This window comes from Leptospira kobayashii, from assembly GCF_003114835.2.
Classification (GTDB): Bacteria; Spirochaetota; Leptospiria; order Leptospirales; family Leptospiraceae; genus Leptospira_A; species Leptospira_A kobayashii.
The window spans coordinates 1-115,343 of the sequence record NZ_AP025028.1 but is presented as its reverse complement, the minus strand read 5'-3'; the positions used below and the strand labels follow the sequence as shown (position 1 = coordinate 115,343).

Annotated in this window: 114 protein-coding genes and 1 other RNA gene; 59 read left to right on the top strand and 56 right to left on the bottom strand. The window is 39.8% G+C overall.

Going from position 1 to position 115,343, the window contains the following annotated elements; all coding sequences use genetic code 11:
* Positions 1-49: 49 nt before the first annotated feature.
* Complete coding sequence (locus tag DI077_RS00575) at positions 50-787, bottom strand: SDR family oxidoreductase (RefSeq protein ID WP_109021795.1); 738 nt, start codon at positions 785-787, stop codon at positions 50-52.
* 118 nt (positions 788-905) lie between these two features.
* On the opposite strand from DI077_RS00575, the gene DI077_RS00570 reads away from it, so the two are divergent.
* The 5 genes from DI077_RS00570 (at position 906) to DI077_RS00550 (ending at position 3,857) form a co-directional block, all read left to right on the top strand.
* Complete coding sequence (locus DI077_RS00570; protein ID WP_109021794.1) at positions 906-1,448, top strand: TetR/AcrR family transcriptional regulator; 543 nt, start codon at positions 906-908, stop codon at positions 1,446-1,448.
* Positions 1,449-1,568: 120 nt separating this feature from the next.
* Positions 1,569-2,408 (top strand): MotA/TolQ/ExbB proton channel family protein, encoded by an 840-nt coding sequence (locus DI077_RS00565; RefSeq protein ID WP_109021793.1) that lies wholly within the window; start codon positions 1,569-1,571, stop codon positions 2,406-2,408.
* Positions 2,409-2,420: 12 nt separating this feature from the next.
* Complete coding sequence (locus DI077_RS00560; RefSeq protein ID WP_109021792.1) at positions 2,421-2,840, top strand: ExbD/TolR family protein; 420 nt, start codon at positions 2,421-2,423, stop codon at positions 2,838-2,840.
* A complete protein-coding gene (locus DI077_RS00555) occupies positions 2,837-3,262 on the top strand; it encodes an ExbD/TolR family protein (protein ID WP_109021791.1) in 426 nt (141 codons plus the stop codon). The genes DI077_RS00560 and DI077_RS00555 overlap by 4 nt, the downstream gene beginning before the upstream one ends.
* Before the next feature lies 1 nt (position 3,263).
* Complete coding sequence (locus DI077_RS00550; protein WP_109021790.1) at positions 3,264-3,857, top strand: energy transducer TonB; 594 nt, start codon at positions 3,264-3,266, stop codon at positions 3,855-3,857.
* A gap of 11 nt (positions 3,858-3,868) precedes the next feature.
* Here DI077_RS00550 and DI077_RS00545 read toward each other — a convergent pair whose 3' ends face one another.
* The 3 genes from DI077_RS00545 to DI077_RS00535 all read right to left on the bottom strand — a co-directional run bounded on the left by DI077_RS00545 (position 3,869) and on the right by DI077_RS00535 (position 6,583).
* Positions 3,869-4,702 carry an LBF_0142 family lipoprotein gene (locus DI077_RS00545; RefSeq protein WP_109021789.1) on the bottom strand — a complete coding sequence of 278 codons (834 nt, stop codon included), beginning with the start codon at positions 4,700-4,702 and terminating at the stop codon, positions 3,869-3,871.
* A 99-nt stretch (positions 4,703-4,801) separates the two neighbouring features.
* Positions 4,802-5,179 carry a phasin-related domain-containing protein gene (locus tag DI077_RS00540; RefSeq protein ID WP_109021788.1) on the bottom strand — a complete coding sequence of 126 codons (378 nt, stop codon included), beginning with the start codon at positions 5,177-5,179 and terminating at the stop codon, positions 4,802-4,804.
* Between the two features lie 111 nt (positions 5,180-5,290).
* A complete protein-coding gene (locus DI077_RS00535; RefSeq protein WP_109022186.1) occupies positions 5,291-6,583 on the bottom strand; it encodes a malic enzyme-like NAD(P)-binding protein in 1,293 nt (430 codons plus the stop codon).
* A 141-nt stretch (positions 6,584-6,724) separates the two neighbouring features.
* Between DI077_RS00535 and DI077_RS00530 the strand changes: the two genes are divergently transcribed.
* The 6 genes from DI077_RS00530 to DI077_RS00505 all read left to right on the top strand — a co-directional run bounded on the left by DI077_RS00530 (position 6,725) and on the right by DI077_RS00505 (position 11,072).
* Positions 6,725-7,441, top strand: a complete 717-nt coding sequence (locus tag DI077_RS00530; RefSeq protein ID WP_109021787.1) for an MIP/aquaporin family protein — start codon at positions 6,725-6,727, stop codon at positions 7,439-7,441.
* Positions 7,442-7,456: 15 nt separating this feature from the next.
* Positions 7,457-8,125 carry a hypothetical protein gene (locus DI077_RS00525; RefSeq protein WP_109021786.1) on the top strand — a complete coding sequence of 223 codons (669 nt, stop codon included), beginning with the start codon at positions 7,457-7,459 and terminating at the stop codon, positions 8,123-8,125.
* A 65-nt stretch (positions 8,126-8,190) separates the two neighbouring features.
* Complete coding sequence (locus DI077_RS00520) at positions 8,191-9,039, top strand: methylated-DNA--[protein]-cysteine S-methyltransferase (protein WP_109021785.1); 849 nt, start codon at positions 8,191-8,193, stop codon at positions 9,037-9,039.
* 8 nt (positions 9,040-9,047) lie between these two features.
* A complete protein-coding gene (locus tag DI077_RS00515; RefSeq protein ID WP_109021784.1) occupies positions 9,048-9,761 on the top strand; it encodes a 2OG-Fe(II) oxygenase in 714 nt (237 codons plus the stop codon).
* Positions 9,762-9,810: 49 nt separating this feature from the next.
* Positions 9,811-10,449: a M949_RS01915 family surface polysaccharide biosynthesis protein gene (locus DI077_RS00510; protein ID WP_109021783.1), complete on the top strand. Its 639-nt coding sequence runs from the start codon at positions 9,811-9,813 to the stop codon at positions 10,447-10,449.
* Positions 10,450-10,466: 17 nt separating this feature from the next.
* On the top strand, positions 10,467-11,072 hold the full coding sequence (locus tag DI077_RS00505; protein ID WP_109021782.1) for an alpha-ketoglutarate-dependent dioxygenase AlkB family protein: 606 nt from the start codon (positions 10,467-10,469) through the stop codon (positions 11,070-11,072).
* A 12-nt stretch (positions 11,073-11,084) separates the two neighbouring features.
* Here the strand turns inward: DI077_RS00505 and DI077_RS00500 are convergent, their stop codons facing one another.
* From DI077_RS00500 to DI077_RS00480, 5 genes are read right to left on the bottom strand one after another with little or no spacing between them, the layout of a single operon-like run.
* Positions 11,085-12,074 carry a M14 family zinc carboxypeptidase gene (locus DI077_RS00500; RefSeq protein ID WP_109021781.1) on the bottom strand — a complete coding sequence of 330 codons (990 nt, stop codon included), beginning with the start codon at positions 12,072-12,074 and terminating at the stop codon, positions 11,085-11,087.
* 5 nt (positions 12,075-12,079) lie between these two features.
* On the bottom strand, positions 12,080-12,502 hold the full coding sequence (locus tag DI077_RS00495; protein ID WP_242935294.1) for an LA_2478/LA_2722/LA_4182 family protein: 423 nt from the start codon (positions 12,500-12,502) through the stop codon (positions 12,080-12,082).
* Positions 12,499-13,233, bottom strand: coding sequence for an OmpA/MotB family protein (locus DI077_RS00490; protein WP_109021780.1), 735 nt, complete (start codon positions 13,231-13,233; stop codon positions 12,499-12,501). The genes DI077_RS00495 and DI077_RS00490 overlap by 4 nt, the downstream gene beginning before the upstream one ends.
* The gene (locus DI077_RS00485; protein WP_109021779.1) at positions 13,234-13,881 is read right to left on the bottom strand and encodes an FFLEELY motif protein; all 648 of its coding nucleotides are present in this window, start codon (positions 13,879-13,881) and stop codon (positions 13,234-13,236) included.
* Positions 13,878-15,011 (bottom strand): LIC13341 family surface-exposed protein, encoded by a 1,134-nt coding sequence (locus DI077_RS00480; RefSeq protein ID WP_109021778.1) that lies wholly within the window; start codon positions 15,009-15,011, stop codon positions 13,878-13,880. The genes DI077_RS00485 and DI077_RS00480 overlap by 4 nt, the downstream gene beginning before the upstream one ends.
* Positions 15,012-15,105: 94 nt before the next feature.
* Here DI077_RS00480 and ssrA point away from each other — a divergent pair.
* Positions 15,106-15,455, top strand: a transfer-messenger RNA (tmRNA) gene (gene ssrA / locus DI077_RS00475).
* Positions 15,456-15,744: 289 nt separating this feature from the next.
* On the opposite strand, the gene DI077_RS00470 is transcribed toward ssrA, so the two are convergent.
* Positions 15,745-16,326 (bottom strand): TetR/AcrR family transcriptional regulator, encoded by a 582-nt coding sequence (locus tag DI077_RS00470; protein WP_109021777.1) that lies wholly within the window; start codon positions 16,324-16,326, stop codon positions 15,745-15,747.
* A gap of 102 nt (positions 16,327-16,428) precedes the next feature.
* Between DI077_RS00470 and DI077_RS00465 the strand changes: the two genes are divergently transcribed.
* From DI077_RS00465 to DI077_RS00445, 5 genes are all read left to right on the top strand, one after another.
* Positions 16,429-17,442 carry an alpha/beta fold hydrolase gene (locus DI077_RS00465; protein ID WP_217351570.1) on the top strand — a complete coding sequence of 338 codons (1,014 nt, stop codon included), beginning with the start codon at positions 16,429-16,431 and terminating at the stop codon, positions 17,440-17,442.
* 701 nt (positions 17,443-18,143) lie between these two features.
* Positions 18,144-19,583: a peptidoglycan DD-metalloendopeptidase family protein gene (locus tag DI077_RS00460; protein WP_109021774.1), complete on the top strand. Its 1,440-nt coding sequence runs from the start codon at positions 18,144-18,146 to the stop codon at positions 19,581-19,583.
* A gap of 138 nt (positions 19,584-19,721) precedes the next feature.
* Positions 19,722-21,563, top strand: coding sequence for a carbamoyltransferase family protein (locus tag DI077_RS00455; protein ID WP_109021773.1), 1,842 nt, complete (start codon positions 19,722-19,724; stop codon positions 21,561-21,563).
* A gap of 6 nt (positions 21,564-21,569) precedes the next feature.
* Positions 21,570-21,977: an SxtJ family membrane protein gene (locus DI077_RS00450; RefSeq protein ID WP_109021772.1), complete on the top strand. Its 408-nt coding sequence runs from the start codon at positions 21,570-21,572 to the stop codon at positions 21,975-21,977.
* A gap of 10 nt (positions 21,978-21,987) precedes the next feature.
* Entirely contained in the window at positions 21,988-22,140 is a 153-nt protein-coding gene (locus DI077_RS00445; RefSeq protein WP_167837208.1) for a DUF5989 family protein, read from the top strand.
* Here the strand turns inward: DI077_RS00445 and DI077_RS00440 are convergent.
* The 3 genes from DI077_RS00440 to DI077_RS00430 all read right to left on the bottom strand — a co-directional run bounded on the left by DI077_RS00440 (position 22,137) and on the right by DI077_RS00430 (position 25,927).
* The gene (locus DI077_RS00440) at positions 22,137-23,306 is read right to left on the bottom strand and encodes an SGNH/GDSL hydrolase family protein (RefSeq protein WP_109021771.1); all 1,170 of its coding nucleotides are present in this window, start codon (positions 23,304-23,306) and stop codon (positions 22,137-22,139) included. The genes DI077_RS00445 and DI077_RS00440 overlap by 4 nt on opposite strands.
* An 81-nt stretch (positions 23,307-23,387) precedes the next feature.
* On the bottom strand, positions 23,388-24,320 hold the full coding sequence (locus DI077_RS00435) for a response regulator (RefSeq protein WP_242935293.1): 933 nt from the start codon (positions 24,318-24,320) through the stop codon (positions 23,388-23,390).
* On the bottom strand, positions 24,317-25,927 hold the full coding sequence (locus DI077_RS00430; protein ID WP_109022183.1) for a sensor histidine kinase: 1,611 nt from the start codon (positions 25,925-25,927) through the stop codon (positions 24,317-24,319). The genes DI077_RS00435 and DI077_RS00430 overlap by 4 nt, the downstream gene beginning before the upstream one ends.
* Before the next feature lie 104 nt (positions 25,928-26,031).
* On the opposite strand from DI077_RS00430, the gene DI077_RS00425 reads away from it, so the two are divergent.
* From DI077_RS00425 to DI077_RS00410, 4 genes are all read left to right on the top strand, one after another.
* Positions 26,032-27,108: a quinone-dependent dihydroorotate dehydrogenase gene (locus tag DI077_RS00425; RefSeq protein ID WP_109021769.1), complete on the top strand. Its 1,077-nt coding sequence runs from the start codon at positions 26,032-26,034 to the stop codon at positions 27,106-27,108.
* A complete protein-coding gene (gene rlmD, locus DI077_RS00420) occupies positions 27,108-28,283 on the top strand; it encodes a 23S rRNA (uracil(1939)-C(5))-methyltransferase RlmD (RefSeq protein WP_242935292.1) in 1,176 nt (391 codons plus the stop codon). Before DI077_RS00425 ends, rlmD begins: the two co-directional genes overlap by 1 nt.
* Before the next feature lie 166 nt (positions 28,284-28,449).
* The gene (locus tag DI077_RS00415; protein ID WP_109021767.1) at positions 28,450-29,268 is read left to right on the top strand and encodes a hypothetical protein; all 819 of its coding nucleotides are present in this window, start codon (positions 28,450-28,452) and stop codon (positions 29,266-29,268) included.
* Complete coding sequence (locus DI077_RS00410) at positions 29,265-29,885, top strand: hypothetical protein (protein ID WP_109021766.1); 621 nt, start codon at positions 29,265-29,267, stop codon at positions 29,883-29,885. The genes DI077_RS00415 and DI077_RS00410 overlap by 4 nt, the downstream gene beginning before the upstream one ends.
* A gap of 14 nt (positions 29,886-29,899) precedes the next feature.
* Here the strand turns inward: DI077_RS00410 and DI077_RS00405 are convergent, their stop codons facing one another.
* From DI077_RS00405 to DI077_RS00395, 3 genes are read right to left on the bottom strand one after another with little or no spacing between them, the layout of a single operon-like run.
* The gene (locus tag DI077_RS00405) at positions 29,900-31,456 is read right to left on the bottom strand and encodes an FAD-dependent oxidoreductase (RefSeq protein WP_109021765.1); all 1,557 of its coding nucleotides are present in this window, start codon (positions 31,454-31,456) and stop codon (positions 29,900-29,902) included.
* On the bottom strand, positions 31,457-32,011 hold the full coding sequence (locus DI077_RS00400) for a hypothetical protein (protein WP_242935291.1): 555 nt from the start codon (positions 32,009-32,011) through the stop codon (positions 31,457-31,459).
* A complete protein-coding gene (locus DI077_RS00395) occupies positions 31,995-33,131 on the bottom strand; it encodes a carbon-nitrogen hydrolase family protein (RefSeq protein WP_242935290.1) in 1,137 nt (378 codons plus the stop codon). Before DI077_RS00395 ends, DI077_RS00400 begins: the two co-directional genes overlap by 17 nt.
* An 80-nt stretch (positions 33,132-33,211) precedes the next feature.
* On the opposite strand from DI077_RS00395, the gene DI077_RS00390 reads away from it, so the two are divergent.
* From DI077_RS00390 to DI077_RS00365, 6 genes are read left to right on the top strand one after another with little or no spacing between them, the layout of a single operon-like run.
* The gene (locus DI077_RS00390; protein WP_109021764.1) at positions 33,212-34,423 is read left to right on the top strand and encodes an argininosuccinate synthase; all 1,212 of its coding nucleotides are present in this window, start codon (positions 33,212-33,214) and stop codon (positions 34,421-34,423) included.
* Positions 34,423-34,905 carry a pantetheine-phosphate adenylyltransferase gene (coaD, locus tag DI077_RS00385; protein WP_109021763.1) on the top strand — a complete coding sequence of 161 codons (483 nt, stop codon included), beginning with the start codon at positions 34,423-34,425 and terminating at the stop codon, positions 34,903-34,905. The genes DI077_RS00390 and coaD overlap by 1 nt, the downstream gene beginning before the upstream one ends.
* Positions 34,906-34,930: 25 nt before the next feature.
* On the top strand, positions 34,931-37,039 hold the full coding sequence (locus tag DI077_RS00380; RefSeq protein WP_109021762.1) for a cation:proton antiporter domain-containing protein: 2,109 nt from the start codon (positions 34,931-34,933) through the stop codon (positions 37,037-37,039).
* A 42-nt stretch (positions 37,040-37,081) separates the two neighbouring features.
* On the top strand, positions 37,082-37,495 hold the full coding sequence (locus DI077_RS00375; protein WP_109021761.1) for a nucleoside-diphosphate kinase: 414 nt from the start codon (positions 37,082-37,084) through the stop codon (positions 37,493-37,495).
* 46 nt (positions 37,496-37,541) lie between these two features.
* Positions 37,542-38,489, top strand: a complete 948-nt coding sequence (locus DI077_RS00370) for a polyprenyl synthetase family protein (protein WP_109021760.1) — start codon at positions 37,542-37,544, stop codon at positions 38,487-38,489.
* A complete protein-coding gene (locus tag DI077_RS00365) occupies positions 38,470-39,249 on the top strand; it encodes a TlyA family RNA methyltransferase (protein WP_109021759.1) in 780 nt (259 codons plus the stop codon). The genes DI077_RS00370 and DI077_RS00365 overlap by 20 nt, the downstream gene beginning before the upstream one ends.
* Here the strand turns inward: DI077_RS00365 and DI077_RS00360 are convergent.
* Complete coding sequence (locus DI077_RS00360) at positions 39,242-39,604, bottom strand: response regulator (protein WP_109021758.1); 363 nt, start codon at positions 39,602-39,604, stop codon at positions 39,242-39,244. The two genes, DI077_RS00365 and DI077_RS00360, sit on opposite strands and share 8 nt — an antisense overlap.
* A gap of 46 nt (positions 39,605-39,650) precedes the next feature.
* Positions 39,651-40,520, bottom strand: a complete 870-nt coding sequence (locus DI077_RS00355; RefSeq protein WP_242935289.1) for an alpha/beta fold hydrolase — start codon at positions 40,518-40,520, stop codon at positions 39,651-39,653.
* 23 nt (positions 40,521-40,543) lie between these two features.
* On the opposite strand from DI077_RS00355, the gene DI077_RS00350 reads away from it, so the two are divergent.
* From DI077_RS00350 to DI077_RS00335, 4 genes are read left to right on the top strand one after another with little or no spacing between them, the layout of a single operon-like run.
* Positions 40,544-42,910 (top strand): ATP-binding protein, encoded by a 2,367-nt coding sequence (locus DI077_RS00350; RefSeq protein WP_109021757.1) that lies wholly within the window; start codon positions 40,544-40,546, stop codon positions 42,908-42,910.
* Positions 42,903-44,399 (top strand): hybrid sensor histidine kinase/response regulator, encoded by a 1,497-nt coding sequence (locus tag DI077_RS00345; RefSeq protein ID WP_109021756.1) that lies wholly within the window; start codon positions 42,903-42,905, stop codon positions 44,397-44,399. The genes DI077_RS00350 and DI077_RS00345 overlap by 8 nt, the downstream gene beginning before the upstream one ends.
* A 23-nt stretch (positions 44,400-44,422) precedes the next feature.
* Positions 44,423-45,415 carry an aminoglycoside phosphotransferase family protein gene (locus DI077_RS00340; protein ID WP_109021755.1) on the top strand — a complete coding sequence of 331 codons (993 nt, stop codon included), beginning with the start codon at positions 44,423-44,425 and terminating at the stop codon, positions 45,413-45,415.
* The gene (locus DI077_RS00335) at positions 45,412-46,134 is read left to right on the top strand and encodes an NTP transferase domain-containing protein (RefSeq protein ID WP_109021754.1); all 723 of its coding nucleotides are present in this window, start codon (positions 45,412-45,414) and stop codon (positions 46,132-46,134) included. The genes DI077_RS00340 and DI077_RS00335 overlap by 4 nt, the downstream gene beginning before the upstream one ends.
* Before the next feature lie 22 nt (positions 46,135-46,156).
* Here the strand turns inward: DI077_RS00335 and DI077_RS00330 are convergent, their stop codons facing one another.
* Positions 46,157-47,506: a glucose-6-phosphate isomerase gene (locus DI077_RS00330; protein ID WP_109021753.1), complete on the bottom strand. Its 1,350-nt coding sequence runs from the start codon at positions 47,504-47,506 to the stop codon at positions 46,157-46,159.
* Between the two features lie 85 nt (positions 47,507-47,591).
* Between DI077_RS00330 and galK the strand changes: the two genes are divergently transcribed.
* Both galK and DI077_RS00320 read left to right on the top strand, forming a co-directional pair.
* Entirely contained in the window at positions 47,592-48,758 is a 1,167-nt protein-coding gene (gene galK, locus DI077_RS00325) for a galactokinase (protein ID WP_109021752.1), read from the top strand.
* Complete coding sequence (locus DI077_RS00320) at positions 48,755-49,147, top strand: STAS domain-containing protein (RefSeq protein ID WP_109021751.1); 393 nt, start codon at positions 48,755-48,757, stop codon at positions 49,145-49,147. The genes galK and DI077_RS00320 overlap by 4 nt, the downstream gene beginning before the upstream one ends.
* Here the strand turns inward: DI077_RS00320 and mtnP are convergent, their stop codons facing one another.
* Positions 49,148-50,011: an S-methyl-5'-thioadenosine phosphorylase gene (mtnP, locus tag DI077_RS00315; RefSeq protein WP_109022179.1), complete on the bottom strand. Its 864-nt coding sequence runs from the start codon at positions 50,009-50,011 to the stop codon at positions 49,148-49,150.
* A 93-nt stretch (positions 50,012-50,104) separates the two neighbouring features.
* Here mtnP and DI077_RS00310 point away from each other — a divergent pair, with 93 nt between their 5' ends.
* From DI077_RS00310 to DI077_RS00300, 3 genes are read left to right on the top strand one after another with little or no spacing between them, the layout of a single operon-like run.
* Positions 50,105-51,544, top strand: a complete 1,440-nt coding sequence (locus DI077_RS00310; protein ID WP_109021750.1) for a DUF4139 domain-containing protein — start codon at positions 50,105-50,107, stop codon at positions 51,542-51,544.
* Positions 51,545-51,604: 60 nt separating this feature from the next.
* The gene (locus DI077_RS00305; RefSeq protein WP_109021749.1) at positions 51,605-52,063 is read left to right on the top strand and encodes a MarR family winged helix-turn-helix transcriptional regulator; all 459 of its coding nucleotides are present in this window, start codon (positions 51,605-51,607) and stop codon (positions 52,061-52,063) included.
* Positions 52,056-52,448 (top strand): hypothetical protein, encoded by a 393-nt coding sequence (locus DI077_RS00300; protein WP_109021748.1) that lies wholly within the window; start codon positions 52,056-52,058, stop codon positions 52,446-52,448. Before DI077_RS00305 ends, DI077_RS00300 begins: the two co-directional genes overlap by 8 nt.
* Here DI077_RS00300 and DI077_RS00295 read toward each other — a convergent pair whose 3' ends face one another.
* The gene (locus tag DI077_RS00295) at positions 52,449-53,723 is read right to left on the bottom strand and encodes a formylglycine-generating enzyme family protein (RefSeq protein ID WP_109021747.1); all 1,275 of its coding nucleotides are present in this window, start codon (positions 53,721-53,723) and stop codon (positions 52,449-52,451) included. It lies immediately after the preceding gene.
* 95 nt (positions 53,724-53,818) lie between these two features.
* Here DI077_RS00295 and DI077_RS00290 point away from each other — a divergent pair, with 95 nt between their 5' ends.
* The gene (locus DI077_RS00290) at positions 53,819-54,430 is read left to right on the top strand and encodes a hypothetical protein (protein ID WP_109021746.1); all 612 of its coding nucleotides are present in this window, start codon (positions 53,819-53,821) and stop codon (positions 54,428-54,430) included.
* Here DI077_RS00290 and DI077_RS00285 read toward each other — a convergent pair.
* The gene (locus tag DI077_RS00285; protein WP_109021745.1) at positions 54,427-55,095 is read right to left on the bottom strand and encodes an Lcl C-terminal domain-containing protein; all 669 of its coding nucleotides are present in this window, start codon (positions 55,093-55,095) and stop codon (positions 54,427-54,429) included. The two genes, DI077_RS00290 and DI077_RS00285, sit on opposite strands and share 4 nt — an antisense overlap.
* 145 nt (positions 55,096-55,240) lie before the next feature.
* On the opposite strand from DI077_RS00285, the gene DI077_RS00280 reads away from it, so the two are divergent.
* Both DI077_RS00280 and DI077_RS00275 read left to right on the top strand, forming a co-directional pair.
* Positions 55,241-56,524: a homoserine dehydrogenase gene (locus DI077_RS00280; protein ID WP_109021744.1), complete on the top strand. Its 1,284-nt coding sequence runs from the start codon at positions 55,241-55,243 to the stop codon at positions 56,522-56,524.
* Between the two features lie 19 nt (positions 56,525-56,543).
* Positions 56,544-56,918: an STAS domain-containing protein gene (locus DI077_RS00275; protein ID WP_109021743.1), complete on the top strand. Its 375-nt coding sequence runs from the start codon at positions 56,544-56,546 to the stop codon at positions 56,916-56,918.
* Here the strand turns inward: DI077_RS00275 and hflX are convergent.
* Positions 56,915-58,570: a GTPase HflX gene (gene hflX, locus DI077_RS00270; RefSeq protein WP_217351572.1), complete on the bottom strand. Its 1,656-nt coding sequence runs from the start codon at positions 58,568-58,570 to the stop codon at positions 56,915-56,917. The genes DI077_RS00275 and hflX overlap by 4 nt on opposite strands.
* 44 nt (positions 58,571-58,614) lie before the next feature.
* Between hflX and DI077_RS00265 the strand changes: the two genes are divergently transcribed.
* Positions 58,615-60,507 carry a HEAT repeat domain-containing protein gene (locus DI077_RS00265; RefSeq protein ID WP_109021741.1) on the top strand — a complete coding sequence of 631 codons (1,893 nt, stop codon included), beginning with the start codon at positions 58,615-58,617 and terminating at the stop codon, positions 60,505-60,507.
* A 2-nt stretch (positions 60,508-60,509) separates the two neighbouring features.
* Here DI077_RS00265 and DI077_RS00260 read toward each other — a convergent pair whose 3' ends face one another.
* From DI077_RS00260 to DI077_RS00245, 4 genes are all read right to left on the bottom strand, one after another.
* On the bottom strand, positions 60,510-60,911 hold the full coding sequence (locus tag DI077_RS00260) for a response regulator (RefSeq protein WP_109021740.1): 402 nt from the start codon (positions 60,909-60,911) through the stop codon (positions 60,510-60,512).
* Positions 60,908-62,803, bottom strand: a complete 1,896-nt coding sequence (locus DI077_RS00255; RefSeq protein WP_109021739.1) for an ABC transporter ATP-binding protein — start codon at positions 62,801-62,803, stop codon at positions 60,908-60,910. Before DI077_RS00255 ends, DI077_RS00260 begins: the two co-directional genes overlap by 4 nt.
* Positions 62,800-63,372: an anthranilate synthase component II gene (locus tag DI077_RS00250; protein ID WP_109021738.1), complete on the bottom strand. Its 573-nt coding sequence runs from the start codon at positions 63,370-63,372 to the stop codon at positions 62,800-62,802. The genes DI077_RS00255 and DI077_RS00250 overlap by 4 nt, the downstream gene beginning before the upstream one ends.
* A gap of 101 nt (positions 63,373-63,473) precedes the next feature.
* A complete protein-coding gene (locus tag DI077_RS00245; protein WP_109022178.1) occupies positions 63,474-64,640 on the bottom strand; it encodes an acyl-CoA dehydrogenase family protein in 1,167 nt (388 codons plus the stop codon).
* 127 nt (positions 64,641-64,767) lie between these two features.
* Between DI077_RS00245 and DI077_RS00240 the strand changes: the two genes are divergently transcribed.
* Positions 64,768-65,511: a YebC/PmpR family DNA-binding transcriptional regulator gene (locus DI077_RS00240; protein ID WP_109021737.1), complete on the top strand. Its 744-nt coding sequence runs from the start codon at positions 64,768-64,770 to the stop codon at positions 65,509-65,511.
* Between the two features lie 54 nt (positions 65,512-65,565).
* Here the strand turns inward: DI077_RS00240 and DI077_RS00235 are convergent, their stop codons facing one another.
* Complete coding sequence (locus tag DI077_RS00235) at positions 65,566-65,811, bottom strand: GlsB/YeaQ/YmgE family stress response membrane protein (protein ID WP_109021736.1); 246 nt, start codon at positions 65,809-65,811, stop codon at positions 65,566-65,568.
* A 130-nt stretch (positions 65,812-65,941) separates the two neighbouring features.
* Between DI077_RS00235 and DI077_RS00230 the strand changes: the two genes are divergently transcribed.
* The 4 genes from DI077_RS00230 (at position 65,942) to DI077_RS00215 (ending at position 71,068) form a co-directional block, all read left to right on the top strand.
* Positions 65,942-67,252: an EAL domain-containing protein gene (locus tag DI077_RS00230; RefSeq protein WP_174705666.1), complete on the top strand. Its 1,311-nt coding sequence runs from the start codon at positions 65,942-65,944 to the stop codon at positions 67,250-67,252.
* Positions 67,253-67,279: 27 nt separating this feature from the next.
* A complete protein-coding gene (locus tag DI077_RS00225) occupies positions 67,280-68,149 on the top strand; it encodes a response regulator (protein ID WP_109021734.1) in 870 nt (289 codons plus the stop codon).
* Positions 68,150-68,167: 18 nt separating this feature from the next.
* Positions 68,168-68,950, top strand: coding sequence for an enoyl-CoA hydratase/isomerase family protein (locus tag DI077_RS00220; protein WP_109021733.1), 783 nt, complete (start codon positions 68,168-68,170; stop codon positions 68,948-68,950).
* A gap of 177 nt (positions 68,951-69,127) precedes the next feature.
* Positions 69,128-71,068, top strand: a complete 1,941-nt coding sequence (locus DI077_RS00215; protein WP_109021732.1) for a M23 family metallopeptidase — start codon at positions 69,128-69,130, stop codon at positions 71,066-71,068.
* On the opposite strand, the gene DI077_RS00210 is transcribed toward DI077_RS00215, so the two are convergent.
* Positions 71,055-71,822, bottom strand: a complete 768-nt coding sequence (locus DI077_RS00210; RefSeq protein ID WP_109021731.1) for a glucose 1-dehydrogenase — start codon at positions 71,820-71,822, stop codon at positions 71,055-71,057. The genes DI077_RS00215 and DI077_RS00210 overlap by 14 nt on opposite strands.
* Before the next feature lie 110 nt (positions 71,823-71,932).
* On the opposite strand from DI077_RS00210, the gene purB reads away from it, so the two are divergent.
* Entirely contained in the window at positions 71,933-73,234 is a 1,302-nt protein-coding gene (gene purB / locus DI077_RS00205) for an adenylosuccinate lyase (RefSeq protein WP_109021730.1), read from the top strand.
* 211 nt (positions 73,235-73,445) lie between these two features.
* Here the strand turns inward: purB and DI077_RS00200 are convergent, their stop codons facing one another.
* Entirely contained in the window at positions 73,446-73,757 is a 312-nt protein-coding gene (locus tag DI077_RS00200) for a hypothetical protein (protein ID WP_135354925.1), read from the bottom strand.
* A gap of 76 nt (positions 73,758-73,833) precedes the next feature.
* Positions 73,834-75,189, bottom strand: a complete 1,356-nt coding sequence (gene add, locus DI077_RS00195) for an adenosine deaminase (protein ID WP_109021728.1) — start codon at positions 75,187-75,189, stop codon at positions 73,834-73,836.
* A gap of 154 nt (positions 75,190-75,343) precedes the next feature.
* Between add and DI077_RS00190 the strand changes: the two genes are divergently transcribed.
* A complete protein-coding gene (locus DI077_RS00190; protein ID WP_109022177.1) occupies positions 75,344-76,537 on the top strand; it encodes a DegT/DnrJ/EryC1/StrS family aminotransferase in 1,194 nt (397 codons plus the stop codon).
* Here the strand turns inward: DI077_RS00190 and DI077_RS00185 are convergent.
* From DI077_RS00185 to DI077_RS00175, 3 genes are read right to left on the bottom strand one after another with little or no spacing between them, the layout of a single operon-like run.
* Positions 76,526-77,398 carry a hypothetical protein gene (locus DI077_RS00185; protein ID WP_242935288.1) on the bottom strand — a complete coding sequence of 291 codons (873 nt, stop codon included), beginning with the start codon at positions 77,396-77,398 and terminating at the stop codon, positions 76,526-76,528. The genes DI077_RS00190 and DI077_RS00185 overlap by 12 nt on opposite strands.
* On the bottom strand, positions 77,343-78,719 hold the full coding sequence (locus tag DI077_RS00180) for an NHL repeat-containing protein (protein WP_242935287.1): 1,377 nt from the start codon (positions 78,717-78,719) through the stop codon (positions 77,343-77,345). Before DI077_RS00180 ends, DI077_RS00185 begins: the two co-directional genes overlap by 56 nt.
* A gap of 37 nt (positions 78,720-78,756) precedes the next feature.
* A complete protein-coding gene (locus DI077_RS00175; RefSeq protein WP_174705657.1) occupies positions 78,757-79,683 on the bottom strand; it encodes a site-2 protease family protein in 927 nt (308 codons plus the stop codon).
* 90 nt (positions 79,684-79,773) lie between these two features.
* On the opposite strand from DI077_RS00175, the gene DI077_RS00170 reads away from it, so the two are divergent.
* Complete coding sequence (locus DI077_RS00170) at positions 79,774-81,546, top strand: methyl-accepting chemotaxis protein (protein ID WP_109021727.1); 1,773 nt, start codon at positions 79,774-79,776, stop codon at positions 81,544-81,546.
* Between the two features lie 5 nt (positions 81,547-81,551).
* Positions 81,552-82,277, top strand: coding sequence for a serine O-acetyltransferase (cysE, locus tag DI077_RS00165; protein ID WP_109021726.1), 726 nt, complete (start codon positions 81,552-81,554; stop codon positions 82,275-82,277).
* Here cysE and DI077_RS00160 read toward each other — a convergent pair.
* Complete coding sequence (locus DI077_RS00160) at positions 82,274-83,113, bottom strand: SHOCT domain-containing protein (RefSeq protein WP_109021725.1); 840 nt, start codon at positions 83,111-83,113, stop codon at positions 82,274-82,276. The two genes, cysE and DI077_RS00160, sit on opposite strands and share 4 nt — an antisense overlap.
* A gap of 17 nt (positions 83,114-83,130) precedes the next feature.
* Between DI077_RS00160 and DI077_RS00155 the strand changes: the two genes are divergently transcribed.
* Positions 83,131-83,637, top strand: coding sequence for a TlpA family protein disulfide reductase (locus tag DI077_RS00155; protein ID WP_242935286.1), 507 nt, complete (start codon positions 83,131-83,133; stop codon positions 83,635-83,637).
* On the top strand, positions 83,612-84,844 hold the full coding sequence (locus tag DI077_RS00150; RefSeq protein WP_109021724.1) for an LIC10025 family lipoprotein: 1,233 nt from the start codon (positions 83,612-83,614) through the stop codon (positions 84,842-84,844). The genes DI077_RS00155 and DI077_RS00150 overlap by 26 nt, the downstream gene beginning before the upstream one ends.
* Here the strand turns inward: DI077_RS00150 and DI077_RS00145 are convergent.
* From DI077_RS00145 to DI077_RS00120, 6 genes are all read right to left on the bottom strand, one after another.
* On the bottom strand, positions 84,821-85,438 hold the full coding sequence (locus tag DI077_RS00145) for an anthranilate synthase component II (protein ID WP_109021723.1): 618 nt from the start codon (positions 85,436-85,438) through the stop codon (positions 84,821-84,823). The genes DI077_RS00150 and DI077_RS00145 overlap by 24 nt on opposite strands.
* The gene (locus DI077_RS00140; protein WP_109021722.1) at positions 85,439-86,824 is read right to left on the bottom strand and encodes an anthranilate synthase component I family protein; all 1,386 of its coding nucleotides are present in this window, start codon (positions 86,822-86,824) and stop codon (positions 85,439-85,441) included.
* Positions 86,825-86,940: 116 nt separating this feature from the next.
* Entirely contained in the window at positions 86,941-87,516 is a 576-nt protein-coding gene (locus DI077_RS00135; protein WP_109021721.1) for a superoxide dismutase, read from the bottom strand.
* A gap of 91 nt (positions 87,517-87,607) precedes the next feature.
* Positions 87,608-88,453 (bottom strand): inositol monophosphatase family protein, encoded by an 846-nt coding sequence (locus DI077_RS00130; protein ID WP_109021720.1) that lies wholly within the window; start codon positions 88,451-88,453, stop codon positions 87,608-87,610.
* A gap of 8 nt (positions 88,454-88,461) precedes the next feature.
* Complete coding sequence (locus DI077_RS00125; protein WP_109021719.1) at positions 88,462-89,361, bottom strand: LIC_10030 family protein; 900 nt, start codon at positions 89,359-89,361, stop codon at positions 88,462-88,464.
* Positions 89,362-91,353, bottom strand: coding sequence for a beta-galactosidase (locus tag DI077_RS00120; protein WP_109021718.1), 1,992 nt, complete (start codon positions 91,351-91,353; stop codon positions 89,362-89,364). It lies immediately after the preceding gene.
* A gap of 76 nt (positions 91,354-91,429) precedes the next feature.
* On the opposite strand from DI077_RS00120, the gene hslO reads away from it, so the two are divergent.
* The 4 genes from hslO to DI077_RS00100 are packed head-to-tail and all read left to right on the top strand — an operon-like array spanning position 91,430 to position 95,569.
* On the top strand, positions 91,430-92,284 hold the full coding sequence (hslO, locus tag DI077_RS00115) for an Hsp33 family molecular chaperone HslO (RefSeq protein WP_109021717.1): 855 nt from the start codon (positions 91,430-91,432) through the stop codon (positions 92,282-92,284).
* A complete protein-coding gene (gene tsaE / locus DI077_RS00110; RefSeq protein WP_109021716.1) occupies positions 92,281-92,727 on the top strand; it encodes a tRNA (adenosine(37)-N6)-threonylcarbamoyltransferase complex ATPase subunit type 1 TsaE in 447 nt (148 codons plus the stop codon). Before hslO ends, tsaE begins: the two co-directional genes overlap by 4 nt.
* Positions 92,724-93,398, top strand: coding sequence for a tRNA (adenosine(37)-N6)-threonylcarbamoyltransferase complex dimerization subunit type 1 TsaB (gene tsaB / locus DI077_RS00105; RefSeq protein WP_109021715.1), 675 nt, complete (start codon positions 92,724-92,726; stop codon positions 93,396-93,398). The genes tsaE and tsaB overlap by 4 nt, the downstream gene beginning before the upstream one ends.
* Entirely contained in the window at positions 93,398-95,569 is a 2,172-nt protein-coding gene (locus DI077_RS00100) for a ribonuclease R family protein (protein ID WP_109021714.1), read from the top strand. Before tsaB ends, DI077_RS00100 begins: the two co-directional genes overlap by 1 nt.
* A 3-nt stretch (positions 95,570-95,572) precedes the next feature.
* Here the strand turns inward: DI077_RS00100 and DI077_RS00095 are convergent, their stop codons facing one another.
* Positions 95,573-97,246 carry an alkaline phosphatase family protein gene (locus DI077_RS00095; RefSeq protein ID WP_109021713.1) on the bottom strand — a complete coding sequence of 558 codons (1,674 nt, stop codon included), beginning with the start codon at positions 97,244-97,246 and terminating at the stop codon, positions 95,573-95,575.
* On the opposite strand from DI077_RS00095, the gene DI077_RS00090 reads away from it, so the two are divergent.
* On the top strand, positions 97,203-98,303 hold the full coding sequence (locus DI077_RS00090; protein WP_109021712.1) for a CapA family protein: 1,101 nt from the start codon (positions 97,203-97,205) through the stop codon (positions 98,301-98,303). The two genes, DI077_RS00095 and DI077_RS00090, sit on opposite strands and share 44 nt — an antisense overlap.
* Before the next feature lie 20 nt (positions 98,304-98,323).
* Here DI077_RS00090 and DI077_RS00085 read toward each other — a convergent pair whose 3' ends face one another.
* Genes DI077_RS00085 through DI077_RS00075 form a run of 3 tightly spaced genes read right to left on the bottom strand, consistent with a single transcriptional unit; the run spans position 98,324 to position 99,904 of the window.
* On the bottom strand, positions 98,324-98,950 hold the full coding sequence (locus tag DI077_RS00085) for an L-threonylcarbamoyladenylate synthase (protein ID WP_109021711.1): 627 nt from the start codon (positions 98,948-98,950) through the stop codon (positions 98,324-98,326).
* A gap of 7 nt (positions 98,951-98,957) precedes the next feature.
* Positions 98,958-99,695, bottom strand: coding sequence for an SDR family NAD(P)-dependent oxidoreductase (locus DI077_RS00080; RefSeq protein ID WP_109021710.1), 738 nt, complete (start codon positions 99,693-99,695; stop codon positions 98,958-98,960).
* Positions 99,692-99,904, bottom strand: a complete 213-nt coding sequence (locus DI077_RS00075) for a hypothetical protein (protein ID WP_109022172.1) — start codon at positions 99,902-99,904, stop codon at positions 99,692-99,694. Before DI077_RS00075 ends, DI077_RS00080 begins: the two co-directional genes overlap by 4 nt.
* Before the next feature lie 69 nt (positions 99,905-99,973).
* Between DI077_RS00075 and DI077_RS00070 the strand changes: the two genes are divergently transcribed.
* Entirely contained in the window at positions 99,974-100,549 is a 576-nt protein-coding gene (locus DI077_RS00070) for a Maf family protein (protein WP_109021709.1), read from the top strand.
* A gap of 10 nt (positions 100,550-100,559) precedes the next feature.
* Here the strand turns inward: DI077_RS00070 and DI077_RS00065 are convergent, their stop codons facing one another.
* Positions 100,560-100,790 (bottom strand): hypothetical protein, encoded by a 231-nt coding sequence (locus tag DI077_RS00065; RefSeq protein WP_109021708.1) that lies wholly within the window; start codon positions 100,788-100,790, stop codon positions 100,560-100,562.
* A gap of 51 nt (positions 100,791-100,841) precedes the next feature.
* Here DI077_RS00065 and holA point away from each other — a divergent pair, with 51 nt between their 5' ends.
* Positions 100,842-101,948 (top strand): DNA polymerase III subunit delta, encoded by a 1,107-nt coding sequence (holA, locus tag DI077_RS00060; protein WP_109021707.1) that lies wholly within the window; start codon positions 100,842-100,844, stop codon positions 101,946-101,948.
* On the opposite strand, the gene DI077_RS00055 is transcribed toward holA, so the two are convergent.
* On the bottom strand, positions 101,927-102,808 hold the full coding sequence (locus tag DI077_RS00055; protein WP_109021706.1) for a helix-turn-helix domain-containing protein: 882 nt from the start codon (positions 102,806-102,808) through the stop codon (positions 101,927-101,929). The genes holA and DI077_RS00055 overlap by 22 nt on opposite strands.
* Positions 102,789-104,354, bottom strand: coding sequence for an LIC10012 family protein (locus DI077_RS00050; RefSeq protein WP_109022171.1), 1,566 nt, complete (start codon positions 104,352-104,354; stop codon positions 102,789-102,791). The genes DI077_RS00055 and DI077_RS00050 overlap by 20 nt, the downstream gene beginning before the upstream one ends.
* 151 nt (positions 104,355-104,505) lie before the next feature.
* Here DI077_RS00050 and DI077_RS00045 point away from each other — a divergent pair, with 151 nt between their 5' ends.
* Complete coding sequence (locus DI077_RS00045) at positions 104,506-105,084, top strand: lipoprotein LipL21 (protein ID WP_109021705.1); 579 nt, start codon at positions 104,506-104,508, stop codon at positions 105,082-105,084.
* A 90-nt stretch (positions 105,085-105,174) separates the two neighbouring features.
* On the opposite strand, the gene DI077_RS00040 is transcribed toward DI077_RS00045, so the two are convergent.
* From DI077_RS00040 to dnaA, 8 genes are all read right to left on the bottom strand, one after another.
* Positions 105,175-105,558 (bottom strand): PilZ domain-containing protein, encoded by a 384-nt coding sequence (locus DI077_RS00040; RefSeq protein ID WP_109021704.1) that lies wholly within the window; start codon positions 105,556-105,558, stop codon positions 105,175-105,177.
* Positions 105,559-105,573: 15 nt separating this feature from the next.
* Positions 105,574-106,590, bottom strand: coding sequence for a tRNA dihydrouridine synthase (locus DI077_RS00035; protein ID WP_109021703.1), 1,017 nt, complete (start codon positions 106,588-106,590; stop codon positions 105,574-105,576).
* Between the two features lie 2 nt (positions 106,591-106,592).
* Positions 106,593-109,115 carry a DNA gyrase subunit A gene (gene gyrA, locus DI077_RS00030; RefSeq protein ID WP_109021702.1) on the bottom strand — a complete coding sequence of 841 codons (2,523 nt, stop codon included), beginning with the start codon at positions 109,113-109,115 and terminating at the stop codon, positions 106,593-106,595.
* Between the two features lie 19 nt (positions 109,116-109,134).
* Positions 109,135-111,054, bottom strand: a complete 1,920-nt coding sequence (gyrB, locus tag DI077_RS00025; protein ID WP_109021701.1) for a DNA topoisomerase (ATP-hydrolyzing) subunit B — start codon at positions 111,052-111,054, stop codon at positions 109,135-109,137.
* A gap of 71 nt (positions 111,055-111,125) precedes the next feature.
* The gene (locus tag DI077_RS00020; RefSeq protein ID WP_109021700.1) at positions 111,126-111,455 is read right to left on the bottom strand and encodes a DciA family protein; all 330 of its coding nucleotides are present in this window, start codon (positions 111,453-111,455) and stop codon (positions 111,126-111,128) included.
* Positions 111,452-112,555 carry a DNA replication/repair protein RecF gene (gene recF, locus DI077_RS00015; protein ID WP_109021699.1) on the bottom strand — a complete coding sequence of 368 codons (1,104 nt, stop codon included), beginning with the start codon at positions 112,553-112,555 and terminating at the stop codon, positions 111,452-111,454. Before recF ends, DI077_RS00020 begins: the two co-directional genes overlap by 4 nt.
* Positions 112,555-113,673 carry a DNA polymerase III subunit beta gene (gene dnaN, locus DI077_RS00010; protein ID WP_109021698.1) on the bottom strand — a complete coding sequence of 373 codons (1,119 nt, stop codon included), beginning with the start codon at positions 113,671-113,673 and terminating at the stop codon, positions 112,555-112,557. Before dnaN ends, recF begins: the two co-directional genes overlap by 1 nt.
* A gap of 244 nt (positions 113,674-113,917) precedes the next feature.
* Positions 113,918-115,243, bottom strand: coding sequence for a chromosomal replication initiator protein DnaA (gene dnaA / locus DI077_RS00005; protein ID WP_109021697.1), 1,326 nt, complete (start codon positions 115,241-115,243; stop codon positions 113,918-113,920).
* Between the last annotated feature and the right edge of the window lie 100 nt (positions 115,244-115,343).

Below are 115,343 nucleotides of genomic sequence, written 5' to 3'. Positions count from 1 at the left end.
CAGTCTCATTAGGGCGGGGAGGGTATACCTTTCGATTGGTCCTTTTATTTTACACTTGTCCCATTCCACCGTCTGCAAAAATTTCCGCCCCGACAATATAGCTGGAATCATCGCTTGCGAGAAATAGTGCTATCTTCGCCATCTCTTCTGAAGTCCCGAAACGTTTGATCGGTATACCCGCTGCCATACCTTGCACTTGTTCGCCGGAAAGACCGAGTTTATCATAAATAGGAGTTTCTATCGGACCGGGAGAAAGAACATTAAATCTCACCGCATCCACAGGAATTTCCGCCGTCCAGGAACGTGCAAAACTTCTTACAGCTGCCTTTGTTGAGGAATAAACCGAACTTCCGGCAAATCCTTTTTGGCTCAACACGGAAGCATTCAGGATCACCGAACTTCCCTTAGCAAGAAGTGGCAATGCTTTAGAAATAGTAAAATACAACCCACGTACATTCGTATTGTAATGAGAATCGAAGAACTCAGGAGTTGCATCACTTGTCGCCTGAAATTGTGCAATCCCTGCATTAGCAAAAAGCAAATCCAGTTTTCCGTATTTGTTTTTGATATGAGAGTACAATCGATCTAGGTCTTCCAATTTACTTACATCGGTTTGAATCACATCAAACTGCGTTCCGTATTCTTTTTCCGCTTTTTCAAAGGTTTCTTTTGAACGGGCGGTGATGATCACCTTGGCACCTTCCTGATGAAAGAGTTTCGCAGTCGCAAGGCCAATCCCTGAATTTCCGCCAGTCACAAGACTCACTTTATTTGCTAATTTTGCCATTTTGTATTCCTTTGTTGATTCAAATGATTTCTGAACCGATCGGTTCAGAAATCAACCAAGCCCTTCCCGTTGCAAGAAAAATATTGCACCGATCGGTTTTTTATGATATTTTGGTCGTATGGGAAGAGTGAAATGTTTCGAACGAACGGATATTCTGGATAAGGCGATTCAGCTTTTCTGGAGAAAAGGTTACGCAGATACAAGTCTCTCCGACCTGGAAAAAGCGACAGGTGTAAATAAATCCGGGCTCTATTCGGAATTTAAAGATAAGGACGATTTCTTTTGTGAAACACTCAAACGCTTCAGTCAGTCCAATTGTTATTTGGAAAATCTGAGCCGAGAACCTCTAGGTTGGAAAAATATCGAATTTTTCCTCAAATCCAAACTGACCAACAAAGGACAGAAAGGCTGTTATTTTTCCAATACCATACGGGAATATTCCATCATCCCCGAAGAAGCAAAACGTTTTATGGAACAAACCCAGCTGGGTGTTCGAAACGCCATGATCGAAAACATCCAAGCAACAGGGACTGAAAAAAATCCGGAAGTTCTGACCGACATGATTCTCACCTTCCATATGGGGGTGAATTTAAAACTGAATGCAGTCGAACCCGCTCTTTTGGAAGGAGAAATTGATACCTTCCTTGCAATCATCAAATAATATGCCGAGGAAAAGTCAGGCATAGCATTCTATAAATGAATTCTTTGTAACTCTCCTGTCATTTATTTGTAACAAAATCCATTTAGGATTGAAACATATCAATCTGATATGGAGACATTCATGAACTTTCCATTCAAAAAGACTGTAGCGAAAGGCTCAGTATCTTTTGCCATTGCGATGATCGCAATTTTTTCCCTAGTAGAAAACATCCAAGCACAAGCGAATCCAACACCTAATGCGGAAACTACGAATCCTACAACAACCGAAACTGCACCTGCTGCACCGGTAGTTGAAAAACCGGCAGCCGAAGCTCCTAAAGCCGAGTCTGAAATCGGGCTTATCTCTTTATTTGTAACCGGTGGATGGTCCATGTGGCCTCTGTTACTCTCTTCCATCGTTGGATTCGGAGTAATTTTCGAAAGATTGTATTTTTTCTTCACTTCCAAGTTGGTTCGCAAAGGATTCAACCAAGACTTACAAGATGCGATCGACGCTTCCGGTTTGAAAGGTGCTCAAGATTTCCTGGAACAAAACAAAGGACAAAAGATTACGGACGTACTTGCAAACGGTATGGAAGTATCTCAGGAAGATCCTGAAATTTTCGCATCCGGTGTGGAAAGAGAAGCGAGTGAAGTCATTACCTTACTCGAAAAAGGATTAACCGTTTTATCCGCAGTATCTACAATTGCTCCTCTCGTAGGATTCCTAGGAACCGTATCCGGTATGATCAACGCATTCGATGCGATTGCAAACGCGGATCAAGTCAATGCGAAAGTGGTTGCCGGTGGTATCAAGGAAGCACTTATCACTACTGCGGCCGGTTTGATTGTTGCGATTCCTGCAATGACGTTCTACCAATACTTGCAAGGTAAAGTTGGATTTTTTACTTCCGAAGTAGAAGAAGCTGCAAACAAAATCTATAAAGAATACCTTAAACTCAAAGCCGGAAAAAAAGCATAATAGGCTCACACCATGATTAAGCTTAAGAAGAAACAAGAGTTAGAAGAAATCTCTGCGGCATCCATGTCGGATATCGCATTTTTGCTCTTGGTATTTTTTATGGTGACTGCGGTATTTTTTGTAAAGGAAGGATTGAATATCAGCCTTCCCCGCAAACAATCAGAAGCACAACCTTTCCTCCGAAAGAATGTGTATGAAATTTTAGTCACACAAGATCGTTTTAAAATGAGAAATCCTTCTTTCGGAACCAAAGAATATACGGATCTGAAAGAATTCCGTGATGATCTCAACAAAATGGAAATCCCCGATCTTCCCAATAAACTAGCGTTAATTGTTACTACGGGAGATACAAAGTATGCCAAAATGTTGGATGCTTTGTCAGCAGTGCAATTGCGCGGATTTGAAAAAATCTCAGTGAGAAAAAAACAATAATGTTACGCAAGAAAAAAGTACCTCCTTCCGTACCAGTGAGTTCGATGGCCGATATCGCATTTCTATTGCTCGTATTTTTTATGGTGACATCCGTGCTCGACTCCGATCCGGATCTCCCTATCAGCCTTCCAGATGTACCCGGCGGAGAACAATTAAACAAAAAGATTGCAAACCTCTATCTAAGTGCGGATGCAAAAAGAACGGTATATTTCAATTCAGTAGAACGCCCATTAAACGAAGCTCTCAGTGAAATCAGAGCCAAACTTATGGTGACCCCTGATATGAAAGTCCTTATCCATGCGGATGAAAATCTTACTTATGCGGAAATTGATTCCGTATTCGAATCTTTGAAAGAAATCGGTGCTTTGAAAATCTCTCTTGTAACCAAGACCACTCAAGGTGGCGGTCTCAAAGGTAAATAACGTGAATACAGTAACCTTACCAAAAAGATCAAAAAGACAGCTCATTCACAGATATATAGATCGTTATCGGATCGAAACAGGGATTGGCCTATCTGCGCTTTTGCAATTGCTCATTCTACTATTTTGGTTCACTCCGAAATTCGAAGGGGATAGTCTGGATAGTCTGATCGAAGAAGTTGCATTTATCGACAATGTGCAAATCCAGGAACCTGTTTCCGAATCCAAACCGACTGACGGGGATTTTGATCTAACGGACAAAGAAAAACTCGAAAAGAAAGAAGACCCTCGCATCGCGGGTGCCTCCGATCCAATCGTATCGGGAGCAACTTCTCCCGTGGATTTAACACCGAATACACGACCGGAATATACTACGGAAGCAAAATCCGCTGGTGTAACCGGAACTCTCACTTTGGAAGTAGTGATTTCGGATACGGGGGAAGTGCTTCGGGTTCGTTCCGTGGGAAAAACCTTAGGATCAGGCTTGGAACAAGCTGCGATCGCAACTTACAGAAGCAAAAGATTTTCTCCTTCCCGACTGGAAGGAAAAGCAATCACAGTAAAAGTATTAGTTCCTATTCGGTTTACTTTAAACTAGAGATAGACAGATCAATTCTGTTCTTGGATGATCTGTTCCTCTGTTAAAGGTTTTTTGGGAAGTTCGATTCTTTCAATCCGAATCTCATGAACAAAATCCACATCAGTGAACTTATCCAAGATGGTGATCCTTCTTGGATAAAGTTTACCGTTCCAATCTTCATAATACCCGAATTTAATAACGCCTTTGTACCAACTGAATAATTCCCGATAGGTAAATTCCACCCATTCTATAGCGCCGGTTTCACGCTCGTAATACGCCAAGTATTGATCGGTATCTGGAGTGGCTTCCGCTTGAACGGTTGTGGCATAAACGGTTTCATAATTTCTTCCCAGTCTTTCCATTTCACCGGAATAAAGAAGAATCTCATAATCCCGAATTTTCCAAGCAAGCAAAAGATACAATCGCAAAGATTCCAAATAGATACGAACTTCATCTTCTCCCGTAAATACTTTTCCGGTATCGGGCGCGATTTGATATACGTCTTTTTTTACCAATCCGTAAACGATCCCTTTGTTTTGACCATTTAACATTTCTACTTCGATCGTATCTTTTTCAAAATCGATATGGGCTTTCATCCTCTGTTCGTTTTCTTTGATCGGTGTGAAAAACTTTACGAGTCTGGAATGCCAGACATCTTTCAAAGTAAATTGAATTTGTTTGTACTTTGTCCAATCTTCCGGTACTAATTTCGTATCAGAAGGGTTATTGATAAGTAAGAGAGCTTTTTTTTGGAGATCCGGATTTTTACCGGAGTTAGAAATGATAACAGGACGAAGATCAGCTAACTTGCATGAGAAAGCAAATGCGATGATAGATAGAAAAAAAATCGGATTTTTTTGCATCGACTCCAGTTTCTTTGTATTTTGGAAACTGTCAATGTGTATAAAAAAGAAAAGGCTGGGGAAACCAGCCTTAAGTTGACTTGGAGTTGTATATGAAACTTAAGCTTTCGCTGAAGTTGCTCCCGCTTTTTTAATTGATTCAGCAACTTCGTTGATTTTTGCTTTTACTGATTCAATTTTACCTTCTGGCATTCTTGATTTGATCTCGTCGGAAATTTTGTTGTAGTTTTCAACGATTTTCACTCGAGTCTCTTCGTAGTTTTTTCCAGCAACGCTAGAAAATTCTTTAATGTCTGTTAGGATTTTGTCAACGGACTGACGAATTTTTACAGAACCTTCGGTATTATCCAAAGCGCCTTTCGAAACAAGTTCGTTATAAGATGCTTCTAGTTGAGTTTTAGCTTTGTCTAAACCTTCTTTTCCAGACTGAAAAAGTCCGATTCCTGCGTTCAAAATGTCTGTTATTTGTTTTTCCATTGTTTAGCTCCTGGTTTTCACCTGTTGTGCAGTGCACAACCTAATCTTGTGCGTCGCACAATTTATGTAAACACTTTTTTTCGTCTAATTACTGATTTTTTGAAAAAAAATCTAAATGGTCAGGCCGACTAATTTTTCTCTTTGGTGAGCCATGATGTTCGCAAGGAAGGCTTTGTACTCTTCCCTGCCCGGATAAGCGATTTGAGCTACTCCGGTTTTCACCGCTGCTTCCGCAACCGCAGGTGCAACGCTGTAAAGAACGCGTGCATCCAATGGTTTTGGAATGATATAATCATGATTAAATTCAATATGATCCAGTCCGTATGCTTCCGCTACTTCTTTGGGAACCGGTTCTTTGGTTAGTTCAGCTAACGCGTATGCTGCGGCAAGCTTCATTTCCATATTCACTACTTTGGAACGAACATCCATCGCACCTCGGAAAATAAATGGAAATCCGAGTACATTATTTACCTGATTGGGATAGTCGCTTCTGCCTGTTGCCATAATCAAATCATTGCGTGCAGCTTTGGCATCGGGATAAGAAATTTCAGGATCCGGATTGGCAAGGGCATAAACCATAGGGTTGTTTGCCATGGACTTTATCATTGCCTGAGTTACAACATTCGCTACGGAAACACCGACAAACAAATCCGTTCCCGGAAAAATATCTTCCAGAGTATTTGCGGAAGTTTTACGAATAAAAGGAAGTTTGGAAGAATGTAAACCGGTTCGTCTGTCATTGATGACTCCGCGCGAATCCACCATGAAAATATTTTCATGTTCGACACCGATCTTAGTCAACATCTCTGCAATCGAGATCGCAGCGGCACCGGCACCATTGATCACTACTTTTAAATTTTGTGCTTTTTTGTTTGTAAGTTCAAGTGAATTGATCAGTGCAGCAGTACATATAATAGCTGTTCCGTGTTGGTCGTCATGAAAAACAGGGATCGACATCTGTGCATCCAAAGTTCTTTCGATTTCAAAACATTCCGGGGCACGGATGTCTTCCAAATTGATCCCGCCGAATGTAGGTTCCAATGACTTTACGATGGTGATGAACTTTTCAGGATCGGTTTCGTTGATTTCGATATCGAATACGTCGATTCCTGCAAATTTCTTAAAAAGAACCGCCTTCCCTTCCATCACCGGCTTCCCGGCAGAGGCACCTATATTTCCCAGTCCTAAGACTGCTGTGCCGTTCGTAATGATTCCGACTAAATTTCCCCGGTTCGTGTATTCATAAACGAGTTCGGGAGATTTTTCAATTTCAAGGCAGGGGTAGGCAACACCCGGGGAATAGGCTAAAGATAGATCATAACTGGTTTCTGTCGGTTTTGTAGGTACGACTTTCGTTTTTCCTTTGGGAAATCGCGAGTGGTACTCGAGTGCCTTATTTTTCATGGTCGATTTTCCCAAAATTTCTGATTCGCGGTAAAATCCTAGAATAAAATCATACAAACTAGAGCTTAAATATGATTGCTATTATGTTCCAACATTCAAAGGTTTCTTACTTTATTAAGAAACCTTCTATAGGGAGAAAGAATGAGCGAATTGATCGGTGAATTTTTAGGTACGTTCGTTTTGATACTATTGGGAAACGGAGTGGTCGCAGGAGCTCTTCTGGAACATTCCAAAGCAAAAAACGGCGGTTGGATTGTGATCACCGCAGGTTGGGCTTTTGCAGTTGTTTTCGGGATTTTTGTGGCAAAAGCTTTCGGAAGCCCCGGAGCGCACTTAAATCCGGCAGTGACTTTATCCGTTGCCATCCAATCCGGAAATTTTGAAAATCTAATTCCCTTTTCGGCTGCGCAGATATCGGGAGCCTTTCTCGGTTCGGTATTTGTATACTTGCATTATCTACCTCATTGGAAAAAAACCGCAGACAAGTCTGCGATCCTTGCGATCTTTTCTACGGAACCCGCCATTTCACATTCTCTTTCCAATTTTATCAGTGAAGCTTTGGGAACGGCTGTACTTATTTTAGGAATTCATTCCATCTTTTCGGAAACTAATACCGGTTTAACGCCTGCCTTTGGCGCTTTTTTGGTAGGGATTCTGGTTTGGGCGATCGGTCTTTCTATGGGAGGTACCACAGGTTATGCGATCAATCCTGCAAGAGATTTAGGACCTAGGCTTGCCCATTGGATTTTACCGATTCCCAATAAAGGAAAATCAGGTTGGAAGTATGCCTGGATTCCAATCATAGCACCTTTCACAGGTGCAGCGGTAGCGGCATTGTTTTTAAAGTTGTTCGGATAAAAAGAGTTAGGCGTTATGGTAAAGAGGGCGATTGAATTGAGAACACTTCCTTTCTATTTGGTGATTGCATTTATTTTTACATTTCTATCCTGTAGTCTGCAATATTACAATGTGAAAGACGAAGATGGAAGTCGCGAAACTAAAATTAACGGAAATCGGGAACGAATCAGGGCAAACCTGATTCGCAAATTCGAAACTACCAGAAAGACTGCTTATAATTCGCAGCAGATTGAATTTGAGTTCGCAGGTTCGAAAATTTTCGACAATAAGGAAAATTCCGCATTAACGATCACTTATTCAACCATATCGCAATACAACGGACCTGCGGTCACAGGTATATTATGGCTTTTGTCTTTAGGAATTCTTCCGGCAATCGGCGACTCCGCATCAATCGCTTCCTTTGAAATCAGTGATATTAAAACGGGAAAAATCATACGCGATTATAAATATAGAACCGACGGCTGGTTTATCAATTCCTGGGCAGCCATCCCGTTTGCTTTTACGATTCCATTGATTAAAAAAAGTTTTACTCAAGAATACGGAATCAATTTTTCAGAATACCCACAGGCTCTAGTGATGGAAAGATTTCAAAATGATATCTTGAAAGACTTTGAAAAAAATCCGGAATTTTATAATGAACTTCTCCGCACGAGTCAGCAACCGATGGAAGAAGTGAATAAGTAACCGGTTCGTGAACATTTCGCAAGATTCGGGTTTTTGATTTTTTTTCTCACCGTATAATGAGATCTATGAAAGAGAAAGAAAACATCCACTTCCATCAGATCAAAAAAGCAATTGCCTATATCAAAGATCATTTCAAAGAACAGCCGAGCTTGGAAAAAGTAGCGGAACAAATCCATATCAGCCCTTTTCATTTTCAGAAATTATTTACTGATTGGGCCGGAGTCAGTCCGAAAAAATTCCTTCAATACATCACCCTGGAACATGCAAAAAAGATGTTAAAGGAAAACCAGGCATCTTTGTTCGATACGGCCTTCGAATCGGGACTTTCGGGAACAAGCAGGCTTCATGATTTATTTGTAAGCATAGAAGGTATGACACCCGGAGAATACAAAAACGGCGGAGAAAATTTAACGATCAATTATAGTTTTGCGGAAAGTCCCTTCGGAAGTCTTTTGGTCGCTTCCACTGCGAAAGGAATTTGTTATATAGCCTTTGCCGATGACGAAAAACAAGCGTTATCTGAATTGAAGCTTATTTTCCCCAATGCAGTTTACAAACAAATGGTGGACTTGATCCAACAAAACGCACTGTCTATATTTTCACAAGATTGGAAAAAAATAGAACAAATCAAACTCCATCTCAAAGGAACCGAATTCCAATTGAAAGTGTGGGAAACCTTATTGAAAATTCCCATGGGGGAGCTTGCCACCTATGGAAAAATCGCAAGCGCCATCGAACGCCCTACAGCTTCCAGAGCAGTCGGAACAGCGATCGGTGACAATCCGGTAGCATTTCTAATTCCCTGTCATCGGGTTATCCAATCTACGGGAATGATAGGGCAATACCATTGGGGAAGTGCCCGCAAAACCGCAATGATAGGATGGGAAGCCGCCAGAACAGACATCCAAGAATAGATTTTAGAATGAAAGATATAAACGAAAAAATCGATCTATTGGATTGGAAACAAATCCGTTCGGACATGAATGATAAAGGTTATGCATCTGTGAATGGATTTGTTTCTCCGGAAATTTGCAAAGAATTGATAGATCTCTACCGTGAAGAAAATTTATTTCGCAAAACAGTGATTATGGAAAGATACAGATTCGGTTTAGGAGAATATAAATACTTTCATTATCCTCTCCCACCCTACATTCAAACCATAAGAGAAACCATCTACCCTCATTTGGCAGAAATTGCAAATGAATGGATGAATCTACTCGGTATCGATACTCAATTTCCAAATCACTGGAAAGAACTTCAAATCATCTGTGGAAAAAACCTACAGACAAAACCTACTGTTTTGATTTTAAAATACGGACAAGGCGGATTCAATACATTGCATCAAGATTTGTACGGAGACATTTTTTTTCCGTTGCAGTTGGTATTGTTTTTGAACAAACCGGAAATCGATTATACAGGTGGTGAATTTGTATTGACCCAAAGTATTCCGAGAGCACAATCAAAGGCGATCGTTTTAAAACCGAACCAAGGTGATATGTTGATCTTTACTACCAATTTCAAACCGCAAAAAGGCCTCAAAGGACACTACAGAGTGCAAATGAAACATGGCGTCAGCGAATTACGAGCCGGAGAAAGACATACTCTGGGAATTATTTTTCACGATGCAGTCACTTAACTTGTATTAAATATTCAAAATTTATTTTTCAGAACAAAGGATTTTATTTATGAAAAAAAGGCAGATATTCTTTTTACTAACGATTTTGATTTTAGGATTTTCCATCCGTTCCGAAGGAATTTTATTAACAACTAAAGTTTCCTCAAACCAACTACCAAAGAACATCACTTATTCCGGCAAACTGATCGAAGCCAGAAAATGGAAAGATTCCCAAGGAGAACATCTGCTTCTATTAACGGAAACAGGTGCAATTCCTTCACCCAAAGGAACGGATGAATCCGCAAGAGACGCGGAACTTTTTGCATTCCATTACCTCGGAACAAAGGGATCATTTCAACAAACCTGGAAAGTGTATGATTTTATAAAAGACTGTCCTTTGGATTTGGAAGCTAACTTCTTAAAAGATGAATTCGTTGTAACGGATCTCAACAAAGATCAAATCAGTGAAATTTGGCTTACCTATGTAACTTCCTGTCGCGGGGATGTAAGCCCGTCTACGATGAAGGTAATTATGTACGAATCGGGTAAAAAACACGCTATGCGAGGTCGAACACGAGTTAAAGTTTCCGAAACGGATTGGGACGGAGGAGATTTTATTTTTGACAAAGCCTTCGGAGACGGACCTGCAAGCTTTCGCAATTTCGGTGCCGATCTATGGCATAAATTAACAAGCGAATCTTCCCAATAGTATCCTCGGAAAATATCATGAATCTTTTTCCTTCGGAAACCTTAACGAATTTATTACCTTATGAAGGTATCGTCCATTATTACGGAAAGGTTTTGGATACGGATCAGGCAAATCGATATTTTGATACATTATTCAAAACCATAGAATGGAAAAACGATGAAGCGATTATTTTCGGAAAACACATTATTACGAAAAGAAAAGCGGCATGGTATGGAGACAATGAATATCAATATACGTACTCCGGAACCACCAAACAAGCGCTCCTTTGGACGAAAGAACTTTTGGAACTCAGAAGGATAGTAGAAGATATTTCCGAAACAAAATTCAATTCCTGTTTGTTGAATTTATACCATGACGGAGAGGAAAGTATGTCTTGGCATAGCGATGATGAAAAATCGTTAGGTCTCAATACTGTGATTGCTTCGCTCAGTTTGGGTGCGGAACGGAAATTTTCATTCAAACATAAGAATACAAAGCAATCCTTTTCCATCTATCTTGAAAACGGGAGTTTGCTTGTGATGAAAGGAAGCACACAAACCAATTGGAATCATTCCTTGCCGAAATCGAAAAAGATCATCCAACCCAGAATCAACCTAACATTCAGAACGATTATTGATTTTTAGATAGAGAATCGCCTAAGTCCAATCTTTCAAATTCGATTGTCCGAGTAATACGAAGTCTCTTAAAAAATCCCTATAAGTCGTAATCGTTTCGAATTTATTCTCTTTGGCGGGATTAAAGATTCCCCGTTTCCTAAATAACTTGGACGGGTTGTCTTTGATATCGGACCAAGTTCCCACTTCTAAAGTAAGTGGCAGAAAACGGGAATTGGATTTGGGATTAGCCGGTAAAACTTTCTCAATATAATGGTCGTAGAACAAATCCCAAAGATCCCCATGCGTCGTATAAGTCTCGCTTTGCGGTCCAAATTTGAAACGGGTGTGTTTTTTCCCTTTCGCTAAAAACTCCGCCATCCTTTCATAAATAGGAGTATCGACGCAGGGAGTTTTCGTGCCGGCATACGGCCACCAAACATGATCAATCGTACCGAATCCCGAATGCAAATCCATTACTGGCATGATCGCATTTTTTGTAGGGTAAAAGTATTGATGAATGAAACGATACAGTGCTCTTGATTCCGGCTCGAGAGAATTCCCGCGAAAGTAAGGAAGTTTAGGAGTCCATTTCTGTCCACCAAACAACAAAGGTGCGGACTCGGCTTCCACTCCCGAGTTCCGCATCAAATCCACGCCGGCAGGATTGGATCTGAATTTTTTAGCAACCCCGCCCGGATTGACAATGGGTATGACTACGAGTCCGACTTTTCCTTTCGCCAACTCTTCCATATAGCCGTCACTTTTTTTGTGCAAAATGTACTCTAAAAAATCGAGTAGAATGCGAATTCCTACCGTCTCTAATCCATGCACTCCGGCTACGATTCCAACCGGTCTTTGTCTGACGGCTTTTTCCGTCCCAATCTCCAAAGCATGAATGGGAAATCGAAATCCTTCTTCCGATTTTCTGGAAAATCCGAACTGTTGCAAACGGACCAGTTTGCCACCGATCTTAACAATATCTAAGATTCGTTTTTCATATCGGTTTAATCTGCGAAGTCCTCGAAGCATATTTGTTAGTCGCCAGATTGAATTTTTTTGAAATTTTCACATTCGGGTAAAGAATCCACCTTACCCTGTTTCAATTCTTCACAGGATGCGGAAAGAATCTTTTTAGAACATTCTCGATACAACAGTTTTATGTTTTCCGGATTTTCACCGATCAATTTATAAGCATTACTATCACGAAATGTTTTTTGACAATTCGTTTCATCCAATCTCGATTTTGTAAAATCTTTGAGTTTATCAGGAACGGATTTCCAATCGGGATCGGAACATTTTCTATATTTGTCACAAAGGGAAGCGGTGATTTTTAAAGACTCTTCCTTCCATTCGTTCGAGTCGATTCCTTTGTTTTTTTTACAGGCACCAAACAAAAAACTAAAACTTATAATCAAAACATATACGGGTAAGTATGTAAAAAACTTTGAGATCTTCATGGAGACTGTTCCTTTTTTCTGATAATCACTTCGATTCTTTCTTCTTTCGCTTTTTTTTCGGGGGTATCGCTATCAACTGATTTTTGAAATGTCGCATAACCTTGTACAGATACTTGTTCTTTCGGAATTCCGTAATCAGTTACTAATTTTTCGGCAATAATGGAAGCTCTGTGAGAATGATAATCCCAGGAATTTTGAAATTTTGATTTATCAATGGTTGCTTCATACGGTATCTGCACCCGAACAACTACGTCTATGTCCATTCCTTTCGAAAGTTCCGCCAATTGTTTGAATGCGAACTCCAACTCAGGATCTTCTTCCAGTATGACACCCGAAGAAAGATTCGATGTCAAAAAAGTTAATTTCAACTCTTCCGTTTCAGCAAGTCCCAATTTCAATTTGGCTTTTTCCTTTAAGGAACGCAAAGCGAATCCGACCTTTTCCCAAAGTCGATACACTTGTGACTTCGGCTCCATCAGATCTTCCTGCAAAATTCCCGAACCACCTTCGACAATCAAACCCATGGCGGAAGCATTCAATCCGAAACCTCTTTTGATATCCGTTGCCACTTCGGATAATTTTTTCGAGTCTACCTTACTGATCGCATAGAGTATGATAAAAAGTCCGAGTAGCAAAGTGATCATATCCGCATAAGTCAAGAGCCATCTCTCCTGGTTATGCGATGTTTCCTCTTCCTCTGCGCTCGACTTTCTGAACCTGGATCGTCTCATTTATTTTTTAAGCTCCGGAAATGCCTGGAACAAAAACTCCCATTCTCTTTTTTCCACCTCATCGAAAAACGAATTAAAAATTTCCGGAGAGACCGGGAGGGTGGCATAATATCCTTGTTCTACCTTTTTGAATAAAGGATAAACACCTAACATGCGTGCCATGACTGCCGCAGGTTTCATAATATAGGAATTGATAGGTCTGTGAGCAAGATCGTAAAATTTTCTTAGATTGAATAGAACCACTTCCAATTGTTTTTTACGGCTTTGAGATTCTCCCAATTCCCGAAACCTTTCGAAATATTCTTCTTCCGAGATTTTTGTTCCGGGCTTCCAACCGTGTTCTAAAAGCAATTTGCCGAGTTTTATATCCAGTTCATCGGTGATCGTATTGAGTTCGATAAGTCGTTCCACACTTTCCCGGGTGCCTTCTTTCATCATATGTTTTACTTTTGCATACGTATTGAAAGCCAGGGTTTCCCATTCTTCCTTCCCTTCCAAATTATATACAGTTTCGAAGAAAAACTTTGCCATCGCAATGGTTTCCTTTCGATTGAAATAGGAAGAATAAAAATTCTGAAATCTCTCGACCTGTGCCCTGACGACTTCTTCCCGAGCAGCTCTCAATTCAGGGGATATGTTTTCTTTCATTTAACATCCATTAACATTGGATAAGTGGGAAATCCTTGTTGATCGATTTCAGTTTTATTGACGGAGAACCGATTCGGTATGGAAACGATTTCCTTATAAAATTTGAAAGAGGAACGAAATAAAAATTTTTGATTTTCTTTTGTCATAGGAGTATAATAAAAACTGATTCCGTACTTATAATTGGAACCCCAACCTTCTTTGGTAGCTTCCAATAACAATTGCGTGGATGAAATCTGTTTGTTCTGAACTATATTATAAACAGTGGCACCCTTGTTATAAAAACGAAGTCCTTTCGCATTTTCATCCAAACGAATTTTGGCTTCTCCCGGAAAAGAAAGGGAGAGATAAGTTACGGTCGTATAATTTCCGCGGTTTTTCAATTGCAAAGTAACTTTCGACTCCTTACCTATTTCCAGTTTCGGTTCCACTTCAAGCGATACAAAGGAAGGAACCGGTCGCATAGGCAGATTGGGAATCATCTCCCAACCGTTGAATATAAATTCCTGCGAATAATTCGGATTAGTTGGAAAAATACGAACGGATTTTTCTTTGGGAGAGTATTCGAACTCAAGTCGTTTGGTACGAACCAATTCCTCATGTTCTTTCAATTGCAAGCCGTCCAGGATTTTAACCCCCTTTCTGTATCCGAAAGGAATCGAAAAAAGCCCCATCGGTGGTTCTTCCGATAGTACTTCCACAAAAACAGAGTTAAACGAATCTCCCGCAAGTTCCGCCAATACAACCCTACGAATACAATCCCCTTCCAGGATTTTTTTCTCTTTGCCGGGAATCGTCCCCGACTCCCAGGAAAGTTTTTTCAGATCGTAATGAAAACTACCAAGTGTTAGCTGATTAAATTCCTGTTTCCAAAGAAATTTCCAAGTTCTTCCTTCCTTCTTATAAGCGGAAATCGCTTCGGTTTGCCCGGATTGCGAGAGGACAATTGCTTCCAAATCGGGATTTTCATCCAAATTGATGACCTTGGAACCGATCACACGGACAACTTGCTCCGTGTTTTCTCCATAAAGAGAACGAGTTACCAAATCATCGCTCGGAACCTCGGAACCTTGGCAATGTAAGAACAAAAAACAGAATAAAAGGAGTAAAATACCACGAAGATAATGAGACATAATTACCTAATTCATTGGAGATTGAAATCTTTTCGGATTCAATTCTTTTTTTCATTGAACCTTTCCAGCTTATACCGTCTATTAAATATAGAACGGGGACGACATTGGTTTCGACTGTTGTTGGCTTGGGTTCAGTGGCACGTAGAGGTGAGGGTCCTGCTTAATAACCTTCAAAACAATAACTGCAAATAACGAATTTGCTCTAGCAGCTTAATTTAAGCTCTACGGTTTCATTGGCTGTTTCTTCTGGTGGCCAAGAAATCGACACCTCTCAGAAGACTATCGCAAGTCGTTTCCGGCTTCGACCGCGGTAGAACTTTAAGTTGGATAGGAAGGATTCCCCCGATTGCAGGGCAAGGCCGTCCGAATTTTATATGCAATCTAAACGTGTAGAAGCTGCATTTGAGGGCGATAGGACCCGGGTTCGACTCCCGGCGTCTCCAAAGTTCCGATGTGCATTGCTCGCGCTCTGTTGACCATCCATGGTCAAACATCGCGCCCGCGTCCTTCCGTGGACGCTTTTCGCAATATACATCTCCACCCTAGAAGAGTTCTTATATCAACATATTACATTTGTTAAATTATATTTCTTACCGGGGAGTCAAACGACCGCGAGAAACATCTCCCTTGCGAGGGCAGCCCGAACTTCTCTTCCTTAGAAGCGCTCAACTCACTGGTTTTAATTTTCAAATAGAAAATTAGATTTATGACCTTCGCTAACACTAATCCTGGATCACCCTTTTGGAATAGCCCACCCCTGGACACTAACATCCGCAAGGGCCTCAAATATCGCCGGCGTGCGTTCCAAGCGGGCGATCGTTCGGGCTCCCTCGACGGCGGCTACCAACGCCGCTGCAGCAGAAGATGCGCGTGCGGAAGTAAAACCGCACCCTCTAAAATGTTCCGCAACAATCTCTTCCGAATCAACAAATCCACGCGCTATCCGTTTGGTCAGCTCAGGGTCGAGCGCGGGCAGCTCATTCGCCAGATTCTGCATTAAACATCCATACTGGAAATCAGAGGCGGCCATTTCGGCCGCGAAAGCTTCGAAAATCTGATGAACAAATTTCAGAGCATCACCCACTGTATTGGCCGAGATATTCCGTAAGAGAGCAATTCGAGTGGCAAGGTATCGATCAATCGCTTCTTCTGCGAGTTGAGCCTTGCCACGTGGAAAGTGAAAATAGAACGATCCTTTAGGCGAGCCACTTTCTTCAATGATCTGTTTCAATCCAGTCGCAGTGTAACCTTGGATGCGAAACAGTCTCTCGGCGGTGGCAATGGCCCAGTCACGGGCGTCAGTTTTACGAGGCATACTTTGAGTATATCACACCTGACTTGACAATTCTATGGCGATTGCTATATTATGGCAATCGCCATAGAAAAATGAGCGCTGTAATGCCGAAGGAGAACTGAAATGAGTTCAAAAACCTGCTCGATGATGCTTTTGGGAGCCGCCCTGTTCACACCTCCTGCGTCCGGGGAAACCCCTGCCATTTGGCACAACAAAATCCCGTCTGTAATGAGCGAGCCTGCAGTCGATATCGACAAGGATCCAAAGCTCTTGCACAGGTATGCGGACAATGCGGGAACGAAAATCCACTATGTCACCATCGGATCGGACAAACAGCCGCTTATTGTGTTTGTGCATGGATTTCCAGACTTCTGGTATTCTTGGCGAAATCAGATCCAAGCATTCTCAAAAGATTATCAAGTGGTCGCGCTTGATCTGCGCGGGTACGATTTAAGCGACCGACCAGAAGGGATCGAGAACTACAAAACTCCGGTTCTTCTGGGTGACATCCATGCCGTGATCGACGCAGAGAGCCAAGGACGCAAGGTCATCTTGGTTGGTCATGACTGGGGTGCCGCCTTATCATGGTTATTCACGGGGCAAAATCCTGATCTGGTCCAAAGACTTGTGATTCTCAGCGTTCCTCATCCAGGCGCCATTACCAAGGAATTGCTCCCATGGAACCATCAGATTGCGCAGGCCGGAGCGAGCGCTTACGCCACGCGGTTCTTTGCTAAAGGCAAAGGTGATCATCTGACGGCGGAAGATTTGGCATACTGGATTGTAAATCCACAAATTAAAAGCCGTTACATCGAGGCATTCAATAGATCGTCCATCCCGTCTATGATGAGTTATTACAAAGCTAACTATACATTCTCTCAGTTTGCGCTCAACCTTTTTGATCCGACCATGAGGAAAATCTATGACGCTGCGATCAAATGCCCGGTCTTACATGTGCATGGAATCGAAGAGACCCATGCTTTGCTGAGCACTCTTGATCTGGAAAAGTCATGGATGGAAAATCCCGACCATCTCACGATCAAAATCGTTCCTGGAGTCGGCCACTTCATTCAAGCCGAAGTGCCCGACTATCTTAACCGAACGATTTCCTCCTGGTTAAAAGATTCAGGAAACTAAGCCCAGCCGCTGTTCTGATCTGTCATCTGGGCTTTCGAAGATTTTATTAAGCGATCCCTGGAAGTTGAGTTCACATGAACACAGAATTGAGAGATGTTATCTCTTTTGTAGTTGCCATTGGGATCTAAATGAGGATTAAAGAGCCATCTTGATTGACACAGATTCGGGTTCCGACAATCGAAACTTCGTCTCCAAGAAATAATTGTCCATACAACAAGACAGGATTCGCAGCAAAGTAGATTCCCAACGGGGGAGTCAAACGACCGCAAATGTAAAATGCAGTAGCAAGCCCCAACAACGGCTGTTTTAGCGGAATACTCAACTAATAGTTTGGCGCCTTTTCCGGCTCTTCCTCGACGAGGGCGCTCGGTCGATCCGGGGCGGGGATTCGTTCCAGTTTAAAAATCGATACGAGTAACCAACAAGTCCATTGAGGAAAAAATACGAATCCATCCGGGCAAAAAGACGAACTTATTTTAAAAATATTTTCCGAATGAGGAATTATGTTTTTCAAAAATGGATCGCCGTGGTAAAGGAAGCCATTGGGTGGCGGGTGGTTAACCCCACCCAGTCTCATTAGGGCGGGGATGGTATATCTTTCGATTACCACCTAACAAAATCACTTCGTTTTCTGAGAAATTTATTTCTTTCCCGACAAAATAAGAGTTCTTTAATTCGATTCATTCCTATACAAAAGGTCTATGCTATTTAGATCGTTGTTTTTTTTCTTTCTAATCACAAGCAATGGTTATGCAGAAAGTATTTCCGAACATTGGTCAAAAATTGAGAAAAAAACCAAAGCGGAAGATTGGGAAGGTGCGAAAACACCGGTTGCTGACGCGATTTCGGAATACCCGACTGAACGTGATTTTCGCATAACAGAGGCTTGGGTATGGAGAAACTCCGGCAATCCCGAAGAAAGTTCGAAAAGAATCAGAAAAGCACTTGTCCAATGGCCTGCCGATGCATCCCTGAAAGAACAATTGGCTTATTCTTATTTGGAACCTGCAGATGAGGAATTAAAAAAAGAAAATCCTAAACAAGCGATCGAACTTGCAAACAAGGCGGTTCTTTTACTGCCTGATAACGAATGGGCAAATTTGATTCTTGCTTACTCCTGGCAAAAATTAAATCCCGAAAAAGCGATTCCTTATTTTGAAAAAGCCGCAAAGCTCAATCCGTCAAACGAATATACGATTCCCAATTTGGGATACAGCTATCAACTATTAGTTGAATCATGGATCAAAAACAAGGAGGATGGAAAGATCTCGAAAATTTTTCCTACAATCAAAAATTATTCCGAGCTTCCCGCAAAACAAGGAGTCGGTTTTTTAAAAACCTGGAATTCGATTGTGGACACAACGGAAGATTTCGGTCCCTTAATTGATTTTTTAAAAAACAAAATCGTAAAATACCCCGATGATATTGAACTGAAAATTCTTTGCGGTTCCGTTTTAAACAAACTCAATATGAAACAAAGAAGATCCGATCCTACTCTCGCCGATTCCACTCAAAAAGAAAGCAATCTGTTTCTAAGAGAAGGAATGGAATTATTTGAAAAACAAAATCCAAACCGACCTAGTTTCATAGGCGCAAAACTACCATTAAATGGAAAAATCATTGTGGCCGCCGCATTCGACGGAGGAGGAACTCATAGTGGATTTGAAAAATACAGCTACGACTTTCTTCACGTAGATGAAAACCATTCCACCCTCAGACCGAATACCCAAGGCAGTAAAAATTCGGACTATTACACTTTTGGAGAATCCATTTATGCAGTGGACGAAGGAGTGATTTTAGCTACAAAGAACGGATTTCCGGACAATCCGGTTCCCGGAAAAATTTCTTTCGCTCCGGGAAATGACCTTCAAATCCTTCATGATAACGGACTTATCTCCCATTATGCCCATATTAAAAACGGAAGCATCAAAGTAAAAAAAGGTCAACGTGTGAAACGAGGAGAGAAAATTGCCGAGGTGGGAAATTCAGGAATGTCCTACGGCCCCCATTTGCATTTCACAATTGTTACCAAAGACTGGACATCTGTTTATTATGAGTGGGAGCCTTTGAAAATCAAAACTCCCGATCAAATTATATTCGGTTCCCAACCATTGGAAAAAAATTGGGTGATAGAAAAATAGAGAAAAAGTTTTTCATAATTCCCAACAGAATTTCAGAAATTTATTTATAAATTCAATCTCAAACTTTTAGAAAACTAAATAACCGAAGGCATAAGATAATTGACAAAGACCTTTGCCCAACCAACCCTTCAAAGAATCATGTCAGACGAGTACATTCTTGGAATTTCCGCTTACTATCACGATAGTGCGGCGTGCTTATTAAAAAACGGAGAGATCCTTGCCGCAGCCCAGGAGGAACGATTCACAAGAAAAAAACACGATTCCAATTTCCCTAAAAATGCAATTCAATATTGTTTGGAAGAAGCCGGGATCAATGTGGATCAACTTGCAAACGTAGTTTTCTACGACAAACCTCTTGTAAAATTCGAACGGTTACTGGAAACCTATTTAGCCTATGCTCCCCGCGGTTTGATTTCTTTCTTTTCTGCAATGCCCGTTTGGTTAAAAGAAAAGTTGTTTTTAAAAAGCACTCTCAAAAAAGAATTTGCAAACCTTTCCCCGACAAAGTCTTCCCCAAAACTTTTGTTTACCGAACATCACCAGGCGCACGCAGCCTCCACTTTTTTTGTCAGTCCTTTCGAAAAATCAATCGTACTTTGTTTGGATGGAGTCGGCGAATGGGCGACTACTTCCGCATGGATCGGAGATGGAAACACTCTCAAACCGTTATGGGAAATTGATTTTCCCCACTCGATCGGACTATTGTATTCCGCTTTTACATATTACACCGGTTTTAAGGTAAATTCGGGAGAATACAAAGTCATGGGACTTGCTCCTTACGGAGAACCAAAGTATACCGATCTCATTTACAAGTACCTAATCGATTTAAAAGAAGACGGAACTTTCCGTTTGAATATGGATTATTTCAATTATGCCGCCGGTCTTACCATGACAAATGGTAAATTTCACGAACTCTTCGGTGGCCCTCCTCGTAAAAGCGAATCCACTCTAACACAAAAAGAAATGGATCTTGCACGTTCCGTTCAAGAAGTCACGGAAGAAGTGATGTTACGATTGGCCCGTTCCGCAAGAAAAGAAACAGGCATTACCAACTTATGCTTATCAGGTGGGGTTGCACTCAACTGTGTCGCCAACGGCAAAATTTTAAAAGCAGGAATTTTCGATGAAGTATTCGTGCAACCGGCTTCGGGAGATGCCGGTGGGGCCTTAGGCGCGGCGTTATCAGCTCATTATGAATACAAGGGTCATCCTAGAAAAGTAATGCCTCTCGATTCGATGAAGGGATCTTATCTTGGTCCGAAATATTCCAATGAAACCGTCAAGACCACCTTAGATAAATTAGGTGCAAAATACACCCAATTGGACGATGGGAAAATCGAAGAAAGACTCGCGAAGATTCTGGAAGAAGGAAATGTAATCGGTTACTTCCAAGGAAGAATGGAATTCGGGCCACGCGCCTTGGGGGGAAGGTCCATCATCGGAGACCCTCGCAATCAAAAAATGCAATCCGTGATGAACTTAAAAATCAAATACAGGGAAAGCTTCAGACCGTTTGCTCCTGCGGTGCTTGCCGAAAAAGTATCCGAGTATTTTGATATCAAAAGCAAAAGCCCTTATATGTTGATCGTTGCCGACGTTCTGGAAAAACATCGTATCAAAATGACTCCCGATCAGGAAAAATTATTCGGAATCGAAAAATTAAATGTACCTAGATCTTCATTGCCGGCGATCACTCATGTCGATTACTCTGCACGAATTCAAACAGTTCATCCCGAAACCAATCAAAAGTTTTACAAACTCCTGAAAGAATTTGATAAACTCACCGGCTGTCCGGTATTAGTAAATACTTCCTTCAATGTGCGCGGAGAACCGATCGTTTCCACACCGGAAGACGCATATCGCTGCTTTATGCGAACAGAGATGGACTATCTTGTTGTGGAAAACTTTGTTCTGGATAAAAAAGACCAACCTATTATCGAAAAAGACGATTCTTGGAAACAAGAGTTTGAATTGGATTAAATAAATATGTCCTCAAAAAAAATTGAACCTACATCTTCCGACTTACGAAAGTTTGCTTATATAGTCGGAGGAGTCTTAGCATTGGTATTCGGTCTTGCCATCCCTTATTTGAATCGCGGGTCTTGGAACCAGTATTTGGTGGGAATAGGCTTAGTACTTATTTTTCTCGGCACAGTTCTTCCCAAAATTCTATACTGGCCTTACCGTCTCTGGATGTTGATCGGAGAAGTTTTAGGTTGGATCAATACTCGCATCATATTGTCGGTTATCTTTTTCTTACTATTCACTCCGATCGGTCTCATAAAAAGGCTATTCGGTACTGATGCGTTAAAAAGAAAATTAGATGCTGATGCAACCAGTTATCGGATCATTCCTCCGGAAAGAACGACCGATCATATGGAAAGACCATTTTAAAGGATAATAAATGTTAGAATTATTAAAAGACCTCTGGGATTTTCTAAGGATTAGAAAAAAATTTTGGTTAGCACCCATAATCATTATTTTATTATTACTGGGTGCTTTGTTAGTATTAACGCAAGGATCTGCGATCGCTCCTTTTATCTATACCTTGTTTTAGATAGATTTTGGTTTGCCGGCGGATTTTTGGATTTCTTCTCCGAGAATCTGCCCAAACCATCTATGTCCTTCCGCATTCCAATGAGCATCAAATGGGAAATACAAGGACTCAGGATTTTTATCCCAAAACAATTCGGTAGTATATAAACATTTCAATTGATTCTTTTCACAAAAACCTTTCAGCAGATTGAAATGAGGATTTTGCAATTCATATTGTTTTAGATTTCTGTTATTTATATTCCCGAGAATTCCCTTTTCCGCAAAAAATTCCTTAGCAGGAATGTAAATCAAATTGAGTTTAATATGATTTGTCTTCAAATATTCGTTAATATTTGCTAGGTGTTCTTTCTGTTTCTCCAATCTTTTCTGCCAAATCGGATCATTCGCACGTTTGTAAAAGGAAAATTGACCGTTATATTTTGATTCAATTTCATCTCCGATCGGTTTTAATCTTCCGAATTTTTCCAATGATTCGGCATGACCCAGAATTTTACGATCCGGTTCCCTTCCCGGTTTATAATATAACAAAGGTTCCACTTGTCCGCGACCAGTTTTCCATAACCTTTTCAATAAACGAAACAAGGAAGATTCTTTTACGAAGTTGTAAACCGGAGTGGATAGAAACTTTGCAGCCAAAGGTTTTTTAGCTTTCCATATACCGTTGGTTTCTTCCATGAAAACTTCCAACTTTTCATTATCATCCAAGTCATTGTCAAAAATTTGGATCCAAACTTCCCTTGGTTGAAATTTAGGAACATAGCTCCTCAAATGAATTTCAAATAAGGCGGGACAGGAGCCGTGAACTCCTAGATTTCTAATTTTATTTTCCTTGGACAAAACCTGGTTCGCTACTTCGGAAAAAACTTCTTCTTGTTTTACTCCCCAGCCTTCTGCAAAAGAATCTCCCAATAATAAAGTGGAGTATTTATTTTCCGGAGATAAGATCTGCCTACCTCCATTTTCATTCGTCGCTACTTCTACGTTGTATTCTTCCGAAACAACTCTACCCGTTTTACCGGGATAAAGGGAAAACAGAAGGGAATCATCGAAACTTTTTACAAAAACCGCTTCAGGATCGAATAAGCTTAAGACCCCTTCGATCAAACCCAAATAAATAAATGGTAAGATAATATAGATGAATAATCGCCGAAAGATGCGTTTTCTCATAGGAAAAGAAAAATTTGAACGTAAATTTTGGAAAGCAAATTTGTTTACCTAACATTTCATCCGTTAGATGAAATCATTATCTTATTCTTGAAAATCAGTCAGTAATTTACTGGAATTTTGATTGAGTAGTATGGTAATTTGAGCCTTTGAACCGCCGTCAAAGTAAGTCAAATCATCGAACGAAAGCCTTTTGGCCATAAAAATTCCACGCCCGTGGGTTTTGAAGGCATTTCTAGTCATTGCCTGCAAAGAAAGATACCTCTGCCAATCAAATCCCTTTCCCTGATCCTTTATGATTATAATGATTTTGTCTTCCAACTTTTGGAAATAAATTTCAACATATTTGTCCTTATATTCCGGTGCTTCCAGACGGCGAAGGATTTCTTCCATAAGCTTATCGTTGTTATGTAAATCCGTTTTTTCCTGGTATGTAATCCCAAGATTACCGTGTTCGATCGCATTATTGAGAATCTCCATAATTCCGGTAAGTACTCTTTCCGGATCAGGGCATGCATTTGCCAGGATTGGTGCAAGCTCATGCGATTCTTTGATTGTGCGGATTCTAAATTCTCCGTTCACAAGATGGCGTAAGGCACCCATTCCTTTGTGCAAATCTTCCTTTGCACGCAATAGTTTTACATAATGTTCCACCGCAGTATGAACGATGGTAACGAGTACAGCTCTGGAATACGGCTTTGTCAGATAATAAAATGCACCTGAATCCAAACCTTCCGTCATATCTGAAATTCCGCTCATCGCAGTTTGAAATATAACAGGTATATCTCTCCACTTTTCGGATCGTTTGATTTTTTTTAGAAGTTCGATCCCATCCATATTGGGCATCAATCGATCCAAGATGATGGCAAAAAAGGAATATTCATCCGAATTTAAAATTGCTAATGCTTCCTCTCCGTCTTTCGCCTTTACAATCATAAATCCTTTTTCAGAAAGAGATTCTTCGATGATCATCAAATTGATCGATTCATCATCAACTGCGAGCAATGTCATCGTCATTTCAAATCCCTCCTGTTTTGCGGTAATAGCAGACTGAACACGGCACCACCTTCCGAATGGTTTTCAGCATAAAGCAAACCGTCGTGATCATTCAAAATCTCTCTTGAAATCGAAAGCCCGAGACCCGTACCCTTTGTACCTGCCTTGACCTGTTTAGACTGAATGAACTTCTCAAAAATCTTATCTAAATCTTCCGGAGGTATTCCCGGGCCATAGTCCCTTATTTGTAAACCGATACCTCGAACATAATTCTTAGTCATTTTAGGAATAAATTCCCTTTCTATCTTGGTTATCTCGATATTTGTCTTATCTGGTATGAATTTTAACGCATTTGCAAAGATATTTCGCAATACTTGCTGAATTCTTTCATAATCAAACTCAGCCTCCCATCTTTCACCGGATTGATCAAAGATAATTTGGATGGATCGTTTCTCCAAAATTGCCTTCATTTCACTGATCACGTGTTTGATGGTATCTTTTAAAGAATGTCTCTCAAAAATATACCTCATTTTTCCCGCTTCCAGTTTGGCAATATCCAAAAGATTTTCAAGCAAACCAAGCAGCCTTTTTCCGGAAGAATCAATGATCTGAAAATACTCTTTCAGTTTTTCAGGACTGGACAATCCGCTTTTTTCTTCACCTAATTCAGCGTAGCTCAAAATAGCGTGAATCGGTGTTTTCAATTCATGGGAAATATTCGCCAAAAAAAGAGATTTGGCATAAGACGCTTCTTCGGCCACTTCCTTCGCAATTTTCAATGCCATGGTTTGTTCTTCTACAAGATCTTCCAAGTGATTGCGATATTGGTACAATTCGGCTTCCTGCATTTTGCGATGACTGATATCTCTGATGATGCCAGTAAACATATGACCGTGTTTGGTTTTGAATTCGCCGATGGAAAGTTCACAAGGAAATTTTTCGCCTGACTTTCGAACTGCGACCAGCTCACTTCCGATTCCTATCGAAGAACTCGGACTTCGTTCCATGTAATTGTACAAACTATCTTTTCCTTCCGAACCGGAAGGTATGATGATTTCAATATTTTTCCCCAATACTTCTTCTTGGGTATATCCGAAAATCCGCTCTGCGGCTTGGTTGAAAAATTGGATCAAACCTTCGGAGCTGATGATCAAAATGGAATCCGCCGCATTCTGCACCATAGATAAAAAGCGGGACTCACTTTCTAAAAATGCAGCTTCCAATCGTTTTCTTTCCGTTATATCACGATGAGTTGACATGATATGTCCGTCATAGAGCACAACAAATCTGACTTCCGCATAACGAATATCACCATCAATGGTATATTCATATTCTTTCCAAAAAACCTGGTTTCTCCTTTCGCTTAAATATTCAATCGCCTCAGTTGCAATTGCGATAAGATACCCCGGCAAGCCGTCTGACAGATATTTACCGAGAAAATCCTTCGGATCTTTACTGATCGACAAATATCGGGAAGGTTTGTAATCGACGATCCTTCCGTCGACAGTGAATTTAAGCCAAAAATCCGGATTGGAACGAAGTAAATTTTCCAATTCCCTGAGAACTTCGCCTGAGGGAAAAGAGCCGGGATTTTGCCAAATTCTATCTGTAGGTTTAAATGGATTCATTCTTTGGAAAAGGATTCTATTTAGGACGCTACATTCTGTTGCTATTTTAGGAAAGAAATTGTAAGAAATAACAAAGAAAAAAGGCTGAACGAAAGGATCTTCCATTGCTCTATCAGAACCTACTCAAACCTATTTTATTCCAGTTTGACCCGGAATCCGCACATCATTTGGCTTCTTCTTTTTTCCATTTGTCCCAAAAAGTACCTTTCTTAAACCAAACATTATCTTCTGTTTTTAATTACAATTCACCTCGACTTTCCCAGGAAGTGGCAGGGATTCAGTTTCCAAATCCTGTGGGACTCGCTGCAGGTTTTGATAAAACCGCGGAATTATTTCCTACTCTGATTCACATGGGTTTCGGGTCCGTAGAGGTAGGAACCGTCACCGCGAAAGAACAACCGGGAAATGAAAAACCCAGACTTTTCCGTTATGGAAAAGAAAAAGCACTGATCAACCGAATGGGTTTCAATAATCCGGGAGCGGATCGGGTTGCAGAACTTTTGAAACTTCAAAAAAAATCAGGCGTTCGAGGCATCAATGCAGGAAAATCCAAAATCACCCCTTTGGAAGAATCCGTATCCGATTATGTTTACAGTTTTCAAAAATTAGTCCCTTTTGCTGATTACGCGGTTGTCAATGTAAGTTCGCCTAACACACCAGGACTTCGTTCTCTCCAATCCAAGGAAGCGCTGACGGAACTCATCACCGGAATCAAAAAAGGCTTTGATGGAAATTTCCCCATTCCACTTTTTTTGAAATTCGCACCTGATCTCTCCTTACAGGAGTTAAATGAAAATCTGGAACTTTGTCTGAGCTTGAAAACAAGCGGAGTAATTCTCACAAATACTACTTTGGACAAAAAATCTCTCGGCGGAGGCCCTCATCCGGAAGGCGGCTTATCGGGAAATCCTCTCTTTGAAAAATCTTTGGATTTCGTTTCTAAGGCATATCAAATATTGAAAGGGAGAATTCCCATCATCGGAGTCGGTGGAATCGATTCCGGAGCCAAAGCCTTGCAGATGTTCGAGGCAGGCGCCAATCTCATTCAGATTTATACCGGCTATATCTATGAAGGTCCTTTTTTACCTAAAACGATCAACGCCTATCTCGATCGTTATCTGCTAAAAAACAATATTAAAAACATAGCGGAAATTGTCGGAAACAATAGTAGAGTAAAATAGTGAAATCTTCCTGCGGTCATTTCGGTATTTGCGGCGGTTGTACGAATCTTTCCATGGATTATGGAAAGGAACTGAGTAAAAAGGAACAGTTTCTGAAAGAGACATTTTCCGCTTTCCGCCATGTGGAAATAAGACCGATTCTTGCAAGTCCGTCCGCCGAACTCTACCGTCATAAATTACAATTGCCTTTTGGTCGCAGAGTGATCGGCAAAAAAGTAATCACAACTTTGGGTCTATTCAATAGGGAATCCACTTTTATCGTAGATCAAAACGAATGTTTAATCCAAGAACAGGCGTTAACCGAAATTACCCAGGCAGTCAAACTCTGGGCCCGCAAAGAAGGCCTCCCTCCTTATAATGAAAAATCCAAACGAGGAATTTTAAAATACCTCGTTGCCAGAAAATCATTCACAACAAAAGAAATTTTAGTGGGAATTGTAACTGCTCAAGAACATATCCCTCATCCAAAAGATTTATCCAAAAGATTGCACAATCACATAACAGACCGTATTGGTAAATCGGGCAAATACGGAAAATTGGTAGGCATCATTCAAAATATCAATTTGCGTCATACTTCGATGGCACTCGGTAGAGAAGAAAATCTTCTCTGGGGAAGACCTTACATCAATGAATCCATCGGAAAATACCGCTTTCGAGTCGGACTTTCCACATTTCTACAAGTCAATCCTTCCCAAACTCCCAGCTTGTACAATTTGATCCTGGATGAAATAGAAAAAGGGAGTCGGGTGATCGATGCCTATTCCGGAATCGGAACGATCTCACTTTGGTTGTCCGGTGTGGCAAAAGAAGTGATCGGTCTGGAAGAAAATCCGAATTCCCACAAAACAGCGATCGAAGCGTTGAAAAATAATCATATTTCCAATGTAAAATTCAGAAAAGGAAGAGTTTCCGAAACCTTACCAATGTTACTTGCACAAGATTATTCCACGGTTGTCCTCGATCCCCCTAGATCGGGATTAGGCGAAGAAGTAGCCTTGGAATTGGCAAATTCAAGAATACAAAAAATCATTTATGTATCTTGCGACCCGATCAGCCTCAGAGATGATGTCAGGATTTTAAGTAAAAATTATTATCTAAGTTCCTTACAACCTGTGGATATGTTTCCCAAAACGGATCATTTGGAAACGGTCGCCGTTTTGAATCGGAAAGCTTAATAATAACGCCAAAAAACCCAAGAATCTTAAAATAAAATACTTTTATTCGCATAACTAATTTATCCACCTGACGTAACGCAGGTAATTTGGTTATCGGGAATTATGCGTTTTCGCTAAAATAAGATTTGACAGGTATTAGACGGCTTCAAAGTATTGATTTCAAAATATGAAAATTTGCTTAAAGTATTGCTATTCTATAATTTTATTATTTACTTTCTTAAATTGTAAATCGAAAGATCTACGACTATACGATCCAGCTAATAATAACGAGCAGAAACGACATTCAATATTTGCCTTCGGACAATATAGATTTTATAATAAATTTTTATTTGGCTCAACGGCAGATCTATATGGTAACTTTGAAATTGTCGAAGTGATATCTGTTGATCACGAAGGGAAAAAATTAATTACTAGCCCTGTTATTCCGGAAGAGCCATTTGAAGTAAAAAATGGTGAAGATTCCGTTTTTCTTTCAAATTTCATTGAGTTCGATGGCTATCAGACTTACTTATTTATTAATCCTGAGAAAAAATACGCATTAAAAAATATAACTTACTCTATGCCTTGTGGTAGTGACTGTACTCGCAACATACAGATGAAGTTTAATCTATATGATAGTTTTAAAGTTTTTCCTATCACCGCAAAACCCGGAAATTTTAACTTTGCGGGAGTTTTCAAAATTACAATTGAAGAAACGACTTCGGATGATCCTGATGGAACAATTATATTAAGCCCTGATCCATTGTATAATGCAATGATGGAAAGTTTAGGTAAATTTAAAAAACAAAAAGCAATAATAATACCTGAGGACGGAACATTAAAAAAAGAAAATCTTAAGAATGCAATTAGTGCCTTATACTCAAATCCGGAATCGATCACATTAAAATCAGCTGAAGAGAAATTTTATACTGAATTCATAAAAAAACAAAAGGCTGGTTACTGGAAAGAAAAAGCCCAAGCATTAATTGGAACGAACAAAAAATGATAAAGATTGCTAGATTTATATTTATCACTTTAATTTTATCTAATTGTATAAGTGTATATGAAAATCCCAAGTTTACAAATAACATTAAATTCAATTTACCAAGATTGGAACCGGTTCTTTTTCGTTTAAAAACCAATTTTTTCGATTTATACGGTAACAAAAAAGAGTTAAACGAAAATGCAGTAAATTATTATAAAATGGAATTAATCAAAGAAATTAATAATTGTCGATGCTTAACAAGTTTTATTGTTATTTCTGATTTAGAAAAAATTGAAGATTTTAGTGAAAAATATAACTATATAGTAGAGCTTGAACAAGATATTTTCATTGAGCATAATATCATTGCGCTCAATGAAATATTAACATTCTACACACTTGGAATAATTCCTACATGGAATAATATAAAATACAAACTGAATTATAAACTTTTAAAAAAAGATAATACTAAACTTTTATCAAATACTTATGAAAATAAGGTAAAATTATACCGGCATTTCATATTATTAGCACGTATGCCGTTCGACAAGACTTCTTATGTTTTTGATAAAGCGGATATCGTAAAAAAAATCATATATGATGATATTTATTGCAGCAATCTAATACCACTTGCCAACTAATTCGAAACGCAGTATCATACAATCTCACCAATCACCTGTTTTGCGGCAATTTTACTGAATGCCATAATGGTAAAACTGGGATCCACACTTACACCCGTAGGAAATACCGAAGAATCGGAAACGAATAGATTTTTGAATCCGTGCACTCTGTGAGTGGAATCGACAACCGAATTATGAACATTAGTTCCCATACGGCATCCTCCTGCAGGATGAGGCGCCGCCATAGGGAATTCTCCCGCCCTCCATTCTAAAGATCGAATCTCTTCCCATTTCGGGAGTTTGGAAAATCGATGGGTTTTGAAACCGGGAAGGAATACTTCCTTCGCTCCCGCCTCAAAATTCAAAATCATTTGTTTGTATGTAAGATCGTTAAAGATCTGTTTTGTGATCTTGCCGAAAGGATAATGAATTTTTCTTTTTCCGGATCGATCCACTTCAATGCGCCCAAGCTCCGTTTCGACATCATCAATCCAACCGATGGTTCCTCCCAATCTCGGCATCTGCTCCATAAATTCGGAATGTTCTTTTCCGAATCCCGGAATGAGTGCCGCAAGAGTTGCCGGTTGCAATTGGTTCGGCATAAGCATATATCCGCCTTGTCTATAGTCCCCGTTTCTATATTCGGCTAACCGAAATGCTTCGACCCCGTAAGCCGCAGGGATATTTCTCCATTGAATGATCGGTTCCTCGAACAAAGCATGAACCATAGGGGATGGATTAATGGCAAGATGTTCCCCCAGCATAGGCAACCTATCCTTAAATCCGTTGCGAAGTAAGAATGTGGAACTTCCGAATCCACCTGCGGCAACACAAACCGCTTTCGCTTTGAATATGATTTTTTTGGATTCAGGGCGAAGTGTTCCTCTGTCAATGGAAATGGTTTCCAATCCTACGACCTTTTGTCCTTGAATCAGCAATTTTTCAGCGCGAAGATCCGTATACACATCGGTTCCCAAAGCGACCGCCCTTGGGATATGAGTGACCAACTGTGACTGTTTGGCGCCAAACATGCAACCTTGCATACAATGCCCTGACTTCTGACAATTTTTTCGAGCTTGGGGGACTGCATGTCCTTCCCAACCTAACTTCTGCGCAGAGCCGCGAAAGAGTTGGTTCATTCGATTGAAGTAGGGTTCAGCAGCCGGATTTACGTTTAAGTTTTCTTCCAGCTCATTCCAATAGGGAGACAGATCTTCAGAAAGATGTCCCAGAACCCCGTATTTGCGATTCCAAAGTTTCAATCTGTCATCCGGTGTTCGGTAACTGTCCGCCCAATAATGTACTGAGGCGCCGCCTAAATTATTTCCATACACCAGAGAAACACTCCCGTCGGAAGTAGTATGAAAATTTCTTTCGGCGGAAATTTTCCCCGCCATATTCAATTCGTTATTGTCGAAAGTCCCGGTATGATAATTGCCTCCTTGTTCGATCAAGGCAACATTCACTCCCTTTTTGGCAAGTTCATAGGCAAGAGTCGCTCCACCGCACCCAGATCCGATCACGACCACATCCGTATGAATTTCTTCTCCGTGAGAATACGATTTCCAGTTTCTGTAATTTCCTACTTTCATTTAACTAACGTTTACCGATTTTTTATAATGAATTCTGGACTCGCTCCACTTTTCGGGAGGATTGCCGAAAGGGCCGTCGTATCCGATTTGTTTCCAAGTGCTTTCGTGGCAGTAATAGGCGAGAAAGGTAACTAATTTCAAATTTCCGATAATGGCTCTTATGGCATCCGAATCCGTATCTTTTGTTTTTTCCAAAAAGGAAATCCTATCTTCCTTAGAAAGTTTATGGAACCGGGAAAAGTGGCCGTAGAAAAAAGGCAGATAATCCAAACCGATGATGGCCATATGGAATTCTTCCTGAATCTCTTCGGATACGAAATAAAACTCCTCGTCCAAACGACGCATTACTTCCGCTTGGCGAAAATCCGACACATTCTTTTCACCGGGAAGTACAGAGATGGCCCACGCCTCCAGGATTTTCAATTCATAATCGGAAAAGAAAAGATATTTTTCCTTTTTTTCATCCGCGCAAGCCCAACTAACAAATAATAAGCCGGCAAAACTCACACGATTCAAAAAACCTTTTCTTGAAAATTTTTCAGATTCCCAATGCATAAACTCTTCCTAAATTTTTAAGATTTTTCCGTTTTACCGCAACAGGCTTTCCGTTTTGCAAAAGAAATGCATCCCCTGTTGCTATGATATCCCATATTTGTCCTCGAAAAAATACATTCATACCATTCTTAATCTGATGTACTTCCGCCCTTCCCAAGAGAGAATACTTTTTCCACGCCTGCCATTCCGTGATTTGATTTATATCTTTCGTGTTTACATCTTTCGGCGTTTTTCCACCGTTATACCCATTCCATTTTTTATCCCATGCATCTGCAGGAGCAAGCAAAGAAGGGATCGCGAGTAAAGTTGCCGATTGATTCGAAGCATTTTGGTACGCCTCAGGATACCAGGAATCCGCACAAACTAAAGTGGAAAGAGTTCCCAAGGGAGTGAGGATGGATGGATTGGACCCGGGATTGGATCCGGAAATAAAACTTTTTTCGTCTTCGATAGGAAATGATTTTCGGGTAATGCGCTCATCCACCTCACCGTCAGAGCGAAAATAAAAACTTACATTTTGCAAAGGTCCGTCCGTAACGGTGATCTTTCCTTCAACAACTTTCGGCTCCGGCAAAATAATGGAACCGGCAACGATCGCAACTCTGTATTCTTTCGCCAAACGGGAGAAAACGGTTTGATAGGAATGAGCCATTTGCCATGCCTTCATCCGGAACAAAGTTTCTTTCAAACTATCCGTTGAAGAATTATTTCCGAATAAATAAAACCAAACAAATCTACCCAGATTTTTGAGAACAACGGTTTCCATTGCATCACCGACTGTAGGTTTCTCAAAAAGAGATCTGTCTTCACCGCTTGCCACAAGCCAGGTTCCGATATACTCCGGCAAAACAACAACCGTTCTTTCCACAGGCAGAACTTCTTCCCTTTTCGCATAATCAAAGTAAACTTTTAAACTCTGATAGAATGCTTCGTCCGTTGAATAGGAAGATTGAATCAAATAAGGCTCGATTCCAACCAAATACCCTTTTTGCGGTTTGCCTTCAACTTGAATCTCCATTTCCGGCTTAGGTTGTTTTGCCAAAGCGGTCTGCAGATCCAGTTCGGTTTTGGAACAGTTTGTAAGTAGAATGACTAAGAAGGAAAAACAAATCCAACGCATTCGTATATTTTACACTGAATCCAAACTAGAACAATATTTTATTGTCTTCCTCCATTTTTCTCATAGAGTGACCCTAATCTATGAAAGAGAAAGTTTCTCCAAAAAAAATCGTACTCGCATACTCCGGCGGTTTAGACACCTCCGTGATTTTGGCATGGCTGAAAGATACCTATGGTTGCGAAGTCATCGCATTTTGTGCCGATGTGGGCCAAAAAGAAGAGCTTACGGGCCTGGAAGAAAAAGGCAAAAGCACGGGTGCATCCAAAGTTTATATCCAAGACCTAAGATTGGAATTTGCCCGCGATTTTATTTACCCTGCCATTCGCGGATCCGCTATTTATGAAATGCGTTATCTTTTAGGAACTTCTCTTGCACGTCCTTTGATTGCCAAAGCAATGGCGGAAGTTGCAGAGAAAGAAGGTGCGGACGCGTTTGCTCACGGCGCCACGGGAAAAGGGAACGATCAGGTCCGTTTCGAACTTACTTTCAAAGCACTTTCCCCCAACTTACAAATCATAGCTCCTTGGAGGACATGGGAATTCGGAGGAAGAGCGGATCTCATCGAATATGCAAAAAAGAAAGGAATCCCTGTTCCCGTAACAGCTGCTAAACCATACTCGATGGATAGAAATCTAATGCATATTTCCTTCGAAGGTGGAATTTTAGAAGATCCTTATAATGAACCGAAGGAAGATATGTTTGTTCTTTCCGTTTCTCCGGAAAAGGCTCCGGACAAACCTACTTACCTTGAACTCGGTTTTGAAAAAGGGGACTGTGTTTCCATCGATGGCAAAAAACTAAATCCTTTGGAAGTCCTGGAAACACTCAACGACTTGGGCGGAAAAAACGGAATCGGAAGAGTCGATATCGTTGAAAACAGGTTAGTCGGTATCAAATCAAGAGGAGTGTATGAAACTCCGGGCGGAACGATTCTTCATATTGCCCACCGTGATTTGGAATCCATTACTTTGGATCGGGATACCCAACACAAAAAAGACGAACTTTCTCAAGAGTTTGCCCGCTATATTTATAACGGTCAATGGTATTCCAATCAGATGAATGCTCTTCGGGCCTATATAGACTATACCCAGCAGTTTGTTGCAGGTACGGTAAGAGTGAAACTCTATAAAGGCAATTGTACAGTTGTTGGGCGAAAGTCGGACAAATCGCTTTACAATGCTGGTCTTTCTACTTTTGAGAAGGAAGAATTGTACAATCAATATGATGCGGAAGGGTTTATCAATCTTTACGGGCTTCCTATGAAAGAATGGGCAAGAGTTAGAAAATCATAATGAGAGCGGTTGCAGTTTATCCCGGTTCCTTCGATCCATTTACAAATGGCCATCTTGATATCATTCGACGAGCTCATCCGTTGTTCGATAAGATCATCGTTGGAATTGCAAACAATTCAAACAAATCGTCTCTTTTCTCAGCAGAGGAAAGAGTCGAGTTGATAGAAAAAGTTCTTCATGGCTGGGAAAATATCGAGATCGATACGTTCCAAGGATTGACTGTAGACTATTGTCGAAAAAAAAACTCAAGAGTCATTTTAAGAGGATTGCGTGCCGTTACCGATTTCGATTATGAATATGCAATTTCCTTAATGAACAAAAAATTAGCTCCTGAGATCGAAACTTTTTTTCTGATGGCGGATAACGAGTATTCTTTTGTATCATCTACCATCGTCAAAGAAGTAGCACGGCACGGTAGAGCTGTTTCCAATCAGGTTCCCGATGTAGTGAATGAAGCTCTCTTGAAAAAGTTTCACGGATAAAGATTTAGATCCTAAGAATACCAATATGGCAAAAACCAAATCTACCTTATTTTACGCATTAACCCTAATAGGGTTTGGCTTGTTTGCTTACTACCTGATTCAATTAGGTACGGACTTGGAAACTCATGCGATCATCGTAAAGAAGGATGATCCTGAAACTTTGATACAAGGAATTCTTGGCCAAATCAAACACCCTCTTGCTCTTTTGTTCTTACAAATCATAATCGTAGCATCTTTTGCCCGATTTGTAGGATATATATTCTCCAGAAAATTAAACCAACCCAGTGTAATCGGAGAAATCGTCGCAGGTATTTTGCTCGGACCTTCCTTGCTCGGATTTTTCTTTCCGGAGACGATGGGATTTCTTTTTCCCAAATCAAGCTTACCTACTTTGGGAACATTCAGCCAGATCGGTTTGGTTCTATTTATGTTCATCATCGGTATGGAGCTGGATGTAAAAGTTTTAAAAAACAAAGCTCACACCGCAGTTATCATCAGTCATGCGAGTATCATTTTTCCTTTTTTTCTAGGAATGATTTTAGCGTATTATTTATACCAGGATTACGCTCCCGACAATATCTCCTTCGTTTCTTTTTCCTTGTTTCTAGGAATTGCAATGAGCATCACCGCCTTTCCCGTACTTGCTCGCATCCTGCAAGAGAGAAACCTCACGCGAACTCCGTTAGGCGCTCTGGTATTGACCTGCGCTGCTGCAGATGATATCACTGCTTGGATTTTACTCGCCATCATCGTAACTATTTCCAAAGCAGGCAGCCTAAATACCGCACTATTTACAATCGGGCTTTCCTTTGCCTATCTGCTAACAATGTTATTTCTAGTGGCACCTTTTCTCAAAAGATTAGGATCCATCTATATCTCCAGAGAAAACCTCACAAAAACCGCGGTATCGATTATTTTATTGATACTATTCATTTCCTCCTTCTCCACGGAGGTGATCGGAATTCACGCATTATTCGGTGCTTTCCTCGCGGGAGTGATCATGCCTTCCGAAGGAAATTTAAAAAAGCTGATCGCTGAGAAGATAGAAGATCTTTCCGTAGTTTTATTTCTTCCTATTTTCTTCGCAGTCACAGGACTAAGAACGCAGATTGCACTTTTGAATGATCCGAAACTTTGGATGGTACTCGGACTTGTCATTCTGATTGCAGTCATCGGAAAATTCGTAGGGAGTGCAATTGCTGCTCGCATAGCAGGATCTACCTGGGAAGATTCCTTATCCGTAGGGGCCTTGATGAATACACGAGGGCTTATGGAACTCGTAGTTTTGAATATAGGTTACGATTTGGGAATTTTAAGCCCGGAAATTTTTGCAGTATTTGTTCTGATGGCTTTGGTTACAACGGCGTCCACCGGACCTGCGTTAGATGGGATTCAAAAATGGTTTTCCGCAAATCAAAGACCGAGCGAAATTAAAAAACCGGAAGAAAACAAACTCCATGTGGTAGTCGCTTTTGCTCAGGAAAAAATGGGAAAAAGTCTGGTACGATTAGCGTATGCACTTTCCGGCAATCAGAAGAAAAACCTGGATATCACCGCTTTGCATATTTCTCCGAACGATTCTCTGACCAATGAACAATTGACAAATTACAGAGAAGCCAGTTTTGAATCCATTCGCAATACCGGGGTTGAACTCGGGATGGAAGTGAGAACGGAATATAGAACAACTGATAATATCACTTACGAAATCGTAAATTTTGCCAAACAAAAACATTCCAATCTGCTTTTGATCGGTGCTGCAAAATCTCTTTTTTCCCGAAGTTATACCGGAGGAAAAATCAAAGGAATTTTAAATTACACTCCTGCGACCGTAGGAGTACTCATAGACAACGGTTTGGAATCTTACGACAAAGTGGGAATCATTTATCATTCTCCTGACGACCCGATTCTCAAATTTGCCGAAAAATTACTCACCCTCAAAGGCATGAAATCCACCAAACTCAAGCTAGAGGAAATACTCCAACCGGAAACAGACATCAATCCTTACCCTATTTCGGTTTCAAAATTATCCTCTTTTTCGGTGGTGATCATTGACTTGGACACTTGGGATGAAGTTGGTTTCGAAAAAATCGAAGAGTTGCCTACTTCTTTTCTTTTGGTGCGTTTTCACTCCTAAAGATTCGGTTGCTTTTTTAGGTTTTTATGAGGTTCTGGACTTATGGAAAGAACTTTCATCATGCTCAAGCCGGATGCTGTTAAAAACAAGCATATCGGCGATATCCTTCAAAGAATCGAAAAAGAAGGATTTAAAATCCTAGGACTTAAGTCCTTAAAACTCAGCCTCGAAGACGCAAAACAGTTTTACAAAGTGCACTCCGCTCGCCCATTCTACAATGACCTTTGCAGTTATATGGCATCAGGTCCGATCGTGGCAGCTGCACTGGAAAGAGAAAATGCTGTATTGCATTGGAGAGATGTAATCGGTGCTACAGACCCAAAAGAAGCGGCACCGGGAACAATTCGCGCACTATTTGCAGAAAGTAAAGAAGCAAATGCAGTGCATGGTTCCGACTCCGTTGAAAACGCTCTCCAAGAGATCGCTTTTTTCTTCAAAGGTTACGAACTCAATTAACCCCCATTAGCCGACTTGTAAAAACCAAGTCGGCATTTGTTAACAAGTGAGTTCTTTTTCATATCATTTAGAATCCGCAAAATCGTTATTCGATCCTTTCTTTATTCCTACAATCCAAACTATTTTAAAAGGTTTTTCCCCTTCTCGGGTCAGCGAGGCTGCTCTTTACAGCTTACAAGCCGGTGGAAAAAGAATCCGCCCCGCAATAGCAATTAATAGCTATTATGCGAATCAGAATATTCCGAAACCCAATACGGAAGATATAAATTTAAATAACCTGCTTTATCTTTCTTCCGCAATAGAAAGCATACATACTTATTCTTTGATCCATGACGATCTTCCTTCCATGGACGACGACGACATGCGAAGGGGAATGCCTACTTGTCACAAAAAATTCGACGTGCCCACTGCTATCCTTGCAGGAGATGCATTGAATTCTCTGGGATTCTATTTGGTACGTTTTATCAATTCAAACGATGCCAACCTACTAAAAGACTGTTTGGATTATTTGCATGAAGGTGCCGGCATCCCCGGAATGATCACAGGCCAAATGGAAGATCTGGAAGAAGAAGGAAAATCCGGAACCTCCGAATATAGAAAGAGTTTGTCTCGGAAAGAAAGGCTTCTTTCCATTCATGAGAAAAAAACAGGAGCACTTATCATCGCAAGTTTTCTTTTAGGAAATCGTCTTCGCTCCGATTTTAAAGAAAGAGAAGCGAAGATCAAAGAGTATTCCAAAGAAATCGGGATCCTATTTCAAATTACCGATGATATTTTAGATGTGGAAGGAAGTGCGGAATCTCTGGGCAAAACCCCCGGCAAAGATGCAAACTCGGGAAAACTAACTTATCCCTCTCTTTATGGAATGGGAACGGCAAAAAAAATGCGTGATGATTCCAGAGACAAAGCTTACTCTTATGCAATCGAACTGGAATCGGAAACCAACCAATTCTTCAAAGGATTGCCAAACTACATTGCAGAAAGAAAAAATTAGACTGGATGACAGATTAGTTTCACTCGGCCTATGCAAAGATAAAAAAGAAGCCCTTTCTTATATCTTATCCGGCTCGGTGCTTGTAAATGACGAACCGATTACCAAAATCGGATTCAATGTTCGCATAACAGATAGTATTCGAATTCGGGAAATCATCAAACAGTATGTTTCCCGTGGTGCCAAAAAACTACTGGGTGCTTTGGAAGCTTTTCCGAAAGCAAATCCAAAGAATAAAATCTGTTGGGATTGGGGTGCTTCCACAGGCGGTTTTACACAAATCCTCCTCGAGAAAGAAGCAAAACATGTTTATTCCGTTGATGTAGGCTATGGCCAATTGGCGCAGAAGCTGGCCAATCACAAATCTGTGACGGTCTTGGATAGAACCCATATCAAAGAATTGAATTGGGAATTATTGGGTGGTAAATCCGATTCAATCTTTATCACGATGGATCTCAGTTTTATATCCCTATTGTCCGTATTTCCAACAATCACTCGTTTAGCGAATGAATCTCCCGGTACAAACTGGGAAGGAATTAGCCTACTCAAACCTCAGTTTGAAGCAAAGGAAAAAGATCTTACGGAAGGAATTGTCACGGATCCTTTGGTGATCGGTAGGATCATTCGGCAAGTTTGGAGAGAGATCAGAAAACAGGATCATTCTATAAAAATCTTAGGAATTGTAGAATCCCCTATCAAAGGAACGGAAGGAAATAGAGAGTTTTTATTTTGGTGGAGAAAGGAAGGAAAAAATCTTAAGTGAAAACGGAGACTGCTTCTCGCAATTGATCGGTAGTAAAAGGCTTCATCAAATATCCGTAAGAAGGGTCTTTGGAGATTTTTCTTTTATGATCATCATCTAAAAATCCGGTTAAAAACAAAATCGGAACGGAGAATTGATTTTTTAAAGATTCTGCAGTTTCCATTCCGCTGAGAGAACCTTCAAGATTGATATCCATAAGAATCAAGTCAGGAACTTTTTCAGAAACAATTTGAAATGCTTCATCCCCGGAAGGAACTACTGCAATCACATTGAATCCGAAAGACTCGATTTTCTGTTTGATATTGAGCCCTAGGAACGGTTCATCCTCAACGACAAGGATGTTCTTTTTCATCATATATGCACGATTTTCAACAAGGCTCTCTCTTAAAAGTAAAAATAGATCAGTGTTTATTAAATACTTTAATTTCCTTGGCTATGTCACTTGACCTTTCCAAATGAATCGCATGTTTTGCACCTTTCAACAAAACCAACTTACTCCCTGTTATGTAGGACTTCATTTTTTTCATCATCGCAACAGGCGTGATCTCATCCTCTTCACCTGCAATGATAAGAGTCGGAATTTTTATTCCGCGAATCTTATCACCGTGAAAAATTCGGTGTTCTTTTTTGAGAGTGTTCTCTTGTAAAAATTGGTTTTCCCAACCGTTCCAAACTGTAACTAAAGTTTTTCGTAAAAGGAAGTTCGGTTCGGGACTATCCGACCCGTACAAATGAGTGAGAAGCTCTACTACTTGTTTTTCCGTTTTAGGGAATAATAGCTTTTGCATTCTTTCTCTTTCCGGATGAGGAATCCCTCCTGGTGACAGCAAAATTAATTTTTTAATCCGCTTGGACTGATCACCCAGAACCATATGCTGTGCAATCAAACCACCCATGGAATGGCCGACCAAAGTCACATTTTGAAGACCCAGTTTTTCCAAAGCTTCCAAAAGAAGTTCTGCCCAGACATCAATCTGAAATAGATATTTGATCTTCGGAAGTTTGCTATTTCCATAGCCGGGGTGGTCAAAAGAAATGATCCTTTTTTTATCACCTAACAAATCTTTAATGATTCTTCTGAAACCGAAACTATGATCCAAAAGTCCGTGTAAAAAAATAATACAGTCTTTCCTGTTGGTTTGGAAATCCCAAAAAAACAAGGAATGGCCTCCGAGGTCTACGTACTTGGGAATGCCTCCCATATTTTTCATTGATTTGTTTCGTTGAAATTGATAATTTCGGTAGATGGTTCTATAGATAAAAGAAAACATACTTTTTAAGAGATCAGACCGTCATGATTGAACAAACGAACTCATTGCTTCCGCTGATCCAAAGTCTTTTCTTACCATCCTACGAAGGCTTTCTACTAGTCGATTCGAAAAGTTATCGGATTTTAATCGCAAATCCGAGCATTGAAAAACTTTTGGGATTTTCTCCCGGTGAATTGCCCGGACTCAAATTGGAAAGCATCCTTCCTCAAAACGGATTGTTTGTTCGAATGATCAATGTTTTAAACGAACATGAGATTAACAAGAAAGCTCTTTGGCAATTGAGGAAAAAAAACGGTGAATTGATTCATATTGAATTTATGTTGCAACGGCAAACTTTACCAGATGATTTTTTGGAATGCATTGCCATCTATGTAGAAGACAAATCCGCCATCAAAGATCTGGAAATTCAGATCAATTTCACTCAGAATTTATTTCAAGCTATTCGTGAAGTCAAACAAACCATTCAGGAAGACAAAGAGCCTAACATAATCCTTCAGACCGCATGCCATTTTTTACAAAAAGCAAAACAATATGATTTTGTTTGGGGAGTTCTGGCAAACGAATTTGAAAATCATATCGAATTTTCCGAAAAACAATCGTTTGGTTTAATTCACAGATCGGTTACGGATTTTTTTAATAAAACCGAAACCTCAATGCCTATGAAAACTCTTCTGGAAAAGGCCGATGGTAATCCGTTTTCTTATTCAAACAAAGAAGACAAATACAAAGACTGGTATGAAGAATTAAAACATTCCGGTGTCGTATATGGATTTTGTTTTCCGATTTCTTGGAACAATTTAACTTATGGCGGTTTGGAAATTATTTCCTTTCAGGAAAATCCGTTCACCCCGGATGAAATTAGTATTATCAACGAAATTGCTGTAGATATCGGATTTGCAATCTTTTCCAAAATCAATGAAGAAGAAAGATACAAAGTACTAAAAAAAACCAGATATCAAGGGAAATTATTAGACACCATTGAAATTCCTATTTTTACCCTAGACCAATATCTTCGATTGGAATATGCGAATGATACAGCTATAAAAACTCTGGGAATCTCATTCCAGGAATTAAAAACAAAAGATCTGTTAGGTTTATTTCATTTGGAAGATGAGATTGCTTCTTCGATGCTTTTGGAATCGGTTAATAAACAAATCATAGTTAAAAACAACAATAATGAAGAAATTTCGATGATGTTCCAATCCTCTATTATCAGAGACGATAATGATGATTTTCAAGGGCTTATGGTTATTTTATTCAATCTTTCCGAATTGGCACATGCGGAAGAAGCGCTTAGAAATTCCGAAGAAAGATTAAGAACTATTTTTGCGACGATGAACAACGGTATTGTGGTAGTCAACGATGAAGGAATTATCCTTGATATTGCACCGATTTTTAAATTTTTGCTCTTTCAAGTCGTTCCCATGGAAGCTGGAGATTTTGTATTTTCCTTTCTGGATAAAGTACATCAGGATTTATTCAGAAGCACGATTCAGGAAGCACAACGAAGTTTAAGCATTCAAACCAGAGATTTTTTCTATACGATTTTAAATGAAGAGTATTCCTTTCAGGTGAGATTCATACCGATCAAACGTTTTTCCAATCTGGAAAAAGTTGTCATGTTGGTTTTTACCGACACGACAGAGGCAAAGAGACTGGACCGCCAATTGATCGAATCCATGAAATTTGTAAGTATTGGAGAGATTGCGGCGGGACTTGCCCATGAAATCAATAATCCTTTACAAAGCGCCTTACTCTACTTAGATGATTTAATTGTTGTCGAAGAAGAAGATCCTGCCGAAAGAAAACTGATCTTAAAAAAAATCGAATCCGCAAATTTGAGAATCCGAGATCTAGTACGTGCCCTTCTTGACTTAGGTCGAGTAGAAAGTCCTAATCGGGATTTGGTTTCACCATATTATATTTTAGTAAGGGCAAGTGAACTAGTCGAAGTAAGCTGCAAAAAAAAAGGAATCGAATTCACCCGACACGCAGGTCCGAATTTACCTGGAATCTTTGTTCGCTGGCAGGAAATAGAGCAAGTATTAATCAATTGCGTCGTAAACTCAATCAATGCTATCTCCGAAATGGAAAATCCGGTTCCAAATCCGAAAATAGAAATTGGAATTGATCTTGTAAGGATTAGTAAAAAAGATTGGGTAGTGTTTTCTATCGAAGATAATGGTCCTGGAATGAGTGAAAATATAATCGAGCGTGCCTTTCTACCCTTATTCACAACGAGAAGGGAAAAACAAGGTACCGGGCTCGGACTTTCCATTTCAAAAAAAATTATCAATGACCACGAAGGGGATATTACCATTAAATCAAAATTAGGAGAAGGAACTAAGATCGAGATATTACTTCCTGCACATGTAGAAATCAATGAGTAAAATTCTAGTCATCGACGATGAAGAAGAAATACGTATTGCCTTAAAGAGAGTATTAACTCGCGAAGGGTATGAAGTCGTATTATCCGCGTCTGTTATTGATGCAATAGAAAAGGTAAATTCGGATAAGGATTTTAGTTTGGTGATTTCTGACATTATGATGAAAGGAAAGAATGGAATCGATTTCATTCAGTATGTCTCGGAGTCGAATAAAAACCTTCCTGTTATCTTAATTACTGGAAATCCGAATCTCGCTACCGCGGAATCCGCGGTAAGATTTAAAGCATTCGAATACATCTCAAAACCGGTGGATCGATTTCAAATTCTTTCCGTTGTAAAACGAGCGATCGAATCCAAAACAAAAATCGATGTAGACGCGGAAAAACTACACCAGTCCGAGATCATGGAAAAAGTGTTACGGTCGCAGTATCTCGACCTTAACAGACAAAATGCGGCCATTCTGAACGCCACTTCCGATGCCGTGATTACAATCGATTTTAATAAAACAATCGTATCCGCAAACTCCGCAACTTTTGAAATGTTTCGTTATCCTTCCCCGGCAGACCTGATCGGCCAGACGATTCAGGTATTATTCACCGAAAACAAGATGGATAAATACATTGATCGAATCCAAGAAGTAATGAGTAAAAACCAAATAAAACAAGCATATCAACAAACAGATGTTACCCTGAAAAGATCCGATGATAGTACGTTTGTTGCCGATGTGGCGATTTGCACTTATATCCTGGACGGAGAGTCTTATTTCACCGGTGTTGTTCGGGATGTTACTCAGAAAAAAATGATGGTAGAACAGCTAATTGACTCGGAAAGAAGAGCTTTTCTCTCTACCGTAGCCGCAAGTATAGGTCACGAAATCAATAATTCCTTAACCGCCATACAAGGATTTGTTGAAATGGCCATGAAAGAAGCTGCGGAAGCAAGTTTGAAAGATCGAGCTTTACAAGTTACATTAAATCAAACGCAAAAATTGCAAACATTGACCTCCAATTTACTACAACTTGGAAAATCTTCCAAAACGCGATCGGAAACCATCGAGCCTATAGATGTGAACAAAGCTGTCTCGCATGTTTTGGAGGTCTTCAAAGAAACTGCCCGATTGAAGTACTGTCAGATCAATTGGGAGCCGGGAGAAAAACTTTCAATCAATATCAATCCGGACCAGTTCAGTTTGTTATTATCAAATATTTTATTGAACGCGGCGGATGCTACGAAAAATACCGGAACTATCTCCATTCAAGCTTTCAAAGAAAAAGGATGTGTCCACCTATCCGTTGCAGACGATGGATATGGAATGACTGAAGAAGTCATTTCAAAAATCTACGAACCCTACTTCACTACAAAGGAATTGGGGAGAGGGACTGGACTCGGAATGTTCGTTGTAAAGCAGATCATCGATTCTTTCGGAATCAAATTGACGATCAGTTCTGAACCGGAAAAAGGTTCGGTCTTTACATTTATTTTCTCCAACTAAAAATCATTTTTTAACAAATAACTATGACCAATATTCTTTCGAATGAAATAACGGATTATTTGGATTCCTTATACCGAGGAAAATATGAAACACTACCTTTGCAGGAAGAAGCGTCTACAAGACGATATTTTCTAATCAAAACGAACAATGCCAAAGAAGTGCTTTGCGTGGATCAGAAATTAAATCATGATTTTATCGAGATAACGAAATTTTTACGATCCAATCAAATCCGTACCCCGGAAGTCATCCGAACAAACGAACAGCTGAATTTAACATTTATTAGCTGGGAAGGAAAGAATGATTTAAGCAGCTTAAGTCCAGAGCAGTATAAAAAACGACTTCCTGAAGTGTTGGATCTGATTTTAAAACTGCAAACCTTGGAGCCATTACAAATTGTCGCCGAACGACGATTTGATCTTGAAAAGCTCATGTTTGAAATCAATCTTACTATCGAAAAATTTCATAAAATGAAAACAATGTACAGTTTGGAAACGGAGATCACGGATGAAGCTAAATATTTCTTAGAAGAAACTGCAGGTTATTTGGACAAACATCCTGTTAACGTTTTTACTCACAGGGATTTTCATTGCAGAAATATTCTTTTGAATGAGGAAAACGGCTTAACCTTAATTGATTTTCAAGATGCAAGAATGGGAATTCCCCAGTACGATCTGGTCAGCTTGATCTATGATGCGTATTATCCACTGACAAAGGAATACCGTTCCGAATTGATCGATTACTTCCGAAAACGCACCATCGGAAGCGACAAAAAATTCAAAGAAAGTTTATATCTGCAGGCTTTGCAAAGATCCTTCAAAGCGTTAGGAACTTATTTCAGAATGGTGGCTGATGAGAAAAAAATGAAATTCAAACCATCGATTCTTTCCTGTTTGCAACAACTGGAAGAAATCATCCAGATAGGGATGTTTGCCGATTCCCTGTATGTCTTTATCCGTTCCTTGAGAAACGAATTAGCGAAACACCCCGAATTCAAATCCTTGCCGAATTTCATATGAAAGTTTTCTTTTTAGCAGCAGGTTTCGGGAAAAGAATGGGAGATTGGACCAAAGAAACTCCCAAACCGTTATTAAAAATAGACGGTATTTCTTTTCTGGATTATTCCTTTTACCTGGCAAATCGGTGGGGACTTGCAGACGGATGGATCAACGTACATTACTTAGGTGAAAAAATAGTGAATCATCTGAAAGATTTCAAAGGATTGAAATTGCAAATCTCTTATGAAAAAAAGGAAATCTTAGGAACAGCCGGCGGAATCAAAACAGCGATTCAAAATAATATTCCGGAGGAACCAATCTTGCTAATGAATCCGGATACCCTTCTATTCCCAAAATCTGACTTCAAAATCAGGACAGATCTTCCGGGCCATTCGAAGATTCATCTTTATTTGCAAGAATTAAAACCTAATGAAAATTATACGAAAATTCATCTTACCGATGATGGAAAAATCGAATTTGGATTCGGAAATTATTATTATATCGGGCTTTCCATTCTTGACCCGAGCGTATTCGATGAAGTTCCTGCAGATACTTATTATGATTTGTCGATTATTTTTAAAAATCTGGTGAAAGCAAATCAAATTACAGGTGAAGTATTCGCAGGAACAAGTCTTGATCTAGGTGAACAGAAGTTATATGAAGATTCCATGAATCAGAATATTTTTGGAGAAAAAAAAGAATCTATTCTAAAATATATCAAAGATTCTTTTTCTAATTGATTTTCGTTTTCCAAAAAAGCGCTTAAGTTCCGAAATTGTCCAGAATTTCCTTTCTTCTCGCTTCATACCCTTTTTTTCCAAGCAAAGCAAACATATTGTTTTTATAATCCTCTACTCCGGGTTGATCAAAAGGATTAACACCTAACATATAACCGGAAATCCCGCAAGCAAATTCGTAAAAATACATAAGTTCTCCCAAAACTTCTTCGCTCAATTTGGGAATTTTAATCTGCAAACAAGGAACTTCTCCGTCAGAGTGAGCGATCAAAGTTCCAAGAACCGCTTGATCGGATACTTCGGATAATTTTTTTCCTGCCAAATAATTCAACCCGTCCAGGTCTTCCGTCTTTTCAGTCATATAAAGATCATACTTTGGAATTTCGATTTGAATGACAGTCTCGAATAAATTTCGCTCCCCTTCCTGCAAATACTGTCCCATCGAATGTAAATCCGTTGTGAACAAAACTCCCGCAGGAAAGATTCCTTTCTTATCTTTGCCTTCGCTTTCTCCGTACAATTGTTTCCACCATTCTATAAAGTAAGCAAGTGCGGGAGAATAACTGACCATGACTTCTGTTTTTTTACCAAGAGAATAAAGTGCGTTTCGGTAACTTGCATAAACGCAGGCAGGATTTTCCTTCGGAGAAGAATCTTTCGAAAGCTCCGCTTCCATATTCTTTGCTCCTTCCACCAATTTATTGATGGAAAAACCGGCAGCAGCAATCGGCAATAACCCGACAGGTGTTAAAACCGAATAACGTCCGCCTACATCATCCGGAATGGTAAAGGTTGGAAAATGATAATCATCCGATAGTTTTTTCAACGCACCTTTGGAAGCATCCGTTGTGGAGAACACTCGGTTTTTAATTCCTTCTTTGCCGTATTTTCGTTCCAAAAGAGAAAGTAACAAGCGAAAGGCGATCGCAGGTTCCGTAGTTGTTCCCGATTTGGAAATTACATTTACGGAAAATTCTTTTGTTTCCAGAAAGGCAAGCAACTGAGCATGATAATCGGAATCCAAATGATGACCGGCATACAAAATCCGAACTCCTTTTTTCGGAGCTTCCCAATTTTGAAAAGGAGAAGACAAAGCTTCAATAACAGCGCGGGCTCCCAAATAAGAACCTCCGATTCCTACAACTACAAGAAATTGGGAATGGCTTTGGATGATTTCCGCAGCTTCCCGAATTTTTGTTAATTCGGAAGAACTGATGGAAGAAGGAAGTTTTACCCAGCCTAAATATTCATTTCCTTTTCCTGTCTTAGAAAGAAGCATCTCTTTTGCTTTTGATGCATTTGAAAACTGAGTATTTATTAGCGAATCGGGTATAAATTTGTCCGTAAATTGAGTTGATAGTTTTAAATTCGCCATTTGTAAATAACCTCGAAGAGAAGAAAAAATCCTTAGTAAAAATAGAGTGAATAAGTAACTGTGTAAACAAAATTTGGAAATTCCGATGCCATCGCAACCAGATCTTTTTCTAGAATTTTTAAATCAATTCGAAGGCAAACAGGATACAATTCGCCATTTCCAGGCACCCGCACGTATCAATATCATCGGCGAACATGTGGATTACCTGGGAGGAATCGTTCTCCCCGCAGCCATCGATTTTTCCATTGAGTGTTTGATTCGCCCGAAAGATAATAATTCGATTATATTATATTCTAGCGATTTTGATCGCAAAACAGAAATAAAACGACCTTTTCAAAACTCAAAGGAAGACCCTTGGTCGGATTACATCGCAGGCGTAATTCATGAATTGGAATCTTTAGGCCATTCCATTCCCGGGTTCGAAATGCTCATCAAGGGAAACATTCCTCAAGGTGCAGGTCTATCTTCTTCGGCGGCTTTGGAAGTTTTGGTAGGTTATTCGCTTTCTACGGTTTTTCAAATCGATTTGACTCGACCTGAAATTGCAGTCATAGGGCAAAAAGCCGAAAACAATTTTGTAGGAATGAAGTGCGGGATTATGGATCAATTTGTCATTGCAAATGGCAAAAAAGATCACTGCCTATCTTTGAATACGGATTCTCTCGAATTCAATTATCATCATTTTGATTTAGGAGAAAATGAATTTTATCTCGTTAATTCAAACGTGAAACACAGTTTAAAGGACAGTGAATACAATACCCGAAGGCAAGAATGTGAATCGGCATTAGCCAAAATCAAACGAATTGATCCCAAAATCACAAATTTATATTCGTTTAGCTTGGATAAGTCGGAATGGAAACAATTCGATTTTACTGAAGATGAAACGAAACGAGTCATTCATGTAACTACCGAAAGAGAAAGGACAAAATCGATCATCCGGACTCTTTCGTCCGGAAATTATGCAGAAGTAGGAAAATTTTTATACGAATGTCATTGGTCCTTATCTCAAAATTTCGAAGTCTCTTGTGAAGAAACCGATGAAATCGTTAGACTGTTACAAAACCGGGGAGCGCTTGGAGCCAGAATGATAGGTGGTGGCTTTGGCGGATGTGTTCTTGTTCTGGATAAAATCGCAAATTTTTTCAAAACAAGCGTCGAATTAGAAAAAAGTTATCAACAAAAGTTCGGGTATCCGGTAAAGTTCTACAAGTTTAAGATTTCAGACGGCGTTAAAGAGATTATACATTCATGAGCGAAAATTGGAAGGATTATGCGATAGAAGCTGGCGACTTTAAAATGGAAGTCATAGAAAAGAACAGAGTTCTACTCCCTGCGACAGCGATTGTTTTTGAAGTTTCCGGGGAAATCAACTTGTACAATTCTCAAGCCATTAAAGAAAACTTGGAAAGACTGATCGAAAAAGGGATCGTTCATATTTTCTTATACTTGGAACTCGTTTCTTATATAGATTCCTCCGGTCTAGGTGCATTTCTAGGAATCCATTCCAAACTATCAAAAGTGAGCGGATTCATTCGTTTGGTTTCCCCTTCCGAAAAAGTCCGTTATGTGTTAGAGCTAACAAAATTAAAAAGCCTCCTCCAAATTTTTCCTACTTTAGAGGCTGCTTCCGAAGTTTTCTAATTAAAAGTAATTAGGAAAAAGATAACTTAATTTTTTCATCTGCTCGGGGTTTCTTTTTTCCGGCGCAGTAATAATAGAGTACTTTGTACTTTCTTTGAGAGATTGATCATCACTCAAACCTATTTGGTCGATCAAAACCGATAAAAGTTTTTTAGATGCTTCCGCATTTTTTAATAAGTTCTGAATCACCATCTCCACAGTCACGTGAGCTTCATCTTCTTTCCAACAATCATAATCCGTTGCAGTACATATCATTTGATAAACGATTTCCGCTTCGCGAGCAAGTTTCGATTCGGGAAGAACCGACATATTAATGATATCTCCTCCAAGAGAGCGATACATATGTGATTCGGCTCTTGTGGAAAAAAGAGGTCCTTCCATACAAACGAGTGTTTTGTTAGTATGAACATTCAACCCCAATGATTTGGCAGCCGTTTCCGCTTTTTTGGCAAGGCTTGCGGAAAATGGGTCTGCAAAAGGAGCATGCGCAACGACCCCGTTTTCAAAGAATGTAGCATGTCTGAGTTTGGTTCTATCGATAATCTGAGAAGGTATAATAAAATCTAAAGGATGAATCTCCTCTCTTAGGCTTCCTACTGCACTGAATGCGATGATTTCTTCAACGCCTAAGCTTTTTAAGGCGGCGATATTGGCTCTTGCAGGAACTTCAGTAGGACTTAAAAAATGTCCGCGACCGTGTCTTGGTAAAAATGCAATTTCTTTTCCCTTAAATACTCCGATTGTAATTGTATCCGAAGGCTTTCCCCAAGGAGTTTCCGGTTGAACCTCTCCTTTGATTTCCATACCTTCCAAAGAATACAATCCGCTCCCGCCGATGACACCTATCTTTACTGTCCCACTCATAAGATTACCTCTCGAAAGCATGTTGAAATTTATCTTTTTAGTTGCATTCGTTTTTTTAAGAATAAAATTAGAGTTTGCCGAAAAGGAGAATTCATGAGCCTAAAGAAAAAGCTTACCACCGTTTGTATTACATTCATCATCTTTCTATGTTTTGGAACCGATGCCGATCCTAGTTTTGATTCCTCAACGGAAGAAGATCGTAAAAATGTCAGTGTTACCATCTATAATGGTGGAGTGGGACTGGTTAGAGAAACAAGAAATATCGATCTTCCCAAAGGAATTCGCGTTTTAAGATTCGAGGATGTTCCTTCTCAAATCATTCCTCAAACCGTTCGGGTCAAAGCTACGGATCCTAAAAAGTTAACGGTATTTGAACAAAATTATGAATACGATCTTATTTCCCAAGAAAGACTCTTGGAGAAATATGTAGGAAAAGAAGTCACTATTTACAGAGATTCCTATGAGAAAGGAAAAGAAACCCCGGTAAAAGCAACACTCATCGCCAATAACGGAAGCCCTGTTTATAAAATCGGAAATGAAATTTCTCTCGGTTACTACGGAAGAGTCACTGTTCCCACGATTCCGGACAATTTATTCGCTAAACCGACATTAGTTTGGAAATTGAAAAACGATACTGAGAAAGAACAAGAACTGGAAGTATCTTACCAAACACATGGAATGAGTTGGTCAGCAGATTATATTCTAGTTTTGGAAAAAAATGAAGAGGAAGCCGGCCTCAACTCCTGGGTCACTTTGAACAATACTTCGGGAACCAGATTTTCAAATGCAACATTGCAATTGGTTGCAGGAAAAGTACAATTGGTTTCGAATCGTCCTCAATATGCGCCTGCTATGCGAGCAGTAAAAAAATCGATGGAAAACGAAGCTTATAGTGATGCAGCTCCCGAATTCCAACAGGAAAATCTTTCCGAGTATTATCTATACACTTTGGACCAACCTACGACAATCGGTTACAATCAAACCAAACAGGTTCAACTTTTCCAAACCGAGAATGTAGGAATCAAAAAATACTTTGTTTTCGAAAATCTCCCCATGTATGAAGGAAATGAAAAAAACTTCAATAACGCGGACGTGAAATATATTTTCAAAAACGCAAAAAACAATAACTTGGGTCGCCCACTTCCTTCGGGAACGATCCGGGTCTTTAAAGCGGATTCAAAAGGCAGGCAACAGTTATTAGGCGAAGATACGATTGATCACACCCCCGAAAACGAAGAAGTCAGAATTAAAACCGGACAGGCATTCGATGTGGTCGCCAATGGAAAGAGAACTTCTTTCGAAAACTTCAAAATTTCCGACGGAAACAAAGCATCTTATTCGGTAGAAATCAGAAATAGAAAAAAAGAAAATATAGAAGTTCGTTTTTATGCGACTCTTTGGGGAGATTGGACTATGACAAAATCTTCTCATAAATTCACCAAAGAATCTTCTACAAGAACTTACTCGGATGTTCCGATCAAAGCGGGAGAAACCGTTAAAGTGGATTATACGATCGAAACGAAATACTGGTAAGTCTAAATGACAGAACAGCTTGACAAATAATTTAATCTTTGATAATTTGATATTAAACCAATGGGAACAAAATTCAAAGGCTCCAAAAAAGAGATCCATGCTCTAGATGCTTTTATTAAGCTGAAAAGAGCCGCTGAATCCGTGTCTTCTCGACTCATTGCCGATTTTTCGAAAAGCAATGTTACAGAGAGCCAATTCGGTGTATTGGAAACTCTTCATCATCTAGGTCCTCTTTGCCAAAAAGAGTTAGGTGACAAAATCCTGAAGAGCACCGGTAATATTACCTTGGTAATAGACAATTTGGAAAAAAGAGGATTGGTGGATCGGGTTCGGGATACTCAGGATCGTCGTTATATTACGATCCATCTTACCGTAGAAGGTAAAAAGCTTATTGAATCGATGTTTCCCGATCATGTGAAACGAGTTACCGAAGAATTTTCCGTACTATCGATTGACGAACAGGAAACTTTGGGTAATATCTGTAGGAAGTTAGGAAAAAAGGATCAACACAATGAATAAAGCGGCAATTGTAGTTCGTTACATCTTAGGAACCATTTTCTTCGTATTCGGATTAAACGGTTTTTTTCAATTTTTACCCGCACCCCCTATGCCGGAAGCTGCAGGAACATTCATCGGAGGAATCATTAGCTCAGGCTACTTATTCCCTCTTCTCAAAGGTACTGAAGTATTGGCCGGAGCAGCTTTACTTGCAAACTTTTACGCTCGTTTGGCGCTGGTCATTCTAGCTCCGATCACAATCAATATCTTTCTATTCCATGCTTTCCTGGCACCGGAAGGATTGCCGATTGCAGTGATCGTACTTGCAGGAAATATCTTTCTAGCTTACTTTCACAGAGATGCATTTGCTTCCGTGCTTGTTGCGAGACCTAGACCGAAAAACTAATCAATCTCGATAGTCCATAACCAATCGGAATCCCGCTCTTCTATCTTCCGATAGATTCGGGATTCCTCCGTAAGAGCGTGCAATCGAACTGGAATTCTTAGCATTTTCAGAAAAAGAACCTCCCCGCACTACTTTGTAGATTTTCCCGAAGGAAAAACTTTTTAAATGATGCCCCGGATACAGCTCATACCAGCTGGAAGTCCATTCGGGGGCATTTCCACACATTCCTATGGCACCGTAAGGACTGCTTCCTTCCGTAGATAATTCGTAAACAGACATTGTCTTTCCCAATTTCGATTCACGGCTATTGCATAATAAGGAATCGAATTCATCACCAAATGGATATTTTGTGGTAATGATTTGATAAGATATGGTTTCGTCCCTATTCGTATATTCTATGACTCCGGGACCTCGGGATGCTTTTTCCCATTCCCATTCGCTAGGAATTCTTTTGCCTACCCAGATGGCATATTTTTCCACTTCCCGATAAGTCAGGTTTATGACCGGATGGTCTTCTTCTCCTACCGGAAATTTTCCACCTAACCAATTTGTAGGCGGTTTACCATTCGTCTGTTTCAGAAAGTACATGTATTCTCCGTTTGTGACTTCGTACTTATCGATATAAAAAGAAGGAATTTCCTTCAAATTGCCAAGCTTGGGATCATTATAATAAGGATTAAAATTATCCGAACCTGAATCTGTTCCCTGCCCGTATAAAAACAAACCGCGGGTTACTAGAACCATTTCTTTTCTATCTTTGGGATGAATGACTGATTTGCGGGGAGGAGTGTATCTTCCCTTGAAATAACCGCCCGGTTCTACGTAAAAATCCTCTTCCACATAACTTGCAATATACGAATCCGTTGTGATCGCTGAAATTTTGGAATTCGCATCCGGAGAATAATCTCCTACAAGCACTACTTCAAAATATTTGTCTTTGGGATGGATGTTCTTTTCCTCCCAGATCGTTTCTCTCAAAAGAAAAGTTCCAATGGGGAGATTGGTTTCTTTTTGATAAACGGGGTAATCCTTTTTCGTTTCAAACAGTGATTTCAGTTCGGTATTGGAATATTTTGCAATTTTTTGATTTCTATAAATGCGAATTTTAATCCAAAGCCTGTTTTTATAGACCCCGGTCACATCCCCTTTCCAAAGTTGAACTTTTTTCTTTGTGGTGGCAAAAGGAGATACTTCCTCATCCTCCGTATTCTCCTGAGAATAAAACGAAGTAGGAAAATACAGCAAAATCAAAATTAAAATAAATAAGCGATTCATAAGCTCTGTCCCTATTATCGACCACTTTGGTCGAAAGCTTTTGATTGAATTTTTTTGACAATGTGTACAATGGCTTTCGAAGGAAATCAAACGAAGTGATTCAATTTCAATACAAACGGGAAAAAAACAACATCCTGATTTCCTTAAAAACGGATTCTACCCAATACGGTACATTTCACCGCATAGCGACAATTATTTATGCTCTAAAACTAGACATTTTATCGGGGGAATTGGGCACAATTGAGGAAAACGGAACACAATTTACCGTGGATTCCTTTATTCTGCAGGCAGAAGACAATAATACAACACAAGCGGCGTTTCAGCTGGGTGTGATGATGGACTCTCTTTTTTCACAAAATGCCAAATTCGAAGAAATTTTGGAAAAATTACAAATTCCCGAACCTGCTATAGGAACTTTTTTCAAAGAAAATCCGGAATTCATTTTTACGGATCTCACGGAAAAAAACCAAACTTGTTTGTATTTGGAATCAAGTGCAGGACGAGGACTTTTGTATTATGTTTCCCGAATTCTGATGGAAAACAAAATCAACATTATCTCCGCAACGATTGAGACGGATCAACAATCCGGACGCGCCAAAGATAGTTTTTACTTAACAAGTACAGACGGTGCTATGTTCGCTTCCACTTCTCTTTCTGAAAAGATCAGAAACGAAATTTTAGCACCGTTGCAAACCAAAACCGTTTAGTTCTTACAAAGCACCTTGTTTTTGTTAGTTTTTGTTTCTGCGAAATTCGCACCCGTTTCCAACTTAACAGCGATCGCTTTGCTTTTTGATTTTACCGATTCAGTACTTGACCAGTATTTATCAGCATTCTTCAACTCTTTCGGAGCATTTTTTGCGAAATCAGCAAGCTCTCCCTTGGAAGGAAGACTCGCACCGATTCCTTTGCAATAAGAAGAAGCATCAGACCAAACTTTCTTTTCGATTTTATCCACCAAAAAATTGGACGTTGTGGCTTTTGCAGCTTCTTCCGGAGCGGTAGGAGCTTCCGTTGCTACTTCAGCTTTTTTCTCTTCCACTTTTGGAGCTTCTGCTTCCACTTTCACTGGTTCAGCTGCGGGAGCTTGATTCTTCTTTGCAGAATATTTCGCATAACCTAGATAACCGATTGCTACCACACCTGCTAATACTAGAAATAGATACACTCCATTTCCTGTTTCTGATTTTTCACTAGTTTCTGAAGTTGACTTAACTGCAGATTGCAATGACGCGTGAGCGGATTCATCGCTCGCAAAAAGAGAACCAGACTCTTCTCTTACCGATTGTTTTTTTACCGAATTCTTCTTTGCGGCCGGCTTTTTAGCGGCTGCTTTTTTCTTAGCGGCAGAAGATGATTTTTTCGTTGCCATATAGAATATCCTTATTGCCGAGACAATTGTTATATTAGTTATCACATAAATTTAAAAAAAGCTGAAGAATATCTTTTCATTTTTGATTTTTTTTCAAATTTTTTTAAGTGTATTCCGCTTTCGCATCCGGAAACTAGCTTTTTAGATGAAGCAAATTCGAATTGGTTTGGTAGGTGTAGGTACTGTTGGTTCCGGACTCCTTCAGCTCCTGGAAAAGAATCGAGAGATTATCAAAAAAAGAAACAATCTGGATGTCCAACTGGTAGCCATTGCGACTCGTACCCCGGAACGAGCAAAAGCTTATACTTCACTCCCTGTTTCGAGCGATGTGATCTCCATTACCACCCGACCGGACGTGGATATCGTCGTCGAATTGATAGGTGGAACCACTACGGCATTCGATGTAGTACATTCTGCACTGACGCACGGTAAAACTGTAATCACGGCCAACAAAGCTCTCCTTTCCGAAAAAGGAGACGAACTATTTTCCCAAGCATGGAAAAACGGGGTCGAATTAGGATTCGAAGCTGCTGTCGCAGGCTCTATCCCGATCATTCGTACTCTCAGAGACGGACTCTCTTCCTGCGAATTCGAAGTACTTTGCGGTATATTAAATGGGACCACCAATTTCATCTTAACGAAGATGGAAGAGGAAAATTGGGACTATTCGGTTGCTTTGAAAAAAGCCCAAGACCTGGGATTTGCGGAAGCAGACCCCACTTTTGATGTGGAAGGGATTGATGCCGGCCATAAAATTTCTCTGCTCTCTTCCTTGGCCTTTCGGGAAAAAGTTCCTTTCGGAGATTTGCAAGTAGAAGGAATTAGCAAATTAAAATCTATTGATATTCTATCCAGCAAGTCTTTGGGTTATAGAATCAAATTATTGGGCATTTCCAAAAAGACTTCGGGGGGAATTTTAACAAAAGTTCATCCCACTCTCGTCCCTTTAAATCACCCTCTCGCCAATGTAATGAACGAATTCAATGCAGTTTATTATAAAACCGTTGAGTCCGGTGCAGGGATGGTGACAGGAAAAGGTGCTGGTGCGCTTCCTACTGCAAGTGCTGTACTTGCCGATCTGATTTTTTACGCATCCAAATTCGGAGTTAAAGATTCCATCATTGAAAATAATATTTTTCCAAAATCGAAAAAGGCCGAGGAAAAGGAAAACGCTGCCCGTTATTATTTACGTTTCTCAACTTTGGACAAACCGGGCGTTCTTGCCGAAATTGCGAAAGTATTAGGCAAAAACAATATTTCTATAGCATCCGTTCAACAAAAGGAAGTGGATAAAGAACCTGTCCATGTGATAGTTCTCACTCATTCCGCAACGGAAGGGGATTTTAAAAAATCGATCCAAGAAATTGATGAAATGTCTTCCATCATAAAAGAAAAAACAGTAGCCATTCGTTTGCTTGAAAACTTATAATTAAAACTGCCACCCTTTCATGGAAACTTTAGAATTTTCCTCTCTCAGTTTAAGCATTGAAACCATTGAAATCAAAGAAGACAAAGTCTTACTTGTTTCTTTCAACGGCCAGATTACGAACACGAATGCTTATGAAATCAATCAAAGTATTTCTCAAATTTTCAAAGGAAATATATTCAATCTAATTTTGGATCTGACAAATTTACAGTACATCAATAGTATCGGAGTCGCGACTTTGCTTGGAATGATCAAAACGGTTGAACAAAACGGTGGTGTGATGTTACTCGGTGGTCTGAATCACTTTTTGGAAAACGTAATCAAATTGATGGATCTTCCGAAACATGTGAAAATCCATCAAAGCAGGGAAGAAGCGATCAAAAACTGGCCCAATTAAGAAGCCAAAACCTTTTCCTGTTTTCCCATCCAAAGTCTGGACTCAATCAAGCTCAATAGTTCGTTCAAACCCAATTTAGTGACAGCCGAGACCAAAATCTCTTCCTCATTTTTTAATTTCTCAAAAAATTCCGGCTCCAAATTGTCCGCTTTGTTATAAATCACAAGCCTTGGAATTTCATGTAAGTTAAGACTATTTAGAATTCCGTCTACCGCTTCCATTTGCTCTGTATAATTCGGATTAGAAATATCAACAACATGCAAAAGCAAATCAGCATCTCCTAATTCTTCCAAAGTGGCTTTGAAGGCTTGCGAAAGATCGGGAGGAAGATCATGAATGAATCCAACCGTATCGGAAATGATAATCTCCCTTTCTTCTGGAAAACGAATCCGCCTTGTAGTAGGGTCGAGAGTTGCGAATAATTTATCTTCCGCAATCACTTCCGAATTGGTTAAGGCATTGAGAAGGGTGGATTTTCCCGCATTTGTATAACCAACAATAGCAACAATAGGAACTTCATTTCTGGTACGCGCTTTGCGATTGAGCTCACGCCTTTTTTTCAAAGACTCCAATTCAATTTCAAGCCTAGTGATTTTTTCTTCTACTCTTCGTTTTCCGATTTCGAGTTTCGTTTCACCCGGTCCCCTTCCACCAATACCACCTGTTAGGCGAGACATATTGTCATCCAACTCGGAGAGACGGTTTTTCAAATACTTAAGCTGGGCAAGTTCCACTTGAAGTTTACCATCTCTCGATTTTGCATTTTTGGAAAAGATATCTAAAATGAGTTGGGTTCGATCTATGATTTTCAAATCCGTAGCATCTGAAATTTTCTTAGCCTGTGCCGGGGCGAGTTCCAAATCGAAAATCAAAAGTTCGATGTCTTTATGAACTGATTTTAAAATGATTTCCTGTAATTTTCCTTTTCCTACAACCGTGGAAGGATCGGCCGCTTTTTTTTGAACATAGACATCGACCACATGAATGTCCGCTGTCTTACAAAGCTCCCGCAACTCATCCATAGAATGTTCCGGAGTACGGCGCATTTTTCTCGCATCATAGACTCCCACAAGAAAAGCCCGATTGAATTTTTGCGATTCTTTCAGATTTGAATTTTTTTTTGTAAATTCCGTTTCGAGTGCTTGCACTTCTTCAGCATAACCTTCGGTTAGCTGGCCAGGGAATTTACGATTTTCCAAAACCCAAGGATCAGAAGCATCGGGATCAGGGTTGATATATGCAGAATAAAAATATTTGGGAATCCCTTCGGAATCCACTACAGCAGCCGTAATGGAATCGAAACGATTCAATACCAAGTCCATCAGATCTTCCTGGTTGAGTGCTTCGTCTTTGAGATGACTATGGAAGAGTCTCAGACCACGCAGGCGCGAGTGAGCAACCCGGTAGCGGTCCAAATGAGGGATTTCGATGGAATGATCGCTGCCTACAATCAGATGAGTGACATAACCGGATCTGTCGATTAAGGTTCCGATTTGTCTTCTGATTTCGACAGAAAGTTCTCCCACACTGCGAGCAAAGTCCAATGTGATGATGGAATCGCTTCGAAGTCGCTTTTCCGAGAGAGATTTTAACTTTTTTAGGTGGTTTGGCTTAAGTCCACCCAGATTGCCGCTAATTTTACTTATGGTCAGATACCGATATAGTTAGTATGGAAGTAGGCTACCACAAATATACCATGGGTCAAGACATAATTTTCAAATGGAGTGTAGGATGTCTTATCCTTCTTAGTTTGAACTGTTCTTCAGCGAGACCTTTCCAATTAACGGACGTTTCACCTAAGTTTAAAGATTTCCAAGGAACTGATTTGGATCCTTATAAGGAAAAAAAAGAATCCATTGTTCTCACCAATAAACCAAAATACGATGAACATATTTTAAGTGCAAAGCGAAGTATTTCCACCCTTGAGTTTGCAGAGAAAGTAGCACTAAAAGCTGAATTAAAAAAATTCGAAGGACAAAACATCCAAACGGAAATGTCGGCAGCTTCCTACTTGGAAGAAGATCTTCCTCCCATCATTGCAAATCTTGGAAATTTAAAACGGAAGAACATAGAACTATTAGATGACGCACCGAATGATTTTGACGGTCCTAGCATAGGAAAAGCAAGCGGAGCTCTTGAGGAAATTCAAGAAGGTTTAAACCTTTTTATCCCCAAAGCGAACAAAATACTTCAATCGATTAAAAATATTCGGGCAGATAGCAGCAATTATGCGGAAAAGAAAGACATTCCCGTAAAAGAAGTACAAGAACCTCAAGAAACAAAAAAAGATCCAGAAATCAAGCCGGAAGAAAAACCGAAAGAGCCTGAGAAAAAAAACAAATTAGGAAAAAGAGATATAAAAGACATCTCTATTCCGAAAGAAAAAATACAAATCAATCGGGTTGCAAAAAAAAATAAAGTCACGGGATCTGCGAAAGAACTGATTGCAGAACAAGTTTCCAAAGAAGATGTAAATCTTACCGATGACGAAAGAAAAGAAAAAGAATACACTGAAAAAATCCGTAAAGGTTTGGTCGAAGTATTCACTTATGAATATTATAAAAAAGCAAAAAATTTGGAAAAACTTTTGCTCACTCATCCGATCCCGCGTATTCGTTCCGCAGCAGCACTTGCTCTAGGAAGACTGAAAGCCGGGAGAGCGACGTTACAACATGCGATCGACAAAGACGGATATCAAGTAAGACCGGCTGCTTACAAAGCTCTTTCCGATATAGGCGACAAACGTTCTCTTGCCTATTTTTTCTCAGGAACAAAGGCCGAAGATCCGGAAGTAATTGCTGTTAGCTTTGAAGGCTTGGGAAAAACAAAAGATCCTGCGGGAAGAGAATTGATTCTGAACCAAGGATTGAGTTCCGAATATGTAATTATAGTGGGAGGTTCTCTAAGAGGACTTGCTTATCATAAGATTCCGGCGGATGTAGAGGTGATTGAAAAATTCATCCGATCGGAAGACAAAGAAATCAAAGAAGCCGCAATCGAAGCATTATCCATTCATGGAAGCCGGGAAAGTTTGAGAATTTTGGAACAAAACGTAAAAGACCAACCGGATCTGGCTTCAAAAATCCTGGATGAAATCGGTAAAAATCCGAGTCTCTCCGCGACTTTTTCTTTAATACGTTTGAATGAGTCCATCCAAGATGAGAACCTAACAAAGAGAATCGGAGAACATCTTTTGAAAAGAAAGGCTTTCGGAAAATATGCGATCATCCTGATCGAAGACGATTTCATTCGAATGGAACCGAATGAAAGATCAAGACCTCTGTCTTATATTAAATCGAAAGAAGTAGGTTTGGTGTTAGGGGAAACGAAGAAGGAATTTTCCGTTCGCATCGGAGAAGATATTATCACGGATAAATACATCCAAATCAAAATCGAATCCACTTTGCCGGGAAGCAGCAATCAATTTGTAACGGGTTGGGTATTTTATCCAAAGCTGGAAATCATCGAAGTGAAAAAACTCGGAGAGAATTCGTCAAAAGGCAAATATTCGAATTTTAGCACAGGGAAACACCAAAACCTATTCAATCCTACGGACAAAGAAAAAGCGGAAAATCCTTCCGAAGAATAATCCTAATAAGGTTTTGAATTTTTATTGGAAAGTCGAGTGGGCACCCACTCGACAGTTCCCTTTTTCAAAGGAACTTTCGGAATCATCCAATGCAGTCCGCAAAACCAAGGTAAAAACCAAGCGGAAAAAGGCATCACACCTAATACATCAAATCCGGTAGAAGCGATTACCTTTATCCCTTCGTATCCATCCTTATATATCTTTCGCATCATCCATAAACCGGAGGTTTGGGTTTCCATAGTCACATCGGAAATAATCATTTGGTAGTTTTTATGATTTGAATATAACTTCCAACCTTCCGCCGCGTCCACGGCTCGATCACAGGAAATTCCTTTGGAGGAAAAATAAGAAATTAGATTATTCGCATACTTATCGTTGTCATCAACGATTAAAATTTGATTCATATTTGCACTTCCGCATCTAAAAATTGGCTGTCATGTAACTTGCGATAAATTCCATTTTGGGCAAGCAAGGTATCATGATCTCCTTGCTCTTTAATCTCCCCTTCTTCCACAACAACGATATTGGGAACTCTACGAATCGTAGAAAGTCTATGAGCAATGATGAAAGTAGTTCTATTCTTAAATAACCGCTCTAAAGCGCGGCTTACAAGCCTCTCTGATTCCGCATCCAACGCACTTGTAGCTTCATCCAGGATCATAATTTCGGGGTTACGCAAAAGTGCCCTGGCGATCACCAAACGTTGCCTCTGTCCTCCGCTTAGATTGAGTCCTCGTACTCCGAGTACGGTATCGTATCCGAATTCCATTTCACTGATAAAATCATGGGCATTAGCCAAACGAGCCGCACGAATCACATCCTTTCGACCGACTCCCGCAGTCCCATAAGCAATGTTATCTGCAACGGTTCCGTGAAATAAAAATATCTCTTGGGTAACGATTCCCATTTTGCTTCTCAAAGACTTAAGCGAAATCTCCTGGATATCAACTCCGTCTATAGTGATTCTGCCTTGGGTCGGTTCAAAGAATCTGGGAATCAAATCCATAAGTGTGGATTTTCCGCTTCCGCTTGTTCCCACGAAAGCATAAGTTTGACCTAACTTTACGTCTAAATTGATTCCTTTTAAAACTTCCTGGTTTGTTCCCGGATAGGCGAAATGAATGTTTTCAAAACGAATCCCTTCCCTAACGGATTCAATTTTTTTATCGGTAAGATTTTCTTCCACTTCCGCTTCCCGGTCGATGATTTCAAAAATCCTTTTTCCCGCCGAATTGGCTTGAGTGATTTTGCCTACCATTTGGGAAAGTTGAGTCAGAGGTCTGAGTAGAAACAATAAAGTCAAAAGAAATGCCATAAATTCACCTTGGGTGAATTTGCCCGAATAGATGAATCTAGCACCTAACGCGAAATATCCGAGTACAACGATGGACGAAGTCAACTCAACAAGACTCGGAGCCATTTGGAGATAAAACTGGCCTTTGAAAGTTCTGCGATATACTTTGTGGTTGATGTTTTTGAATTTTTCAACATCGGCTTTTTCCTGACGGAAAGTGCGAATGACTTTAATACCCGAAATAAATTCCTGAATATGACTGTTTAGGTCCGCCACTTTCTCCTGAAATCTTGTGGTGGAACTGGATATTTTCCTCGTAAACAAAGTAACCGGTAAGATCACAACAGGGATAGTAAGACAGGCCATCAAAAGCAATTCGGAATTGAGATAAATCAAAATCATCAAATGGGTTAGCACGTAAAAAAAATTGATTACCGCATCACGTAAGTTACTCGAAATGACGGCAGCAACAATCTCCGCATCATTGATCACACGACTCATGATGAGTCCTGTCTTCTCCTTATAAAAATAAGTCAGAGGTAGTCTTTGAATCTTTCGGAATAATTCCTGACGAATGTCTCTGACCCCGCGATACCCTGCGGTCGCGATACAGAAGACCGAAATCAAATAAGTGACTACTTTAAAAAGATAAAGAGGGAAAACGGCAAAACAAACCGCCCAAACCACTTCTTTCGGTTCCATGTCCTTGGTCAGATCATTGATTTGCAATTTTGCGGAAATGATAAGTCGTTTTGCCCTTTCCAATCCGTCCAAAGAATCTTCGCCCAGTAATACTTCCTGGAGCAGAATGGTTCTTTCCGGTAATGTCAGGTCCAGATGAAAACGGTTCGTGCTATCTCCGCCTAACGAATCAAATAGCGGAATCAGTGCCGTAAGGGAAATACCGTTCAGTATGGCGGTTAATAATGCAAATATCAATCCTAGGAAAAAGCGATTTTTATATTGCAAAGAATAAGATAATAATCGTAGGAAATATTTCATTTGTTCTTTCCAATCTCACAAAAGTTCTGAATTAACTTTTTTCCAAACTGAGTCAGAATAGATTCGGGATGAAATTGAACTCCAAACAAATTTTGATGATCCTTATGCCTGATTCCCATAATCACACCATCTTTCGTTTTAGCTGTCACTTCCAATTCGGCGGGAAGTTCTTCTTCGGAGACCACCCAAGAGTGGTAACGATTTGCTAAAAAGGGAGATGTAATCTGAGAAAAGACACCTTGTCCATCATGGTAGACCTCGGACACACGTCCATGGAAGATTTCGGGTGCCTTGACCAATTTGGAACCGAAAAATTCCGCCAATGCCTGGTGCCCCAAACACACTCCTAAGATCGGCTTTTTAAAAACAAGTTCCGCAATATGTCCCATAAGTTTTCCCGAAGTCTTCGGCAAACCGGGGCCAGGTGATAAAACCACTCCTGTAATCAAATCCATTGATTCCATAGGAAGATCATCCGTATTTTGTATGACCTTTACCTCATCCCATTCCCGTAAGTACTGGTACAAAATATAAGTAAAGGAATCATAATTGTCGATTAACAGTAACATGGTTTGTTTGAATGAATAACCAAAGAAGAAAACCTTTCGTCATGACGATGTCTGACGAAGCTTTTGAGAGAACTTGATTTCCCTCAAAAGCCGTAGGTCGGTTAAAGATTCGGACTTTCGATTCCTACGCCGTCATTTAGGAATTTGGAAATGATTACCCTTTGGATTTGAGAAGTTCCTTCGTAAATTTGAAAGATTTTAACATCACGCATCAATTTTTCTACAGGGTATTCTTCGTTGAATCCGTATCCGCCGAATACCTGAACTGCATCCGTACAAACTCGCATTGCCATATCCGCACAGAATACTTTTGCGATGGAAGCCTGGTAAGTATTTCTATAACCATTGTCGATCAACCAACCTGCTTGGTAACAAAGAAGTCTACCTGCTTCAATATCGCGCGCCATTTCCGCGATCGGGAAACTCACGCCTTGATTGACTGAAATCGGTTTTCCAAATGCGTTCCTTGTGTTCGCATAACGAATGGAATGATCCATTGCAGCACGTGCCACACCGACTGCTCCGATCGCTACCGTAGGACGTGTATGGTCGAAGGCACCCATTGCGATTTTGAATCCATCCCCTTCTTTACCAACCATTTGCCATTTTGGGACTTTTAAATCTTCGAACGTCACCGAACGAGTGTCAGAACATCTTTGACCCATATTTTTTTCTTTTTTGCCCAGAATGATTCCCGGAGTTTTCGCATCTACAATGAACCCGCTCATTCCTTTATGGCCAGCATTCGGGTCCGTCTTTGCCAAAATAAAAAACCAGTCCGCAACACCCGCATTGGTGATCCACATTTTGGAACCATTGATGATATAATCGTCTCCAACCCGTTTAGCAGTAGTTCGTATACCGGCCACATCGGAACCGGCACCGGGCTCAGTTACGGCATAAGCCGCCATCGTTAGTTGATCCGACATAGGTTGGATGAATTTTTTTAAGATTTCGTCGCTTGCACCAAGTAAAACCGGAGCCAAGGCTAGATTGTTTGCAAGAATCGCCGTGGAAACTCCGGAGCACGCATAAAACAATTCTTCGAATGTAATGATTTCATCCAGAACGGTCATTCCGGCGCCGTTGTATTGGGTAGGAATGTGTAAGTTCATGAGCCCGACGTCATGGGCTTTTTTTAGGATTTCTTTAGGAAACTCACCTGTATGATCATGATGTTCCGCTTTCGGTGCAATTTCATTTTTTGCAAAATCACGGGCTAAATCCCGGAGAGCTTTTTGTTCGTCTGTTAGTGAGAAATCAATCATGACAGGCCTTTGTTCAGTTTTTTTTACAGTACTTTGGAATTTTCTTCTACCGTCAAGAAACATGGACAAAAGGGAAATCTGTTGAAAAATCCTATAATTTAAAAAAAGGTGCTAGTGGGAGACAACTATGTCAGGACATTCGAAGTGGGCTACGATCCGAAGGAAGAAAGGGGCGATTGACGCAAAGCGCGGTGCCATCTTTACAAGAATTGCACGGGAAATTTCCGTAGCAGCCAAAGAAGGAGGCGGTGACCAAGATGCCAATCCCAGACTTCGTATGGCAGTTACCAAAGCCAAAGCTTCGAATATGCCGAAAGACAATATCGAACGCGCCATTAAAAAAGGAACGGGCGGTTTGGAAGGGATGGTTTACGAAGAATGTCTTTATGAATGTTACGCACCCGGAGGCGTTGCCATTATGGTGGACGTCCTAACGGACAAAAAGTCCAGAACCACACCGGAAATCAAAAGTATCCTTACCAAACTAGGCGGTTCCTTGGCCAATTCGGGAGCGGTATCCAGATTATTCGAAAGAAAAGGCCAATTGGTTTTAAAATCGGATCAGATCTCGGAAGAGGCTTTATTCGATTTGGCTCTCGGAGCGGGAGCGGAAGACATACAGGCAGCGGATGGGGTTTATACTGTTTTGACTCCTCCCAATGAATATGAAGCAGTTCAATCCGCTCTTACCGCAAAAGGTCTTAGTATGGAAGAAACAGAGATCAAATACATCCCTATGACTACTGTGGAAGTGAATGATAAGGACACTGCGGAAAAAATCATGAAACTCATAGAAAACCTGGAAGCAAACGACGATGTGCAAGGTGTGAGTTCTAACTTTGAACCGGGAGAAGGAATCGATTTGGATTAAATCTCCCGTTAACCAACGTAAGCTTATGTCTCCTTACGTTGGTTTGGTTTTTGTTTATCTTTTTTTGATATAACCTGCAATTACTACGAGAAGTATCGAACCGGCCACAGCGACAATTAATTCTGCGATGAGTCCGTAACTTCCAAAGCCGAGCAAGCTGAATACAAATCTTCCTAAAAACGAGCCGATGACCCCAATGACCAGATTGGCAATGAGTCCAAATCCTCTACCACGTAGAATTCTACCTGTCAGCCAACCTGCTGCCAAACCAATCAATAAAAAGTAAATTAAACTAAACATAGTGTTGCTATCCTTCTTGATTTCTTCATTTAATTCCCTTAGAATAGACTAATTCGTTTTCCTAATCAAACCAATAACGAAGGCAAACTTCTTGAAAGACCAAATTTTCTCAGGCCCCTATTACTACGGAATGAAAGACCTGGATGTTTTTAAAAAAACATTCATCAATGAAAATAGGGGAAAACCGCTATTTCTAATACGCTTTGAGAATATTACGGGAATTGAAATTACCGGTTTTCTGGATTTACTTCGGGGAGATTTTTACAGCTGTCTGGATTTGGAAGATATATCCTTCGGATTTCATTATTTTGAAAAAAAAGGAATCCTGCTTATGGGGATTTCTCCTTTGTTCGAGTGGAACATTGAAAAATTTCCGAATATAGAAAATGCCGTAGGTAAATTCCAACAGGAATGTTTAAAAAACAAGCTGGCATCCTTTCACTTTGGGGTCTCCCGGACACAGTCTAACTTCATTTCTACGAACGACGAAATTTTCGATGAACTGTTCGGTTCCTCCGAAAAAAACCTGAATGACAACCTGGTTCGCTGGAGTTGGACTTATTACAACAAAGCGAATACGTATATATCGGGATCCGTGCATGAAGCAATGATCCAACCTACCGTAATATTTAATCCGAAGACAAAAACCTTTTCCGTAAAGGGAGGAGAAGTTTTCGTCGGAGGCGGAGCTTATATAGGATATAAAGATTTAATCAATGATATACCCGCCGATCAGGATCTCAATCGAATCGAATTATTGATTTTGGAAAAATTAATCATCGCTTGCGACGGTGCGCCGGGATTATTAAAATTCAATATTTCCCCTCAGTCTCTGATAGATACTTTTTCCAATAAAGAGAAAGTAGATCGTTTGAAAAAATTGATTTCAGCAAAGAATCTAAATCCGGACAATGTTAGATTTGAATTGGTGGAAAAACCTTACGATGAATCCAACTATCCGTTGAGAGACGTATGCCAGGCATTCTATGACCACGGAATGAGCTTCGCCGCAGACGATTTCGGAGTCAAAAGCCAATCGCATCAAATCGTTTTGGATCTGGGAATTATGATCAAAGAGTTCAAGTTGGATCCGATCAGTTTTAAGTTCAAAATAGAAGAGGATCAGATCAAGTTTTTGGACAATCTTGCATTTATTGATTATTGCAAACGTCTGGCGGACAACAGGGAGGCGGTGATTACTGCGGAAGCTGTCGAAGATTACGATACATTCCGGTTTTTAATGGAACATCAAATCTATCAGTTCCAGGCGAATATCCTTTTTGGAAAAATGTCTATCGGCGATTACAAGCGTGATTTTGATTCATTCCATTCCCTTTCCGAAGAGGTCATCAAAGAAGTATTGACAGATAAGATTTTGGCGGAAAAACAAAAAAGAATCGGGAATGTTTTCCGCGTTGCCACGGAAGCGGGACTTCTTTAAACATAAAAGACGACCATGCATTTTATAATGGCTATCGAAAATGATCTTTTTGCTTCCCAAGAGTTGGAGAATATTTTCCAGGGACTCCGGCAGCGTGTCGTCATCACGAAATTTACCCAAACGGTAAAAGAATATGTGAAGTCTTCCAACCCGGACATCATTCTTTTGGGTCTGTCCTTTCGTGACAAAAAAGAATTGGAGTTTGTGATCGAACTCAGAAAAGATGTGATCACCCAAGGGATCCCCATCCTTGCTATGATTCCGAAAGAAGATGAAAACTTTATCTTCAATCATAAGATCTTAGGTTTTACGGATTTTATGATAAAACCATTATTCAAACAGGCTTTATTGGATCGGATTCATTCTCTAATCGAAGAATACAAATCTGCTGAAAGCAGCAAAACAAGAGACAATATGTCCTTCGTTGTTGTGGACAGAAGCCATGGAAAAGTTTTATTCCAATGCCGTGCCAATTTAAAAAGATTTGTTTTTCCCGAATTCAAGCGTATTTTTACACCTAACTTTCTTAAGTCGATCCAGGGAGAACATATATGCTTCGATATTCGAGGCGTTCCCGAAGTTGGAAAGGAAGAGGTGGAAGTTTTCGAACGGGTTGTAAAAGTATTTATCGGCCAAGACAAGATTGCGTTCATTGCAGGACGTCATATGGGAGCCATCATCGAACATGCGCTAGATGAAGAAAAACTTTTAGTCTTCATGGCACCGAACGAATTTGACGATTATTTGAAGGTTGAAGAACAAAAGAAAGAAGATCTTCGCAAAAAAGAAAGAAAAGACAAAGCTCACCCGATGTCCGAAACACAAAATACAACAACCAATCCTGCTGTTGCGCCTCCGCCGCCTCCGGCTGAACCGAATAAAGATTTACCCAATTAAGGAAAATAATAGAGAAACATGAATTATCAAAGAGAAGAAATCACCGTTAGCGGTGGAAAAGCGGAAATCATTCATTTTCAAATGAATGATCAAAATTCACTCACCGGCTCCAATATGAAGGAGCTAGCGGTAATCCTAAAAGAAATTCGAAATGATTCTTCAAAAAAAGGAATCATTCTCACTTCAGACCACGAAAAGTTTTTTTGCAACGGTTTGGATGCGGATAATTTACTTTCTACCCCGAAAGAAAAATTACTGGATGAAGTCGGAGGAATCGTAATTTTATTCGGCGAATTGATTCTTTTTGACAAACCGTTGATTACCGAAGTTACAGGTTATGCGATGGGCGGCGGTGCCGTAATCACTGTAGCAAGCGATTATAAATATATGTATGATGGAAAAGGTAGAATCGGATTCACAGAAGTGAACGTGGGATTACCTTTGCCGGGAAGTTTTATCGACCGAATTAAAATGTGTGTAGAACCCAGATATTGGTCCGAGGTTTGTTTGGAAGGAACTGTCTACAAAGCGGCAGAGGCTAAAAAAATCGGACTCATTGACGAGATAGCAGCAACAAAAGAGGAGTTAAGAAAGATTTCTCTTAAAAAACTGGATTCTCTTTCCAAAATTCCTATGAGCGCATATCGTTCCACCAAAAATATGTTAAACGGTGGACTAATCGCAAAATTGGATCAATACCAAAAAGAAACAGCGAATGCATTCCAACAACCCGGAGTAATAGACAATCTCTTAGAGGCGATGACCGCCCTGAAAGAAAAACGCAGACCCGTTTTAAAATAAGCATTTCCCGAGCTGGGATTTATCTCTCAGCTCGGGATTCCTACCATTAGCTTTTCTACTGTAAATTCAAGTAGGACATATCCTAAACATACGCAAGTTTTCCATAGGAATCGGAGTCAAAATATAAAATTTCGATTAGTCTTGCAGAAACAGAACCCCAAATAATTCTGAAATTGAATGTCCCGGCTAGTATTCGTTTTTATATTTTTAGCTATTTCCACTTTAAGCCGGACTTTCGGATCTGACTTACCACCCGGATTTGTATTAAAAGAACCTTATGCTTGGCCTGTGAAAGGACAAACTGCAATCACAGGAACGTTCGGTGAGTTCAGAACGGGACATTTTCATATGGGCCAGGATTTTTCTACTGCAGGGAAAATAGGAATCCCTATCCTTGCGGTTGCAAAAGGAAAAATAACAAGAGTACAAAGGAGATGGGCAAGCATTGGTTATGCGGTGTTCGTACAACATGATGATGGAATGACTTCTCGATACGGACATTTACACAAATTCGCTCCAAAAGTAGTAAAACAAATTTTAAAATCCAAACAAGCAAGACGATTCAAAGATCGTGTTGATTTCGATATTGCCCTTCCCGAAGAAGTTCCTGTGGAAAAAGGAGATATGATAGCATATTCGGGTGATACGGGAGTAGGGCCTCCCCATTTGCATTTCGAACTTTTTATGGACAATGTATATTATAACCCGATGCATTTCGGATTGGGCTATACGGAAGCCGAGTCGATTGTATTTGATTCTTTAAGGATCACTCCCCAAACTTCCCGCACATTCATCAATGGAAAAAATGAAACGGTGGATATTCCTTTTTCTTCGGTAGGCGGAAACAAGTATCAGCTTTCCGAATCTACAGTTTCCATCCAAGGAAAAGTGGGACTGCAAATAGCAACCCACCAAAGGTCAAATAACCATCGACTTGGAATCTATACATTGGATGTTTCTTTAGGTGAACAACTGTTACAAGGTTTTCAATTATCGAGAATCCTTAAAAACCATTCCAGAAAAAACGTAATTCTATATGATACTTCCATTAGCAAAGCGAACGGAAATCCTTTTTCTTATTTTCTGCATACGAAAGACGGCAATGATCTGTTGGGAATGTTGAGACCGGAACGAGAACAGGGTTTAATCAATAGTGAAAATTTAAAATTGGGTGAACCGAAAGAAATTACCATCCGAGCGACAGGGCAAGGTGGCCAGGAAGGATTTGCTTCTTTTTTCATACTCCGCGATCAAAGAGATTATAAAGACGTAATCACCAAAGAATGGATATATAATGTATATTACGACCGTTATACGACATTCAAATCCAAAGACACCAGAGTTGAATTATTTTTTCCCGTAAACGCGGTCTATTCAAAAGCATTTTTCGATATAGAAGCTCAGGAAGATATCAAAATCAAAACGGACGGATTGAATCAATTGTCTTCCGTATATAAAATCGGTCCCGACTTTAAAGATTTCAATTTAGGTTATGATCTTTATGTGAAAGTTCCCAAAACCAAAGATATCAATTCAGCGGATCTTTATGAAGTAATGCCCGATAGGACCGTCAAAAAAATAAAAGGTTCTTCTTTCAGTGCCTGGGGTCAGTTTTTTAAAGTTAGGTTACGTAAAACAGGCTATTTCGTAGTATTGTCCGATCAAACTCCTCCTTCCATCTACCTGCACGAGTCGATGACTAAACCTCTTTATCCGAGAGAAGATTTTGCTTTGTTATTAAAAGCAGTCGATGTAGGGTCGGGGATATTACCGGAGGGATTCGATATCACGGTCGACGGAATTCGAGGCAAGGCGGAATTTTCTCCAAAAGACGGAAGAGTGGAAATTTTCGAACCGGAAAGCCTTTATCAACCGGGAAAACATACATTACTAGCAAGTGTTAGAGATTTTGCAGGTAACTGGAGTCAGACGGTGAGATACGATTATGAAATCGAAAGTCCTCCGGCTCCGATGGAAGAAAAACCTGAGATCATTGCAGAACCGAAAACCACAACGCCGATCAAAATGGAAACGAAATCCAAAAAAACGGAACAACCAAAGGCGGCGAAAACCAAATCAAAACCGCCTCAGGTTAAAAAGAAATCTACATCCCGATAGCGGCTCCGCCGTCGACTCGCAGATATGTTCCTGTAATATAAGATGCGTCTTCGCTTAGGAAAAACTTAACTGCCGAAGCGATCTCAGATTGTTTTCCGGGACGTTTGAGAGGAATGACGGAAGCATCCGTTAATTTATCTTGTACTTCTTTCGTAAGTGAGCCAGTCATTTCCGTTTGCACATAACCAGGGCACACTGCATTTACAAGTACGTTTCTTCCTGAAAACTCACGAGCTGTTACTTTTGTCAGAGCGATGACACCGGCTTTAGATGTGGAATAATTTGCTTGGCCAGGTTGTCCGGTAAGCCCGGAAACGGAAGAAATATTTACAATACGACCACCATCTGACTTTAACAACAGTTTGCTTGCAGCTTTTGTCATAAGGAATACACCTTTGCAATTTACATCCATAACAAAATCAAATTCCTGTTCCGTCATACGAATGAGGAGATTATCTTTTAAGACTCCAGCGTTGTTCACTAGGAAATCCAATTTTCCAAATGTTTCTTTTATCTTTGTGATAGCTGCGTCACAATCTTCCGGTTTTGTCACGTTCGCTGCGATTCCAATTGCCTTTACACCGTAAGCCGCCGCTAATTCTTTTGCCGCCTCTTCAATCTTCTCTTGGTTCAAATCCACCAGAACCAATGTAGCTCCGTGGGATGCGATTCGGTTGGCAATGGCGCGACCGAGTCCGATAGGTGATGCCGCTCCCGTTACCAGTGCTACTTTGCCTTCAAATTCTTTGGACATAAATTCCTCTTACTCAATCAATCTTTGCATCTATGTAAGAAGTTTGAACATCGTTCTGCAACCGTAAAATTCACAGTTGAAGCGAATGTTTGGGATGAAACTCTGCCCTTATGATCGACCGTTACAGCCACCCCGAAATCTCAGCAATTTGGGAATTAGAGAACAAATTTAGAATTTGGACAGATATTGAAATTTATGCCTGCGAAGCACGTGCCAATCGCGGGGAAGTTCCCAAAGAAGATTTGGAAACGATCAAAGCAAAAGCAAAATTCAACGTAGAAGAAATCCTGGAAATAGAATCCAAAGTCCATCACGATGTGATCGCCTATCTGACCAATTTGAATTCCTACATTGGACCTGCAGGACGCCATGTGCATTTCGGACTTACCTCTTCCGACGTGGGGGATACTGCACTTTGTGTGCAAATGGTCCAAGCTATGGATTTACTCATCAAAAGAGCGAAAGAACTTTTGGAGACCACCAAACAAAAAGCAGTCGAATACAAAGATCTTCCTTGTATCGGCCGTTCCCATGGAATTCATGCGGAACCGATGACCCTCGGACTCAAGTTTGCATTATTCTTTGCGGAGATGCAAAGAAACATAGAACGCATGGAAGATGCACGTTCTCAAATCGCAGTAGGAAAATTATCCGGCGCCGTTGGAACCTATTCCAATATTGACTTGGAAATCGAAGAGTATGTACTCACAAAACTAGGATTAGCTGTTGATCCGATCGCGACACAAGTGATTTCCAGAGACAGACATGCGTATTATTTATCCGTATTGGGAATTGTAGCGGCTAGTTTGGATCGAATGGCAACCGAAGTGCGGCTTCTTCAAAAAACGGAAGGCCGTGAAGTAGAAGAGCCTTTTGCGAAAGGACAGAAAGGATCGTCAGCGATGCCTCACAAGCGGAACCCTGTCGTTTGCGAAAGGATTAGTGGAATTTCCAGAGTGATTCGCGCTAATGTGAATGTAGGTCTTCAGAACGTAGGCTTATGGCATGAACGGGATATTTCCCATTCCTCTGCGGAAAGAATCGTATTACCGGATTCGACCATTGCTTTGGACTATATTTTGGAAAAAATGAATTTTGTTTTGAAAGGAATTCACGTTTATCCGGATGCCACAGAACGTACGTTAAATGTAACTCGCGGTTTGATATTCTCGCAAAAAGTTTTACTTTGGCTGATTGAAAAAGGCGGGATCTCCAGAGAAGATGCTTATCTGATTGTTCAGGAGAATGCAATGGCGGTTTGGGCGGACCAAAACCAAAACTTAAGAGAAAGATTGAAAGCCGATCCTAGATGTTCTTCGATTTTAAAAGACAAAGACCTTGATGAAATCTTTCAAATCGCACCTTATTTGGAACGCATTCCATTGATTTTCAAAAGGCTGGGTCTGACTTAAAAATATCCCATTCCTAGCCCGGCGGGGATTGGCAAAAAGGCGAACTTTTCGAAAGAATTTTTGTAAGAATCGGGATAGGGATGGTAAAAATTGCGAACTCGTGTTAGGTGGGTTAGTGCGAGCCCACGAACCACACCCCCCAACCCTAAACAGGGCGGGGGCTTCCAAGATCATCCCGCCCACATTATGTCCCTTTCAAGTTTGGTCTGACTTAAAAACCACCTTCCAAGAGGGAACCATTCCAAATCGTTTTGGGTTTCAGTTTGCATTCCAAGGTTTCCGAATTGCATGGGGTGATCAGTATATTATCCGTGCATGTCTTCACATCTTTTTCCGAATAATAATCGGCCGGGTATTGTTTTTCTATACTGTTTGCAATATCATTGATAAAGTAAACTTGTACATCCGTATAACGTCCGCAGGCGGCGAGTCTCCCCAATTTGGCATTACGGATCCTTTGGATTGTTTCTTTTCCGGTGAGGACGTCTCCTCCGTTGATTCCCGGATTCGAACAGGAAATCATAAAAATGATCCCGAACCAGGCCGGTAAAGTCAACCTCAAGGTTGATAACAGAAACAAATGTAAAACAAATCGTTTTTTAAACAAGTGCAGGTTGCGGCGCTAAATTGTATTTAACTTTGATTGCTTCGATTTTTTCTTCCATCTGCTTCCAAAGAGTCTCTTTTTGAGGATGGAAAGTACAATAGACACTTTGTTTTACCAAATCAATGATCTCATCAATGGAAAAATCCAAAAAGCGATAGAGTTTGAAATATTCGTAAGTTAAATTTACATTAAAAATTTCAGGATCGTCCGTATTGATACAAAGAGTCAGACCTTGGTCATAATAATAACGTACAGGATGATTTTGTTCTTTGCGAACGTACTTCGCAGTAAATACGTTCGAAGTCACGCAGATCTCAATCGGAATCTTATTGTCTTTCATATACTTGACAAGTTCTGGATCTTGGATTGCAGAAGTTCCATGCCCGATTCTTTCCGCCTTACAAAGGCTAACTGCATCCCAAATTGCCCAAGGACCGTCATCTTCTCCGGAATGGGCAACAGTACGAAGTCCTGAATCACGGGCAACTTTGAACACTTCCGCATAATCTTTAGCAGGTCCCATAAGTTCCGCGCCGCCGAGTCCGATCCCTATGATTTCTTTGTGTTTAACACCCAGAACCCGTTTGAGGTTATTCATCGCATTTTCCGGACCGAACGAACGGGAAACGTCTACAAGAAGTCGGATCGTCACACCATCTTTTACTTCGATTTGACGGATTCGATTCACCATCACTTCCACCATTTCATCAAAGTCCAATCCGTTCTGAATGAACTTGGACGGAGCAAAAAAAGTTTCGCAATAAACGATATTATTTGAACGCATGTACTCTGCTAGGCTATCTATAAAATAACCCAAGTCACTTGCTTCCTTCACGGCACCTTGTACAAAAAAGAATACCTGAATGAATCCCATCAGATCTTTGAAATTGTACTTATCTTCGAATTCTTTATCCGTGATTTCGATACCGTTCTTTTTGTACAAAAATTTCAGTGTTTCCTTATTAACACATGCTTCAAGATGTAGGTGAATTTCCGATTTTGGAATCTCCCGGATAAAATTGATCACATCCTGTTCATTCGGATGAGGGACGGACAAATCCCCTGCAAGAAGTGACTTTCTTTCTTTGAGAATGGATGTTTCGTCTGTCGCCTTTTGGCCTTGGAGCGTCTCTTTTGGGAATAACCAAAGAGGCGGATTGAGAACGGGAAGCTCCATAATGGAAACCCGTTCGTTGAGTAGAGTATTGATCTGTTTGTCGAAGGTTAATTGTAAAGAAGGGGAATAAGGTCTGTCTTCTGGCAGTCGGCTTTTCAGTCGATTGAGCTCAGCAATATCCCGGTCAATGACCAAAATACGATTTAATATTTCTGAAAATTGAACTTCCATGTTCCAGGAAATTCTTTTTCGTGATTCGACTCGCTACAAGAAGATTTTTCCCAAAGGAAAGAAATTCCTATTTAGTTCATAAAAATGATTCCGATTATCTTTGTGGGAGCGGAAAAGACTGGAAAATTTTCCGAATTATGTCGTTTAGATGAATATGCTTACTACCCGCAAAACCTTTCTTCCGTTTGCACTGCCTTCCATCTCCGAAGACGCCATTGAAGAAGTAGCACAAGTACTGCGCTCCGGCTGGGTTACTTCCGGACCTAAGGTCAAACAGTTCGAAATGGAGTTCGCTGACTTTGTGGGTTCTCCTAATGCAATCGCTGTCAACTCCGCTACGGCCGGTTTGCACCTGGCATTGGAAGCAATCGGTCTGACGGAAAATGATGCGGTAATTACAAGCTCGATTACATTCACTGCAACGACAGAAGTCGTTTGCTATTTTCACGCAGAACCAGTTTTAACCGATGTAGACCCGATCAATAATCTACTTACACCGGAACTATTACAAACTACGATTGATACCCGCTGCGTTTGGGATGGGAAAAATCTAAAAACGAAATCCACCGGCAAACAAGTGAAAGCTGTTATGCCTGTCCATCTTGCCGGGCATACTTGCGATATGGAAGGGATCCAAAAAATCGCAAAAAAATACAAATTGATCATTATCGAAGATGCAGCCCATGCGTTTCCGGCAGTTCATAAAAACAAAATGATCGGAACCTGGGGAGATTATACCGTTTTCAGCTTTTATGCAACGAAAGGAATTACCACCGGCGAAGGTGGAATGATTACTACAGCTAACGCAGCTTCTGCGGATCGAATGAGAAAAATGAGACTTCATGGAATCAATCGGGATGCATTCAACCGTCCCGGCTGGTATTATGAAGTGGTGGATGCCGGTTATAAATACAATATGACCGACATCCAGGCTGCACTTGGTGTGGTACAATTAAAAGAGTCTCACGCTTTCTGGGAAAGAAGAACCGAGATCGCAAAACATTATAACGAAGAATTTAAAAATCTGAAAGGACTTATTCTTCCCAAAGATGATGTTAATGGACAACATAGCTGGCATCTATACAGAGTGGAGCTGGATACAAAGCTCGCAAAAATGGGAAGGGATAGTTTTGTTGAAGAACTTAAAGACAGAAATATTGGAACAAGTCTGCATTTCATTCCTATCTTTGAACATCCATATTATAAAAAAACTTTCGGCTTCAATCGCGCAGAATATCCGAATGCATGCAAGATGTATGATCGAGCAGTATCTTTACCTTTGTTTGCTGGAATGACAAAAACCGATGAAAAAGACGTAATTGATGCGGTGAAAGATCTACTCGGCTGAGGGATTTTTTTCCTTCAGTCTAACTTCATAAAAATCAGGATCGTATAATTTTAATAAATCGACTAAGCCGAGATAAAATTGCATTTCGGTTCCGTCGATTCTTCTTCGAATCCAAAACCCTACCGTTTCTCTCACCAATATGGCAGGGTAAACATCATCACCTTCCCAACTAACGAATTTGCTACCGTCCGCTTCTTCTTCCGCATCCGTAAAATCAGGAACTAAAAACAAATCGTATTTATCAAGATAGTAAGGATCTAATCTTTTCTCGGATACCAAATCAATGTATCGATTTGTTTCTTTATCAAAGTAGTCTCGGTTGGATTCCAATTTGCGATGAACGACAAAGAAGGCTCGTGCGGTTTTTCGAATGTAATCATCGTAGATTTTCTGAGTTGCTTTTCGAAACCCAGAGTTCTTTTTGGCCGGTAAAAAGTATGATTTCAAACGAATCGGAAATTCAGGATGATAGAATCCGAAACGGGAAAGATGGTTTGTTACCAATTCTCCACCTTCATGCGGACCACTTATAAAAATAGGAATACCCAAAAGCTCCGAAATCTGTTTCGGACTTGCAAACGATCTCAGATAACAAAAGTAATTTGAATATCCACCTTCTTCCATAGGAATTGGCTTCAAACCGGAACAGTATGATGTAGCCTTCGGAAGTGAAGTCCAGGCGGACTCCACAAGTAAATTCAAACGGTTCGCGTTTTCATTTGTTACGGGAAGAACGGCTATCTTATTCCACTCTTCTTTGTACTGAGTTATACATCCAAAAGTGATGATAAGAAAGACAAGAAAGCTACTTAATCTTATAGGTAATCTCAGCAGGTAAATTTTCCCATTCGGAATTTGCATCTTTTCTGAAGTAAACGGGAGAAACGGACTGTTTATAATTCAAACTTTGATAAAGAATGAGATCCGTTTCTTTTTTTTCAAAATATCTTTTGTCTTGAGCACCGTTAGGTGTCAGATCTCCGATCGGTAACCAGCCAAAACCCAACAAAAATACGGAAAGAGAATCTTGAACAGATTTGGCTTTTCCTTTTTCAAAACGAATCATTCTATAAGGTAAAACGGGAATCCCCGATTCGATCATTCGACTTTTAAAATCCTGAAAAGTAGAAGCTTGTTGTCTTGCATTATAAATCAATTCCAGATAATCACGGGCAAAAAGTTGTGAATTCTCTTTTCCTTTTTCATAATAATTGGCAATATCAAACGGATAAGTTACGTCTTTGTCCAAATAATCATCCGTAACGAAATATTTAATCAACTGATTCCGTGATGTGAATTTGTATTTTAGTACTTGTTCACCGGCGGAATCTTCAATGGAAAGCTTTTTTATATGAACGCGATTTCTTTGTATAAAAGTGGGTGTAAAGCTCGAATCCGTAAATTTAACGGAACGAATCCTTTGTTGTTCGTTAGACGGTGGATGAACAACCGCAATCTGTGCTTTGGAAAGAGAAACAGTATCTATTTTGAACTTCAACGTAACTTCAAGACTGTATTCCTCTTCTCCCGAAGCGATGAATCTTTCCGTTTCCAAGAAAGGAATGTTTTTGATTTCATGACTTTCCCGATCGACTACCCAAAGTTTCGAGCCGCTCAATAAAACCCCTCGAATGGATTTCATATTGGTTTTAATGGAACCGGTGATTTTACCGGACTTTGCATCGTATCTATAAATCGTGTTATCCGAAGAATCCGAGATCCAAAGAGAATCTCTTCCGAAACAAATATCTCTCGGACGATTTCGATCGGTGAAAAACCCACCGACCAAAATCCCACTCACTTGGTCGAAGATCTGTACCTTAGCATTATCCAAATCCAATATATAATAAAAATTTCCTACACTCGCAACGCCGGCTATATTTTGCACGGGTACAGCTACTTTATCCGTAATTCCGCCGGAATTGGGATCGATCTTTAAAATTTGTTTGGGAGCAACGACTAAAATTTTACCTTCTCTGGAATCAAAGCTGATTCCTCGTAAATTGGCGAGACCAAGATTGAAAATTTCCTGTTCACCGATTTCATTGATCTTCACTAAAGCACGACGATTTGTATCTATAAACCAAAAGTTCACTCCGTCCCAAGCAACACCATATGCTTTGTCCGTAAGTTTATATTCCTTACTCTCCTGTGAGTTAACATTTGCTATGCTAGCGAACAAAATGCAAATTAAAATAAAACATTTGATTTTTTTCACTTCAAATACCGCCGATTGCGTTTTTTAAGATAGTTAGAATATCATGAAGTAGAGTCGGAGAATCTATTTCATTACCCATCATGATTGGACGAGGAACAAATATAAATGCCAACGCAATGAGCATAAAATACCCTAAAAATTTTCGAAAGCCTATCAATTCATTTTGGGAGTCGGGAACAAATCGATGTTCTACTTTTAATAGATAAAAAATCAAAAAAGACCAAAGTAACCATGTGAAATTCAAAAGAGCGAAAAATATAAAACCCAAAAACAACCAATGAATCCAATTTCGATAACGCTCGCCAAACAAAGCATAAATGACATGTCCGCCATCCAATTGTCCGAACGGCAAAAGATTGATAGCTGTGATGAGCAATCCTACCCATCCGGCTTTTGCAAGGGGATGAATATTTATATCGAAAAGATTTGTATCGTAGGGGCCGAGGATCCATTGTCCCGACCAATAAGTAAATAAACTGTCTCCGAAGAATAAAAACTTTGATTTATCCATCCCTTCCGGAATCGCCATAAGATCTGAAAGGGAAATTCCGATGACCCAAGCAATGATCGAAAGCAAAAAACTTGCGATGGGACCGCCGATGCCGATATCAAACAGTTTTAATTTATCAGGAATTCGTTCTTTGATTTGTATCACGGCACCCATAGTTCCAATCGGCCCGAAAGGAAACGGTATAAAATACGGCAAAGTTGCCTTAACTCCGTAATATCTCGCTGGCAAATAATGCCCCATTTCATGGAAAAATAAAATTACGATCAAGCCGACCGAATAAGGCCATTCCGATGAAAGAATCGTGAGATATGTCTCCCAATCGAAAGTGAAAAGACCGACAAACAAAAATTCACGATAAGTGACGGACAAGAACGTTAAAATAAAAAGCAAAAGATGTAATGAATATTTCTGTTTCAAGGTAAGATCGGTATAATTTTGAAATTTGCTATTCTGAATGCTGTCTAAAAAATACTATGGAATCAATCCAATTTTCTAATAAAAAAATTTATGAATCAATTTCTAACTAAATTCAGTGTCAAACTCAAAATTTACGGAACGAATGCGATTTATCAATTGCTAGTTCTCGTGATCACCATTCTTGGCATCTACGGATTAACAAAATTGGAGCAAGAACTTGTATCCTTAAAAAGCATCTACGAAGAATCGTTTGAAAAATCGGTAAAAATCGGATACAACTTAGCAAAAATCAGAAACCTCACGATCGTTGCGACCGATTCCGAAGACCTGAATGAATTTTTATCCATAAGCAAAGAGATCGATTCAACGACGAAAGACACACAACGAATGTTAGTTGAGATTGAAAATTTTCTCAATTTGGCAGGTTATGATAACCAAATCGAATTCGGCGAAAGCATCAAAGCCCTGGAAGAAAACACAAAGATCCAAGCCGACTTTGAAAAATCTCTCGCTCTACTCTCCGGCTTTCGCGAAAAAAAGGAAATTTACTTTAGAACAAAATCAAATCCCGCTCTTCAGGAATCTTTTTCACTCCAAAAACAACTGACTCCTATCAATAAACAACTTCTGGAAAAAATCAGTAATTTTGATTCTCTTATGGCAGTTTTGATCAAATTGAGAAAAGATCAGCTGGAAGCAACCGCCAAAAACGTCAAAATCATCCTAATCGTCGGCTATATTCTTTCTTTTATCATTGTTGTCATCCTCTCCTATTTTATGGGAAGAAGTATCGCCACACCTATCATCAAAGCGGAGTTAATTGCAAATAGGTTTGCAGAAGGCGATTTAACTGCCGAAGAAAGTTTCCATTCTAACGATGAAATTGGACGTTTGATCAATGCATTGAACCAGGCTTCCGTCAATTTGCGTGCACTCATCAGCCAAATTAACAAAACATCAGATATGGTAGCTTCTTCCGCAGACGAAATTTCCGCAACAGCCGGTTCCCTCGCGGAAGGATCAACCAATCAAGCTGCATCTTTGGAAGAAACGGCTGCCGCCATTTCTGAAATGACTGAATCCATCAACCAAGTAGCCAAAACGGCGAAAGATCAATCGGAAGAAACAAATTCCACAATTCGTGAAATGACTTCTTTGTCCGATGCCATCCTTTCCGTTACCAACAAAGCAAAGTTAGTAAATGATGGTTCCCAAGCAGTATTGAAAGAAGCCGAATCGGGGCAGTCCAGAGTGGACGAAGCCGTCTTGCGAATGGGAGCGATCGAAGAAAGCTCCGCCCAAATCAAGGATATTATCACGGTAATCAATGAGATTGCAGATCAAACCAACTTACTAGCGCTAAATGCTGCAATCGAAGCGGCACGAGCGGGAGATTCCGGTAGAGGGTTTGCTGTCGTGGCGGAAGAAATTTCGAAACTTGCAAGCAGATCGCAAGGCGCGACGAAACAGATCGAAGACCTCATCATGGACTCTATCAAAAAAGTAAGTGATGGAAAATCCATTATCGAACTTTTAGTAGATGGATTCAAAAGGATTTTGGAAAAATCACGGGAAGCCGCTACTTTAACGGAAGAAATTTCATATTCCACTCTAACACAAAATCAACAAAGCCAAAGAGTGATGTTATCCATTACGAATCTTACGAATTTAGCCAATTTCATTGCAGAAGCGACAAATGAACAGGAAACATCTTCCCATGAAATTGCTTCCGCCATTGAACAGGTAAATACGATTTCTCAATCCAGCGCAGCTTCTGCAGAGGAACTTGCTAGTTCTACTGTCAACTTAGCACAGTTATCCGAACAACTAAACAACCTTATTTCCAATTTTAGGACTAAATAAACCAGATGTTTGAAAATATTCGCGCGATAAGAAAATTTGACCCTGCCGCAAAATCATATATTGAAATTATTTTGTGTTACCCCGGATTGCACGCCATCTGGTTGCATAAAATTTCCCACTCTCTCTATCAAATTAAAGTACCTTTACTACCCAGGATGATCAATTATTTTTCCCGCTTTCTTACAGGGATCGATATTCATCCCGGAGCTAAGATTGCAAAAGGGGTATTCATTGATCACGGAACAGGTGTAGTGATCGGAGAAACCGCCGAAGTAGGAACCGGTAGTTTGATTTTTCAGGGAGTGACTCTCGGGGGAACCGGAAAAGAATCCGGAAAAAGACACCCCACAATCGGAAAGAACGTGGTGATTGGTGCAGGCGCAAAGATTTTGGGTAACATATTGATCGAAGATAATGTGCGCGTTGGAGCTGGATCGGTTGTTATGCGAAATGTTCCGAGCGGAAGCACCGTAGTAGGTATCCCTGGAAAAGTGGTAAAATCCGGTGCTGGCACGGATACAGTAGAACAAATGTTAGAACATAATCAGATGCCGGATCCTATCGCAAAGGTTTTTTCCGTATTACTGGAAAAGTTGGAAACCCAACAACAGTTGTTGAACCAGCTATCTGAAAAACAGAAATCTTTGGAAAAACAAAAACCGGAAAGTTTGGAATCCATCGAAGAAAACGAACGATTCATTCAGGAATTCATCCACGGAGACGGGATTTAAAGCTCGTCTAATAATTGTTTTTTCTTATTTTGATATTCTTCTTCGTTGATTAGTTGTTTCTTTCTCAAATCATCCAATATTTTGATTCGATCCGGAACGGATTGCCAATCCGATTTAGTCGTATTTATCTCTTCTTCATCGGGCACTCGAAGTAAAATTGGTTTGGGAAGAAGTTCCGTCTCTTTATGAACGATCACTCTACCATATACTGAAATCTTATCCGCCGATTTCTCAATATAAAAGCTCATCGGGGTTCCCTTGCTTTTGATCCGAAGATCCTGTTTGTAGGAAGTTTTCACCTTCTCAAGAGAATAAATACTCCAGTCGTCGAATTTATACTGTGAGGCGAATGTGATATTTTGTCTTAAGTCCGGAATTATGATCACCTCTCCGTTCAGGGTCTTAATATATAAAATGCTAGTTCGCAAAATTTTTGTTAAAGGAGAAAGAGGATCATCCTTTTTTATAAGAATCAAATAAGCGGCAGAAGGTGCTTTTTGAATCGATTCAAATATCATTTCATCCAGTTTGGATAATATATTCTGTTCCAATATTGCAGTCCAATCTTCACTGGAAAGAATGCTCAACCGATAATCCACCCGTTTTAAAATCGACCCGATACTAGTCGGTTCCGAAAAATCCGAATTCAACAAATAGATATTATGCGGAAGAATGGAGGAAAGAACTTCTTTAGAGACGGAAAAAACGGCAATGTCTTCCGATGAATTTACAAGAGTCAGATGTTCTTTCCGAATTTCAGTCGTTCTGCAAGTTTGGACTCCCGAAAAGAGACTGAACAGAAAAATCAAAAATAAACTTGCAGAAGCAAATCTCATAGGTAAATCTTTTCTTTGTGTTCGCAAAACTCAGAGTACTTTTTTATTTTCTTTGCATATTTTTCATTTCTACCGTTTCTACTCATGCGAACACTCTTCCTCATTTTCAAATGGCCGATCAGTATGGAAAACAATACAATCATACTTCTATCAAGGGGAAACCTGTAGTTTTTTTAGGATGTGAAATCAGGGATGTAGAGTTGTGCCGAAAGATAGGTCGCAAGATTTATTGGAAAATGCAAAATCTACTTTGGAAAGATGCAGACAAAATCGCTTTCTTATCTTATTTGAATCTGAAAGAAACCAACCAGCTTGTTGAAAAATACATCGAAGAATCCAAATCAAAGCAGTTTGAAGCGGTATTGTTGGACCGGAAAGGCGAGCTAATCCAAGGTTTGGAACCGGAAAAAGCGTTTTTAAGGATTTTTGACAGAAAAGGAAAAGAAATTCATAGAGAATATTTGGAAACTGCGGATGATGAAAAAGTCAAAGAGTTGTATGTTATTCTCAAAACAGTATTATAATCCAATTTTATTTTTTTCTTTAGTTCTATCCTTTTTCTTTTCTTGCAACAAACCTAACGGAAGCCATTACCAATTTTGGAAAGATTATGATTCCATGCAAAGAGCGATCAAATCGTCCACGACGAATGAAACTTTCTTAACTGCACAATTCGGAGGTTTTTCTCAAGCGAAAGAGAAAGATTTAAAAAAAACTGATTCCGGTGTATTCTATTTAGAGTTAGGTGGGAAGTTATCGGATTCGGGCAAATGGTCCATCGACTGGTATCCCGAAACAATCGTCGGATTGGATTATTTTGCCAAAGTTGAGTATACTCCCAAACTTTGGGGACGGAAGGAAATCTATACCTTACAAAGATCCCAAACTTCCCATTGGAACGGTTATTTGCCTCGTGATTTTTTTGCCTGGTTGAACGAATTTGTTTTCATTGCAAATGATGAACCTTCCTATCAGAAATTGAAAAAAGATTCTGCCAACTTACAATTTTTATGCGAATCAATGCAGTGCCATATTTACGATGAAACCGACTGGGTCGTTCTGGAATTTGTTCTAAATGAAGAAACGCAAAAAAGATTCCCCGGATTTTACAACCGAACGGGAAGTCGATTGGAAAAGAGCAAATTGAATTTGGAAATCTGGGACAAGGCCAATCCGGAAGATCGAATCCATCTATCCAATCAAGGCAAAACTCTACAGTTCCGACTTCCCGCCCGGCCGAGAAAACAATTCTTTCAGAAACCCGTTGAAATTCATTTTCTAGCTGATATTGAAATTCGTTCTTACGGAATCACTGCAAAAATCCAAGATCTGGAATACATTCTCCAATACCAAAGCCTTGCCCATGAAGATCGATTTAAGGGGAAGTTTACGAAAGTCGGCAAAAAGGAAATTTCAGGAAATCTACTCTACTTTATCCCTACAGGTGTGATTGATCTTTTTATTCCGGGTAATATGAATGAATATTTTTCAGATATGATGACTTTGTTGGTGAATGGCACCCAAGGGAAAGGCGGCTCTCAATTGGAAGCTGTGTATCTGAAAAAAGGAAATTTACAAACCAATAAGATCACCACCTATAGTGAGATTATGCGAAAGAAATTCTCTCTCTTCGGAAATGATAATTCCCAAGATGCTGCCCAAGATTTTGAATTTTACGCTTCTTGGGAAGCAGCGATGCTCAAGGATTTAAAAGGTTCCGCTTCCAACTAAAAAATTTTTCAACAAAAGTTTGCCTTCTTCCGAACCAAAAGACTCCGGATGAAACTGAACTCCTTCTATTTTCAGGTTGGTATGCCTTAAACCCATGATTTCCCCTTTTTGATCGGGACTTACTACGCGTGCAGTGATTTCCAATTCTTTCGGCAAACTGGATTCTTCAGCAATCAGGGAATGATAACGCATGATTTCAATGTTTTGTGTTAAATTTTTAAAAACACCTTTTCCGTCATGTGAAATGGGAGAAAGCTTACCATGCATCGCAATCTTCGCACGTACAACCTCTCCCCCGAACGTAGTCGCCATGCCTTGCATCCCGAGACAAATTCCCAAGATGGAAGTTTTATCGCCTAAGTTTAGTAAGATGTCACTCGAAATTCCGAAGTATTCCTTATCGGCAGGATGGCCGGGTCCCGGAGAAATAATGATTCGATCGTAATTTGCCGATTCGATTTCTTTAAATTCCTTTTCGTCATTTCGGAATACATCCAATTGGAACGGGTTGCCTATTTCTTCCAAAATCTCACCTACCAATTGATAGAGATTGAATGTGAAGGAATCGTAATTGTCCAAGATTAAAACTTTCATTTATTTTCCTTCCTCCAAATGATCTTGTAATGCCCGTTTAACGGATGCCATCTTATTGATGATTTCTTGATATTCTCCTTCCGCGAAAGAATCATATACGATTCCACCGGATGCCCTGGCAAATCCACGATCTTCACATACGAAAAAACTTCGAATGGGAATGGCAAAAGTACAATCCCCATTGAATCCGAAAGAACCTACAGCTCCCCCGTACGGACCCCTAGGACTTTTTTCAATCCTCTCTATGATCTTCATCGATTCGATTTTTGGTGCTCCTGACAAAGTACCTGCAGGAAAAGAAGCTGCCAGACCTGAAAACATATCTTCTTTTGCCTTCAGAATGCCTACCACTTCACTGGAAATATGTTGAACGTGACTGAATCTTTTCACATCGAAACGACGTCTTACTTTAACCGTTCCGAATTTTGCAACTCTACCTACGTCGTTTCTATGTAAGTCGATAAGCATATTGTGTTCTGCAATTTCTTTCGGGTCTGTTAGAAGTTTTCTTGCAAGATCGATATCTTCTTGGGGATTACTTCCTCTTTTTGTGGTACCTGCCAAGGGAAAGGATTCCATTTCACCTTGTCTAAGCCTAAATAATAGCTCCGGACTCGCTCCCAAGATGACTCTTTTTTTAAATTTCACATAATACATATGAGGCGAAGGATTAATTTTTCTAAGAGTTTCGTAAATCGCGAGAGAGTTTCCTTTTACGCTAAATTTCTCTTCAAAGCCGATTTGGCATTGAAAGGTATTCCCGGCTTTAACCTCTTCCAAAGTTTCCTCTACCATTTCTTTATGAGTATCCTTGGAGAAAAAACCTCCTTCCGCTTTTACACTGACACTCGGCTTCAATAAATCTTTTTTCGATTTCACCCGATTCAGTATGAAGGAAATTTCCTTCGAACGATCCTTTCCATTATTAAAATAAATAAGCTCTCCGGTAAATTTGTCGTAAATCAATCCGTCAAGATACATCCCGAATTCCATAGCTGGAAAATCCGGGTGTGGTTGTATCTTAAGCTTAGGCTCTAAAAATTGCATCGAATTATAGCTTAAGTATCCTACAAGACCACCCGCATAACTGATGCTTAGCGAATTATAATTCGTCAGTTCACGGAGGGAATAGTAAGGATTTGTTACTTTATAATCTTTTCCGTCTATATTGAGATTACCGGGAGTTCCTATGATTGTATGTTCCGGATCGAACCCGATCACCGAGTAACGAGAGTCATATTGATTGTCACCCGCCGATTCCAGTAAAAAACAAGTATCGTATTCTTTTTCGAAAAAACGAAATAGCTCCCAAAATTCAATCTCTCTCGGCAATTCCAGATTTATGTATTTCGGCTTTTTCGGGATTTCAATTTTCGGAAGACTCATATGACACCTTTACTTGGTTACGGATACCAAGATTCTAAATTCCTTTGTTTCTGAAATAAAAAAGGCAGGCTTGCTTTCGCTTACCTGCCTTTTGCTTTGCATAATTTAGCGAATGCTTATTTGAAATTTTGGTTTGCGAACTCCCAGTTCACTAGATTCCAGAATGCTTCCAAATATTTCGGACGAGCATTTCTAAAATCAATATAGTAAGCATGTTCCCAAACATCGACAGTGATAAGAGATTGAATTCCATCTTTCAAAGGGGAACCTGCGTTGCTCGTATTCACGATCTCTACGGAATCTCCTTTTTTCACAAGCCAAGTCCAACCGGAACCGAAATTGGTAACAGCGGATTGAGTGAACTTTTCTTTAAAAGCATCAAAAGAACCGAATGCTTTGTTGATTGCATCGCCAACGGCACCGGTTGCAGGTCCGCCACCTTTTGGAGAAAGAGAATGCCAGTAAAAAGTGTGATTCCAAATCTGAGCCGCATTATTGAAAATTCCTCCACTCGATTTTTTCACAATGTCTTCCAGAGAAGAATTTTCAAATTCCGTTCCCTTGATCAGATTGTTCAAATTTGTAACGTAGGTTTGGTGGTGTTTCCCATAGTGAAATTCCAAAGTTTCAGGGGAAATGTGCGGTAAAAGTGCATCTTTTGCGTAAGGTAATTCGGGAAGTTTATGTTCCATTGGAAGTCTCCTAGATGGTAAAGTGTATCTCTATTTTCTTTAAAATAAATATTAGAATGATTCTAGTAAACTAATAATCATTCTATTTTGATTAGTTTCTGCTTACGGAAGAGCGAACCGTTTTTAATAAATTCAGAATTTCGTCGTGAATGATTCCATTAGAGGCAATCAACTCGGGAAGACCTGTGTAATAGTGCTTTCCATTCAGATCGGTCATTTTGCCACCTGCTTCGCTCAGAATCACGGAGACTGCCGAAATGTCCCAATGTTTGACTGACTTTTCCCAGATGGCATCCATCAGACCTTCCGCAATCCAACAAGAGTCCAGGATAAAGGAACCAGTTCTACGAAAAGAACGCGCATAAGTCAAAAACCCGGAAAGGTCAGCCATAATCTCCTGGATCATATGAGCTCTTTTGGTAGGAAGGTTCGGACTGAAGATAGCTCTATTCAATTCCGAAACGGAAGAAGTAAAAATAGTCTCTCCGTTTTTCACCGCGCCCTCTCCCAAGACTGCGGAATAAACCGCATCTTGCGGAGGAACAATCACCACTCCCCCAACAGGTGTTTCACGATGTTCCAATCCGAAAGAAATCGCATAAAGAGGAAGCCCTCTTACAAAATTCATCGATCCGTCTACAGGGTCTAGAACCCAACGGAAATCATTGGTTCCGTCAATCGGCTCCTTATCTTCCGATAAAATTCCGTCTTTCGGAAAAGCCTTTTGCAAAAACTTGATAAATATATCACCTAATACCCGATCGGCGGCATGGATTCTTTCTTTTTCATCGGCATCCGTTTTAGAGCGAATACCGGACATTTCTTTCTGAATCTTTTTTGCTTCGTGAATGATACCACTGGCATTGGATTTAATGAATTCGATTCGTTTGATGGTTTCCTCAACGGGAAAGCTAATGGTAGGAGAAGAAATGCTCATGGCTTACCTTATTGCGGAGTATGGTCTTTTTCAGTAAAGTTGATTTTCCACAACATATTGCCCGAGCGAGACTGTGCTCTTTCCGCAGCAAATTGTTTTAGATAGGAATGGTAAGCGGATCTTGCTCCTTCTTCCACGCCGTCTTCTCCCGGATCTAAAACGGAATAAAAATTCCTAAACTCTCTGATGATTTTTGGTAGAGAAGGAGTTAAAAAACGCAAACTCAAAGCCAGATAATCAATGCCGATGGGACTGTAAACCCGGCCTAGCTGCCAAATTTCAGGATTGATCCCCAACTCTTCCCTAATTTTCGATTCGATATCCGAGAAATCGATTTCGTCAAAAATTTCCGAAAATCTTCGGATCGGATGGTCATGTGTTCGATCGGATTCAACTCGAAACACCCCTCCTTGGAATCGTTGAGACTTAAAATCAAGAATATGATCCCCCTCTTCTTTCACTGATTCGATGGGAAAAATTTTAACCTGAAAATAAATCCGATCAGTGATGATGCTAGGAGTTAAATTTTGTGCGCCTGGTTTCTTAATCTCTTCTCCGGAAGCACCGCCCAGATATTGCATGTCGGTAGCGAAAACATAAAGAAATTGTTTGTTACTGAATACGATTGGCCTTACAAAAAATAATTTTCCTGTTTCCCGTTTTGGTCTCGGTTCCGGCAAAAGACAGGTTCCTTCGATTGCTTCAGGAAGATACTTGGATAAGATGGAAACAAAATCTTTGACCGCGGAAAATTCCGGGTGAGTGATCGAAGAAGCGGGGATTACGAATTTTTCTTCAAAACGGATATAAGGAGAATGCAAGTTGTCTACATAGATACTTCCGGAATGATTTTTCCCGGATATATCGTTTAGCATTTTATTGACGGATTTGAAATCTTTAATTAACATTTATATATTTTTATTAATCTTTGTTATGCGAGTTTCGAACGGTTTCAATCTTTTGAATCCTGCCCAAGAAGATTTCCAGGAATGGTTCATAATGATTTCATAATCGTATTTTCGGCCGATTCGGTATTGTTTCTCAACGGTGGAACCTAAAAACCCGAATTTAACGCCGGCTCCAATCAAAACCTTACGGTAGAATAAGACCATAGTTTCCGGACTAAGAGAGGTTCCTACATAATAAACTTTTCCCTTTCCGTATTGGTTTAAAGTGATCGCAGGTTTTCCTTTATAAAATTTCCGACTATCTGAATAATAAGCGATCGGCTTTGCAGTAGTCGGTTCCAATAACTCACAAAATTTGGTTCCTCGCAAAGGAAATAGCCCCATTCGAATGGAAACTTTTTCCCCTTCGCCCATCGCTTCAAATTGATAAGTTTCTACCCCAGCCATTTCCCGAAATCGCCCAGGTACAGGCTCTTCCACCATCCAATGATTTTGGTCTTTGATTCCGGCGCGATAGCCTAAAACCAATGTGCCGCCTTCTTTCACATAGTTCTCTAATTTTTGAATCACTGCGTCTTCAAACATAGTATAAAGAGGAAGAGTAATAACTTTGTAATTTTTAAAATCAATATCGGTTTTTGCCGGCAAAGAATGTGTATTTGCGTTGAGCACATTGGTTCCGGCAAACCAAGTTGCGATTTCAATGTCGTAACCCACTTGTGCAAAAGATACGGGAGAAAATTTCAATCCGTCACTCAATGGTTGGTGTTTGTAACTACGTGCATTTTCAATGTCATGTAAAACGGCAACTTCAGCCGGATAAGGAACATCTGCAATGTCTTCCGCGTAATCTTTGATCTCACGGATTTTCTTTTGAAGTTCGAAATACTTATGTGTGAGTTTTTTACCATGGTCCAAAATTCCATAACACAACTGCTCTTGCCCGAAACGAGCCGTACGATAGCGAAAAAAATAAATCTGATTCGCACCGTTTGTAATGGCTTGGGTTAGCCACAAACCTATCTGACCCGGAGGGGGAAGATATCCCAAAGTATCATGACCCTGTACTCCCGAAATTTGTTCCATAACGGTAAACGCTTTGTTTTTCAATCCACGACAGTACTGTTGTGTTGCAGATACAAGTGGATGCGGAAAAGGATCTTTTTGATTTCCCCAAACAGGATAATTGTCCCAAGACACATAATCCAATTCACCGAATAACTTGTGCATATCGGTGATAGGTAAAAACGGTGAAGGATAAAGATTTACGGTGAGCGGTCTTCCTTTCGAATACTTTCGAATGATATTTGCCTGAAGGGTCAAATAAGAAATCAATTCATCTGATTGAAACCGGTAATAATCCTGGATCATGGAAGGATTAAAATTGCTGGCAACATGGGACGCTGGAACGGGAATTTCATCCCAGTCATTGTACATCATTCCCCAAAACACACTCCCCCAACTTTTGTTACAGTTTGCGATAGTTTTGTATTTTGCTTTCAGCCATTTCCGGAAGCCGGCGAGAGCCAAGTGCGAATAATCCAAATCCGATCCCTCGTGACCTGGTTCGTTATCAATCTGCCAACCTGTAACGGCGGGATGATTTCCGAAATGTTTTGCCATTGCGGTTACTATTTTTTCCGTCGCTTTGCGATACGCCGGAGAGGAAAAACAGGCTTGTCGCCTAGTACCGATTGTGCGAACGATTCCTTCTTTGGAAATTTGAACGATTTCAGGATATTTTTTATACAACCAGGGAGGAAAAGATGCCGTAGGAGTTCCGAGGATCGCGGTCATGCCCGCTTTGTGAATTTTTTCCAATACTTCGTCGAATAAGGAAAAATCGAATTTTCCTTCCCTGGGTTCCATAAGTGCCCAAGCAAATTCAGCCAGTCGAACCGAAGTGAGACCCATATTTTTCATAATGGAAAGGTCTTCGTCCCAATCTTTTTTTTCCCATTGTTCCGGGTAATAATCCACTCCAAAGATCATGATTTTTCCTTTTTACGATTGCAGAATCCGTCTTGCAGCATAAACTGAATTAGAAATCACCTCTTTCAATCAAATAATGACAGATTCAGTTATTTTAGGAATCATTCCCAATTACCATTTTAGATTTTCCATCGTTGATCTAACCAAAACGGCAAGAGAAATCATCTTATTGCACGAGCTTAACTCGGAGATGAGTGTTTTTCTCTCAAAGACCCTGATGGGCGCTCTGTTTCTTGCAGAGATGACAAAGGATCAACAAAGAGTCAGTATCCAATGGAAGGACGATACGAACAAATCAGTTCTTGCTTATAGCAACCGTTATGGGGTAATGAAAGCAGTCGCGTATCCGGGCGAATTTGCCGTAGGAGACATTCGTAATGAATTTATCCTGGGGCAAGGGATAATGAAAGTCATTCGATGGGAAATGAATGCGGATTTTTACCAATCTTTTACAAATTTGGTAGAAGATACCTTTGAAGTAAATTTTCTGAAATACCTAACCGAGTCGGATCAAGTAAGAGCGATCGTAGGAATGGACGTGGAGCCGTTGAAAGTAGATGGAGATCCTTTCCGTGCGAAGGCAATTATGCTTCAGGCATTACCGGAAGCAAGCGAATCGGATTTCAAATATTTGAATGAAAAAATTTCTCCCATCATCAATAAAGAATCATTTTGGGACTTGGGATTCGAAGAGATGCGAACGGAACTTATGATCGCAATCGAATCGGAGCTTGCCGTTTTGTCTACGGAAGAACCTGAATTTTTATGTGATTGTTCCCGCTATAAAGTGTCCGAAATCATCGTCTCTTTGGGAAAAAAGGAAGCCGAGTCGATTTTGACCGATGTAGGACAAATAGAAATTACTTGTGAATTCTGTAGGAAAGCTTATCAATACAATCAAGAAGATGTAGAGCATCTGTTCAAAGAATGATAAAAAATTTCGTATCCGTTCCTTTGGATAAAATCGAACCAATCCTTTCCGCTCTCAATCAAAACATAGACAGCTTACTCTCCCAAAAAAAGTTTCCCTGTATTTTATTTTCAGGGGACTTAGGTACAGGGAAAACAACCTTCATTCGCAAATGGATGGATTCCAGAAATTCAAGTGAATTGGTAAATTCGCCTACATTCGCATTACATAACTTATATGATCTAGACAACATCCCGGTTCACCATTTTGATCTCTATCGGATTAAAGATACCGGTGAACTATTTGAACTCGGCTTCGATGAAATCTGGGGAAAAGAAGGCATTTCACTCATCGAGTGGTGGGAAATAGCGGAAAGTATGCTTCCTAAAGAAGGACGACTTTATCTCAACATCGAACACGATACTTTGGAAACCCGAAATTATACATTGGAAACACCAAAATGAAGATTTTATTCTTTGATGCCACTCAGGATTGGATTCATGTTTCCACAACGATTTTGAATTCTGAGAAACCGGACGAAGTTATTTATGAATTTCAAGAATATTGTCCTAAAGAATCTTCCTTTCGTTTGGTGGAAGAAATCGGGAAAGCTTTGCAATTTTCCGGATGGGATAAACCTGATGGAATCTTTATACTTACGGGTCCGGGTTCTTTCACAGGGATTCGAATCACAGTCACCACTGCAAGAAACTTGTCCCAATTATGGAAAATTCCTTGTTTAGGGATGGATACCGTAGAAGCATATAGTCGGTATTTTTTTCAAACTGAGAAGAAAAAATCTACGTTTGTATGTTTGGATGGAAAACAAAAAAAATATTATTTCGGCCATTTAACAAAAGGTAATTATTCAGGGACTTTCGATTGGATATCTGCAAAAATCGAAGAATATTTGAAAAATTTGCAAAAGGATGATGTCTGCTTTGTTTATTCAGGTGAAACAAACGTCCAATTTTATAAGGAAATGATTAAAATTGAAGAGACTTTACCGAAAAGTATGCCAATTTTAGAAAGTAAGAAAGATATAATCTTACGTGCCGATTTAGAAACTTCCAATTATTCCCTTCTTCTCCCCAATTATATTCGCGGCACTTATTTAGAAACTAACACAACGTAATGGATACATATAAAATTCAAAAAAAAATCATAGACTATTTAGAAGCGAAGGCCGGTAAAGAAGTCACAAAACAAGAGTTAAAAAATAAATTTTTAGATCTAACGGAAAAACCGAAAAAAGCACCGACGAAGAAGAAACCGGCGCGAAAAGAAAGAAAACAAAACTCAAATAAAGAACTGATGATTGCAATGGACAATTTGCTTTTATCTTTGGAAAACGAAAACCTACTTGTGATGGATGGAAAAAGAATCCTAATCGCAAATCCTTTTCGCTTTTACGGAAGAATCTCCGTTTCCAGAAGAGGTGATGGGTTCTTAAGCTTACCAAGCAAGAACGAAGTATTCATTCCCGGTTCGATGATTAATACCGCAATTACCGGAGACAAAGTTGAAGTACTTCCCTTGGGAATCGGAAGAAAAGACCGATTTGAAGGCGAGGTAACCGCGATTGTTAAAAGAGGTCGCACACTTTATCGCCTGAGGGTTACGGAAAAAAACAATCGATTCGTATTTGGAAAATTTCTAGATATGTTAGGCGATGAGAAAGAAGGAGTGATTCACTCAAAAACTCTGTTGAAAGATATCTTGGATAAAATTCAAATCGATGATATCTTGATTGTCAAACTCAAAGAAGGTGTAACCCCGGAAGACAATTTATACGATGTATCTTTTTTAAGATTCGAATCGGATACGAAAGAAGATCCGGATTTTCAGAGAATTTTGATGAAGTACAATTTTGACGTACAACATCCTGATAATATTAAACTTGATCTTCCCGAGGAAGTGGAAGCATCCAATGTAAGTGATTGGAATTCCCGTACTGACTTGAGAGATCTTTATGCGGTGACGATTGATGGGATTACTGCGAAAGATTTTGATGATGCCATTAGTTTTCAGGAGGAAGGAAACAAAATCCGTTTCTGGGTTCATATTGCAGATGTTTCGCATTATGTAAAAGTAGGCACTCCATTGGATGACGAAGCTTACCAACGAGCAACGTCCGTTTATTTGGCGAACAAAGTCGTGCCTATGTTACCTCCTGTTCTATCGGAGAATCTTTGCAGTCTTGTAGCAAATAAGAATCGTCTGGCATTTACAGTTGAGATGGAAGCGAGTAAAGAAGGCGAAATTTACAATGCCAAATTTTACAAGTCAGTGATCAAGGTGAACCAACGATATACTTACGAAATGGCGGAAGATGAGATTAAATCCAAAAACCCGGAATCCTGGATTTATAAAATATCCAAGTTCACCGACAATATGCGCAAAAAACGCATTCAAAACGGTAGAGTCGATTTAAATATCAAGGAAACCACCATCCAATGGGACAAAGATCAAAAACCCGTAGGAATTGAAGTCAGAGAAAGGTTAAACAGTCATATGTTAATCGAAGAACTGATGTTATCTGCAAATACGAAAGTAGATGAATTTCTTCGTAAAAAAAATGCACCCACCCTGCATAGAATTCATGAAACTATGGATGAAGAGAAATTGGAAATGTTAAATCAGTTTCTTCAACTGAACGGATTTCATATCCAAATCAAGGACACTAGTTATCCGGAGATCACCGCCGCAGTAAATGCAATTGGAAACAACTCAGTAGCTAAAATTTTCAACTATCTATTGCTTCGAAGTTTTATGCAGGCATATTACGGAGGAGAAACTCTCGGACATTGGGGACTTGGTTTTCAAGACTATTGTCATTTTACTTCACCAATCCGTCGTTACCCGGATTTAGTAGTACACAGGGTATTACATGCGATAATTTTAGGAACCAAACTACCTTACGACAAACCTAGTATCGCTATGATTGGAAAACATTGTTCCGATGAAGAAAGAAGAGCAGCAGATGCGGAGAGAGACATTATTAAAATTAAATCTTTCCGTTACTTGGAATCCACCGGGAAAAAAGAGTTCAAAGGTTTCATCGTGGGGATCCGACCGGCCCAAGTATTTGTCGAGCTGGAAGATTCAAGTCTGGAAGGAGTTCTCGATAAACAACAATTTACCGATGAATTCGAGATCATGGTTAAGAATGATTTTTCGTTTTATTCGAAAAAACATACTAAAATCTTTTTCATCGGTGATCCGGTCACCGTATCTTTGGATCGAATTGACTACGAAGAAATTAAAGTGTTTTTAACTTTAAAGGATTTCAAAAAAGCGACTTAAAAATCACAAGTCGCTTCGCTTCCATATCCTTCGGAAGAATGGCTTACCACCGACCTGAAGGTTTTCCAATTTTTCTATCACCTGTTCTTCGGTGATAGAATACTCCTTCATTACATCCCGATTCAAACTAAGATGAGAATGAGTTACCCATTGAACGATCGATTTTTCCGTCCGGACTTCCTTTGGTAAAAGCCCGGAAAGTTCGTCAAAGAATTGGTCATGTGATAGAAAACTGGCATTTGATACTTCCGGCATGGGCGCGGCACCGTGATCAGCCGTTATTACGAGAATGAAATCTTCGCCGTAGTTTTCTTTTAAAAAGCTAAATATCTTTTCGATTTCTTTGTCTGTTGCGGAAAGAATTTTGCGAGCCTCTTCCGATTCCCAACCTGATAAATGACCGACTGCATCCGTAGCTTTCAAAGTCACGTAAACTAGATCTGTATCGCCATCCAAATGTTTTTTCTTTTCTAAAATCTCTTTTTGAATCGCAGTTCGAATGGATTCACCGTCTAACAATACTTGATATTCCGATGCTTGGAAAAAATGAATCTTTTGTAAAAACTCTAAACGATCTTTTACTTTGAAAGAACTGGTCGTTGTTTTTTCCTTTTCTTTATAAAAATCATAAAGATTAAATCTCTTCACCGCTTCAGGGATAAGGTATGCATTCGAATAAGTATCCCATTTCAGGTCTTTCGTATTTTCCCAATAAACAAAATCCATATCAGAGGTTTGCCCGCTCTTAGACAGAAAATCCTTTCCATGGCCGGCCATTCCTATACTTGCCCTTGCCGCATAACATTGACTAATAACTACAGGTTCGTTATTTAAATAAATATCCCATTCGTCGGCAAGGCTTGCCGCTTTCAATTCATTCAGGTTGATAGAATCGCCTACTCCTTGGTAAACTTGATGGACATCGATTTTTCCTTTGGACCAGGAATAGATTTCATTCGAGAATGCTTGTGTTTGTGACGGGTAAGCCCCTGTTCCGATGGCAGCATGTCCTACAGCGGTATGAGCTTCCAAATGCCCCACTTTTCCATTTTTAAAATATACTGATTTTGATTTTAAATCTTTGAGAAACGGAAAAGAATTGGGATGAGCGGAATACAATTGTTGCCCGCCTTGATCCACTACAATGGTAATGATAAGCTTCGGTTTTTCCGGATTGGTTTTGAAGATTTTAGATAAGAATTGAACATCAAGCAAATTGGAAAAAGAAAAATCCAATACTTTCGAAAGTATGGAAGCAAGATGCTGCTGATGAATCTTATCAGAGTAGCTGCCATTATAAAACCATTTTGGCCCGTAGATCCAAACAGGAATATTCGTATCATAAGAGTATTGAGTATAGTGAGACGTATAGTTGACTTCTTTCTCAAAAGATTGTTCTTTTTCATTCCATTTCCAGCTATCCTTCAATTCTTCCCAAGACAGATCGTATTCCTGAAGAATATTTTTAATTTCCTCCTGAGTATAATGAGAAAGAGTGATTGATTCTCTTGAATGTTTATCGAAAATATTGAAAGGATAAGGTACAAGGATCAGATCCGTATTCGGTTGTAAGGATCTCTTTGCCGCTGCTTTATAATCCGACTCCCAACTGCAGGAAGTACATAAGCTAGAAATGGTTAAGATAATATATAGATATCTTATAATAAATACGTTCATTAGTGTTTCATTCCTACTCAATCAATGTTCTAGTTTTCCTTCCAAGATAGGAAAAAAGCAAGTTAGAATTGCAATCGTCGGTGACATTATGTGTCACAATTCGCAGTTGGGTACATATTGGAATGCAAAAACAAAATCTTATTCTGCCGATTCGAGTTTCGAATATGTAAAACCTATCTTACAAAACTATGACATCGTTTTTGGAAATTTGGAAACTACGATTACGAAAGATCAAGCTGATCACAGCGGATATCCGAGATTCGGTTCTCCTCCCGGGTTTGTTCAAAGTATTGCAAAAGCAGGATTTCATGTGCTCTCAACAGCAAACAATCATTCTGCGGACAAGGGAGCCCAGGCAATTGATCTGACAATTGAAACCGTGCTCGCTGAAGGGATGATACCTTTGGGAACATATTCTTCGGAATCGGACTATCAAAACAGAAGACATTTTATTTTGGAAAAGAACGGAATCCGTATTGCAGTTTATAATTATACCTACTCAACAAACGGAATCAAAGTTCCCGGAGAAAAAATCGTTCGTTTGATCGAAGAGAAAAAAATCAGAGAAGATATCCGATTTTCGAAAACTCAAAATGTGGATTTTACACTTGTTTGGTTTCATTTTGGAACGGAATATAAAACAGAGCCCGATAAAAATCAAATCAAATGGGTGGATGTCGCATTGGAAGAAGGAGCCGACCTAATCATCGGAGGACATCCTCATGTAGTACAGAATTTCAAAAAGATAGAAACTGCTTCAAACGAGAATACACAAAAACAACAGTTAGTTGCTTATTCTTTAGGTAATTTTTTATCCGCGCAGAATGCACCATTTACAGACGGAGGAATTATTTTAAATTTCGATCTGGTAGTGAACGGAAAAGATTCCAAAGAAATCGCAAATATAAACTACGAGCCGGTTTGGGTGTATCCTTCAGGGTACAGAATCATCCCAATCGATAGGTATTTGAATCAAGAAATAGATTTAAAGTTACCGAAACATTCCGAAGCCAGAATGAAAGCTTATAAGAAACAACTACTTAAAGTTTTGAAATAAATCGTTTCCGAGACATCCGATCACTCTTCCGATTGAAGATTCAAATCCGAAAATCCTTTACCTTCCCGGATCACTTTAATCTTATCTTCCGTGCAATCTAAAATTGTAGAAGGTTCCACTTTGACAATTCCTCCGTCGATGATTGCGGCAACATGACTTCCATAAACAGCTTCCAAATCATCAATATCGATTAGAAATTCGTCATTTGTAAAGGCCGACGTAGAAGTGAGTGTAGAATCATGAATCTTTAATAATTCTTCCAAAAAATTATGACCGGGAATTCTAATTCCAATATGTCTGTCTTTGCTATTTGCAATCGAAGGTTTTGGAAGATTTTTATTTGCTTTTAAAATGAATGTAAAAGGCCCCGGTGTGATCTTTTTCATCAATTTGTAAGTAGGATTAGGAAGGTACTCTATCATATGCGAAGCCATGGAAATGTCTTTACAAAGCAGAGAAAGTGGTTTGTCTTTCGGAAGCTTTCGAAGGGAGTAAATGGCTTCGACACCTTTTTTCGAATGTGAATCCGCAATGATCGCATAAACAGTGTCAGTTGGAAAGATAAAGATCTCTCCATTCTTCAATCGTTCCGAAATTTGTTTGAGCTTTCGGATTTCCGGGTTGATAGGATGGAGATAATCTATCATATTCTACCTACTGCGCGATAAGTCCGCCGTCCACGACAAGTGTTTGCCCCGTAACGTACTTTGATGCATCCGATGCCAGGTAAATCGCTGCACCCAAAATATCTTCCGGATCTCCCAATCGACCCATAGGAATACCGGCAAGAACCTGATTCAAAATATACTCTTTGTCCTTAATCATATCCGTCATATCGGTATCAATGAGCCCCGGACAGATTACATTTACCCGATAACCGGAGTTACACCATTCAATGGCCAAAGCTTTTGATAAACTGATGACGGCACCTTTCGTTCCAGAATACACGGAAGCAAGCTTTGAGCCGACCATACCCAGAACGGAAGCAACGTTAATGATATTACCACCGTCTTTCTTATGATGTTTGTAATATGCCTGACAATTTCTAAATACACCCGTATAATTGGTCTGAATCATATTTTGAAGTTCTTCTTCTTTGAACCCGGAGGCCGGAGTATTTGTCGCAATACCGGCGTTATTGATCAGACAGTTTAATTTTCCGTGTTTCTCGCGGATTTTCCCGATCGCATTGAACGCATCTTTTTCAGAGCGGACATCAATGACAACACCGTTGATTCCTTCTTTATCCATCCATTCGATCGATTCGGGTCTTGATCCGGCTCCATAAACAATGGCACCTGCATCTCTGAACCCAAGCGCAATGGATTTTCCAATTCCCCGGCTAGCGCCGGTAATTAGTACGGTTTTTCCAGTTATGTCGAAAAGTTTCATTTCACCTCATGATTGGCAGGATAACACTCGCTATTCTGCGGTTTTGAATCTTCTAATAATTTTTTATAATCTAAAGTTCCGTCGTCCCGCACAAGATCCCTGCGAATATAATGCGCTCCTCTTTCATAATAATCTGCGATCGGATTGCAATCTTCGATATCTTCCACATGTCCGAATTTACATCCGAAGGATAAATTTAAGATTAACATCAGAAAAAGGATGGGAGTCTTCTGCTTCACAGAATTTACTGTGACTAACATTGACAGAAAGGCAAGAACTTGTTCATTCTAAAAAGTAGATCTCCCCGAAGAATTGAGATTTTAAAATCTTTAGGGATTCAATTTGAAATCAAACCCTCCGACATAGATGAAAAAGAAATCCCGGGCGAACTCCCTCTTTCTTATTTAGAACGGATCGCCAAAGCAAAGATTGGTTCTCCCGACGCCCTTATTAAGAATTCCTGCTACCTGTCTTGCGATACAATTGTCGTACAAAATAATAAGATTCTGCATAAACCGGAAAACTTTGAGGACGCCGTCCGGATTCTAAGCGATTTGAACGGAAAATCTCATTCTGTTTTTTCCGGTGCTTGTTTGTATTCGGTCGGGAAATTCGATTTTTTCTACGAAGAGACCGAGATTGTTTTTAAAAAATGGAATATTTCGGAAATCGAAACTTATATCCGTAAGGCCCAACCTTTTGACAAAGCCGGATCTTATGGAATCCAGGACACGAATGGTCCCGTTCGGGAATGGCGTGGTAGGTACCACAATGTGGTCGGGTTTCCGCTTTTTTCGTTTTTAGGAAGATGGGAAATTTGGAAGGAATACTGGGGGAATGAAAATTCCCCGTAAGGAAAAAGTTTTAGGCGTAAACGTTGACAAGATCACCGGGAGTATAACTGGCTTTTTTACCGGAATCCCCTTGGATGGAACTCGCCTGACTTGCCGTATCTTCGGAAGGATATTTGGGTTTGTATTCTCTCGACTGAACCGCATCCACCTTTTCGATGGCCTTTGTATTGTATGTGGGCATCACATACGTAAGTGGTTCCCCTAATCCTGAAACTCTTGCCACACCGCTTGCTATATCCATATTGTGATTATCGCTCTTTCTCTCTTACGAGATTAGACCATTCTTAAAAAAATGGAAACAAAAAAAACAGGCAAAGAATACACTTCCCTATTCCAGTTGTTCAAAACACCGACCAAGGAATTGCCCCAGATTTTCACTTTTGTAGGAGAGGATTCGTACGAATTCGAATTAATCACCGATTTTTATAAAGAAACCTTGGAAAAACAAGGGGAAACCTTTGAAATCATCGTGATTGTGGCGGAAGGTGGTGATCAAAACAAACTTTTTGCGGAACTCTTCACTCCCGATATGTTTTTTCCGAAAAAACTGATCATTGTGAAACATGGAACGACTTTTTTCAAACCGATCCTGGATCCGAAAGCCTCTACCGAATACAGAGATTTCAACGTAGGTTTCAAAAAAAATATCACTTCCGTTTCGGATAAAATTTTCTTTCTCGTGCATTACGATTCCAAAGATCTTCCCGCGAGTTTCAATACTCTTTTCCAAAGCCAACATTCTTATTATAAACCGAAAATTTTATACCAAAGCGATATTACCAAAACCTTACGTGAAGTATTGGAACAGGAACATGTTCAATTGGATAGTGATGCCTGGGATGAATTTGTGCATAAGATACCTGCCAACATAGGAGCTTATTTAAAAAGCGTTCGCAAATTAAAACAGTATTTGAATAAAACCAAATTCACATTGGATGATATCAATGCGATTCTTTTCAACCAAACCCAAGTTAATCCATCTACTCTTGTGGATTATTTGGTACAAGGCAGAAAGACGGAATTCTTTAAAGAATTTACAAAATTTACGGATGATAACGGAGACATTTTATCTTTTTTAACCAGGCTTCTTTATAAATTGGATGAGATTCGGAAATTCAGAATCATCAGAGCGAAACACAATGGAGAAGTTCCCATTCCCGTTATGGACGATTTGTTAAAGACAGGACATTTTTCCGAAGGTAGAAAAAACTTTATGAGAAAACAACTGGCAACGGAATCAAAACATTTTACTGAAAAATCCTTGAATGATTTCTATGAACTGCTCATCGAAATGAATATCAAATTCAAATCGGGACTTAGAAACGAAGAAGGTAGAATTTATTTTTCACAAAAGATGATAGATGCGTTTCGAATTCTTCAGCAAACTTCTTCCAACTGATATTCTTTTAATTTTCTATATAAATTCCGTTCCGAAATACCTAAGATTTTTGCGGTTTTTTCGCGATTACCATTTGTGAGTATCAAATTGGATTTAATGATTTCTTTCTCATAGTCGCTGATGGAAACCCCTGTTTGGACATGTAATTTTTCAGTATCCGAGATAAAATAATGCAAAGGGAGCGATTTTAACAAAACATGTTTGGTGGAAGTGAAAGCCACCATGGAAAAAACAAGATCCTTTAATTCATGTAAGTTGGTTTTGTAATTTCGATCTAAAAAAAATGGAATGAATTTTTCCTCGAAGGACAAAACCTTTTTTTTAAAATCGGTATTTGCCATCTCCAAAAAATTCTGTAAAAACAAAGCTATGTCGGGTTTTCTTTTTGAAAGAGGAGGCAACTCAAAACGAAATGATCTCAACTGGTCGAAAAATTCCTGTGCCAAGGGTTTTTCTTTCAATAACGGAATTTCATCCTTGGCCAATTCCCAATAAAAGTAATATTTCGGATCTTTATTGTATTTCTCTTCCTTCCACCAATTCAACCAGTCTTTGATTGTTTCGATTTCAGCATATGCCAGGTTTTTCAACCAGATAACTTTTGTTTTTTGGGCTTTAAGTAGATTCTTTATTTCCTCAAGCGAAGCAGGATGCGAATGAAAATCCACAATCTTCACTTCGTTTGTTTGAATTTTCCTGATTTGGATCGATTGTTCGATCCAAAAAGATTTACCTACTCCCGATTCCCCAATGATCAATAAAGGAATCTTCGTTTGAGAAGAATGAATCCATTGTTCTTTGAGTTTTTTTATATCCGAAGAAGCTGTGATCCAATTCTCTTCATTTCTTTTTGACGACACTAATCACACCTTGTAAGTATCCGGAAAACTGTTTGATCTTATTTGATTCCAAAAATTTTTTCGATTGAGAAGGAAGAATGAGCAATGATCTGGGATAAGAACTACTTGTTCTCAAGACACTCGTTTCATTCGGTAAATTTTTCACCCCCCATGTGGAAAGCGAATCTCCGTAGAACGTAGTCTGTATAACATATTCTTTTCCGGGCACTACATTCAATTCGATAGGAAGTTTGATCCAGATAGCTTCTCCTTTCGTTTCCAGAAGAGCATTTTGATATCTGCCGGTATCCGATTCCTCCCGAATCATCTCGGAGCCGAGTAAAGTTTCGATGTCGGTTTTCACTTCCGATTTTTCCAAAACTCGTTTTTCCGAAATTTTTTCATAAGCCTGAAACATATTGTAAGGAGTGATTACATCTACTGCTGCACGAACGATCGAAGCGTCCCATTTTTTATAATTGGAGGCATTGAAATCAAAAGGAGGCGGAGCATCAAGTACCGAAGTATAAAGATTAAATTGATTCAAATATAAATTGGAATAACCGTCTTCGTTTCCTATCTTCTGATAATCCGTGATTCCTAATATTTTTGCGGAGCTGGAACGTCCGATCCTTTGCAATTCTCGAATCACAGTCAATTCCGAATGATTCGGAATCACTATATGAATTTGAAATCCTAATTGTCTGATTTCATTCAATGCAAGTATGATCGCATTTGATTTGTCTTTGGAAGCTCCAGACAAAAGTAAAAAGAGTTTTCTCGATTCCTTTTTGCCTCCGGTGAATCTTAACTTCAAAGATTGAATCGATTGTAAAATAACATCGGAAGAATTATTTCCCGACCAAGTTGTATCTTCTATAACTTTTTTGACTTCTGCATGTTCCAAAGAAGAAGCGATATTTAATATTTTGTCTTTGCGGACGATAGTTAATCCCAAAAACAAATTGGGCATATCAATTAAGGAAGAAACCGATTTTACAAAATCTTTTCTGTAATAAGCATACGAAGCATTGGTATCGAATAAAAAATAAACTTCGTTATAAACATTATCCCTTTTTTGTCGATTGTCATGAATCTTCGGAGGAAGGAATCGAAAACTTTTCTCTATATGTTTTTCAATTGCTAAGATGAAATTTGATATGAGTTTTGATTGGATTTGCTGAAGTGATTTGCTTTTACAATTATAGATCTCCGTTTGAATCAAAACAGGATTTCCAAAGTCAATGGAATCTTTGGAAATAAAATTGCTATCCCATTCAATGCATAACAAATTCAAATTTTGTTCTGTTAGTTTTGTATCTGCGCTGAAACCTTCCGAAGAAAGAAAATTCTCAATGCTTTTTGAATCTGTTGTTTCAGTAAAAAAATTTCTCTTTAAATAATGCCTCGAAATTTTTGCAAGTTCAACGGACGCTTCTTCTTTCGTGCCCAAAAAAGCAGGAACATCCCCGCTTAAGGACGCAGGTAAAATGCTTATTTCTTTAGCAAAGATTTCAAAAAAAGGAAAAACCGAAAACAGAAGCGCTATAATTAGAACATTGTTCATTCTATGATAACGAAATATATTGATTAGAATAATTCTAGTTTTTTTCACTAATTTTAATATTTCCCAATTCTCTCTGAATCTATTCGTAGAGAAAAGATTGACAATCAGATTTCCAACCTATCTAATCTATCGGAAAGGAGTTAGATTCTTTATGAAGAAATCGCTTATCGTAATGGCTTCTCTAGTAGCCTTCATAGTATCATGTGGTGGTGGGGATTCCAGAAGAGATGCCACAACTGTTGGAAAGAACGGTTGGATTTTTGAAGGCTGGGCTTGCGCTCCGGATGCCGCAGCTGGGAAAGAAGGCAAAAGTCCTGCTGAATACTGCAAAGGTAAAGAGAAAGAATTCGAATATCTGTACATGAAATTTTCCGCTCGCGCTTCCGCAAAAGCAATCAATGAAAAATCAATTGCAATGAAGAAGTCAACTTGCCGTGAAGCGGCTCGCCTACAAGTAGCAGGCGATGGTTTGAAAAAGATCCTTGGTGAATACTTGGAACAAGCTTCCGGTGTTTCTGACGGTCAATCTACCGGTTCGGTTATCGTTTCCGAATCAAAAGGTAAAATCAGTGGTTTAGGAATTTATGACTGTTGTTCACTTAACAAAGACACAGGTGCTTGCGCTGAAGTCGGTGAACAAGAATCTTGGGAAGAGTGTGATTGCGTTGGTTATATGAGATATGCCGGCGGTCAAAAAGCACTAGAAACTAAAGCGAAAGAAGTTCAATAATTTAGCTTACTTACTTTAGAATTCCGAACCTCCTTTGTGGAAACGCTGAGGAGGTTTTTTTTATGCCTGGAGAGTTTTCTATCCTTTGATTTAAAGTTTTGCCTTAGGATCAAAGTAATGTTTATGAATGAACTCCTGCACTCTTGCATGAACATCCGGCGGAAGCTCCGAAAAAATAACCGTTGTAGTCTTTCCGGCAATTCGTTTGACAGTACCTTGGATAAATGTTTTCACCTTGTTCAACATAAAACTAATCGTCACCACATCCCCCTCATAAAACAAAGAAGTCGTTTGCAATGACAAGCCACCTGTTCCGAGATCAGTCAGTTGAGCGGTAACTGGAGTTCCTTTTCCATTCGATAAACCGATTTCACAAGCAATGTCCAGTTTTACTCTGGCTTTTTTTCTTTTTTGTTTTACTCCGCCATACATAGAGTACGAATCGGAAAAAATTGATTTTTGAGAATCTGCCATTAATAAGTTCCTTTTTTATACATCGACCAAGTAGGTTTCGCAATTGAGGCTATCATTCAGTTCAATTGTTTCCAATTTGGTATTTGTTTCCGTTTGCTCGTAATTCGAGAATAATTGCAAAAACATGTTGAGAGAATTTGTCTGTAACATTTGGCTTTTCAAATCTTTTGGAAAGTTTGTCCCTTCCACATATTTTGCGAAATGTTTACGGAATAAAATAAGACCGTAGTCATCATCGCTAGGATAAAAATCAAGCATAGTTAACAAATGTTCAATGACAACTTTTTTGATTTCTGCAAAAGAAACGGATGATTTGTCTCTCTCTGAAAAAATCCAGGGGTTCCCGATGGCTTTTCTCCCGATCAAAACAAGATCCACTTTATATTTTCTGATTTTTTCTTTGGCTTCTCCGTAACTCGCAACATCTCCATTACCAAAGATCGGCACCTTTGCAAAAGACTTAATATCACCAATGGATTCCCAATCCGCTTTTCCGGTATACGCCATGGATTTTGTTCTTCCGTGAACGGAAATTGCCGAGACACCTGATTCTTGCAGTATATGAACGGATTCTTTATAATTCAGATTTTCTTCGTCCCAACCTAACCGAATTTTGGCGGTAACGGGAACGGAGACTGATTTTCGGATTCCTTCGATCATTTGGCCGGCCAAAGGAAGATTGCGCAAGAGCCCTGCCCCTGATCCGTGATGAGACACTTTGGAAACGGAGCACCCCATATTCAGATCAATGATATCGGGCCCTAAAGGTTCAATTCGTTTTGCAGCTTCTACAACGGTATTCAAATCAGATCCGAAGATCTGAAAGGAAATAGGTCTTTCGATTTCCTTGAATCGAAACATATCGATTGATTTTTGATTTCCAAGTAGGATCTGCTCTGTAGATACGAATTCAGTATAGGAGAATGCGGAGCCATATCGTCTGGCGATACGTCGGTAGGGACTATCGGATATCCCTGCCATAGGAGACAAAGTCACATCTCCTTTAATCTCCACATTTCCTACTTTAACCATAATTAAACGGTCTCTTCCGTATCCCTTACAATAGCAAAGTCTTTTACAAAATCTTCATCTTTCGTGTTTACTACTTTGACACCCATTGCGGTTCGTCCGACCATTGAAATGCCTTTAGCTTCCACTCGAATCGCCATTCCAGATTGAGTGATGATCAATAGCTCATCCTCTTCCCGAATTGTTGCAATACCGACGGAGCGGCCGTTCTTTTCTCCGATTTTCAGATAGGTCATACCTTTTCCGCCGCGACCTTTCGTTGAAAATTCTTCGAAATCGGTTCTCTTACCAAAACCATTTTCAGATATACAGAACAAATGAGTGTTAGGTTCTACTTTCGTAATACCTGCAATTTGATCTTTTTCATCCAGTCGCATTGCCGTCACACCGGAAGCAGTTCTTCCTTGCGATCGTAGTTCATTGAGATTCATACGAATAGCAAGACCATCTTTACTTGCGATGAATACATCGTAGTTTTCAGGATTGGAAAGCACATCGATGAGCTCATCACCTTCACGGAGTCCGATGGCAATCAAACCTGATTTTTTAGCGTTTGAAAACTCATCCAATTGGATTTTTTTTACAAATCCGTCTCTGGTAACCATGAGGAGATACGATTCGTCAAAATCTCTGAATGCGAATAAGGAAGTAATGATCTCGTCTTCCGTTAAATTGATAATTGCCTTTAGAGATTTTCCCCGTGCTTCTTTCGTTCCGATCGGCAACTCGTAAACTTTCATGAGGAAAGCCCGGCCTTTGTTGGAAAAGAGCATTAGATTGTCATGAGTCATTGCGGTGCTTAGTTTTTTAACGAAGTCTTCTCTCTTGGAAGAAATTCCTTGAATACCCTTTCCTCCTCGTTTTTGACGACGGAAAGTATCCATAGGCAATCGTTTGATAAACATATCTTCCGAAATTTGAACGACTACTTCTTCGTCCGCGATCAAGTCTTCCGCATTGAACGTAGAAGATTCGAGAGACTCCAAACTAATTTCCGTTGTGCGACCTGAACCGAAAGATTCGGATACTTTGGATAATTCGTCACAAATGATTTGTTTTACTCTCTCAGGTTTCGCTAAAATATCCTCCAAGTCCAAAATGATCAGACGGACCTGTTCCAATTCATCGATGATTTTTTGAACTTCCAAAGAAGTAAGTCTTTGCAAACGCATTTCAAGGATCGCATCCGATTGGACTTCGGACAAACCGAAAGTACTCATCAACTTTGCCTGTGCTTCTCTAGGATCTTTCGAAGCACGAATGATTTTGATTACCTCATCGATATTATCGAGGGCAATTCTCAATCCCTCCAAGATATGAGCTCTTTTTTGAGCTTTATCCAAATCGAATTGCGTTCTTCTAACAACGACTTGGTTACGGTGCGTTGCGTATGACTGTAAAATCTCCTTCAGCGAAAAAATCTTAGGGCGTTTGTCGAGAATCGCAAGCATTGTGATTCCGAAACTGACCTGCAATTGAGTGAGTTTGAACAGTTGATTTAGAATGACTTGGGCGTTGAAATCCTTTTTAATATGAAGTTCAACCCGGATACCTTTCCTATCGGAAAGGTCTAAGATTTCCGTAATTCCCTCGATGATCTTTTCATTTACAAGATCACCGATTTTTTCCAATAAATGTTTTTTATTTACCTGATAAGGAATTTCACTAATAACAATGATTTCACGGCCTTTTGCGTTTTCAATGATATCCACTTTGGAACGGATTCGAATCGAACCGCGTCCAGTAGAATATGCCTGATATAATCCTTCTCCACCAATGATCGTTCCACCTGTAGGGAAATCCGGCCCAGGTAAAATCTTCATCAATTCATAGAGAGAAATATCCGGATTTTGAATAAGAGCGATCACAGCATTGAGAGACTCTTTCAAGTTATGCGGAGGAATATTGGTCGCCATTCCAACGGCAATACCGGTGGATCCATTGACTAGAATATTCGGAAAATTGGCAGGTAATACATCGGGTTGCTGTCTCGTATCATCAAAGTTTGGTGAAAACTCGACAGTATTCTTTTCGATGTCCTTGAGTAACTCTTCCGCAAGCTTAGTAAGACGTGCTTCCGTATAACGATAGTGTGCCGCGTTGTCACCGTCGACAGATCCGTAGTTTCCTTGACCGTCCACCAGCGGTTCCCGCATGGAAAATTTTTGCACCATACGAACCATAGTTTCATAAACAGGTGCATCACCGTGAGGGTGAAAGTTACCGATTACTTCCCCGACAATTTTCGCGGATTTTACATAAGGCCTGTCACTTCTCCAGGCACGTTCGTTCATAGCATGAAGAATCCTTCTATGAACCGGTTTTAATCCGTCTCTTACATCAGGCAGAGCTCTACCTACGATTACGCTCATCGCATAATCAAGATAAGCTTCTTTCATTTGGTCTTCAATCTCAACAGGAATGACTCTCACCCCTGCTTTCAATGCTCCGGCTACGTCGGGTCTTCCTGATAGGTTTAAGGCTAAAGTTTTTGTAGATTCGTTTTCTTGGCCGTTTGTTTCGGTCATTTTAATATTCCGTATTTAATTATAAATCTAGGTTTGCGACTTTGTAAGAGTTTTCTTCAATGAACCTTCTGCGGGGAGAGACATCATCCCCCATAAGAATATTGAAAGTGTCTTCCGCTTCCACAAAGTCATCGAGTTTTACTTGCAACATTACCCGCTCTTTCGGATCCATCGTAGTTTCCCAAAGTTGTTCCGGGTTCATCTCTCCCAAACCTTTGTATCTTTGGATGACAACTTTATCTCCCGAACGTGCTTTCAGAATTTCTTCCTTTTCTTTATCCGAGTAAACGTAAACAGCCTCGCGACCGAACTTGAGTTGATACAAAGGAGGCTGAGCCACATACAATGATCCGCGTGCGATTACCGGTTTCATATAGCGAAAGAAAAAGGTTAATAACAAAGTACGAATATGTGATCCGTCCACATCGGCATCAGTCATGATAATAATCTTGCGATATCTGAGTTTATCGGCATTGAATTCATCATCGCCGATACCAGTTCCCATAACAGTGATTAGGTTTCTAACTTCTTCATTTGATAAAATTTTGTCGAGTCTAGATTTCTCAACATTCAAAATCTTTCCTTTCAAAGGAAGAATCGCCTGAATATTTCTATCTCTACCTTGTTTTGCAGATCCACCGGCAGAATCCCCCTCGACAAGGAAAAGTTCGCATAATTCAGGATCTCTTTCCGAACAATCTGCAAGTTTTCCGGGCAAACCACCGCCTTCCAAAACCGTTTTCCTGCGAGTGAGATCTCTTGCTCGTCTGGCCGCTTCACGTGCCTTAGATGCTAAGATACATTTCTCTAGAATCTTTTTGATGACGGAAGGATTCTCTTCGAAAAAAAGATTCAAACCTTCTCCCGAAATCGTTTGCATCAGACCTTTTACTTCTGCATTGACCAGTTTTTCTTTGGTTTGTGAGTTAAATTGAGGCTGTGGAATTTTTACAGAGATGACCGCGCAAAGTCCTTCTTTTACATCGTCACCTGTCAAACCGTTAGGTTGTTTTTTTAAAAGAACCTGATCTTTTTTCAAATGATCATTCAGAGTTCTAGTAAGCGCGGTCCTAAATCCTTCTAAATGTGTTCCACCCAGGTTGTTATTGATCGCATTGGTAAAACAAAATACACTTTCAGAATAGGTATCGCAATACTGTAGAGCGATCTCAGCCCAAACGGTTTCTTTCTCTCCTACGAAATGTAAAACTTTATGAAGGGGGTGTTTCGAATCGGTTAGATATTCAACGAAAGAAACAATCCCTCCATCGAACTTAAATTCATGTTGAGCGACTTCTTCTTTTCTGAGATCTTCGATCCTTAAAAGAAGCCCTTTGTTTAAAAATGCAATTTCCCTAAAACGGGCCGAAAGTGTATCAAAGAAAAATTCGGTAGTTGTGAAAATCGACTTATCCGGCAAAAACCGAACAGTGGTGCCCTGACGATCGGTATCTCCTATGATTTTTACGTCCTCAACAGGAATTCCCGTCTGGTATTTTTGGTAGTGTATTTTTCCCGATTGATGAACTTCCACTTCCAACCATGTGGACAATGCATTCACAACGGAAACACCTACACCATGAAGACCGCCTGATACCTTATAGGCGTCGTTCTCGAATTTACCACCTGCGTGAAGTATGGTCAGTACTACTTCGATCGTGGATTTTCCTTTGTCCGGGTGGATCCCGACAGGAATCCCCCTTCCGTTATCTTTAACTTCGATTATATTTTCAGGTAATATTTTGACATCGATCTGAGTGCAATGCCCTGCCATCGCCTCGTCGACCGAGTTGTCCACAACTTCATAGACCATCTTATGGAGACCCGATTCATCTTGGGTTCCAATGTACATCCCAGGCCGTTTTCGAACGGCTTCCAGACCCTCTAAAATCTTAATTTGCGAGGCTGCATAGGGGTTTTGAGAGGCTTCATTTGTCATAGAGTAAACTTGTATCCTATAGGAACTATCCCAGGAGAAGCCCACTAGGGCAAGTGAAAAGACGTACTTGTTTAGGAACTTGTCCTTTTGGAATTGGGGACTATGCCGGTTTTTAGGACGATTTTTGAAATGTTCGTAGGAAGTTTTTTATCGGTTAATTTTTGCAAAATTGCCATCTTTTGAAACTCCATTTCCTGCGAAATAAGGGAGTGTTTGCACATAACAATCAGTCGGTTTTCTTTCAATTCTGCAGGATAAGATTGGTCTCCGAAAAAATCCCCTACGATTTCCTTCCAATCTCTTTGAATGATTTTGATCGTTTGGGTGGAGAAAATTTCATTTTGGTCGAACCCGAGTCTTTCTAAACTTTTGAACAATTCTCCGATCTCTACTTTTTTCATTTTTCAAAACCTTGGGATACTTTTCCATTTTGGATCACAAAAATTTCTTTGTCAATCTCCAGGTTTCCCACATATTCTTTGATTCCTTCCAAATCCGTAGTGGTGAAAAACGCCTGTCCGCATTCTAAAATCAGATTCAGAAAATACTCGCGTCTTTTGACATCTAACTCCCGTATAATGTCATCAATCAAAAGAACGGGAGCTTCCCCCGTATCTTCCAAAATCATTTGAAAAGAAGCTGTCTTGAGAGCGATAACGGCACTTCTTTTTTGGCCTTGAGACCCGAAAGAACTGAGGTCTTTATCATCAAAGCCGATGGGAATATCATCTCTATGACTTCCGCAGCTGGTATAACCGATAGCTCTATCCTTTCTAAGATTCCCGACCAATCTTTCTCTATGATTTTCTTCCGACAGAACATTCGGTTTGTAAGTGATATGAAACGGATCTTTACCCTGGCTGAGCAAATTCAAATTTTTTTCAAAAAATAAGTTCAGTCTGGAAATTGTAAGAGATCGTATTTTACGAATTTCCGAATCCCTTTCGATCAAAGGCTCGTTCCAAATTTCAATTTCCTTGTCGGTAGCAGTTTCCTTTTTTAAAGTATGATTTCTTTGTTTCAGAAGTCGATTGTATTCGATCAGATGATGCAAATAACTTTTGTTTGTAGAAGAAATAAAAGAATCCAAGAATCTTCTTCTTTCTACATTTCCCGATTCTATAATCTGAATGTCGGGTGGGCTGAGTATCACGGAACGAAAGTATCCGACGGAATCGGAAACCTTTTTAATCACTTCACCGTTTATTTTTATTTTTTTACGCTTGAATTGACCCTTTTCGATTCCGTATTCAAATACAAAATCTTCTCCTCCTGCTTCAAATTCCGCTCTTACAAAAGTAAAAGGAGAATCCCATTTCAATAACTGATTTTCATCGGTTTCTCTGAAACTTTTCAAATAGGATAAAAGGGAAATGGATTCGAGCAGGTTTGTCTTACCTTCTCCATTGTTTCCGATAAAGAAGATAAGACGGGATTTAAAATCTAGGGTAGTTTGTTCGTGATTACGAAAATTTTGAAGTGCAATTCGCCTAAGATACATTAAAGCTTCATCGGCATAATTACTGATACGAAATCGCTATCAGACGGATCCTTAAACAATACAGGAGCACTGGAAGACGAAAATTCAAAGATCACTTCCGGATCATCCACCGCTTTGACTACATCATTCAAATAATCTCCCTTGAAAGCGATCGTGACAGGTTCTCCGCTGTATTCGACAGGCATATTGTGATCAAACATCATTGTACCTGGGTTAGAAGAACTGATGTTAACGTTTCCTTTGGAAAAACTCAACCGAACTTGTTTGGACGGTTCTTCCGCAGAGATCAAAGCTTGTTTCAGAAAAGTAAGAAAATCTGTTTTTGCAATCCGAACCGATTCTGCCGCCTGTTTCGGGATCACTTGTTCGTAATCAGGGAAGTTACCATCAATGAGTTTGAATAACAATTCGATGTTTCCCGAAGACACATAAATTTGTTCGTCGATAAAACCTATCTTTGCAGTTTCTTTTCCTTCCATCATCTTTAACATTTCGCGAACCGCTTTATGAGGAATGATCGCTCCGTTTTTAAATGGAAATTGTTTTGGAAACTTACGTACGATTTTAGAAAGTCTTCTTCCGTCCGTTCCGACTACAACTAAGTCGGTATCTTCTGGTTTTAAAAATAAACCGTTGAATACGAAACGTGTTTCTTCGATCGCCATGGCGTAAGAAGTTTTGCGAAACATTTCACGAATCGTCTGGCAAGGAAACTCAACGACATTGGATTCATTCACAACCGGAATCGTTTTGATGTCTTCCGAATCAATTCCGTTGACTTTGAATTTCGTATCCATCTTTCCGGAAGCATCCGTAATCGAAGTTTCCGACGAATCATTGTTATCACTTGTTGAAAGCAAAGTCGAATCGAAATTCAAATTTTTGAATATATTTGACAGTTGTTTTGCGGGAAGCGATGCGTTTCCCTTTTGTCCTACTACGGATGCAACCGAAGTTTTGATTGCAATTTCCAAATCTGTTGCTGAGAGATAAACGATATTGTCTTCCGCCTGGATTTTCAAATTGGATAGAGCGGACTTAATTTCTCGAACGGAGATTACACCATCTACGGAGTTGATTGCTTTTAGAAAGTCTGTAGTATTGACAGTGAATTTCATTTTCTTCCTCTTTTCTTATATATATAATTTATTAAATATATTATGTCGTCTTCGTTGTATCTGTCAGTATGTGCATAAACCCTCTAAACATCAATTTTTATTGGATTATGTCTGATAAAATCATTTTTTAGACCGTTCATATTTATGTCACTTATCTCTTGATTTCGACAGTTCTTTCCATCTAAAAATGTTTTATGTCTTATAAACAACTTATCTACAGTTCTTTAATAGGCTTTTGAACAGATTATTGAAAGGATATTTGATGCTTAATCGACTGATACAAATCAGCAAGATTTTGGTCTTCGTTGAACCGTTCTTTGATCTTATTGATCCCGTGAATGACGGTCGTATGTTGGGCGGAAAAAATCCTTCCGATCTGTGACTTGGGAAGCCCCAAAATCTCATGGAGAAGTAACATGGACAGGTGACGCGGAAGAATATAATCCGCCTTTCTGCTTTTCCCTAAAAGATCCTTTCTTGCTACACTCATTCTTTCGCAGATCAAATCGATAACCTGGTCGGGGTTGAATCCGATGCGCTTTCGATTGGTCTGCAGTCTGGAGTTGGCGATCTCTCTGATCTTGTCTTCCGGCAAAAGAAAGAATTGATACGCTTTTTTGTACAAAACCAAATCGTTGATAATTCCGATCAAAGCCCGAGAATCTCCCTCACAATTGACTGCAAGCCAATCCAGGGTCTCTTCCGACATTGGAATATTGTATTGGACAGAGTAAGTCCGGAGCAGTTCTTTCCGTAAAGTTTGGTCGTGTTCCTTTATATCTGCCTGGAGACCGTGAACAAATCTCGATTTGAGTCTATCGTGTAACGGTAGTTCGTAACTCGGTCTGTCGGATGCTATGACTATTTGTCTTTTTCTTTCGTAAAGAAAATTGAATAGTGCAAAAAACTCTTCCTGAGTTTTTTCCGCTCCACCGTTTAAAAACTGAATATCATCGAATAATAAGACATTATAAGACTGATATCTCATCTTAAAAGATTCCAGAGAGTCTCTATTGTTTTGTCTTACAGTAAATATAAATTCATTTAGAAAAGAAATGCTGTCTACATAACGAACCGTCTTCCAGGGATCTTTCTTTTTGATTTCTGATCCGATGGCATGGAGCAAATGAGTCTTCCCAACGCCGACAGGTCCGAATAAGTAGAGAGGATTGTATTTTCCCGGATTTTCAGAAATGCTTTTTGCTGCGGTAAAAGCGAGTTTATTGCAGTCAGACACTATATAAGTTTCGAAATTATACTCGGAATTCAGCTCCGTTTCGTCTGTTTGAAATTTATTTTCGATGACACTCTTCATATGAAGAGTGGATTCTTCTTTATCTGTGAGTAAAACGAGTCGAAAAGAATCACCTTTGACCTGATAGGCGGCTGTTTCGATAAAATTGATATATTTCGCTTCTACGTGGCTTTTGATGATTTGTGAAGGGGCCGATACAACGAGATCATTTCCTTCCCAACGTACAAAGTGCAACGGTGCGATAAAGTTTCTAAAATACTTTGGAGGGATTTGTTTCGATACCTCTTCTAAAATTTCTTCCCAAACTGCTTCCAATCTAATGTGAATCCTTTATCAAACCGGGTACTATACTTCTATTCAGTAGGTAGAATTCAAATGAAAATTCGAGTACCCCTTCCGATTTAAAAAAATCTGG

Bases quoted from the DNA above. Each gene is read 5' to 3' on its own strand.
- DI077_RS00575 (WP_109021795.1), bottom strand. From the start codon at position 787: ATGGCAAAATTAGCAAATAAAGTGAGTCTTGTGACTGGCGGAAATTCA.
- DI077_RS00570 (WP_109021794.1), top strand. From the start codon at position 906: ATGGGAAGAGTGAAATGTTTCGAACGAACGGATATTCTGGATAAGGCG.
- DI077_RS00565 (WP_109021793.1), top strand. From the start codon at position 1,569: ATGAACTTTCCATTCAAAAAGACTGTAGCGAAAGGCTCAGTATCTTTT.
- DI077_RS00560 (WP_109021792.1), top strand. From the start codon at position 2,421: ATGATTAAGCTTAAGAAGAAACAAGAGTTAGAAGAAATCTCTGCGGCA.
- DI077_RS00545 (WP_109021789.1), bottom strand. From the start codon at position 4,702: ATGCAAAAAAATCCGATTTTTTTTCTATCTATCATCGCATTTGCTTTC.
- DI077_RS00540 (WP_109021788.1), bottom strand. From the start codon at position 5,179: ATGGAAAAACAAATAACAGACATTTTGAACGCAGGAATCGGACTTTTT.
- DI077_RS00535 (WP_109022186.1), bottom strand. From the start codon at position 6,583: ATGAAAAATAAGGCACTCGAGTACCACTCGCGATTTCCCAAAGGAAAA.
- DI077_RS00530 (WP_109021787.1), top strand. From the start codon at position 6,725: ATGAGCGAATTGATCGGTGAATTTTTAGGTACGTTCGTTTTGATACTA.
- DI077_RS00525 (WP_109021786.1), top strand. From the start codon at position 7,457: ATGGTAAAGAGGGCGATTGAATTGAGAACACTTCCTTTCTATTTGGTG.
- DI077_RS00520 (WP_109021785.1), top strand. From the start codon at position 8,191: ATGAAAGAGAAAGAAAACATCCACTTCCATCAGATCAAAAAAGCAATT.
- DI077_RS00515 (WP_109021784.1), top strand. From the start codon at position 9,048: ATGAAAGATATAAACGAAAAAATCGATCTATTGGATTGGAAACAAATC.
- DI077_RS00510 (WP_109021783.1), top strand. From the start codon at position 9,811: ATGAAAAAAAGGCAGATATTCTTTTTACTAACGATTTTGATTTTAGGA.
- DI077_RS00505 (WP_109021782.1), top strand. From the start codon at position 10,467: ATGAATCTTTTTCCTTCGGAAACCTTAACGAATTTATTACCTTATGAA.
- DI077_RS00500 (WP_109021781.1), bottom strand. From the start codon at position 12,074: ATGCTTCGAGGACTTCGCAGATTAAACCGATATGAAAAACGAATCTTA.
- DI077_RS00495 (WP_242935294.1), bottom strand. From the start codon at position 12,502: ATGAAGATCTCAAAGTTTTTTACATACTTACCCGTATATGTTTTGATT.
- DI077_RS00490 (WP_109021780.1), bottom strand. From the start codon at position 13,233: ATGAGACGATCCAGGTTCAGAAAGTCGAGCGCAGAGGAAGAGGAAACA.
- DI077_RS00485 (WP_109021779.1), bottom strand. From the start codon at position 13,881: ATGAAAGAAAACATATCCCCTGAATTGAGAGCTGCTCGGGAAGAAGTC.
- DI077_RS00480 (WP_109021778.1), bottom strand. From the start codon at position 15,011: ATGTCTCATTATCTTCGTGGTATTTTACTCCTTTTATTCTGTTTTTTG.
- DI077_RS00470 (WP_109021777.1), bottom strand. From the start codon at position 16,326: ATGCCTCGTAAAACTGACGCCCGTGACTGGGCCATTGCCACCGCCGAG.
- DI077_RS00465 (WP_217351570.1), top strand. From the start codon at position 16,429: ATGAGTTCAAAAACCTGCTCGATGATGCTTTTGGGAGCCGCCCTGTTC.
- DI077_RS00460 (WP_109021774.1), top strand. From the start codon at position 18,144: ATGCTATTTAGATCGTTGTTTTTTTTCTTTCTAATCACAAGCAATGGT.
- DI077_RS00455 (WP_109021773.1), top strand. From the start codon at position 19,722: ATGTCAGACGAGTACATTCTTGGAATTTCCGCTTACTATCACGATAGT.
- DI077_RS00450 (WP_109021772.1), top strand. From the start codon at position 21,570: ATGTCCTCAAAAAAAATTGAACCTACATCTTCCGACTTACGAAAGTTT.
- DI077_RS00445 (WP_167837208.1), top strand. From the start codon at position 21,988: ATGTTAGAATTATTAAAAGACCTCTGGGATTTTCTAAGGATTAGAAAA.
- DI077_RS00440 (WP_109021771.1), bottom strand. From the start codon at position 23,306: ATGAGAAAACGCATCTTTCGGCGATTATTCATCTATATTATCTTACCA.
- DI077_RS00435 (WP_242935293.1), bottom strand. From the start codon at position 24,320: ATGACGATGACATTGCTCGCAGTTGATGATGAATCGATCAATTTGATG.
- DI077_RS00430 (WP_109022183.1), bottom strand. From the start codon at position 25,927: ATGAATCCATTTAAACCTACAGATAGAATTTGGCAAAATCCCGGCTCT.
- DI077_RS00415 (WP_109021767.1), top strand. From the start codon at position 28,450: ATGAAAATTTGCTTAAAGTATTGCTATTCTATAATTTTATTATTTACT.
- DI077_RS00410 (WP_109021766.1), top strand. From the start codon at position 29,265: ATGATAAAGATTGCTAGATTTATATTTATCACTTTAATTTTATCTAAT.
- DI077_RS00405 (WP_109021765.1), bottom strand. From the start codon at position 31,456: ATGAAAGTAGGAAATTACAGAAACTGGAAATCGTATTCTCACGGAGAA.
- DI077_RS00400 (WP_242935291.1), bottom strand. From the start codon at position 32,011: ATGCATTGGGAATCTGAAAAATTTTCAAGAAAAGGTTTTTTGAATCGT.
- DI077_RS00395 (WP_242935290.1), bottom strand. From the start codon at position 33,131: ATGCGTTGGATTTGTTTTTCCTTCTTAGTCATTCTACTTACAAACTGT.
- DI077_RS00390 (WP_109021764.1), top strand. From the start codon at position 33,212: ATGAAAGAGAAAGTTTCTCCAAAAAAAATCGTACTCGCATACTCCGGC.
- coaD (WP_109021763.1), top strand. From the start codon at position 34,423: ATGAGAGCGGTTGCAGTTTATCCCGGTTCCTTCGATCCATTTACAAAT.
- DI077_RS00380 (WP_109021762.1), top strand. From the start codon at position 34,931: ATGGCAAAAACCAAATCTACCTTATTTTACGCATTAACCCTAATAGGG.
- DI077_RS00375 (WP_109021761.1), top strand. From the start codon at position 37,082: ATGGAAAGAACTTTCATCATGCTCAAGCCGGATGCTGTTAAAAACAAG.
- DI077_RS00360 (WP_109021758.1), bottom strand. From the start codon at position 39,604: ATGATGAAAAAGAACATCCTTGTCGTTGAGGATGAACCGTTCCTAGGG.
- DI077_RS00355 (WP_242935289.1), bottom strand. From the start codon at position 40,520: ATGTTTTCTTTTATCTATAGAACCATCTACCGAAATTATCAATTTCAA.
- DI077_RS00350 (WP_109021757.1), top strand. From the start codon at position 40,544: ATGATTGAACAAACGAACTCATTGCTTCCGCTGATCCAAAGTCTTTTC.
- DI077_RS00345 (WP_109021756.1), top strand. From the start codon at position 42,903: ATGAGTAAAATTCTAGTCATCGACGATGAAGAAGAAATACGTATTGCC.
- DI077_RS00340 (WP_109021755.1), top strand. From the start codon at position 44,423: ATGACCAATATTCTTTCGAATGAAATAACGGATTATTTGGATTCCTTA.
- DI077_RS00335 (WP_109021754.1), top strand. From the start codon at position 45,412: ATGAAAGTTTTCTTTTTAGCAGCAGGTTTCGGGAAAAGAATGGGAGAT.
- DI077_RS00330 (WP_109021753.1), bottom strand. From the start codon at position 47,506: ATGGCGAATTTAAAACTATCAACTCAATTTACGGACAAATTTATACCC.
- galK (WP_109021752.1), top strand. From the start codon at position 47,592: ATGCCATCGCAACCAGATCTTTTTCTAGAATTTTTAAATCAATTCGAA.
- DI077_RS00320 (WP_109021751.1), top strand. From the start codon at position 48,755: ATGAGCGAAAATTGGAAGGATTATGCGATAGAAGCTGGCGACTTTAAA.
- mtnP (WP_109022179.1), bottom strand. From the start codon at position 50,011: ATGAGTGGGACAGTAAAGATAGGTGTCATCGGCGGGAGCGGATTGTAT.
- DI077_RS00310 (WP_109021750.1), top strand. From the start codon at position 50,105: ATGAGCCTAAAGAAAAAGCTTACCACCGTTTGTATTACATTCATCATC.
- DI077_RS00305 (WP_109021749.1), top strand. From the start codon at position 51,605: ATGGGAACAAAATTCAAAGGCTCCAAAAAAGAGATCCATGCTCTAGAT.
- DI077_RS00300 (WP_109021748.1), top strand. From the start codon at position 52,056: ATGAATAAAGCGGCAATTGTAGTTCGTTACATCTTAGGAACCATTTTC.
- DI077_RS00295 (WP_109021747.1), bottom strand. From the start codon at position 53,723: ATGAATCGCTTATTTATTTTAATTTTGATTTTGCTGTATTTTCCTACT.
- DI077_RS00285 (WP_109021745.1), bottom strand. From the start codon at position 55,095: ATGGCAACGAAAAAATCATCTTCTGCCGCTAAGAAAAAAGCAGCCGCT.
- DI077_RS00280 (WP_109021744.1), top strand. From the start codon at position 55,241: ATGAAGCAAATTCGAATTGGTTTGGTAGGTGTAGGTACTGTTGGTTCC.
- DI077_RS00275 (WP_109021743.1), top strand. From the start codon at position 56,544: ATGGAAACTTTAGAATTTTCCTCTCTCAGTTTAAGCATTGAAACCATT.
- DI077_RS00265 (WP_109021741.1), top strand. From the start codon at position 58,615: ATGGGTCAAGACATAATTTTCAAATGGAGTGTAGGATGTCTTATCCTT.
- DI077_RS00260 (WP_109021740.1), bottom strand. From the start codon at position 60,911: ATGAATCAAATTTTAATCGTTGATGACAACGATAAGTATGCGAATAAT.
- DI077_RS00255 (WP_109021739.1), bottom strand. From the start codon at position 62,803: ATGAAATATTTCCTACGATTATTATCTTATTCTTTGCAATATAAAAAT.
- DI077_RS00250 (WP_109021738.1), bottom strand. From the start codon at position 63,372: ATGTTACTGTTAATCGACAATTATGATTCCTTTACTTATATTTTGTAC.
- DI077_RS00245 (WP_109022178.1), bottom strand. From the start codon at position 64,640: ATGATTGATTTCTCACTAACAGACGAACAAAAAGCTCTCCGGGATTTA.
- DI077_RS00240 (WP_109021737.1), top strand. From the start codon at position 64,768: ATGTCAGGACATTCGAAGTGGGCTACGATCCGAAGGAAGAAAGGGGCG.
- DI077_RS00235 (WP_109021736.1), bottom strand. From the start codon at position 65,811: ATGTTTAGTTTAATTTACTTTTTATTGATTGGTTTGGCAGCAGGTTGG.
- DI077_RS00230 (WP_174705666.1), top strand. From the start codon at position 65,942: ATGAAAGACCTGGATGTTTTTAAAAAAACATTCATCAATGAAAATAGG.
- DI077_RS00225 (WP_109021734.1), top strand. From the start codon at position 67,280: ATGGCTATCGAAAATGATCTTTTTGCTTCCCAAGAGTTGGAGAATATT.
- DI077_RS00220 (WP_109021733.1), top strand. From the start codon at position 68,168: ATGAATTATCAAAGAGAAGAAATCACCGTTAGCGGTGGAAAAGCGGAA.
- DI077_RS00215 (WP_109021732.1), top strand. From the start codon at position 69,128: ATGTCCCGGCTAGTATTCGTTTTTATATTTTTAGCTATTTCCACTTTA.
- DI077_RS00210 (WP_109021731.1), bottom strand. From the start codon at position 71,822: ATGTCCAAAGAATTTGAAGGCAAAGTAGCACTGGTAACGGGAGCGGCA.
- purB (WP_109021730.1), top strand. From the start codon at position 71,933: ATGATCGACCGTTACAGCCACCCCGAAATCTCAGCAATTTGGGAATTA.
- DI077_RS00200 (WP_135354925.1), bottom strand. From the start codon at position 73,757: ATGATTTCCTGTTCGAATCCGGGAATCAACGGAGGAGACGTCCTCACC.
- add (WP_109021728.1), bottom strand. From the start codon at position 75,189: ATGGAAGTTCAATTTTCAGAAATATTAAATCGTATTTTGGTCATTGAC.
- DI077_RS00190 (WP_109022177.1), top strand. From the start codon at position 75,344: ATGCTTACTACCCGCAAAACCTTTCTTCCGTTTGCACTGCCTTCCATC.
- DI077_RS00185 (WP_242935288.1), bottom strand. From the start codon at position 77,398: ATGCAAATTCCGAATGGGAAAATTTACCTGCTGAGATTACCTATAAGA.
- DI077_RS00170 (WP_109021727.1), top strand. From the start codon at position 79,774: ATGAATCAATTTCTAACTAAATTCAGTGTCAAACTCAAAATTTACGGA.
- cysE (WP_109021726.1), top strand. From the start codon at position 81,552: ATGTTTGAAAATATTCGCGCGATAAGAAAATTTGACCCTGCCGCAAAA.
- DI077_RS00160 (WP_109021725.1), bottom strand. From the start codon at position 83,113: ATGAGATTTGCTTCTGCAAGTTTATTTTTGATTTTTCTGTTCAGTCTC.
- DI077_RS00150 (WP_109021724.1), top strand. From the start codon at position 83,612: ATGTTATTCTCAAAACAGTATTATAATCCAATTTTATTTTTTTCTTTA.
- DI077_RS00145 (WP_109021723.1), bottom strand. From the start codon at position 85,438: ATGAAAGTTTTAATCTTGGACAATTACGATTCCTTCACATTCAATCTC.
- DI077_RS00140 (WP_109021722.1), bottom strand. From the start codon at position 86,824: ATGAGTCTTCCGAAAATTGAAATCCCGAAAAAGCCGAAATACATAAAT.
- DI077_RS00135 (WP_109021721.1), bottom strand. From the start codon at position 87,516: ATGGAACATAAACTTCCCGAATTACCTTACGCAAAAGATGCACTTTTA.
- DI077_RS00130 (WP_109021720.1), bottom strand. From the start codon at position 88,453: ATGAGCATTTCTTCTCCTACCATTAGCTTTCCCGTTGAGGAAACCATC.
- DI077_RS00125 (WP_109021719.1), bottom strand. From the start codon at position 89,361: ATGTTAATTAAAGATTTCAAATCCGTCAATAAAATGCTAAACGATATA.
- DI077_RS00120 (WP_109021718.1), bottom strand. From the start codon at position 91,353: ATGATCTTTGGAGTGGATTATTACCCGGAACAATGGGAAAAAAAAGAT.
- hslO (WP_109021717.1), top strand. From the start codon at position 91,430: ATGACAGATTCAGTTATTTTAGGAATCATTCCCAATTACCATTTTAGA.
- tsaE (WP_109021716.1), top strand. From the start codon at position 92,281: ATGATAAAAAATTTCGTATCCGTTCCTTTGGATAAAATCGAACCAATC.
- tsaB (WP_109021715.1), top strand. From the start codon at position 92,724: ATGAAGATTTTATTCTTTGATGCCACTCAGGATTGGATTCATGTTTCC.
- DI077_RS00100 (WP_109021714.1), top strand. From the start codon at position 93,398: ATGGATACATATAAAATTCAAAAAAAAATCATAGACTATTTAGAAGCG.
- DI077_RS00090 (WP_109021712.1), top strand. From the start codon at position 97,203: ATGGTTAAGATAATATATAGATATCTTATAATAAATACGTTCATTAGT.
- DI077_RS00095 (WP_109021713.1), bottom strand. From the start codon at position 97,246: ATGAACGTATTTATTATAAGATATCTATATATTATCTTAACCATTTCT.
- DI077_RS00085 (WP_109021711.1), bottom strand. From the start codon at position 98,950: ATGATAGATTATCTCCATCCTATCAACCCGGAAATCCGAAAGCTCAAA.
- DI077_RS00080 (WP_109021710.1), bottom strand. From the start codon at position 99,695: ATGAAACTTTTCGACATAACTGGAAAAACCGTACTAATTACCGGCGCT.
- DI077_RS00075 (WP_109022172.1), bottom strand. From the start codon at position 99,904: ATGTTAATCTTAAATTTATCCTTCGGATGTAAATTCGGACATGTGGAA.
- DI077_RS00065 (WP_109021708.1), bottom strand. From the start codon at position 100,790: ATGGATATAGCAAGCGGTGTGGCAAGAGTTTCAGGATTAGGGGAACCA.
- holA (WP_109021707.1), top strand. From the start codon at position 100,842: ATGGAAACAAAAAAAACAGGCAAAGAATACACTTCCCTATTCCAGTTG.
- DI077_RS00050 (WP_109022171.1), bottom strand. From the start codon at position 104,354: ATGAACAATGTTCTAATTATAGCGCTTCTGTTTTCGGTTTTTCCTTTT.
- DI077_RS00045 (WP_109021705.1), top strand. From the start codon at position 104,506: ATGAAGAAATCGCTTATCGTAATGGCTTCTCTAGTAGCCTTCATAGTA.
- DI077_RS00040 (WP_109021704.1), bottom strand. From the start codon at position 105,558: ATGGCAGATTCTCAAAAATCAATTTTTTCCGATTCGTACTCTATGTAT.
- DI077_RS00035 (WP_109021703.1), bottom strand. From the start codon at position 106,590: ATGGTTAAAGTAGGAAATGTGGAGATTAAAGGAGATGTGACTTTGTCT.
- gyrA (WP_109021702.1), bottom strand. From the start codon at position 109,115: ATGACCGAAACAAACGGCCAAGAAAACGAATCTACAAAAACTTTAGCC.
- gyrB (WP_109021701.1), bottom strand. From the start codon at position 111,054: ATGACAAATGAAGCCTCTCAAAACCCCTATGCAGCCTCGCAAATTAAG.
- DI077_RS00020 (WP_109021700.1), bottom strand. From the start codon at position 111,455: ATGAAAAAAGTAGAGATCGGAGAATTGTTCAAAAGTTTAGAAAGACTC.
- recF (WP_109021699.1), bottom strand. From the start codon at position 112,555: ATGTATCTTAGGCGAATTGCACTTCAAAATTTTCGTAATCACGAACAA.
- dnaN (WP_109021698.1), bottom strand. From the start codon at position 113,673: ATGAAATTCACTGTCAATACTACAGACTTTCTAAAAGCAATCAACTCC.